Origin of the sequence: Caulobacter endophyticus (assembly GCF_029543245.1) — a bacterium.
GTDB lineage: Bacteria > Pseudomonadota > Alphaproteobacteria > Caulobacterales > Caulobacteraceae > Caulobacter > Caulobacter endophyticus_A.
The window spans coordinates 54,886-169,820 of the sequence record NZ_JARQWV010000007.1; the positions used below are offsets into that span (position 1 = coordinate 54,886).

Consider the following 114,935-nt stretch of genomic DNA (forward strand, 5'->3'; position numbering starts at 1 on the left):
GGACGCTGCTCTATCCCCCTCCGCCCCAAACTCACGCCTTCCTGGGCCTTGTGCCCAGGATCCATCGTTCAGCCTGCTCAGACCTTTCGCATTCGGCCACCGCCTGAGCAGCGGCCGGCATGGGCCCTCGCCACAGGGGCGAGGGAGGCGGCGATGGGAGCGAGCGCCCCGCGTTCAGGAAAAGCCTCAAGTCCCCGCTTTGGCGGGGATTTTACGGGTGGGGCTGCTGGACCTCGGTAGCCCAGTCTCGCCCCCTCCACCGGCTTCGCCGGCCCCCCTCCCCCGTTTCTCGGGGGAGGAGCCGCTTAACTGGCCAGTGTCTGGGAAGCCGAAAACGTCCCCCCTCCGTCGCTTTCGGCGACACCTCCCGCAGAGGGGGAGGATGCTCGAGGCGGAACGAACCTTGGCCGCCTGTCGTTGACCGGCCGGCGCGGGGGCGCCATCGAGAGTTTCATGAGCAAGCCGACCATCGTACCCGAAGACCTCGCCCTGCCGTCCATCGCCAACATCAAGGCCGACGAGACCATGTTCGGCCATTTCGTCGACTGGCTGGGCAAGATCGCCGTCAATCTGGTGGTCGCCTCGATCATCCTGGTGGTCACCTTCTGGGCCGCCGGATGGCTGGCCGGGGTGGCCAAGCGGGCGCTGGGCCGGGTGCACCGGACCAATCCAGACCCGACCCTCGAGAGCTTCGTCTCGTCGCTGGTGCGCTACGCCATCGTCGCCATCGGCCTGGTGGCGGTGCTGCAGCAGCTGGGGGTGCAGGCGACCTCGATCATCGCGGTGCTGGGCGCGGCCTCGCTGGCCATCGGCCTGGCCCTGCAGGGGGCGCTGTCGAACGTGGCGGCCGGGGTGATGATCCTGCTGTTTCGCCCCTATCGCGTCGGCGACGTCATCGAGACGGCCACCCGCCAGGGCACGGTCAAGTCGCTGGACCTGCTGTTCACCGAGATCTCTACGCCCGACAACGTCAAGGTGATGATCCCCAACAGCAAGGTGTTCGGCGACGTCATCCTCAACTACTCGACCCACCGCACCCGCCGGGCCGACGTGCTGTTCAAGGTGCCGCTGAAGACCGACCTCGTCCTTGTGCTGCAGAAGATGCGCGAGCGGGCCGAGAACGATCCGCGGGTGCGCAAGGATCCCGCGCCGATGATCGAGGTGACCGACCTGTCGGAGGTGTTCGCCCAGGCCGCCATTCGCGTGTGGACGGCCAAGGAGGACTTCGGCCCGGTCAAGACCGACCTGATGCTGGCCGCCCATCTGTGGGCCGAGGACCCGACGCGGGAGCTGCCGCCCCCGCGCAAGTCGAATGCTCCCGATCCGTCACCGTCCATGCCCGGCGACAAGGATCATCACCTGTTCAGGCTGAAAGCGCCGAGGAAAGGTCGGAAATCAGATCCGAGCAGTCCTCGATCCCCACCGAAAGCCGGATGAGGGTGTCGCTGATCCCCAGCGCCTTGCGCTGATCGGCGGGGATCGAGGCGTGGGTCATGATCGCCGGATGCTCGATCAGGCTCTCGACCCCGCCCAAGCTCTCCGCCAGCGTGAAGAGGCGCGTGCGTTCCAGCACGCGGCGGGCCGTGGCCTCGTCGCCCTTCAGCTCCACCGAGATGACGCCGCCGAAGCCGCCTTGCATCTGGCGGCGGGCCAGGTCGTGCTGGGGGTGGGTCTCCAGGCCCGGATAGATCACCCGCTCGACATCCTTGCGGGTGGCCAGCCATCGGGCGATCTCCAGGGCGCTGTCGCAGGCCCGCTGCATGCGCAGGGCCAGGGTCTTGACCCCGCGCAGGGCCAGGAAGCTGTCGAACGGTCCCAGCACCGCGCCGACGGCGTTCTGCAGGAACCTCAGCTTGTCGATCAGCTCGGGATTGTCGCCGACCACGGCCACGCCCGCCACCACGTCGGAGTGGCCGTTCAGGTACTTGGTGGCCGAGTGCATGACGATGTCGAAGCCCAGCTCCAGCGGCCGCTGCACATAGGGGCTGGCGAAGGTGTTGTCGGCCACGGTGATCAGGCCGCGACGCTTGGCCAAGGCCGCGATGGCCTCCAGGTCGGCCAGGCGCAGCATCGGATTGGTCGGGGTCTCGACCCAGATCATCTTCGTCTCGGGCCGGATCGCCGCCTCGATGGCCGAGGGATCGCCCATGTCGACGAAGCTGAAGGTCAGGCCCGCCGAGCGCTTGCGCACCTTGTCGAACAGCCGGAACGAGCCGCCGTAGAGGTCGTCGCTGGCGATCACGTGGGCGCCGCTGTCGAGGATCTCCAGGATCGTCGAGGCCGCCGCCAGGCCCGAGGCGAAGGCGAAGCCGGCGGTTCCGCTCTCCAGGTCGGCGATGGCCCGCTCGAAGGCGAAGCGGGTGGGGTTGTGGCTGCGGCTGTACTCGAAGCCCTTGTGCTCGCCCGGGCTCGACTGGACGTAGGTCGAGGTGGCGTAGATCGGCACCATCACCGCGCCGGTGGTCGGATCGGGGAACTGGCCGCCGTGGATCGCGCGAGTGGCGAAGGCCAGGCGGTTCTTTCCGGGAATATCGGTCATGCGGGAAGGCTTTCGGTTTGCGAACTCAAATGAAAGGCGCAAGGTCGCGGATCAAGGGGCGCGCCTTGGCGAGCTGGCGGCGACGTCAGTCAGGCAAGGTGGGACGGAGGGGAGACTTTTTCCACAGGACAGCGCCATGCGTAGAAAAAAGCGAAGCCCGGCCTTCAAGATCTTCTTTCTGCACATCCCGAAGACCGCGGGGACCAGCTTCGTCGACACCCTTCGAGGGTGGTTTCCGAAGGCGGACCGCGCCAACTACATCGAAGGACTGCCCGGCGAGGCCCGCGGGCAGCTGGGTGCGAAGAGTTTCGTGTCCGGCCATCTGTTCTGGGACGAGGTTCACCGCCTGCCCTGCATGGGCGAGCGGCGCCTGATCTCGGTCTTTCGCGACCCCTATGCGCGCCTGGCCTCGCACCTGCGCTACATGGACCGCTACAGCCAGCCCGACTACAGGGACGGCTTCGACGCCTTCGACGACGACATGAAGGCCATTGTCGAGCGGATCTCGAAGCTGGACTTCGAGCGGCCGTCCGATCTCGAAAGCTTCTTCTCCGACCTGTCCGGCTGGGGCCGCGCGGCCTTCGACAACAGCCAGACGCGGTTCATGACCTGCGATCCGGGCTCGGAGGCCTGCTCGCCCTACGGCGCGCTGTCGGACGGCGCCATCGACCTGGCGCTCGAACGGCTCGAGGCGCTGGACATGATCGGCATCAGCGAGGATCTGCGCACGACGATCGAACGGCTGGCGCTCCAGATCCGGCTTCAGCCGCCGGCCCGGATCGCGCGGTCCAACACCAGGTCTTCGGTGCGCAAGCTCGATCATCGCGATCCGGCCATCCGCGCGGCGATGGCGCCGCTCGTCCGGTTCGACGAGCGGCTCTACGCCCGGGCCAGGACCCTGTTCCAGCAACGGGCCGCCCTTCAGCCCGCCGGCGGGGTGCAAGCCCTGGGCGACTGGGGCGGCGATCCCCGGGCCTCCCAACGCGTCAGCCCTTGAACCGGCGCGCGGCCGCGGACGGCGTCATGCCGCGCCTCACGCGCCCAGGCGCAGGTGGTTGATCAGGTCGACGCGGGTGATCACGCCGACGAACTCGTCGCCGTCGCAGACCAGGGCCACTTCGTCGCGATCGAAGACGTCGGGCAGCACCTCGACGCCCTGGTGGGCCTGGAGGGTGTTGACCTCGCGGGTCATGGCGTCGGCCACGGAGGTCTTGAAGCGCGCGCCGCGCTGTTCCTCGTGGTGCTCGTCGCCGCCCTCGACGGCGGCCAGGATGTCGCTCTCGTCGAGAATGCCCACCAGCCGGCCGTGGTCGACCACCGGCAGCTGGCTGATGTCGGACGAGCGCATGCGGTTGTAGGCGGTCAGCAGGGTGTCACGCGGGCCGATGGCCACGACGCCGCCGTCCGCGTAGCGCTTGGCGATCAGGTCGCGCAGGTCGCCGTGCAGCTCGCGCTGGTCGAAGCCGTGCGCGGCCAGCCACATGTCGTTGAACATCTTGGTCAGGTACTTGGCGCCGGTGTCGCAGACCAGGGTCACCACGCGCTGGGCCTGCGTCTGCTCGCGGCAGTATTTCAGGGCGGCGGCCAGCAGGCAGCCCGAGGACGAGCCGGCCAGGATGCCTTCCTTGCGCAGCAGCTCGCGGGCGGTGTCGACGCTCTCGCGGTCGCTGATCGAATAGGCCTTCGAGACCAGGTCCATCTGGGCGTTGTCGGGGATGAAGTCCTCGCCGATGCCCTCGACGATCCACGAGCCGGCCTCGCCATAGGTTCCGGTCGCCACGTAGTCGCAGAGGATCGAGCCGACCGGGTCGGCCAGCACCATCTTGGTCTTGGGCGAGTGGGCGGCCATGTAGCGGCCGACGCCGGTCAGGGTGCCGCCCGAGCCGACGCCCACCACCACCGCGTCGACGTCGCCGTCCATCTGCGCGAGGATCTCCGGGCCGGTGCCGGTCTCGTGGGCCAGCGGGTTGGCCGGGTTGGAGAACTGGTTGGCGTAGATCGCGCCGGGGATCGACTGGGCCAGGGCCTGGGCCATGTCCTGGTAGTATTCGGGGTGGCCCTTGCCGACGTCGCTGCGGGTCAGGCGCACGTCCACGCCCATGGCCCGCAGGTGCAGGATCTTTTCCCGCGCCATCTTGTCGGGGACGATCAGGATCAGCTTGTAGCCCTTCAGGGCCGCCACCTGGGCCAGGCCCAGGCCGGTGTTGCCGGCCGTGGCCTCGATGATCGTCCCGCCCGGCTTCAGCGAGCCGTCGGCCTCGGCCGCCTCGATCATCGAACGGGCCACGCGGTCCTTGATCGAGCCGCCGGGGTTCTGGTTCTCCAGCTTCAGGAACAGGCGGCAGGGGCCGGTGTCGAGGTTACGCACCTCCAGCATCGGCGTGCGGCCGATCAGGTCGAGAGCGGTACCGGCGACCGGCGGAAGGGCGGATTTGGGGTCGTTCATGGCGCGACTCTGGGGCAGGGCGAAACGATCACCCCTGTGTAACGCCCAAAATCAGAAACGGGAAACGCCGTTCTTGAAGCTTGACCGTCAGGCCCCGGCGGCGGCCAGGCGGTCCATGCGCCATTCCAGCGCGAACTTTCGGCCCACGCCGGCGTCCTCGAACACCACCTTGCGGCGCTCGGCGCCCAGCTCGGGCGTGTTGTGGATCATCACGAACGGGAAGCCGTTGCTGGCCAGGAAGCTCTGCACGAAACGCGAGAAGCGCAAGGCCTCCTCGGCGGAGGCCAGGCAGATGTCGACGGCGATGTCGGCGGCTTTCATGGGCGCGCTCCTCAACGACGAGGTTTCCCGACCCTAACGCGCCAATTCGCGTTTGCGAACCATCTTCGCAGTTGCAAAAAGAAGCGGCCCCGGACGAATCCGGGGCCGCGCCTTACGCCGCAAGGGATCGCGGCGCCTGAAAAAACCGGGTTACAGGATCGACTGGCCCGTGCTCGCCCAGTCCTTCAGGAACTGCTCGAGGCCCTTGTCGGTCAGCGGGTGCTTGAACATGTCGCCGAACACCGCCGGCGGGATGGTGACGACGTCGGCGCCGGCGATGGCGGCTTCCTTGACGTGGTTGGTGTTGCGCACCGAGGCGGCCAGGATCTCGGTCTCGTAGCCGTAGTTGTCGTAGATGGCGCGGATGTCGCGGATCAGGTCCATGCCGTCGAAGCCGTAGTCGTCGAGGCGGCCGATGAAGGGCGAGACGTAGGTCGCGCCGGCCTTGCCGGCCAGCAGGGCCTGGGCCGGCGAGAAGCACAGGGTGACGTTGGTCTTGACGCCTTCGTTGGCGAAGTGGCCGCAGGCGATCAGGCCGTCGCGGGTCAGCGGCAGCTTGATCACGACGTTGGGCGCGATCTGGGCCAGCTTGGCGCCTTCGGCGATCATGGCGTCAGCGGTGGTGGCGGCGACTTCGGCGCTGATCGGGCCGGGGACCAGGTCGCAGATCTCGGCGATGACTTCGAGCATCGGACGGCCCGACTTGGCGATCAGGGTCGGGTTGGTGGTGACGCCGTCGATCAGGCCGGTGGCGGCGAAGTCGGCGATGACCTTGGTGTCGGTGCTGTCGAGGAAGATCTGCATGGCTCTGCGCGGGGGCCTTGTTGTTGAGACTTTCCAGCGGGTTTAGCCCCTCGGGGGCCGCCGCGCCAGAATTTCGCGCGGGGTCAGAGACCCTGGGCGAGGATCTGGTCGGTCGCCCGCGCCACGGCCGGTTGCCAGGGCTCCGAACGCCACCCGAACACCTTTGCGACCTTGCCGTTGTCCAGCGCGCCATTGAGTGGGCGCCGCGCGGGCTCGGGGAAGTCGGCCTTGGCGACGGCGAGCGTGCGGGCGCGCGTGTGGGGGTCGCGCGTCAGGGCGGCGAGCGCCATGTCATGGCGCGAGGCGGCCTGGCCGTTGTTGAAGTGGAAGAGGCCGAAGGCCGGGTCTGCCCGTTCGGCGGCGATCCAGCGGGGCGCGGCGTTCAGGATGAACTCGGCCAGGGCGACCGCGTCGGTCGGACAGCCGTACTGGTCGGCGACCAGGCGCAGTTCGTCACGCGTCCGTCCAAGCTGCAGCATGGCGCGCAGGAAGTTGCGGCCATAGGCGGAGAACACCCACGAGATGCGCAGGACCACGCCCTTTTCCCAGGCCAGGACCGCGGTTTCGCCGTCGAGCTTGGTGCGGCCGTAGACCGACAGCGGATTGGGCGGATCGTCCTCGCGATAGGGCCGGTCCAGGGTCCCGTCGAACACGCAGTCGGTGGACAGGTGGACCAGCGGCAGGCCGCGGGCTGCGCAGGCGCGCGCCATCGCGGCCGGGGCCAGGGCGTTGACGGCCCGCGCCGTCTCCGGCTCGGCCTCGGCCTTGTCGACCAGGGTGAAGCCGGCGCAGTTGAGGACGAGGTCGCAGTCGGCCGCGGCGATCGCGCGTTCGACGGCCGCGATGTCAGAGAGGTCGACGTCCTGTCGTGAGAGCGCCTGCACGGCCGCGCGGCCCTGGGCCGTGGCGATCATCGCCTGGGCCGTCTGGCCGGTCGCGCCGAACTGCAGGATGCGGATCAAGCGGCCGTCCCGTTTCCCGGGGCCGGAGGAAAGCGCGGGCCGAGCCGCTCGCGCAGGAAGGCCAGCAGGTCGCCGCCCTCGAACAGGAAGCCTTGCATGCCGGCGCGCCGGGCGGCCTCGACGTCGCTGTCATTGTCGCCGACCAGCACGCAGTCCTGCGCCGACAGGCCCTGCTCGGCCAGGCCGCGCAGGATCATGCCCGGATTGGGCTTGCGGTCGGGATGGTCGTCGCAGCGATAGGCCTCGACGACGGCGTCCTTGTGGAACGGGCAGTGGTAGAAGGCGGCGATCGCGCCGCCCAGGACGGCCAGTTCGCCCTGCATGTGGGCGTGCAGGGCATGGACCGCGTCTTCGCCGTAATAGCCGCGCGCCACGCCCGACTGGTTGGTGACGACGATCGAGCGGACGCCGGCCGCGGTCAGGGCCGCGATCGCCTCGCGCGCGCCGGGAATCCATTCCAGCCTGGCCGGATCGTGCAGATAGCCGCTGTCGACGTTCAGCACGCCGTCGCGATCGAAGAAGACGGCTTTCAGCGGCGCTGGATCGGACATGTGCAAAGCCATTAGGGGATGGGAGGGCGCGTCACAAGCCGAGGGTTGCGCCACCGGCGCCGGCCGCTAGAAACGCCTGATCCCCTGGAGAAGCCCATGACCGTCCCCGCCCGCCTAGTCAGCCTACGCGACCGCCTCAAGGCCTGGGCCCTGGACGAGGCCTTCCCTCTGTGGTGGACGGTCGGCGCAGACCACGACAAGGGCGGGTTCTTCGAGAAGATCGCCCTGGACGGGACGCCGGTCGAGGCCCCGCGCCGGGCCCGGGTGCAGCCGCGCCAGATCTATTCCTACGCCGCCGCCGGCCTGCTCGGATGGGAGGGGCCCTGGCGTGAGGCCCTGGCCCACGGCCTGGATTTCTACCTGGCTCGCTATCGCCGGCCGGACGGCTTCTTCCGCACCCTGGTGGCTTCGGACGGTGCGCCGCTGGACGACAAGGTCGACCTCTACGACCAGGCCTTCGGCCTGTTCGGCCTGGCCCTGGCCAGCCAGGCCCTTCCCGAGCGCGAGGACCTGCCGCGCATCGCCCTGGAGCTGCGCGAGGCGCTGTATGCCACGCTCAAGCACCCCGTCGCCGGTTTCGAGGAGAGCGTTCCGCGGACCCTGCCGCTGCTGTCCAACCCGCACATGCACATGTTCGAGGCCAGCCTGGCCTGGGTCGAGGCGGGGGGCGACGCCGGCTGGCGGGCCATGGCCGACGAGATCGCGCAGCTGGCGCTGGCCAGGTTCATCGATCCCGTGAGCGGCGGCCTGCGCGAGTATTATGACGGCGACTGGAACCCGGCGCCGGGCGTCGCGGGCCGCATCGTCGAGCCCGGCCACCAGTTCGAATGGGCCTGGCTGCTGCTGCGCTGGAGCGCGCTGACCGGCCGGGAAGGCGCCAAGGCCGCGGCGCTGCGGATGATCGAGATCGGCAAGGGCCCGGGCGTCGATCCGGCGCGCGGCGTGGCCATCTTCGCCCTGCTCGACGACATGAGCGTGCATGACGACGTCGCCCGCCTGTGGGCCCAGACCGAATGGATCAAGGCCGGCGTGCTGGCCGCCGACGTCACCGGCGAGGCGTCCTATGCCGAAACCGCCGCCGACGGCGCACAGGCGCTGCTGAAATATTTCGACGTGGCCGTGCCGGGCCTGTGGCGTGACAAGCTGCAGGCGGATGGAAGCTTCGTGGACGAGGCGGCCCCGGCCAGCTCGTTCTACCACATCGTCTGCGCGATCCTGGAGCTGGACCGCTACGTCACGAAAAGGTCGTGACCAGCACGGTCGACGGCTCCAGCGCGGCCAGGGGCTGACCGGGGGCGAGCGCGACGAAGTCGCCCTTGCCCAATTCGCGATCCTGGACGCGCAGTCGGCCTTGAAGCACCTGGATGTTGGCGCCGGGGGCGTCGACGCCGGCGCCGGCCGAGAAGCGCCACATCTCGACGCTGGCCTGGGCCGAATGGCTGAGCACGCGGCGCTCGATCCCCCCCGCCTCCGAGACCGGATGGCGCTGGGCCAGGTCGCGGCCGTTGGCCTTCAGGCGGTCGACCAGGGTCTTGACCGCCTGGGCGTCGTCGCGGCGGCAGATCAGCACGGCGTCGGGTTCGGCCACGATCATCAGGTCCGAGACCCCGATCGCCCCGACGAACGGGCCGGTGGAACGGGCCAGCACGCCCCGGGAGTCGACGAGGGTCACGTCGCCCTGGGCGGCGTTGCCGTGGCCGTCCTGGGGCGAGGCGCCCCAGATCGCGTCCCAGGCGCCCAGGTCCGACCAGCTGAAAGCGGCGGGCACCACCGCCGCCAGGCCGGTGCGCTCCATCACCGCATAGTCGAGCGACTTCTTCGGCGCGCGGGCGAAGCTGGCGGGATCCAGTCTCAGGCAGGCGGCGTCAGGATCGCTGCGCTGGGCCTTGGCCACCGCTTCGCGGGCGGCCTCGGCTATGAGGGGCTCGAAGGCGTCCAGCTCGGCCAGCATGGTCGAGGCCTTGAAGGCGAAGTTGCCGCTATTCCACAGATAGCCCTGGCCGACATAGGTCTTGGCCAGGTCCAGGTCGGGCTTCTCGACGAAGGCGGCGACCTTGAACACGCCCTCGGCGTCGAGCGCCGCGCCGGGGCGGATGTAGCCGAAGCCGGTGGCGGGGCCGGTCGGGCGCACCCCGAAGGTGACGATCAGGCCCTTGCCCGCCGCCTGGGCGGCCAGGCGGGCGGCGTCCTTGAAGAGCTCGATCTCGCCCACATGGTGGTCGGCGGCCAGCATCAGGGCGACGGCGTCGGGATCGAGAGCCTCGACATAGGCCGCCGCGGCGGCCACGGCGGGGGCGGAGTCGCGGGCTTCCGGCTCGACCAGGATCACGACGGGAATGTCGATCTCGCGCGCCTGCTCGCGCACGAAGTCGATCATCGCCGCGCCGGTGACGATGATGATCTCCTGGCCGTCCGCCAGGTCGCGCACCCGCAGCAGGGTTTCCTGGAAGCTGGAGTGCGGGCCCAGCAGCTTGAGGAACTGCTTGGGGCGATCCAGGCGCGAGGCCGGCCACAGGCGCGTGCCCGAACCGCCGCACAGGATCACGGGATAGAGCTTCGTCACGAGGGTTCCTTACCGCGGCCGCGCAGGGCGGCGCTTTGCGAGCGCCTTATAGTGGCGACTTGGGCGGCATTGAGAAGCGTCAGCCTGGAATATTGGCCGACAGCTCGGCCAGCCAGGCGTCGGCGCTGGCGTCGGAGGGCATGCGCCAGTCGCCGCGTGGCGACAGGGCGCCGCCGGACGAGATCTTCGGCCCGTTGGGCACGGCCGAGCGCTTGAACTGGTTGGCGAAGAACCGCTTGAGGAACAGCTCCAGCCATTTCCTGATTTCGGCCAGGTCGTAGGCGCGGCGGGCTGTCTCCGGCAGGCCGACCGGCCAGCCGCCCTGGGCGGCGTCATGCCAGGCGCTCCAGGCCAGGAAGGCGATCTTCGACGGCGCCATGCCGTAGCGGCTCATATAGAAGAGATTGAAGTCCTGCAGGGCGTAGGGGCCCACGAAGCTTTCGGTGGCCTGGGTCTGCTCGCCGGGCACCAGCTCGGGCGAGATCTCGGTGGCCAGGATGTCTTCCAGCAGAGCGGTGGTCGCCGCGTCCACGTCGCCCGAATGGGCCACGAAGCGGATCAGGTGCTGGATCAGCGTCTTGGCCGCCCCGCAGTTGGGGTTGTAGTGGCTCATGTGGTCGCCGACGCCGTAGGTGCACCAGCCCAGCGCCAGCTCCGACAGATCGCCGGTGCCCACCACCAGGGCTCCGTTGTGATTGGCCAGGCGGAACAGATAGTCGGTGCGCAGGCCCGCCTGCACGTTCTCGAACGTCACGTCATAGACCGGCTCGCCGCGCCCGAACGGGTGGCCCAGGTCCTTGAGCATCTGGGTCGCGGCCGGGCGGATATCGAGCTCGGCGGCGGTGGTCCCGATGGCGCGCATCAGGCCCCAGGCGTTGTCCTTGGTGCGGTCGGAGGTGGCGAAGCCGGGCAGGGTGTAGGCCAGGATGTTGGCGCGCGGCAGGGACAGCTGGTCCATGGCCTTGGCCGCCACCAGCAGGGCCTGGGTGGAGTCCAGGCCGCCCGAGATGCCGATCACCAGTTTCTTGAGGCCCGAGGCTTCCAGGCGCCGGGCCAGGCCCTGGACCTGGATGTTGTAGGCCTCGTAGCAGTTCTCGCGCAGCTTGGCCGGGTCCGACGGCGTGAACGGGAAGCGCTCGACCGCCCGGGCCAGGGCCAGGTCGCCGGCCGGGGGGGCGAACTCGACTGGGATGATCCGGAACGGAACGGCGGGCGGGGCCAGCATCATCGCGTCGCCGAAGCTGCCCACCCGCATGCGCTCCTGGCGGATGCGCTCGACGTCGACGTCGGCGAAGGTCCAGGTCGGGCCGGTGGAGAAGCGCTCGGTCTCGGCCAGCAGGGCGCCCATTTCGTGGATGTCGAGGTGGCCGTCCCAGGCGACGTCGGTCGAGCTCTCGCCCGCGCCGGCGGCGGAGTAGACATAGGCGGCGATCGCGCGCGACGACTGGCTGGCGCACAGCAGGCGGCGGGTCTCCGATTTTCCGATGGTGATGTTGCTGGCCGACAGGTTCAGCAGGATCTCGGCGCCGGCCAGGGCCTGGGCGGTGCTGGGCGGATTGGGCGTCCAGACGTCCTCGCAGATCTCGACGCCGACGGTGAAGCCGTCCGCGCGGAACAGGACGTCGGTCCCGAACGGAACGTCCTGGCCGGCCAGGATCAGGGTCCTGCCGGTGACGCCGGCGCCGGGGGTGAACCAGCGGCGTTCATAGAACTCGCGGTAGTTGGGCAGGAAGCTCTTGGGCACGACGCCCAGCACGCGGCCGGCGTGGATGGCGATGGCGGCATTATAGAGACGCCCCGCCTGGCGCAGCGGTGCACCGACCACGAACAGCGGGGAAAGCGTCTTGCTCTCCTCGGCCAGGGCGCCGATCGCTGCCTCCACGGCGTCCAGCAGGACCTCCTGCTGCAGCAGATCGTCGATCGAATAGCCGGTCAGGCCCAGTTCCGGGAACGCCATGACCGCCACGCCTTGGTCGTGGCCCTGGCGGACGAGGTCGAGCACGGCGCGGGCGTTGGCGGCCGGATCGACCAGCTTCACCTTCGGCACGGCGGCGGCCACGCGTACGAAGCCGTGGCGATAGGGAGAGAAGAACGACGGGCTACCCACGCGGCCGACCTTTCGAGGTTATGCTGAAAATGAGCATAAGTCTGTGTCCAGCTATATCCGGTCCGGGCGCCGTTGCATAGCGGCCTCAGCCTTCGGGCGTTCCGCCCCGGTTGCTTGACCCTGGCGGCCTCGCATGTCACGTGCGGGCCGCGCAGGCGCCCCCGCCGTCCACAGACATAAAAACCGAAGAGCCAGAGCCCCATGCCCGTCTCGCCGATCAAGATGGCCGACGCCATCCGCGTCCTCTCGATGGAGGCCGTGCACAAGGCCAAGTCGGGTCACCAGGGCATGCCCATGGGCATGGCCGACGTGGCCACCGTGCTGTTCAGCAAGTTCATGAAGTTCGACGCCTCCAAGCCCGACTGGGCCGACCGCGACCGCTTCGTGCTGTCGGCCGGCCACGGCTCGATGCTGCTCTACAGCCTGCTTCACCTGACCGGCTACAAGGCCGTGACGATGAAGGAGATCGAGAACTTCCGTCAGTGGGGCTCGCTGACCCCCGGCCACCCTGAAGTGCACCACACCCCGGGCGTGGAGACCACCACCGGTCCGCTGGGCCAGGGCCTGGCCACCTCGGTCGGCATGGCGATGGCCGAGGCCCACCTCGCCGCCGTCTACGGCAAGGATCTCGTCGATCACCGCACCTGGGTGATCGCCGGCGACGGCTGCCTGATGGAAGGCGTCAGCCACGAGGCCATCAGCCTGGCCGGCCGCCTGAAGCTGTCGAAGCTGACCGTGCTGTTCGACGACAACAACACCACCATCGACGGCGTGGCCACCATCGCCGAGACGGGCGACCAGGTCGCGCGCTTCAAGGCCGCCGGCTGGGCCGTGAAGGTCGTCGACGGCCACGACCACGGCAAGATCGCCGCCGCCCTGCGCTGGGCCACCAAGCAGGACCGCCCGACCATGATCGCGTGCAAGACGCTGATCTCGAAGGGCGCCGGTCCGAAGGAAGGCGACCCCCACAGCCACGGCTACACCCTGTTCGACAGCGAGATCGTCGCCGCCCGCGCCGCCATGGGCTGGGACGCCGCCCCGTTCACCGTGCCGGACGACATCGCCAAGGCCTGGAAGAGCGTGGGCCGCCGCGGCGCCCGCGTCCGCAAGGGCTGGGAAGCCGCCGTCGCCGCCTCGGACAAGGGCGCGGAGTTCACCCGCGCGGTGGTCAAGGGCCAACTGCCGGCCGACGCCTTCGCCAAGCTCGAGGCCCACATCGCCTCGGCCGTCGAGAACAAGCCGGTCAACGCCACCCGCGTCCACTCGGGCTCGGCCCTGGACCAGCTGATCCCGGCCATCCCGGAAATGATCGGCGGCTCGGCCGACCTGACCGGTTCGAACAACACCCTGGTCAAGGGCATGGGCGCCTATGACACGCCCGACTACGCCGGCCGCTACGTTCACTACGGCGTGCGCGAGTTCGGCATGGCCGCGGCCATGAACGGCATGGCGCTGCACGGCGGCGTCATTCCGTACTCGGGCACCTTCCTGGCCTTCGCCGACTACAGCCGCGCGGCGATCCGCCTGGGCGCCCTGATGCAGGCCAAGGTCATCCACGTGATGACCCACGACTCCATCGGCCTGGGCGAAGACGGCCCGACCCACCAGCCGGTCGAGCACGTGGCCTCCTTGCGCGCCATCCCCAACCTGCTGGTCTTCCGTCCGGCCGACGCCGTCGAGGCCGCCGAGGCCTGGCAGGTGGCCCTGCAGCAGAACACGACGCCTTCGGTGATGTGCCTGTCGCGCCAGAAGACCCCGCACGTGCGCACCTTCGCCGGCGAGAACCAGACGGCCAAGGGCGCCTACGAACTGCTGGCCGCCGAGGGCGGTGAAGCGGCCGTGACGATCTTCGCCACCGGCACCGAGGTCGGCCTGGCCGTCGCCGCCCGCGAAGTGCTGCAGTCGCAGGGCAAGCCGACCCGCGTGGTCTCGGTTCCCTGCTGGGAACTCTTCGACCAGCAGCCGGCCGCCTACCGCAAGGCCGTGATCGGCTCGGCGCCGGTGCGCGTCGCCGTCGAGGCCGGTATCCGTCAGGGTTGGGAACGCTTCATCGGCGAGGACGGCAAGTTCGTCGGCATGACGGGCTTCGGCGCCAGCGCTCCGTTCGAGCGTCTCTACAAGGAGTTCGGCATCACCACCGAGGCGGTGGTCGAGGCGGCGAGCGCCTAAGACCGGCATTTACGGATGCATCCGTCCAGGCGGCGCGGCGCCGCCGTCTGGACGGATCGCCCTAGTCTGGCGACAAGCGGGCGCTCGGGATGGACATGCCCAACCCTTACCGCTACGGCTTCCCTGCGCATGCGCGCGCTAACGTGCATTGCTGTCTTGAATAGCGGCCGTTTCTGACGGCCGTCCAGGGGGTCTTGACTTGAATACCATGTCTGGAAAATTCCGTCAGCTCACCACTCGGCTGAAGGAGCGCCGGTGGGTCAAGGTCATCGAGGGTAGTGGCGAGTTCGATCGCGACTACTATATTCAGGAATACAAGGACGTCGCCTCTGCCGGCCTCGATCCGATCAGGCACTACATTCGGCACGGGGCTAGCGAAGGGCGGGATCCTTCGCGATTCTTTAATACGCGCTATTACCTGCACCACAATCCGGACGTCGCCGGCAGTGGTCTGAACCCGCTGGTTCACTTCATCAGTTTCGGGCGCGCCGAGGGGCGAGTCGCGACCGACATGGGCGTGCAGATTCGCTACATCGTCGACAGCGGTCTTCTGGATCGCCAGTTCTACCTGCAGCGCTACCCGGACGTCGCGGCCGCCGGCCTGGACCCGGCCTTCCACTATCTGTCGAGCGGCTATCGCGAGGGACGCGATCCCGGTCCGCTGTTCGACACCGCCGGTTATCTCCAGGCGCATCCGGAAGTCATGCGCCTGGGCCTGAACCCGCTGCTGCACTTCCTGGCCCGCGGCGGCGACCATGGCTCGCTCGCCGGCCAGGCCGACGCCCAGATGCGCCTGGTCGCCACCAGCGGCCTGTTCGACTACGCCTATTACATCCGCAACAACCCGGACGTGGCGGCCACCGGCGGCGATCCGCTGCAGCACTATCTTACCAAGGGCTGGACCGAGGGGCGCAATCCCAGCGCCGCCTTCGGCACGCGGCGCTACCAGGCGCGCTACCTGCAGGGCGAGCCCGGTATCAACCCGCTGATCCACTACCTGCTGATCGGCCGCAACAGCGGCTACGAAGCTCCGGCGCCGGGCGCCCACGAGCGCGAGCGGTGGACCGCGATCCCGCAGGCCCAGTGGGCCCGTTCGTTCGAGGTCCGCCTGGCCGAAAGGCTGCGGGCCCTGAAGACCGAGGACTACGGCGCTCTGGAGAGCGGCGCCAAGCCCGTCTTCTCGCTGATCACGACCGTCTACGACACGCCGCCGGAATTCATCGAGGCGCTGGCCGACACCATCCAGGCCCAGGCCTTCCGTAACTTCGAATGGCTGATCCTCGACAACGGCTCGCACAAGCCGGAGGTGCAGGAGTGCTGCCGCGCCGTCGCCGCCCGCGACAAGCGCTTCAAGCTGTTCCGCGTGGAAGACAACCTGCACATCATCGGCGGCAACCGCTTCGTCTTCGAGAAGGCGAAGGGGCGCTACACGGTGCCGATCGACTCCGACGACCTGCTCTATCCGGACTCCCTGGCCCATTTCGCCAAGGTCCTGCTGCGGAACCCCGGCGACGAGCCGGTGATGATGTACAGCGACGAGCACAAGGTCGATAAGGACGGCGAGCCGGTCGAGCTGATCTGGCGCTGGGGCTACGCCTTCTCCCATGCCATGGCGACGGCCCCGGCCGCGCACCTCATGGCCTTCCAGACCGCGCGGGCCCGCGAGGTGGGCGCCTATACGGACGACTACGCCCGCGGCTCCCACGACTGGGACACGGCGCTGCGCCTGACCGAGCTGGGCGGGCGCGTCGTCCACATCCCCGAAGTGCTCTACGGCTGGCGCATCCACGCCCAGTCCACCGCCGGCAGCGCCGCGGCCAAGGACTACATCTCCAGCTCGCAGTTCGCGGTCATGGAGGAGTCCCTCAAGCGCCGGGGCATGCTCGAGCAGTTCGAGCCGGGCCTGCTGTTCGGTTCGGCGGGCTGGTACGAGATGAAGCGCCGTGAGATCGGCGGCCTGAAGCTCTCGGCCGACTTCGTGCTGACCAGCCGCGGGGATCTCGAAAACCTCGTACACAACCTCGAGGTCACTGACGTCCTGGACCTGAAGCGCCGTATCCTGTGCCCCTCGGCGCTCAAGGACGAGGTCGCCGCGCTGGCGGCCGAGCGCAAGGCCACGGTCAAGACCTACGGCTCGGAGGCCAAGCTATCGGGCCTGCTGAGCGAGGCGCCGGCGAGCGTCCTGGGCAAGGCGATCATCTCCTCGGGCGGACGGATCGCTTCGGCGCGCGGCCTGTGGGACGCCCTGGGCGCGCTGGAGCTCGACACCCAGGCCGGCGTGATCTGCGGCCCGGTCGTCGACCGCGAGGACATCGTCTTCAGCCTGGGCCTGATGGCGGGCCTCAACCACTTCGTCGGCTCGCCGTTCTACGAGTGGCGCAAGCGCGAGGTGCCGGGACACCTGTGGATGGTGCCGCGGCCGGTGACCGCCACGCCGCTGCTGTTCGTGGTGGTGCGCGCCTCGCTGCTGCGCGACGGCCTGGCCATCCCCGGCCTCGACCACACCGAGGCCCTGCACGGCCTGCGCCTGAGCCTGGAAAGCGACGCTCGCGGGTACGGCACGGTCTATATTCCGGGGCTGGAGATCGTCATCGACGCGATGCTGCCCGAAATGGTCGGCGCCGGGTCCTCGGCCAAGTCCAAGCTGCGTCGCGAGTTCGGCGCCAAGCTGGGCGCGGCGGTGATCAGCAGCCACCTGTCGACGGTCGGCGGCCGGTTCGGCAAGCTGCGCAGCGCTGCGGACGTCCGCCCCAGCGACAGCGTCGACTACAAGCCGTTCTCGCCAGCCGTGCCGCTGTCGGTGGTGGTGCGCCCCGAGCTGTCCGACCAGCCGATGATCAACGTCCTGCTGCCGGCCGTGCGAATGGCCAGCATGTCGGGCGGCCCCAACACCGTGCTGAACCTGGCCTATCGCCTGGCCAAGGTCGGCTTCGGCATCCGGATCATCGCGACCGACATCCCCCTGATCGACGACCTGGACCAGGTCTGGGAGCACATCCAGTCGATTTCGGGCGTCAACCAGCGCCTGGCCCATGTCGAGATCGTCGATGGGACCGACCGCAGCCGGCCCTTCGGCATCGGCGCCAAGGACATCTTCTTCGCCACGGCGTGGTGGACCGCCCAGATGGCCAAGCACGCCAGCGCGCTGGTGGGCCGTCCCTTCATCTACATGGTCCAGGATTTCGAGCCGATCCTCTATCCGGCTTCCAGCCACTACGCGATGGCGCTGGAGACCTATGACGTCGAGCACATCCCGGTCATCAACACCCAGCTGCTGCGCGACTTCCTGACGGACAACGACATCGGCCGCTATCGCGACCCGGCGTTCGCGGCTCGCGCCATCAGCTTCGAGCCGTCGCTGGACCGGACGGTCTTCCATCCCCAGGACGCCAAGCGCGAAAAGCGCCGCCTGCTGTTCTACGCGCGTCCGACCACCGGGGCCCGCAACCTGTTCGAGGTCGGGGTCGCGGCCCTGCAGCAGGCGCTCGCGACGGGCGACCTGAGCGCCCAGAACTGGGAGTTCATCGGCATGGGCGAGGCCTTCACGCCCGTGCGGCTGGGCCACGGCGGCATGCTGGAATGCGCTCCCTGGCTGGGCTTCGACGCCTATGCCGAGCAGATGCGCAAGTCCGACATCCTGCTGTCGCTGATGATGTCGCCGCACCCGAGCTATCCGCCGCTGGAAATGGCGGCCTGCGGCGGCGTGGTCGTCACCAACACCTACGCCAACAAGTCGGCCGACCGGATGGCGGAGATTTCGAGCAACATCCTGGCCGTGGAGCCCAGCATCGACGGCGTGGCGGCCGCCCTGGCCAAGGCGGTCGACCTGCTCGAGGACGTGGAAGGCCGCCGCGCGGCCGCCGCGGCCGTGCAGCTTCCGGGCACGTGGGACGAGGCCCTCGATCCCGTGGTCAAGGCGCTGGTCGAGCGCCTGGCTGAGCACGACGTGGTTCCGGTCCAGACCGAGGCCCGGCGCCTGTCCATGCCGAACCTGGCGCACGACGGCACGTCCTACAGCCTCTATCTGAACGCGGCCATGAACGCGCGCCGCCGGCTCTATCCGGCGACCCAGGAGCCGGGACTGCTCAGCTTCGTGACCACGGTGTGGAACACCCCGCCCGCGTTCATCGACGTCCTGGCCCGCAGCGTCGACGCCCAGGAGGGCGGAACCAACTTCGAATGGTACATCCTGGACAACGGCACCACGCGGCCCGACGTCATCGAGTACCTGAAGGCGCTGGCCAAGAAGCGCCCCTACATCCGCCTGGAGCGCGTCGAGGAGAACCTCGGCATCATCGGCGGCATGCGTCACTGCCTGGAGCGGGCGACGGGGCGCTACATCCTGCCGCTGGATTCGGACGACTACCTGACGCCCGACTGCGTGCGCATCATGACGTGGCACCTGCAGCAGCATGGATATCCGGCGCTGGCCTACAGCGACGAGGACAAGCTGCAGGGGTCGTCGCTGAGCGGCCCGTACCTGAAGCCCGACTGGGATCCGGTGCTGTTCGTCAACTCGTGCTACATCGCGCACCTGTGCGCCATCGACCGCGAGAAGGCCCTGGCTCTGGGCGCCTATGGCGACAGCGCCACCGAGGGCAGCCACGACTGGGACACCTTCACCCGCTTCATGGTCGCCGGGCACGAACCGGTCCACGTGCCGGAAGTGCTCTACAGCTGGCGCATGCACGCCCAGTCGACCGCGTCGAACATCGACTCCAAGCCGGTCGTCTATGACTCGCAGCGGGCCGTGCTCGAGCGCTTCCTGGCCGGCCATCCCAAGCGCGCCAACTTCCAGCTGGCCAAGAGCCCGCTGTTCGGCTCGACGCCGGACTGGTGGCTGCGTCGGAACCGCACCCGCACGCCGGGCCTGACCTCGATCGTCGTGACCCGTCACGGCAAGCCGCGCGACTTCGACATGAAGGTGCACAGCGCCGTCGACCACGAAGTCGTGCACGTGCCGTTCGACGACGGCGTGGAGGTGCTGCTGGCGCCGCTGAAGGCCGCGGCCGCGGCGGGGCGTCTCGTCCACATCGTCTCGGACGAGGTGGCGCCGGACAACGACGAGTGGTTCTACGACGCCGTCGCCCAGTTCGAGCTGTTCCCCGACACCGTGATCGTCGGCGGCCGCACCCACTCGCACGGCGAGATCTTCGCGGCCGGCTACTTCTTCGGCTTCGGCGAGGCCTGCGACTGCCCCGACCGCGGGCGCTCGCTGCTGGACCCGGGCTATTCCGCTCAGCTGTGGAAGCAGCATTCGGTCAGCGCCGTGTCGATGATCCACGCCGTGGCCAAGCCGGAGTTCATGCTGCGGGCCCTCGCCGAGGTGGCCGCCTGGACGCCGTCCATGCCGATGCTGGGGTCGTGGCTGGGCGCCTATGCGCGCAAGCAGGGCGAGCGGGTAGTCTATTCGCCGTTCATCTGCGCCGAGACCTTCATCGACTGGGACGCGCTGATCGCGCCGGCCGAAAAGCGCCGCTTCGTTTCCTACGCGGCCGACGTCTCGCCCGAAAACCGGCTGCTGCACCCCGACCTCAGCCTGGCGCGGGGGCGGCCCTACGAGCCGGTCCGCGCGGCGCGGTCGGAAAATCAGGTTGCGCCGCTGGACTACGCCGAATGGGCGAGGATCCAGGAGGCCGGGCGCGCGGGCGTGAGCACGAACATCGCCTTCTCGCTGCTGACCACGCTCTATATCGGCACCGACGCCGACCTGTTCGCCAAGACCGCCGAGGCCGTCTTCGCCCAGCGGGGCGCCCGGTTCGAATGGATCATCCTGGCCCACGGCCCGATCTCGCCCAAGCTGCGGGCGAAGCTGGCCGGGCTGGCGTCGGACGCGCGCGTGAAGATCAGCTATCTCGAGGCCAATCTCGGGATCATCGGCGGCATGCGCTGGGTGCTCGAGCGGGCGACCTCGGAATATGTCGTGCCGCTCGACGGCGACGACCTGCTGACGGCGGACGCGCTGGCGATCCTCGGCGCGGCGATCGAGGCGCAGGCCGAACGGCCGGGCCTGGTCTATACCGACGAGGACATCATCATCGGCGACGCACGCCAGGCGCCGTACCTGCGTCCGGGCTGGGATCCCGTTCTCGACCTGGAGAACTCGTGGATCTGGCACGCCTGCACGTTCCGTCGCGACCTCGCCATGACTCTTGGCGTCTATGCCGACGCGGCCAGCGAGTACTGCCACGACTGGGATACGGCCTACCGCTTCTCGCGGGCGGGCTACCGGCCGCTGCACGCGCCGCAGGTCGCCTATCACTGGCGCCACCACGCCAGCAGCACGTCCAACAGCGGCGACACCAACTCGGGGTCGACCAACTCGGTGCGCGCCCTCCTGGAGACCAAGATCGCCGATCGCGGTCTCGCCGATCGCTACGAGGTCTCGTCGTTCCCGCTGTTCCGGGGCGCGGAGGAGTTCTGGATCCGTCCGAAGGCGAAAGCCGCGGCCAAGGTCCACACCGTCCAGCTGGGCGTCGGCAACCTGGCGCGCCTGCGCGCCGCGGTCGACGCCGCCGGGGCCGAGGACCTGATCCTGCTGCGTTCGGCCGACGTCGCCTCGATCGGCGACAACGCCGCCGCCGAGGCCGCCAAGATGTTCGCTTTCCATCCGGAGGTGGCGGTCGTCTCGGGTCGCCTGGCCTACGGCGGGGTGATCACCCTGGCCGGCTGGTCGGCCGACCCGTCGGGCCGCCTGTTCGCGCCCTACGACAACCGTTCGCTGTCGGATGCGGGGCCGTTCGTGCTGGGCTGGAAGCCGCAGCAGATCACGGTGGGCCTGGCCGACCTGTGCTTCGTGCGGCCCGCCCTCCTGCGGTCGGTGCTGGAGACGAGCCCGAACGACCTCGACAACGGCCTGCTGGCCTTCGCCCTGGCGGCGGCCGCGGCCAAGGCCGGCCAGCGGGTGGCCTACAGCCCGCTGGTCCAGGGCGAAAGCGCCGGCGCGCCGGTCAGCATCGCCGACGCCAAGTCGGCCCAGGTGGTCTGGTCGCGTCTGAGCGGCGGCGGGGTGAAGGGCGAGGTCGCGGGCGCGGCCAGCTACGGCCTGCGGCGGTTCATCTGAGCGCCCGCCCGCTTCCGCCGTCCGGCGGGAGCGGGCGGTCCGACCGTCGGCGTTGGCTTAAACCTCGGTTGTCGTGAGCGTGGCTTTGCTGTAACGCCGAAAGTTGTGCTTAGGGGGCGCAAATGAAGCATTACACGCATGTCGGCGCCGAAGCCGTCGAGGACACCGCCGCGCCGCACCTGGCCGGGGACAATCTCGTCAGCGCGGAGCTGAAGAGGGCCTGGCTCGAGGACGGCTTCGTCAAGCTGCCGGGCGCCATCGCGCCTGACGTCATCGCTCGCTACAACCGCACCGTCGCGGCCGTCCGCGCCAGCGTCGACGACGGCAAGGACGCCCACGGTCACGGCGACCGGATCGGCCAGCTGCACCAGCAGGAGACCGACCTGCTGCAGGTCGCGGCCAGCGAGGCGATCCTCGATTTCCTGCGCTGGGCCTTCTCCGACGAGCCGATCGTCATGGGCTCGCTCAACTTCGAGCGCGGCACCCAGCAGGAAGCGCATATCGACGCCATCTTCTTCTGGCCCGAGCCGTCGCACACCATGGCCGGCGTCTGGGTGGCGCTCGAAGACATCAATCCCGACGCCGGGCCGCTGTTCTACATCCCGGGCAGCCATCGCTGGCGGTTCAATCACAGCGACGACGTGGCCGCCACGCGGCCGGACCTGGCCGCCGAGCGCGAGAACGCGCGCCGCGGCGAGGGCTACGCCCCGGACCTGATCGATCGCATGGGCGTGGCCTGGACGCAGGACCTTGTGGCCGCCGAGCAGGCGAACGAGGGCCGCCGCACGATCGTCGACCTGAAGGCCGGCGACGTCGTGATCTGGCACTCGCTGCTCGCCCACGGCGGCTCGCCGACCGTGAACCCGGAACTGAGCCGCCGCAGCGTGGTGTTCCACTATCTGGGCCGCAAGACCCAGCTCTACACGTTCGAGCAGTTCATGCTGCTGGGCCGGGACGAGTTGCCCCAGCAACCCGGGCAGTCGCTCGAGCTGAAGCAGTACGGCGACCTCGCCTACATGTCGGCGCCGGGCTTCGTGACCTACAACAACGGCGCGGCGACCACGCACGAGATCGGCGAGCCGATCGGGCCGCGCCTGTCGGAGACCGCGCCCGCCGCGGCCGCGCCGGTCGAGGCCGCGCCCGCCGCCGCCCCGTCCACCGGCCTGCTGGGCCGTATCCTGCGCCGCCTGGGCCTCTAGACCGCGTTCGTCGCCGGGGTCAGCCCCCGGCGACGAAGAGCTTTTCGGTGAAGGCCGGAATGATCGGGTCGACCACCTCCAGCGCGGTCCGCCAGCCGCCGGGAGCCTGAAGGGCCTCGGAGCTGAAGTCGAACGCGTCGTGCGGATTGCGCCAGGTGGTCCAGTTCTTGGTGTAGATGGCGCGGCTGGTGCGGGCCATCAGGGCCATGTAGGCCTCGATCTGCTCGGGACGCATCTCGTGCAGCGCCGAAATGGCGGCGAAGCAGTCGACCGAACCGTCGGGAACCAGGGCCAGCTGGTCGACCGTGAACAACGCGATGTCGGCCGCCGCGATTTCGTCGGCCACGTCCTCCCAGCGATCGAACGGCCGCCAGCGGAAGACCTTCCGGTCCGGGAAGGTGGTTTCCAGGTACCACTCCGACACCGCCAGAGCAGGGGCGATGTCGAAGATCCAGTAGCGGAGCGAGCTGCGAAGCTGCAGGGCGACCGAGCCGACGCGCCCGTAGCCGGCGCCGATCTCGGCCAGCACCGCGTTCTCCGCCGCCAGGTGGGGCTCCATGCGAAGGAAGTCGCGCAGCGAGTTGGCCAGGTCCTGCGAGATCGCCTGGCCCCGGAACTCCATGCGGATCGGATTGCCGACGTCGGGCTCGTTGAGCTTCAGGTTGTGGCCGCCGGGGTCGCGCTGCGAGAGCCACCACCACAGCAGGCCCACGAACAGGGTGTAGCCGCGCGCCGCGCTCGGCGAGGTGAGGTACTCGGTGTCGTTGATGCTCAGCACCGCCGGATCGCCCAGGAGGCCGCATTCCAGCGGCGTGGGGATCGGGGCGTCGGCCCAGGCGCGCAGCAGCACCTGCATCTGGGGATCGTAGGGCCCCTCGACGGCCCAGTTGAAGTAGTTCTGCGAGATCGTGCGCTTGAAGTTCTCAAGACCATAGGTCTCGATGAACCCCTCGTTCTGGCGGCCGATGTCGCGCCAGAACAGGCTGGGATGAAACACTTCGGCCGCGCGCATGACCGCCTCGTGCATCCGCGCCGAGCGCGCCAGGATGTCCGAGGCCAGCGCCGGGTCGTGCGGCGCGCGTGCTCGCAGGGTCGTCATCGTGTCCGGCGCCTTCGTCTCGAGGTGATGGTCGCATCGCCTCCTCGGCCGATGCGATTCGATATCGCCGGTATATCACCACGTTCGTCGAAGGCGACCGACAGACGGCTATCGGCGGTGGCGCATGGGCCTTGGTCGGGGCGGGCCTTTTGCCGAAGATGCGCCGCTGATACACCCGGCGCCAGCGGCCGAGCGGCCGCAGGGGTGGCCACGATGTTCTCGATTCTTATCCCCAGTCGAAATCGACTGGAGCTGCTGGGCCGGGCCATCGAGTCCGTCCGTCGACAAGGCTATGACGACTACGAGGTCGTGGTGTCCGACAACGCCTCGGACGAGGACTATGCGGGCTATGTCGCGTCGCTGGATGATTCGCGGATTCGCGTCGTCCGCAGCGACCAGCCGCTGTCGGTCACCGAGAACTGGAACCGGGCGCTGGAGGCCTCGCGCGGCGACTATTTCGTCATGCTCGGCGACGACGACGCCCTGGCGCCGGGTTATCTGGCCCATCAGGCGCAGCTGATCGAGAGCTTCGAGCAGCCCGACGTGCTGTATGCCATCGCCTATCATTACGCCTATCCGGGCGTGGTGCCGGGCTGGCCGGGCGGCTATCTGGCGACGGTGGCCAACAGCCCGCTGTTCGTCGGCCATCCGGGCCCCTACTGGCTGGACGTCGCGGAGATGCGGCGGCTGGGACGCCGGGGGATGTCGTTCCGGCACGATATCAGCTTCAACGCCCAGCACTTCATGTACCGCCGGGGCTATGTGGACGGCCTGGCCAAGCTGGGGCCGTTCTACCAGTCGCCCTATCCCGACTACTACGCCGCCTTCGTGACCTTCCGCACGGCGCAGCGCCTGATCGCCGATCCGCACCCGCGGATCATCATCGGCATCGCGCGCCAGTCGTTCGGCTATTTCGCGATGAACCAGCAGGAGGAGGAGGGGGCCAGCCGGTTCCTGACCGACCCCATGGACCGCGCGTTCCTGGCCGAAGGGGACGCGGCCATCGAGCGGGCGCTGGATTTTCCGGGGACGACCCACACCCGCAACTGGCTGCTGGCCGCGCTGCAGGCGCGCCGCCGCCTGGGCGAGACGGACCTGGGCGGGGACCTGCGCCGCTACGCCCGGCTGCAGCTGATGGAGCTGGCGGTGCTGGCCGGCTACGAGCGCCGGGCCCAGCGGGTCGACTACCGGCGCACGCTCGCCGGGCTGACCCCGGCCGAGCGCCGCTTCGGCGAGCGCGCCCTGCGCTCGGCCATGACCGCCCGCATCGCCGATGGCGGGGGCGCGATGCTGGCCGCCGTGCGTGGTCTGCTGGGCGTCTATTATCCGGCTCGCGTGCAGTATCACCCCTTCGATCCGATGGAGACGATCCTCGACGCGGTGGAGCGGCTCACGCCCGTCCCGGCGGCGCCCGAAGCGCCGCCGCCTGAGCCTGAGCCTGAGCCCGAGCCCGAACCGCCGTCACCCTCGCCGCTGGAGCTGATGCAGGCCGAGCGTGACGCGCTCGCCGCGGAGTTGACCAGGCGCGAGGAGCTTCTCGCGGGGCTGGAGGAGGCGCTGGCCGGATCCCAACGCGCGGTGGAGGCCGCGTCGCGGCGCGAGGCGGGTCTGGCGACGGAGCGCGACGAGCTGCTGGAATGCCTCAACGAAGTGCTTGATTCGCCGGGCTGGCGCATGACGCGCCCCCTTCGCAGACTCCTCGATCGTCGCGGCGATGCGGCGCCCATGCCGCTGGCGTCGCGCAAGCCCGATAAGTGAGCAGATACAAGGGCGATTACCCACGATATCAGGGGGCATCGCAGGTTGTCATCGCCGCGGAGGCTCAGCTATATGGGTCGCCTGCGGGTCGCTGACCCGCCTCTTGGGGATAGCGAATCGTGCATCAAGACGTACCCGTTTTTATCCTGTGTGGTGGTCTTGGCACCCGGTTGAGAGAACAGACAGAGTTTCGTCCGAAACCGATGGTGCCGATCGGCGGTCAGCCCGCCCTGTGGCACATCATGCGCATCTATGCGCACTTCGGTTTCCGGCGCTTCGTTCTCTGCATGGGCTACAGAAGCGAAGTCATCCGTGAGTACTTCCTGAACTTCCACCGCATGACCTACGACGCGACGGTGCATCTGGGCACCGACGAAGTCACCTTCCACAAGACCGAGGGCATGAACCTCGAGGAAGACTGGGAAGTCACGCTCGCCTACACCGGCGAACTGACCATGACCGGCGGCCGCGTGTTCAAGGCGGCTTCGCGTTATCTCGGCGGCGCCGAGCATTTCGCGGTCACCTACGGCGACGGCGTCACCGACGCGGACCTGGGCAAGGAATTCGCCCAGCACCTCGCCGGCGACAAGATCGGCACCGTGCTCGGCGTGAACCCGCCCTCGCGCTTCGGCGAGTTCAAACTGGACGGAAACGAGGCATTCGGCTTCGAAGAAAAGCCCGAAATCGATGATCACTGGATCAACGGCGGCTTCTTCTTCTTCCGTCGCCAGTTCATGGACTATCTCAACGACGACCCCGCGTTGGTGCTGGAGCAGCAGCCGCTGCGCAAGCTCGCCGACGATCGCCAACTGACCGTGTTCAAGCACTCCGGATCGTGGGCGTGCATGGACACCCAGCGCGACGTCGAGACGCTCAACAAGGCGTGGACCGAGGGCAAGGCGTTCTGGGATCCGTCGCAGCTGCCGCCGCGCGGTTGAGGAGAAGGTATGTCTTCGATGTTTCCAGCGCCGCAGGGCGGGGGCCAGGCGGGCGGCCGTGGCGCGCCTGACGCCGATTTCTGGTCCAAGCAGCGTGTCTTCCTGACCGGTCACACCGGTTTCAAGGGCGGCTGGCTGGCCCTGTGGCTGGCGCAGATGGGCGCGACCGTTCGCGGCTACGCCCTGCCGGCCTCGACCGAGCCTTCGCTGTTCGAGGCCGCGCGCGTGGCGTCGGTCGTCGAGAGCGTCATCGGCGACATCCGTGACGCCGACCATCTGGCGCGCGAGATCGAGGCCTTCCGCCCGACCGTTCTGATCCACATGGCCGCCCAGGCCCTGGTACGGCCGTCCTACGACGACCCGATCACGACCTATTCGTCCAACGTGATGGGTACGGTCCACGTGCTCGAGGCGGCCCGCCGCTGCGACACGCTGGGCAGCACCGTCGTGGTCACCAGCGACAAGTGCTACGAGAACCAGGAAGTCATCTGGGCCTATCGGGAGACCGACCGTCTGAACGGTCACGACCCCTACAGCAACAGCAAGGCCTGCTCCGAGCTGGTCGCCTATGCCTACGGCCGCAGCTTCTTCCACAAGCTGCCCGAGCACGCGCTGGTCTCGGTCCGGGCGGGCAACGTCATCGGCGGCGGCGACTGGTCGCGCGACCGACTGCTGCCCGACCTGATGGAAGCCTTCGCCGACGGCCGCGAGGCGATCATCCGTCGTCCGGGTTCGGTCCGGCCCTGGCAGCACGTGCTGGAGCCGCTGTCGGGCTACCTGGTGGCCGCGCAGGCCAGCTTCGGCCACGGTTCCAGCGAAAACCTCGCCTGGAACTTCGGTCCGCGCGAAAGCAGCAACCGCCCCGTCAGCGTGGTCGCCACCCTGGCCCGCGACCTCTGGGGCGACCAGGCCAAGCTGACGATCCAGGAAGATCCCAACGCCGTCCACGAAGCCGGTCTGCTGACCCTGGATTCGACCAAGGCGGCGATCGAACTGGGCTGGGCGCCTCGCTGGTCGCTGCAGGAGGCGGTCGGAAGCACCGTCGCCTGGCGCAAGGCCTTCGGCGAGAAAGCCGACATGCAGGCGGTCACCTACCGACAAATCCAAGACTATGTCGCCGCTGGTGCGGTCATCGGCGCTTACTAGCCGCCTACAGGAACATCCCAAGATGCATGCTGCTCAAAGCTGCCGCCATTGCGGCCAGCCGGTGAACGTGGTGGTGGCGGATCTCGGCGCCACGCCGGTCTCGAACGACTATCTGCGCGCCGAGGCCGTTGACGGACCCGAACCCTACTACCCGCTGCGGGCCCTGGTCTGTGAGGAATGCAAGCTGGTTCAGCTGCAGGACTTCTTCAAGGGTGACGACCTGTTCCGCGAGGACTACGCCTACTTCTCGTCGTTCTCGACGAGCTGGCTGCGCCACTGCGAGCTGTACGCCGAGGCGATGATCGAGCGCTTCGGCCTCAGCGACGCCAGCCAGGTGGTCGAAATCGCCAGCAACGACGGCTATCTGCTGCAGTACTTCCAGCGCAATGGCGTGCGGGTGCTGGGCGTCGAGCCGTGCCTGTCGGTGGCCCAGACCGCCATCGACACCCGCAGCATCCCGACCGAGGTGGCGTTCTTCGGCGCGGCCACCGCCCAGGCGCTGGTGGATCGCGGCATCCAGGCCGACCACATGGCCGCCAACAACGTGCTTGCCCACGTTCCGGCGATCAACGACTTCCTCGACGGCTTCCGCATCCTGCTGAAGCCGCAGGGCGTGGTCACCTTCGAATTCCCGCACCTGCTGCGCCTGATCCAGCAGAGCCAGTTCGACACCATCTATCACGAGCACTTCAGCTACATCTCGCTGCTGGCGGCCGAGCGCATGCTGGACGCGGTGGGCCTGCGCGTGTTCGACGTCGAGGAACTGCCCACCCACGGCGGTTCGCTGCGCCTGTTCGTCTGCCACAAGGGCGCCGACCACGCCGAGACCGACCGGGTCGCGGCCGTGCGCGCCGAGGAAGACGCCGGCGGCCTGAACGACATCGACACCTACCGCCAGTTCAGCGAGTCGGTGCGCAAGGTGAAGCGCGACCTGCTGAAGCTGCTGGTCGAGCTGAAGGAACAGGGCGCCAGCATCGTCGGCTACGGCGCCGCGGCCAAGGGCAACACCCTGCTGAACTACTGCGGCGTGGGCGCCGACATGATCGACTACGTCGTCGACATGTCGCCGCACAAGCAGGGCATGTTCCTGCCCGGCACCCGCCTGCCGATCCTGGCTCCGGCCGAGATCGAGAAGACCCGTCCGGACTACGTCATGATCCTGCCCTGGAACATCAAGGACGAGGTCATGACCCAGCTTGCCGGCATCCGCGAGTGGGGCGGCAAGTTCATCGTAGCGATCCCGTCGCCTCAGGTTCTCTGAGGCGACGATGCGCAGGCTCGAGGAACCCCTTGCGGGCTGCCTTCTGCTCGAAGGCGGCGTCTTCCATGACGAGCGCGGCTATTTCCGGCGGCTCTCCACGGCGATCGACAACGTCGCCGAAGGGCTGCCGGAGGCCTTCCAGCAGCATGGCGCGTCGTTCAACAGCAAGCGTGGCACGGTTCGCGGCCTGCACTACCAGGCTGCGCCGAACCTCGAGCACAAGCTGGTGCAGTGCGTGCGCGGGGCGATCTGGGACGTGATGGTCGATCTGCGCCCGGAGTCGGCCACCTACGGCCGCTGGTTCGGCGCCGAACTGTCCGAGACAAACGGGCGGATGCTGTACAGCCAGCCCGGCTTCGCCCACGGCTTCCAGGCCCTGACCGACGACGCCCTCGTGCTCTACCAGATCTCGCCGGACTACGTGGCGGGCGCGGCCGGCGCGATCCGCTGGGACGATCCGGACCTGGCGATCCCTTGGCCGCTTCCGGCGGTCAACGTGTCGGCCAAGGACCAGGCGGCGCCTTATTTTAGACAGCATGACGCCCGCCTGACTTCGCCTGCCGTCTAATCCGAGGACGTCTTGACGCTATCCGTTCTACTCACCGGGGCGAGCTCCTTCACGGGGCTTTGGTTTGCGGAAGCGTTGGCGCGCCGGGGCGTCCGGGTCGTCGCGCCGTTGCGCGGCGCCGAGAGCGGCTACGAGGGCGTGCGGGGCCGGCGCGTGGCGCGCCTCAAGCAGTGCGCCGAGGTCGTCTTCGACTGTCCCTTCGCCACCGACGCCTTCATGGCCCTGGTCGAGAACGACCGCTTCGACGTGGTGGCCCACCACGCTTCGGACGTCGAGGGCTACAATCGCTGGGATTTCGACGCCCTGCGCGCGGTCGGCCGTAACGCCGGCGGCGCCGACCGGGTGCTGGCCAAGGCCGCCGAGCGCGGCGCGCGCGCGATCGTGGCGACCGGAACCGTGTTCGAGGCCGCCCAGGGCGGCGCGCCGGCCGGATCGCTGTCGGCCAACCCCTACGGCCTCTCCAAATACCTGAGCGGGGAAGCGCTTCGCCATTTCGCCGCCTGGTCGGGCCTGGCGTTCGGCAAGTTCGTGGTGGCCAATCCGTTCGGCCCGTACGAAGAGCGCCGGTTCGGCTGGTATCTATTCCAAACTTGGTTCGGCGGCGAAACACCTGTAGTGCGAACGCCGGATTATGTCAGGGACAACGTTCCGGTGCCGCTGCTCGCCGAGGCCTATGCCGACTACGTCGTCTCCATGGCGGCGGGGAACGGCGCCGCCGATTGCAGGCCGTCCGGCATCGTCGGGTCGCAGGGCAGTTTCGCCCGCCTGCTGGCCGGCGAAGCCTCCAGCCGCCTGGGGAAGACGTTCACCGTCGACATTGGCCGGCAGGAGGCCTTCTCCGAGCCGTATCTTCGTGTAAATGACCAGCTCTGCGTAACCCCGGATAGTCTGTCTGTCTTTTGGGACAGTTACGTCGAGTACTACGATGCGCTACATGCATCTGGAGAATTGAATTGACTTGTCTTGCCTTGGTGGTATCGCGCTGATGTCAAACGCGAAGTTATCTGGCGATGTGCGGCGCTTCATGCGCCTGACGCCGCGCAATCCCTTCGTGGAATTGCTCAATACCCTGGGCCTGTGGCGTCTGTGGATGGCCATGGGCGTCACCGACATCCAGCAGCGCTATCGCAATTCGGTGCTCGGTCCGCTCTGGCTGGCCAGCGGCCTGGGTCTCACCGTCGTGGGTCTGTCGCTGCTGTACAGCCAGATCCTGCGAGTGCCGTTCCAGGATTTCGCGCCCTATCTGGCCGCGGGCCTGATGTTCTGGACCTTCATCGCCTCGACCGGCACCGAGGGCTGCCACGCCTATGCCGGCGCCGAGGGGCTGATCAAGTCGCTGCAGGTGCCCTACTTCGTCTACGTGTTCCGCGTGGTGTTCCGAAACGTCATCGTCATGGCCCACAATCTGATCGTGGTCGCCATCGTCTGGGTCGTCTTCGGCAAGTACATGCTGGTCAAGCCGGTCGAGGCCGCGTTCGGCATCGCCCTGATGATCATCTTCACGACGGGCATGACGACGCTGTTCGCCGCCATCGGCGCCCTGTTCCGCGACTTCATGCAGATCGTGGTGCAGGTCTTCCAGATCGCGATCTTCATTACGCCGGTCTTCTGGCTATCGAACACCGCGAGCGTCCGCTCGGAGTTCCTGCACTTCAACCCGTTCTACTACATGCTGGAAGTCGCCCGGGCGCCGCTGCTGGGCGTTGTGCCGAGCCCGCATGTCTACATGGGCGCCATCGCGCTGGCCCTGGGCAGCCTGGTCGCCGGCTTCGTCGCCTACTCCGTCAGCCGCAAATCGATTGTGTTCTATATATGAAATCCGAACCGATCCTCTCCCTCCGCGGGGTGACCGTCGATCTGCCCGTGCAGGAAGCGCGGGTGCGGTCGCTTCGCAAGGCCGCCCTGAACGTCGCCGTCGGCGGCGTACTGATGCGCTCCAAGCAGGACCAGGTCAGCGTTCGCGCCCTGACCCAGGTGTCGCTGGACGCCTTCCAGGGCGACCGGATCGCCCTGGTCGGCTCCAACGGCGCGGGCAAGAGCACGCTGCTGCGGGTGCTGGCGGGCATCTATCCGCCGAGCCAGGGCGTGATGAACGTCAACGGCGTGGTCAACGCGGTGTTCGACAGCTCGCTCGGTCTCGACATGAACCTGACCGGCTATGACAACATCGCCGTCGCCTGCCGCTATCGCGGCATCGACCGGGCCACGATGGAGCGGCTGCGTCCCGACATCGTCGAGTTCTCGGGCCTGGGCGGCTTCATCCACTTGCCCATGCGCACCTACTCGCTCGGCATGATGGCCCGCCTGGCCTTCGCGATCACCACCTCGGTGGCCCCCGACATCCTGGTGATGGACGAGTGGCTGGCGACGGGCGACGCCGACTTCATGGAGCAGGCCCAGGCGCGCCTGCGCGAACTGGTCGATCAGGCGCGGGTGCTGGTGCTGGCCACCCACTCGATGCCGCTGGTCCGCACGTTGTGCAACAAGGTCGTGGTGCTGAACCACGGCCGCGTCGCCTACTTCGGTCCGATCGAGGACCTGCCGCCGGGCATCTATCCGGCCCTGGACTGAGGCTCGCCCAAGTCCGACCTGACCGGCCTCCCCCGGGGGAAGCCGGTCAGGTCCGCGGCGGCGGCGACGTCCGGCTGCGGAATTCTCCCCAGGTCGCGTTCGCCAGCAGAACCCGTTCGGGCCAGGGCAGCCGATCGAAATGCCGGGTCTGGTTGTCGCCGACCAGCAGGTTCTCCTGCAGCCCCTGGCGGAAGCCGCCGCTCCAGGGCCACCAGTCCACCGGGTAGGCCCGCCCGTTGCGCCCCGCCACCACGACCTGCCGCCCGGCCGCCAGCACGCGATTGGTCATGCTGAGGGCGCCGCTCTCGAACATGAAGGCGTCCTGGCGCGTCACCATCGGCAGGTCGGCGGTGATCTCGCGAAACAGCGGCGCGGCCACCATGAAGGCGTTGGTGCGCAGGTGCGGGTTGGGAAAGCCCGGAAACGCCGGATCGAGCGCGCGCAGGCTTTCGAACGACGCGGTCGCCCCCACCATCCCCACTTCCGGCCGGTCCAGGTGCCGGTCCAGCTGTCTCAGCCAACCGGGACAGAGCACCCGGGCATGGCTGTTGAGGAAGCAGACCCGCTCGTCGCCCAGATGGCGGGCGACGGCCATGTAGGCGCCGATGTCGCGGCCGGCCTCGGGCACGACCAGCGCGTCATAGCGGGCTCCAGCCAGTCGCGCATGGGCCTCGGCCTCGTCGCCGGCGTTCTCGAAGTCCTTGAGGATCACCAGCAGCCGGTGGCTGCGCCCCGCGTCGAACGCCTCGTAGGAGGCCAGGAAGGCGGCGGCGTGCTCGCGCCAGGCCGCATCGCCGCGGCGCAGCAGGAAGGCGACGACGGCGTCGGGCGGGGAAGAGGTCATGGGATCCGCACCAGGAAGGCTGGGGCATGGGTCGCGGGATGGGTCGCCAGGGCGTCCTCCCGATAGAAGGGGTCCTGCGCGCAGGCCTCCGGCCAGGTCTGCTGGTGCCAGCTGACGGCTTCGGGGGCGGGCGGCCTGGGCGTGCGCGTCAGCGCCAGGCGGGCTGCGGGCTCCACCACCGTGACCTGGTCCCGGTCGGCGCTGCGCAGGCAATAATCCAGACCCTGCAGAAGGCCGCCGATGGAAGGCGTGAAGCCGCCGGCCGCCACGAAGTCGCGCTTGCGGGTGGCCAGGCCCTGGAGGCCGACCCCCAGGACTTCATGCACAACCGCCGGGGCGAGGGCGTCGCGGCCCAGTCGGATCGGTTCGGGATCGCCGCAGCCGCCGGTGAGGCCGCACCAGAGCTCGTCTTTCCAGGCCAGGGCCGGGCCGGCTACGCCCACGCCCGGAAGAGTCAGGGCGGCGGCCAGCCTGTGAAGATCTTCAGGCGCGGGCGCGGCCGCCTCGCGCTCGATGAACACCAGCACCTCGTCGTCGCCGATCGTCTCCAGCCATGAGGGGGGAGACGCCCAGCCGCCGAGCATGGCGCGGTCGACCGCCACGGCGGGCAGGCCTTTTGTCCCGGCGGCGCCGTCGATGAGCACCAGACGCACGGCCGGGGAGGAGACCGCCGTCGGAGCGGGCGCGCCGGCGATCTCGCGCCGCAGGGCCTCCAGGTCGCCGGACGGGCGATGCAGCAGAACCCGGCGGACCTGCGCCGTCCGGACCTCGGACCGGGCTTTCAGGGCGGCGAGGGCGTCTGCGGCGCTGTCGCCGAGGTCGGCGGCATAGGCCACGGCGCGGCCGAGCCATGGCGCGCCCGTCAGGTACAGCGGGCTCCAGCCCGGCTTGAACGCGCCCGGCCGCCTTTCGCCCGCGGCGTCGACCAGGTCTTCGTCACCATAGATCACATCCAGCGGGCCGCGCATGGCGACCTGGTCGGCCAGGGCGTAGAGGGCGTCGTCGGCCAGGACGTCGCCGGCCTGGAGGAACAGGGTGTAGCGGCCGGCCATAGCCGGGGCGGCGGGCGTCTCCGGCGCGATCGAGAAGCGCCGATAGATCTGGCGATCCAGCGAGGCCAGGGTCGGGGCCCGATCGCCGTCGCCGCCGATCGTGACCAGGAACTGCGGCCCGTCCTCCAGTTCGGCGGCATGGCGGGCGAGTTCTGGGCGTTCGGCGTCCAGCCAGGCGGCCTCCAGCCGCGTCCAGCTGCCGTAGTCCACCCTCGGGGACGGCTTGGGCTTGAGGCCCAGGGACAGCACCCAGCCCGTCGACAGGGGCCGCCAGCCGCCGGCCCCGGTCTGGACCTGGATCTGCACCAGATGCAGCCCTCGGCCCAGATGCAGCGCCAGGTCGAACCCGCAGCTTTCCGGCAGGTCGAGGCCGAAGGCGTCGCGAACGTCGGGCCGCGACATCCGGCGTGCGCCATAGACCGCCCGGCCGACCCGGACGCGCACGGCCGGCGCCTGCCGGTCCTCGAACGTCACGACCCAGCCGCGGATGACGAAACGGCCGCGCACGGGGCGGAAGGCGCGCCGGCCGGCCGGCATGTCGATGGTGAAGCTCAGCTGCGGCGTGGACAGCACGCCCGGAAAGGCGAGCAGGTACAGAGACCGCAAGGCGGTCCGCAGGCGGTCAACCAGAGCTTCGAGCATGACGGCGAGACAGGTTCCGGCTGTGACCGCGTGATCGTTCCGTCTAGTCGGTCGGGTCCGGCGGTCAATAGACAAAGCTGGAATTCGGACGGCGCGCATTACTGGGATTGGCGCTCGGGCCCTGCGTTGCTACAGCGGGGCCTTCCCGCGACGGGCCCGGTCCGTCGGCCTCTTTCTCCGCAAGGGCAGGATGACCCTCGACATCACCGCCATCCGCGCCGCCGCCGATCGCCTCGCCGGACACATCGAGCGCACGCCGTGCCGCTATTCGCGGACCCTGTCGAAGATCACCGGCGCCGAGGTGTGGGTGAAGTTCGAGAACCTCCAGTTCACGGCCGCCTACAAGGAGCGCGGGGCGCTCAACAAGCTTCTGCTGCTGTCGGACGCCGAGAAGCAGCGCGGGGTCATCGCCGCCAGCGCCGGCAACCATGCCCAGGGCCTGGCCTATCACGCCGCGCGTCTCGGCGTGCCGGCCACCATCGTCATGCCCAAGACCACCCCGTTCGTGAAGGTGCAGCACACCCGCGACTTCGGGGCCACCGTGGTCATCGAGGGCGAGACCTATGACGACGCCAACGCCCACGCTCGCAAGCTGCGCGACGAACAGGGCCTGACCTTCGTCCATCCGTTCGACGACTACGACATCATGGCCGGGCAGGGCACCATCGCCCTGGAGATGCTGGAAGACGCGCCGGATCTGGAGATCCTGCCGGTGCCGATCGGCGGCGGCGGCCTGATCAGCGGCGTGGCCACCGCGGCCAAGGCGCTGAAGCCCGATATCCGCATCGTCGGCTGCGAACCGGCCATGTACCCCTCGTTCACCGCCAAGATGCGCGGCGTGCAGGCTCACTGCGGCGGCCAGACCATAGCGGAAGGGGTCGCGGTCAAGCAGGTCGGCGAACTGACCTACGGCGTCGCCCGCCCGCTGCTCGACGACGTGCTGCTGCTGGAAGAGCCACACCTGGAGCAGGCCGTCTCGCTGTACTGCAACGTCGAGAAGACCATTGCGGAAGGGGCCGGCGCGGCCTCGCTGGCGGCGCTGCTGGCCTATCCCGAGCGCTTCCGCGGCAAGAAGTGCGGCCTGATCCTGTGCGGCGGCAACATCGACACCCGCCTGCTGGCTTCGGTGCTGACCCGCGAGCTGGTGCGCGCCCAGCGCCTGGTGTCCCTGCGCATCGTCGGCGACGACCGTCCGGGCCTGCTGTCCACCGTCTCGCACGTCATCGGGACCATGGGCGCCAACATCATCGAGGTGAACCACAACCGCCTGGCGCTGGACGTGCCGGCCAAGGGCGCGGAGTTCGACATCACCATCGAGACCCGCGACGCCCAGCACACCCAGGAAGTCATCGACGCCCTGCGCGAGCACGGCTACCCGCCGCGCACGGTTTAGTCGGGGCAGGAAACCTTTAAAGGCTCGTCATCCCGGAAAGCCCGCAGGGCTTATCCGGGACCCAGGGGCCGCCGCACAGCGGTGGCCATGCCGCGCGTCAAGTCGTTGCGCTGAGCCCAGTCCCCTGGGTCCCGGCTCTCCGCTTCTCTACGGCCGGGATGACGAGTTGGGTGTCGATATGAAAAAGGCCCCCATCACACGATGGGGGCCTTTTCAATTTCAATCCTGGACGATCCCTACAGCAGCGACGAGATCGCCGCGCGGGCCGCCTCGCCGAGGTCGGGGCGCTTGAGCGCCAGGGCGACATTGGCCTTCAGGAGGCCGATCTTGTCGCCGCAGTCGTGGGTGTCGCCTTCGTAGACATAGGCGTGGAAGGCCTGGTCCTGCATCAGCTTGGCCATGGAGTCGGTGAGCTGGATTTCGTTGCCGGCCCCCTTCTCCTGGCTGGCCAGCAGGTCGAAGATCTCGGGTTGCAGGATGTAGCGGCCGGCGATGGCCCAGTTGGACGGGGCCGTGCCCTTGGCCGGCTTCTCGACCATGCCGCTCATGGTGGCCAGGCGTCCCTCGACCTTGCTGGGAGCGACGACACCGTACTTGTGGGTCTCGCTCTCGGGCACTTCCTCGACGCCGATGATGTTGCCGCCGCCGACCTGGTCATAGACCTCGATCAGCTGGCTGAGCGCCGACTTGGGGGAATCGACGATGACGTCGGGCAGCAGCACGGCGAACGGCTCGTCGCCGATGATGTCGCGGGCGCACCACACCGCATGGCCCAGGCCCAGCGGGGCCATCTGGCGCACGAAGCTCATCTCGCCCGGCTTGGGCAGCTCGTCGCGCAGTTGCTTGAGGATCTCGAGCTTGCCCTTGGCCTCGAGCTGCATCTCCAGCTCGATCTGGTGATCGAAATAGTCCTCGATCGCGCCCTTGCTCCGACCCGTGACGAAGACGAAGTGCTCGATGCCGGCGGCGCGGCCTTCCTCGACGATATAGGACAGGATCGGCCGGTCCACGACGTTGAGAAGCTCCTTCGGCGTCGACTTGGTCCCGGGCAGAACGCGAGTGCCCAAGCCGGCGACGGGAAGGACGGCCTTGCGGACGGGTTTCATGAGCACCTCGTGTCTGTGTCTCGGATGGACAGAGTTCTAGAGCGCGCCCCCGGAGCGCGCCACCACCGTTGCGTGACAACGGTGTCGGGAATGCGTTCCAAGCACGGAATGATTGATGTTCGCGCCAGGCCTGCTAGCTCAGGACGCGGATTTGGCCATCGGAAACTCTTTCATGCGCGCTCGGTTCCTTCTTCTCGCGGCCCTCGCCGGCCTTTCTCTGGCGGGGTGTGGTCCTTCCAAGGAAGATCTCGCCGCGCGGCAGGCGGCGATGACCGCCTCCAAGTCCGCCGGCGCTGAGTTCCTGGCCAAGAACGCCAAGGAACCGGGCGTGGTCACCTTGCCCAGCGGCCTGCAATACAAGGTGATCCGCTCGGGTCCGGAAACCGGCCTGCACCCGCGCCCGATCGACGAGGTCAAGGTCCACTACGAGGGCAAGCGCCTCGACGGCTTCGTGTTCGACAGCTCCTATGAGCGCGGCGTGCCCGCCTCGTTCCCGCTGCGCGGCCTGATCCCGGGTTGGGTCGAGGCCATGCAGTTGATGCGTCCGGGCGACGAGTGGATGCTGTATGTGCCCGCCGATCTGGCCTATGGCGACAACCAGGCCGGCGCCGACATCCCCCCGGGCAGCACCCTGGTCTTCAAGATCGAGCTGATCGACGTGCTGCGCAGCAAGCTTCAAGCCCCCAAGAGCTGATCCGTGGCCTGACGGACGGGGCCGAGCGTGGGCGCGTTCCTTGCGCCCACGTTTCTGGCCGGTTTCAAATCGTTTCGGCGCGGTCAAAGCGCTTGGTTCTCCGGCTTGCCGGGCTGATAGCGACACTCACTCGCAAGAAGCTTGGCTGGAGTTGGGGATGTCGCGCGTTTCGTTTGCTTCCGTTCTGATGGGGTCCGCCGCGGCCCTGGCCCTGTCGGGCGCGGCCATGGCCGCCGAGCCCGCGCCGGACGCGGCCGACCTGGACGGCGTCGTCGTCACCGCGGCCGGCTTCGAGCAGAAGCTGGTCAACGCCCCGGCCAGCGTCACCGTGGTTCCCCGCGAGGAACTGCAGGAGATGCGCGCGGCCAGCCTGGCCGAAGTGCTGACCAATGTCGAAGGCGTCGACGTCGGCGGCGCGGTCGGCAAGACCGGCGGCCTCAACATCAACATCCGCGGCATGGGCAGCGACTACACGCTGATCCTGATCGACGGCCGCCGCCAGAACACCGCCGGCAGCGTCACGCCCAACGGCTTTGGCGAGACCTCGACCAGCTTCCTGCCGCCGGTGGCCGCCATCGAGCGCATCGAGGTGGTGCGCGGCCCGGTCTCGACCCTCTACGGCTCGGACGCCATGGGCGGCGTCGTCAACATCATCACCCGCAAGGTCGGGACCAAGTGGAGCGGCACGGCCAGCCTCGACGGCACGCTGCAGGGCGACGACGAGTTCGGCAATCTCTACGGCGGCAACCTCTACGCCAACGGCCCGATCATCCGCGACCTCTTGGGCCTGGCCGTTCGCGGCAGCTTCCAGAACCGCGAAGCCTCCAAGCTGACCTTCGAGAACGTCGGCGGCGTCGATGCGCCGATCACCGGCTTTGGCCGCAGCGCCACCAAGAGCGAGCTGCGCACGATCGGCGCGCGCCTGACGCTGACGCCGCACGCCGACCACGACCTGTGGCTCGACATCGACGAGTCCACCCAGTGGTACGACAATTCGCAAGGGCAGATGGGCACCAACACCACGGCCGGCGGCTACGCCAACGCCCTGGAGTTCAACCGCCGCCAGATCGCCCTGGCCCACAACTGGCGCCTGCCCTTCGGCCAGATCGAGAGCAACCTCTCGCAGGCCAAGACCGAGACCATCGGCCGGATCATCCCCAACGGCGTGGCCGGGGCCGGCGGCGCGCGTGACCTGGAGTCGACCAACACCATCTTCGACACCAAGCTCTATTCGCGCTGGAAGAACCACACCTTCACCATCGGCGGCCAGTACTGGGACGCCGAGATGAAGGACGGCGTCGCGCCGCAGCCGTTCGTGCACGAGCAGTGGGCCGTGTTCGCCGAGGACGAGTGGCGCTTCACCGAGGGCCTGGCCCTGACCCTGGGCGCCCGCCACGACGACCACAGCGTGTTCGGCGGCCACTTCAGCCCGCGCGCCTATCTCGTCTGGAACGCCAACCAGAACTGGACCTTCAAGGGCGGCGTCAGCCAGGGCTTCAAGACCCCGCGCCTGGAGCAGTTGGCCCCCGGCATCAACGGCTTCGGCCAGCAGGGCCGCCTGCCGCTGCTGGGCTCGCCGGGCCTGCAGCCGGAAACCAGCACCAGCACCGAGGCCGGCGCCTACTACGACAACCAGGCCGGTTTTACCGCCAACGTCACGGTCTTCCACAACAAGTTCGAGGACAAGATCGCCTCGGGCCCGCCGGTGACCAACTGCGCCTTCGGCCTGACCCAGGCGCAGTACAATTCCGGCCAGGGCCGTCCCGCTGGCTGCGTCGACGTGGGCTTCTTCCCCAACGCCGCCACCTTCGGCCAGAGCATCAACATCGACGAGGCGGTGACCCAGGGCGTCGAGGCGGCCGCGCGCTGGCGCTTCGCCGACGACTGGACGGCGGGCCTGAACTACACCTTCACCGACAGCGAGCAGAAGAGCGGGGCCGAGGCCGGCCGCAAGCTGACCGACACGCCCGAGCACATGGTCAACGGCAACCTGCGCTGGCGGGTGACCGACCGGGTGAACGCCTGGGTGCGCGGCGAATACCGCAGCGAGCGCTATCGCGGCGAGGGCCCGGCCCGCGTCGCCCTGGGCGACTACAAGGCCTACAGCCTGTTCCACCTGGGCGGCTCGTTCAAGGCGACGGAAGCCGTGACGCTGAACGCCACGATCTACAACCTGTTCAACAAGGACTTCGTGCGCCAGCTGCCTTACGGGACGCCGGTGGCCTATGCCCCCGAATACACCAACAACCAGGAACCCCGCCGTCTGTGGGTCTCGGTGCAGGTGGACTTCTAGGGAAGGGTCTGAACGCCTTGCCGAAAACTATCGTCATCCCGGCCGCAGCGTAGCGGAGAGCCGGGACCCAGAGGCCGGCGCAGTGCGGTTGCTCCTGGGTCCCGGGTCTGCGGCCCGCTGCGCGGCCCTCCGCCCGGGATGACGGTTGGAATGGCTGGATTGGTCGAGCCGTGATCCGCAGAGCGGATCCGTCGTGTCAGTCGGTGAACACCACGGTCTTGCGGCCGTTCAGCAGCACCCGGTCCTCCAGGCGCCAGCGCAGGGCGCGGGCCAGGACCCGGCGCTCGATGTCGCGGCCCTTGCGGACCAGGTCCTCGGGGGTGTCGCGGTGGCTTATGCGTTCGACGTCCTGCTCGATGATCGGACCCTCGTCGAGGTCGCCGGTCACGTAGTGGGCGCTAGCGCCGATCACCTTCACGCCCCGAGCGTGGGCCTGATGATAGGGCTTGGCGCCCTTGAAGCCCGGCAGGAACGAGTGGTGGATGTTGATGCAGCGGCCGGTGAGCTTGGCCGCCAGGCCGTCCGACAGCACCTGCATGTAGCGGGCGAGCACGACGATGTCGGTCTGCGTCTCCTGGATCAGCTTCCAGAGCGCGGCCTCCTGCTCGAACTTGGTCTCCTTGGTCACCGGCAGGTGATGGAAGGGCAGGCCCGACAGGTCGACGTGGGTGTAGGTTTCGGCCGGATGGTTGGCGACGATGGCGGTGACGTCCATCGGCAGCTCGCCGATGCGCCAGCGATAGACGAGGTCGGCCAGGCAGTGGTCGAACTTGCTGGCCAGGATCATGACGCGATAGCGCTCGGCGGGATCGCGCAGGGTCCAGCGCATCGACAGGCCCTTGGCCAGGGCCTCGAACTCGCCGCGCATGGCGTCGCGGTCGGCGCCGTCGGCGTCGAAGACCACGCGCATGAAGAAGTCGCCCGTCTCCTGGTCGTCGAACTGCTGGGCGTCGAGGATGTTGCAGCCACGCTCGAACAGGAAGGTCGAGACCTTGGCGACGATGCCGGGCTGGTCGGGGCAGGAAAGGGTCAGGATCATGGTCGGCCTCATCTAAGGTCTGGCCCTGGCGAAGGAAAGTCACGGTGAAGCACGTTTCTTGCGCTGGCCATGTGCTTTTCCCGGCTCGGCGCGCGATCCTGCCGGAGCCTCGCCCGCCGCGCTTGGCGGGCGGGGGCGGCGCGCTCTAGGCTCGGCGGATGGTTTCCTCCCCCGAAGCGCTTTCCGCCCGCGCGGTCGACATCCTGGCCAAGCTGGTCTCGTTCGACACCACCTCGCGCGGCTCCAACCTCGCCCTGATCGAATGGGTCGAGGCCTATCTCTCGGACCTCGGCGTGGCGTCGCAGCGCGTGCCCAACGCCGACGGGACCAAGTCCAACCTGATGGCCAGCATCGGTCCGGCCACCCCGGGCGGGGTCGTGCTGTCGGGCCATACCGACGTGGTGCCGGTCGACGGCCAGCCCTGGACCAGCGACCCCTGGACCCTGACCGAGCGCGACGGTCGGCTCTATGGCCGGGGAACCTGCGACATGAAGGGGTTCCTGGCCCTGGCCCTTGCCGCCGCGCCCGACCTCGCGGCCGGCGACCTCAAGCGTCCCGTCCACCTGGCCTTTTCCTATGACGAGGAAGTCGGGTGCCTGGGCGCGCCCGACATGATCGAGGTCATCGCCCGCGACCTGCCCAAGCCCGCCCTGGTGGTGGTCGGCGAGCCCACCGACATGGTCGCCGTGCAGGCCCACAAGGGCATCGCCAGCTACTGGGTGACAGTCACCGGCCGCGAGGCCCATTCCAGCCTCACCCATCTGGGCGTCTCGGCCAACATGGTGGCCGTCAAGCTGATGAACCACCTCGTGGAACTGTCCGAGCGGCTGGAGCGAGAGGCCGACCCGGCCTCGCCGTTCATGCCCAAGGGCGCGACCCTGACCATCGGCCAGGTCAACGGCGGCACGGCGGTGAACATCCTGGCCCGCCAGTGCCTGTTCGTCTTCGACCTGCGCACGCCGCCGGGCCTGGACCCGCAGGCCATTCTCGCCGACTTCTTCGCCCTGGCGGCGGCGCTGGACGCCGAGGTCAAGGCCAAGGCCCCGGAAGGCGGGGTCAAGGTCGAGGTCCGTTCGCTGACGCCGTCCTTCGCCCCCGAAGCGAACGGCGCGGCCGAGGCCTTCGCCCGCCGCATGGCCGGCGACAACGGCCCGGCGCGTGTGGCGCCCTATGCCGCCGAGGCGGGGCAGTTCCAGGGCGCGGGCTTTTCGACCGTCATCTGCGGCCCAGGCTCGATCGACCAGGCCCACCAGCCCGACGAATATGTCGAGATCGCCCAGATGGAGCGCGGGGCCCAGTTCATGCGCCGCCTGATCGACGACCTCGCCACTGCCTGATGACGATCCGGCGGCCGAAGAAGGCCACCGGGTCCAGGGCCATGGCCCGCAGGATGTCGACCGCCGGCGCCTTGCGGGCGGCCTGGATCTGGCGGCGCGAGGCCAGGATGGAAGCAAGGTCGGCTTTTGCGAAGGCGGCCTTGAAACCCTTCCACACCGGCCCGGCGTCGCGCCGGCGCAGGTGCAGCAGGAAGAGGCCGGCGGTGACGGCGAAGTGCAGCGGCGCGCTCCACCACAGCATCGGCGAGGGCGTGTTCTTCAGGAAGGTCCAGACCCGGTTGCGGGTGCCGTGGAACAGGGCGAAGTCCGAGCGTACGCCCAGGGTCGCCGAACCGACGTGCTCGACCTTGGCGTCGGGAACCAGCAGGGTGGGCTCGCTGTCGAGCCGCAGGCGGTAGCCCAGGTCGACGTCCTCGCAGTAGCAGAAGAACCGCTCGTCGAAGCCGCCCAGGCGCAGGAACAGGTCGCGGTCCAGCATCATCGCCGCGCCGCAGGCCGAGAACACCTCGCCCTCGAAGACCTTCGGCGTCTCCTTGCGGCGATAGCCGCCACGGAACGGGATGCCGGCCGAGGTCATGACGTCGCCGGCGCCGTCCATCAGCCCGGGCTCGTCGGCCACCAGCTGCAGGGAGGCGAAGCTGCTGACGTCCGGATGGCGCGCGGCGGCCGAAGCCAGCTTCTCCAGCCAGTCAGGATGCGGATAGGCGTCGGGGTTCAGCAGCACCAGCCAGCGGCCGCGGGCCTCCCGGGCCGCAAGGTTGTTGCCGGCCGCGAAGCCGGTGTTGGCGCCCGGCTCGATAAGCCGGATCGACGGATCGGCCTTGGCCGCCGCCTGCGGCGCGCCGTCGGTCGAGGCGTTGTCGACCAGCAGCACCTCGAAGTCGCCGAAGGTCTGCGCGGCCAGCCCGGCCAGGCAGCGCGCCAGGGTGGGGCCGCTTTGATAGGCGACGACGACGACGCTGAAGAGGGGGCCCTTGCCATCGACGGTCTGACGGGCCATGCGTGGCGCACTCGCGTTCAAAAGGTAGCGTCCATGAAGATCACGCCGACGGCGATTCCCGAAGTGCTGCTTATCACGCCGGCGCGCCATGGCGATGAGAGAGGCTGGTTCTCCGAGACGTTCCGTCAGTCGGCGCTGGAAGAAGCCGGGTTCACCGGCCGCCAGTTCGTGCAGGACAACCACGTGCGCTCGACGCGCAAGGGCATCCTGCGCGGCCTGCACTTCCAGAAGGCGCCGCACGCCCAGGACAAGCTGCTGCGCTGCGTGCGCGGCGCGATCATGGACGTCGCCGTCGACATCCGGGTGGGCTCGCCCACCTACGGCCGGTGGGTCGGGGCGGAGCTGTCGGCCGATAACGCCCAGCAGCTGCTGGTGCCCAAGGGCTTCGCCCACGCCTATTGCACCCTCACCGAGGAGTGCGAGGTGCTCTACAAGGTCACCGACTACTACGCGCCGCAGGCCGAGGGCGCGCTGCGCTGGAACGATCCGGCCGTGGGCGTGGACTGGGGGCTGCCCGCCGACCAGATCAGCACCAACGAACGGGACGCGAGCGCGCCCCTGTTGGCCGAACTGGGCGCGGCCTTCGTCTATGGCGAAGCGTTCTGAGCAACCTTCGGGCGAGGGATCCCCGGCCGCCCGATCTAGGCTATCGAGCGGTCTGAACCGATGTTATGACGCTCGCGCGTGGCGCTTATGCTTGTTTATGCTGGGTTGTTCCAAGGCCGGAGCGGCTCGGGGGAGTAGGTCGTGAAGATACTTGTGACGGGTGGCGCGGGCTTCATCGGTTCGGCCGTGTGCCGTCTGCTGGTTGGCGAAACGGGCGACCAGGTCGTCAACGTCGACAAGCTCACCTACGCCGGCACCCTGACCTCGGTGGCCGAGGTCTCGGATTCTCCCGACTACGTGTTCGTGCAGGCCGACATCGCCGATCGCGCCGCGATCCGCGCGATCTTCGAGGCGCACAAGCCCGACGCCGTCCTGCACCTGGCGGCTGAATCGCACGTCGATCGCTCGATCGTCGGCGCGGGCCCCTTCATCGAGACCAACATCGTCGGCGCCTATGTGATGCTGGACTGCGCGCTGGAGTACTGGCGCGGCCTGTCGGGCGAAGCCAAGGCGGCCTTCCGCTTCGTCCACGTCTCCACCGACGAGGTCTATGGCAGCCTGGGCGCAGACGGCCTGTTCCACGAGACCACCCCCTACGCGCCGACCTCGCCCTATTCGTCGTCTAAGGCGGCGGCCGACCACCTGGCCCTGGCGTGGTTCCATACCTACGGCCTGCCGGTGCTGGTCTCCAACTGCTCCAACAACTACGGGCCCTATCACTTCCCCGAGAAGCTGATCCCGCTGATGATCCTCAACGGCCTGGATCGCAAGGCGCTGCCGGTCTACGGCGACGGCGCCAACATCCGCGACTGGCTGTTCGTCGAGGACCACGCCCGCGCCCTGCGCACGATCCTGGAAACCGGACGTCCGGGCGAGAAGTACAATGTGGGTGGGCGCAACGAGCGCACCAACCTTCAGGTGGTCCACACCATCTGCGACCTGCTGGACGAGCTGGCCCCCAGCGCGGCGGGCTCGCACCGCGACCTGATCACCTTCGTCGCCGACCGTCCGGGCCACGACCGCCGCTACGCGATCGACGCCACCAAGCTGGAAACCGAGCTGGGCTGGCGCGCCCGCGAAACCTTCGAGACCGGCATCCGCAAGACGGTGGAATGGTATCTGGCGCGCGCCGACTGGTGGGGTCCGCTGCGCGAGGCCTATGACGGCCGTCGACTGGGCCTGCTGGCCAAGGCCGGCTGACGGGACATGGCGCGTCCGATCCTGGTTTTCGGCCGTAGCGGCCAGGTCGCGCAGGAACTCGCCCTGCTGGCCGAGCGGACAGGGCGTCCGATGACCTTCGCCGGGCGTGAGACGCTCGACCTTTCCGACCACGGTGCGATCGCGGGCCTGATCGAGGCGGTCGCTCCCTCGGCGGTGATCAACGCGGCGGCCTATACCGCGGTCGATCGCGCCGAAAGCGAAGCCGAGGCCGCCTATGCCCTGAACGTTGCGGCGCCCGGCGCCATGGCTGCGGCCTGCGCAGCGCTGGGCCTGCCTTTCGTGCACTTCTCCACCGACTACGTGTTCGAAGGGACGCTGGAGCGTCCCTATGTCGAGACCGACCCGACCGGCCCGACCGGGATCTACGGCGCCAGCAAGCTGGCCGGCGAGCGCAAGGTGGCGCAGGCCGGCGGCGCGGCGGCGACCCTGCGCACCTCCTGGGTCTACAGCCGCCACGGCGCGAACTTCGTGAAGACCATGCTGCGCCTGGCCGCCGATCGCGACGAACTGGGCGTGGTCGCCGACCAGATCGGTCGGCCGACCTGGGCGCGCGACTGCGCCGAGGCCGCGCTGGTCACGGCCGACGCCCTGGCCGCCGATCCCGCGCTGGCGGGGGTCTATCACCTGTCGGGCGCGGGCGACGCCAGTTGGGCCGACCTGGCGCAGGCCGTATTCGAGGTATCGGCCGCACGGGGCGGGCCGACCGCCAAGGTTCGCCCGATCACCACCGCCGACTATCCGACGCCCGCGCGCCGGCCGGCCAATTCGCGGCTCGACTGCGGAAAGCTCGAAGCCGCGCTGAACTGGCGCACCCGTCCGTGGCGCGAAAGCCTGACGGCCTGCATGACCGAGATGGAGCTCTAGACGTCCCATGAAAGGCATCGTTCTGGCCGGCGGCTCGGGTACACGGCTGCACCCCCTGACGCGAGCGGTCTGCAAGCAGCTGCTGCCGATCTACGACAAGCCGATGGTCTACTATCCGATCAGCACCCTGATGCTGGCGGGGATCCGCGACATCCTGATCATCTCGACGCCCAAGGACACGCCGCTGTTCAAGGACCTGCTGGGCGACGGCTCGGCCTGGGGCGTGCGCTTCGAGTATGCGGTGCAGGAGACGCCCCGCGGGCTGGCCGACGCCTTCATCGTCGGCAAGGAGTTCATCGGCGAGGACCGCTGCGCCCTGATCCTGGGCGACAACCTCTATTTCGGCCACGGCCTGTCGGAAGAGCTCGCCCGCGCCTCGACTTCGGGCGTGGGCGCCACCGTCTTCGCCTATCACGTCAATGATCCCGAACGGTACGGCGTGGTGGATTTCGACGATGACGGCCGGGCCGTCTCGCTGGAGGAGAAGCCGGAGAAGCCGCGTTCGAACTGGGCGGTGACCGGTCTCTATTTCTACGACAACCAGGTGGTCGACATGGCGCGCGACCTGCCGCCGTCGCCGCGCGGCGAGATCGAGATCACCGACATCAACCGGCTCTATCTCGACAAGGGCGCGCTGTCGGTGGCCAAGCTGGGTCGCGGATACGCCTGGCTGGACACCGGCACCCACGACAGCCTGGTCGAGGCCACCGAGTTCATCCGCGCCATCGAAAAGCGCCAGGGCCAGAAGGTCGGCTGTCCCGAAGAGGTGGCCTTCAGCAAGGGCTGGATCGACGCCAAGGCGCTGAAGGCCCTGGGCCGCTCGATGGGCAAGACCGAGTACGGCCGCTACCTCGTGTCGCTGGCCGGCTGAAGCCCGGACAATCGCGACGCCGCCCAGCCGGCGGCGTCGCGGACGGTCTCGTCGGGATCGGCCTGCAGGGGCTCGACCACGGCCATCAGCCCGCGATCGCCGCTGTTGCCGATGGCGTAGAGCACGTTGCGCACGAAGCGGTCGCGGCCGATGCGCTTGATCGGGCTCTTGCTGAACAGCGCTCGGAACGACGGATCGTCCAGCACGGCCAGCTCCGCCAGTGACGGGGTCTTCAGGCTCTCGCGGGCGTGGAACTTGGCCTCGGCCGACAGGCTGGCGAACTTGTTCCACGGGCAGGCGGCCAGGCAGTCGTCGCAGCCGTAGATGCGGTTGCCCAGCAGGGGTCTGAACTCGTCCGGAATCGGGCCGGCCAGCTCGATGGTCAGGTACGAGATGCAGCGCCGCGCATCCAGCCGGTGCGGGGCGGGGAAGGCGTTGGTCGGGCAGATGTCCAGGCACGCCCGGCACGAGCCGCAGCGGTCGAACTCGGCCGGATCCGGCGGCAGGTCCAGGGTCGTCAGCACGCTGCCCAAGAACAGCCACGAGCCGAACTGGCGCGAGACGAGGTTGGTGTGCTTGCCCTGCCAGCCCAGGCCCGCGCGCTGAGCCAGCGGCTTTTCCATCAGGGGCGCGGTGTCCACGAACACCTTCACCTCATTGCCCCAGCGGCGGTGCATCCAGCCGGCCAGCTGCTTGAGGCGCTTCTTGACCACGTCGTGATAGTCGTCGCCCTGGGCGTAGACGCTGATGGCGGCGCGGTCGCGGTGCTCCAGCTGGGTCAGCGGGTCGATGTCGGGGCCGTAGTTGACGCCCAGCACCACGGCGCTCTTCGCATCGGTCCACATGGCGGTGGGGTGGCTGCGCCGCTCGAGCGTCTCCTCCATCCAGCCCATGGCCCCGTGCAGCCCCTCGGCCACGAACTGGCGCAGCCATTGCCCGTTCGGCCAGGCGTCGGCCGCCGAGGCGAAGCCGCAGGCGTCGAAGCCCAGCGCGAGGGCTTCGCGGCGGATCTCGTCCCGGATAATTTGAGGCGTCAGATCAGAAGTCGAGGTCGTCATAGTGCGCGGCCGGCGCGAGGCCGGGCCAGCGGTCGGCCAGGATGGGCCTGAAGCACGGCCTCGATTTCAGCTTCATGTACCAGGTGCGGACCGCGGGGAAGTCCTTCCACGGCACGTCGCCGAAATAGTCGATGACGGAGAGGTGCGCCGCGCCGGCGAAATCGCCCAGGCTCATGCGGCGGCCGGCCAGCCAGTCGCGCTGCTGAAGCAGGCTTTCCATGTAGCCCATGTGATTGCGCAGGGCGTCGCGGCCTTGGCGCAGGGCGCCGAGATCAGGCGCCCCCATCCGCAGCAGGCGCTTTTCCATCTTCTCGTGCAGCAGGAAGCCGTTGACCTCGTTGTCGAACTTGCGGTCGAACCACTGCATCAGGCGGCGGGCCTCGGCGCGCTCGCCGGCCTCGCGGCCCAACAGGGCGGGTTCGGGTTCCTGTTCCTCGATATGCTCGAGGATGGCGCGGGTTTCGCAGACCACGGAGGTGCGCTGGTGGCGAGTCTCGACCAGCACCGGCGTCAGGCCCGACGGGTTCAGCGCCGTGAACTCCGGCGGCGACTCCCAATAGCGCACCTGGACCTCGGAGAACGCCACCCGCTTTTCGCCCAGCGCGAGGCGAACCTGGCGCGAGGCCGGGTCGAGCGGGAAATGGTGAAGGGTGCGTTCGACGCTCATGCCCACATGCGTTCAGGCTGCATCGTCTGATCGATGCGCCGCTTTGCTTAACAAGATATTGCCAAGCAAGGACTATTCGCCCGAATGGCCGTTTTTGAGGTGTGCGCCGCAATCCCTCTCCCCTTGCGGGAGAGGGTGGCCTGCGAAGCAGGTCGGGTGAGGGGTCTCTCAGAACCGCCCGCTCGACCCCTCATCCGTCGACTTCGTCGACACCTTCTCCCGCAAGGGGAGAAGGATCAGCTGTTCGCCCTTGCGATCAGCGCCGTGGTGCTCTGGCCTGCCTTCAGATCGGCCAGCACCACGCGGCCGCCATTGGCCAGCACCACGTCCGAGCCGACCACGGTCTCGACCGTGTAGTCGGCGCCTTTGACCAGCACGTCGGGCTTGATGGCGGTGATCAGTTCCAGCGGGGTGTCCTCGTCGAACAGGGTGACCAGGTCGACGGCCGACAGCGAGGCCAGCACGGCGGCGCGGGCTTCTTCCTTCTGCACCGGGCGGGTCGGTCCCTTCAGCCGCTGGACCGAGGCGTCGGTGTTGAGGCCCAGCACCAGGCGGTCGCAGGCGGCCTTGGCTTGCGCGAGCAGCGAGACGTGACCGGGGTGCAGGAGGTCGAAGCAGCCGTTGGTGAAGCCCACCTTCAGGCCGCGCGCCCGCCAGCCGGCGACGATCTCCAGCATCCGCTCGCGGGCGGCGATCTTTTCCTGGCCGGGATCGCCGTGGGCGCCGGCCAGAACCGCCTTCAGCTCGCCGGCGGTGACCACGTCGGTGCCCAGCTTGGCCACGACCAGGCCGGCGGCGGCGTTGGCCAGACGGGCGGCGGCCGGCAGATCCGCCCCGGCGGCCAGCGACAGGGCCAGGGTGGCGGCCACGGTGTCGCCCGCGCCCGAGACGTCGAACACCTCCAGCGCGCTGGCCGGCAGGTGAACGTGCGCCTCGCCGCGCTGCGACAGGGTCATGCCCGCCGCGCCGCGCGTGACCAGGGCGGCCGAGAGATTGGGGGCGGCGGAAAGGATCGCCTCGCCGGCGGCCTCGGCGGCCTCGTCGCCGGCGCCGGCGACGCCCGTGGCCTCGGCGGCCTCGCGGCGGTTGGGCTTGATCACCGTCGCGCCGTCGTAGCGCGAGAGGTCGCGGCTCTTGGGGTCGACGATCACCGGCTTGCCGGCGGCGCGGGCGGCGGCGATGGCGGCGGCCAGGACCTGCGGGGTCAGAACGCCCTTGGCGTAGTCGGACAGCACCACGACGTCGGCGGAGGCGAGCGCCTTCTCGAAGGCGGTCAGCACCAGGGCGGCGTCGGCCGGGTGGCGGTCCTCGCGGTCGGCGCGCAGCATCTGGTGCGAGGCGGCGACATAGCGGGTCTTCTCGGTGGTGCGGCGGCCCGGATCGACGGCCAGGGCGCTCTCCAGGCCCGGCTCGCGCTCGACCAGCGCCTGCACGGCGCGGCCGGCGTCGTCGTCGCCGATCAACCCGGCCAGAACCGCGCGGCCGCCGAGGGCGGCGACGTTGCGGGCCACGTTGCCGGCCCCGCCCAGCATGGTGGTCTCGCGCTCGATGGCGATCACCGCCACCGGGGCCTCAGGCGAAATGCGGTCGACCGCGCCATAGACGAACCGGTCGAGCATGACGTCGCCCAGCACCAGCACGGTCTTGCCGGAAAAGGCGTCGGGCAGGCGGGCCAGGGTGTCGTCCATGGAGAAGGGGCTCGTCATTGGGAGAAGGCCGCTAATTGGGCGCATAGCGGCCGGAGAGCAAGAGGCCGGCAAGATCCTCCCCCTCTGGGGGAGGTGGCCCGAAGGGCCGGAGGGGGGACGTTTTCAGCTTTCGATGGGCTGGCAGTCTCATCAAGCACACCCCCCTCCGTCGGCTTCGCCGACACCCCCCCAGAGGGGGAGGATTTATTTGCGCGGGTCTGGATGCAGCAGCACATCGGCCGTGGGGAAGGCGGCTTTCACCCGGTCCTCGGCGGCGGTCATGATCGCGTGGGCCTCCGCCAGGCTCTGGCCGGCGGCCAGATCCATGTGGCCCTGGACGTGGATGTGCGGGCCGGCCGCGCGGGTGCGCAGCTGGTGCACGCCGCCGATGCGCGGATCGTTAGTCAGCAGGGCCAGGATCTGCTCGCGTTCCTCGACCGGCAGTTCGTGGTCCATCAGCTGGTCGGCGGCCTGGCGCAGCACCCCGACCGCGCCCCACAGCAGCCAGGCGGCGACCACCAGGCCGGCGGCGGCGTCCACCCAGGTCCAGCCCAGCAGGGCGACGGCGGCCAGGCCAAGCAAGGTCACGGCGTTGGAGGCCAGGTCGGCGGCGTAGTGGGCGTGGTCGCCGGCCACGGCCACCGAGCGGGTTTTGGCCATCACCGCGGCCTGGGCGCGGATCAGGGCCAGGGTCAGGACGATCGAGACGATCATCACGCCGATCCCCCAGACGCTGTTCTCGACCGGCTTGGGGTGCAGCAGGCCCTCGATCGCCTCGCGCCCGATCAGGGCGGCCGAGGCGAAGACGAGGCCCGCCTGGATCAGGCTGGAGAAGGCCTCGGCCTTGCCGTGGCCGAAGCGGTGCTCGGCGTCGGGCGGCTCGGCCGCGTAGCGCACGGCGAAGAAGGTGATCAGCGAGGCCACCAGGTCGAGGCCCGAGTCCGCCAGCGAGGCCAGCATGGCCAGCGAGCCGCTGGCGATCCAGGCCGCCCCCTTGATGACGATCAGGATGGCGGCCGTCCCCACCGCCAAGGTGGTGATCTTGCGAGTGAGGGCCTGATGCTCGGCGGCGGAGGCGGCGGGCGCGGTCATGCTCCAAGCAGTAGCACGACCGCGTCCAAGTTCAGCCCCTACTGCCGATAGGTCAGGCGGAAGTAGAAGTAGCGCCCCGGCGCGTCATAGGCGTTGGGGTCGAAGTTGTTGAGGCCGCAGCTGATGCAGCCTGGCGGGTCCTTGTCGAACAGGTTGTTGACCCCGAAGGCCACCGCGGTGGTCTCGCCCAGGAAATCCGGCTTCCAACGCAGCTGGGCGTCGACATAGGTGCGCGAGGCCAGCTTGGCGTCGGCGGCCTGGGTCTCCTTGATCGACGACAGGTAGCGGGCCGAGGCGCTGGCGCCCCAGTTCTTCCAGTCCCAGTCGACGGTGAAGGTCGACTTGGTCTTGGGATAGGCCTGGTCGGGGCTGCCCCGCTCGGTGCCTTCGCGCGGGATCTCGGTGAAGCCGGTGGCCGTCGGCACGATCTCGGTGAATTCCAGCAGGAAGGTCGAGTACGACCGCACCGCCAGGCGGCCGAAGCTGTAGTCGGGCGAGGTCCACAAGAGGTTCAGGTCGATGGCCCGGGTCTGGATGCCGCCGATGTTGATCAGCGGGTTGGTGATCGCCGCCACCTGGCCCGAGGCCGTGCGGGTGATGGTCGAGCAGGCCAGGGCGTCGGCCAGTTCGGCGCAGCGCGACAGCAGGCTTTCCCCCGACAGCGCCTGGATCGCCGAGTCCAGCTCGATGTCGGAATAGGCCAGCTCGATCGAGCCGCCGCTCGCCCAGCTGGCTTCCTTCAGGGCCTTGGGCTCCCAGACGATGCTGAAGTTCTTGCTCTCGCTGGTCTCGGGCTTGAGGCTGTCGTTGCCGCTGGTGATCACCGACAGCTGCGGATTGAGCTGCACGTAGGACCCGCTGGCCGGCACGCCGGCGGCGACGCAGTTGGCGCGTACGGTAGCGCTGGCCGGGGTTCCGCCCGACAGGCCCAGCATGTCCGAGCAGGGGTCGGTGATCTCCTGGTCGAAGCGCGAGGCCGCGCCGTAGAGCTCGCCGATCGACGGGGCCCGGAAGCCCTGGCCCCAGGAGGCGCGCACCAGCACGTCTTCGGTCGGCCGCCAGTTGAGGCCGGCCTTGTAGATCGAGTCCGACCCCGAGGTGGAATAGTCGAACCAGCGCCCGGCGCCCGAGATCTCCAGCCGGTGGATCAGCGGCAGGTCGGCCAGCAGCGGGGCGCGCAGTTCCAGATAGGCCTCGTCGACCTTGATCTCGCCCTTGGCCGGCTGGGCGGGGATGTCCGACGACAGGCCGGCCGCGACGATGGCGTCGGGCTGGAAGTAGCCCTTGGTCTCGCGGTGCTCGTAGCCGGCGGCGAAGGCCAGCGGGCCGGCCGGCAGTTCGAAGAGGTCGCCGGTCAGGTTGGCGGTGAAGTCGTGCAGTTCCTGCTGCGAGACGTCCTGCTGGGTGAAGCCGATGTAGTCCAGCATCTGCGGAGTGATCGAGCCGACCCCGCCGAAGATGTTGAGCGGCACGCATGAGCCGGTGCAGGCCGAGAGCGGGCCCAGGGCCTGCTGCACGCGCTGGGCGTTGATGTTGCCGGTGAAGCTCTGTTCGGCGTGGTTGCGCGAGGCGGTGTAGCCGACGTCCCAGTACCAGCGGCGCGAGCCGACGGCCCAGTCGCCCGACAGGGTGGCGTTGACGTTCCAGGTGTCGACGGTCTGGGCGTAGTGGCGGGGTCCGGCCTCGATCATCCGCCGGCCGACGAAGGCGTAGGTGCCGTTGGTCAGGGTGAAGCCGAACGGGTTGAAGGGGTTGGTGGCGTCGATCGAGATGGTGTCGAGCAGGTTGCCGTTGCCGGCGTCAGGGCCGACGAACAGCGGGATCGGCGCGGCCTGGTTGGCCGATTTGCGCTGCACATAGCTGCCGCGCACCTTCAGCTTGATGCTGTCGGTGAAGTCATGGGTCACCGCCCCGAACAGGCTGACCCGCTCGGACGGGGTGACGATGTAGTTGTAGGGCTGGAAGTTGAAGCGGTCGGCGTCGCCGGCGAAATTGCGGAAGCTGCTACCCGCGCCGGTGGGATCCAGCGGCGTGTAGGTGGGCCGCACCCCGGCGGCCAGGGCCGCCTTCAGGGTCAGGTCCATGTCGTTGCCGGTGTTGGGATCACTGACGATGAACCGGCCCAGCGGCGTGCCCGACGAGCAGCCGCCCGAAAGGCACGAGGTCCCGTAGGGGCTGGGATAGAGCGAGATGTCGCGATCGGCCGACAGCACGCTCTTCTGTTTGAAGTAGCCGCCGCCGACGACGATGCTGGTCTTGCCCTCCGAGGCCCCCCACGAGACGTTGTAGTCCTGCGAGAAGCCGTCGCCCTCGCCGTAGCCGCCCACCTGGGCCGACAGCTCCAGGCCCTGCTGGCGCTCGCGGGTGATGATGTTGATGACCCCGGCTATGGCGTCCGAGCCGTAGATCGGCGAGGCGCCCTCCTGCAGGATCTCGACGTTGCGGATCATGGCGCTGGGGATGGTGTTGAGGTCGACCGCTCCCGGCACGCCCGAGGCCGAGGCCCCGCTGACCCAGCGCTGGCCGTCGACCAGCACCAGGGCCCGGCGCGAGCCCAGGTAGCGCAGGTCGATCTCGGCCGAGCCGGCGCCCACGCCGCCGCCGTCGGGCGGATTGCCGAAGTTGCCGGAGTTGTTGAACTTGGAATTGAGGCCGCCGCCGGCGGCGGGCACGCGCTGCAGCACGTCGACGATCGAGGTCAGGCCGGTCTTGGCGATCGCCTCCTGGTCGATCTGGAAGACGGTCTGGGTCTTGTCGAGCGGGCTGACGCGGATGCGCGAGCCGGTGACCACGACGCCTTCGACGTCGGTATCTGCGGGCGTCTGGGCGTGGGCCGCCAGCGGCGCGGCCGCGACGGTGGTCAGAAAGAGCGAAAGGAGTCCTTGGCCGATGCGGTTCATGCCGTCCCTCTTGCTGCGACATCCGTACGGTCAAGGTTGAACTACGGATTCGCTCGCGCTGAGGGTGAATCGGCGGTCAAAAATGTGTCAAGTTCAGCGAACTTCGATATGTGCTTTCGCTCTCATGTGTGTCTTTCGCAACAATCTTGCGCAATGGGGAAGCAGCGGCCGTCAGGCCGCCGCCCTGGGCCGGGGCCCGACATAGACCGACTGCGGACGAATGAGCTTGCCGCTGGCCTGCTGCTCGCGGGCGTGGGCGATCCAGCCGGCCGTGCGGCCCGCCGCGAACACGCAGGTGAAGGCCTGCGGCGGCAGGTCCAGCGCCTCCAGCAGCAGGGCGGTATAGAATTCGACATTGGTCTCCAGCGGCCGGTCGGGCTTGCGCCGGCGCAGGATGTCGAGGGCGGCGCGCTCCACGGCCTCGGCCAGAGCGAGGCGGCCGGGCAGGGCGCCGGCGCTCTTCGACAGCCGGGACAGGGCCGCCTTGAGGGCGTCGGCGCGCGGATCGCGGACGCGATAGATGCGGTGGCCAAAGCCCATCAGCCGTTCGCCGGCGTCCAGCGCGGTCTCCAGCCAGGGGACGGCGTTGTCGGCGGTTCCGATGGCGTCGAGCATGTCGATCACCGGTCCCGGCGCGCCGCCGTGCAGCGGGCCCTTCAGCGTCGACAGCCCCGCCAGCACCGCCGAGGCGAGGCCGGCCCGCGTCGAGGCCGCAACCCGGGCGGCGAAGGTCGAGGCGTTGAGGCCGTGATCGCAGACCGTGACCAGATAGGCGTCCAGCGCCCGGGCCTCGCCTTCGGTGGGTGTTGCGCCCCGGATCATCCGCAGGAAATCGGCGGCGTGGGGCAGGGCGGGATCGGGGGCGATGGCCTCCTGATCTTGGCGGCGGCGCAAGGTCGCGGCCGTGAACACGGCCGGGGCCACGGCCAGGGTCAGGGCCAGGGTCAGGGCGTCGCACAGGCTGTCGCCGTCGGGCAGGCGGGCCAGCAGGGCGCGCATGGCGTCGTAGGGATCGCGGGCCGCCAGGGCGTCGTCCAGCGCGGCGACCTCGGCGAAGGCCTGCACGCGGGCTTCGCCAAGGGCCGGCGCCAGGTCGGCGGGCAGGTCATCGAAGAAACCGTCCAGCAGCAGGTGGACGGCGTCCTCGAAACGGGCGCGGCCGGCGAGGTCTTCCACCGCCCAGCCGCGGATGGTCAGGCGGCCGGCCTGGCCGTCGACGTCGGAAAGCACGGTGGCGGCGGCGATCACGCCTTCAAGGCCGGCGGAAACTTGGACCATGGGAAGGTCTCCTTTCGCCCTTCATGATCGTCCGAGCGCCTTGATCGTCAATCTTGAGCAATATAATCAATGTGTATGGCTGACGATTGGCTCGATGCGGACCAGGCGATGGCGCGGCTCGGCGTGCGTCCCCAGACGCTGTACGCCTATGTCAGCCGGGGCCGGATCGAGGCCCACGCCCATCCCGACGATCCCCGCCGCAGCCTTTATCGCGCCTCCGACGTGGCCTCTCTGGCCAAACGCAAGGCGCGGGGCCGCAAGGCCGCCGACGTGGCCGCCGCCGCCATCGCCTGGGGCGAGCCGGTCCTGACCTCGGCCATCACCACCGTGCGGGCGGGGCGTCTCTGGTATCGCGGCCGCGACGCCGTGGAACTGGCGCGCACCGAAAGCTTCGAGGCTATCGGCCGGCTGCTGCGCGACGATACGGCCGAGGCCGCCGTCGCCACCGGCGCGCCCAGCTCCGCCCCGACCATCCGCGCCCGGCTGTTCGCCGATCTGGCCGCCCGCGCCGGCGAGGACCGTCCGGCCCGAGGCCGCGCGCCGCTGATGCTGGCCCAGGAGGCGGCGGGTCTGCTCGACCTGGTCGCCGACGCCGTAGCGAGACGGGTGGGCGAGGGGTTGATCCACCAGCGCTTGGCCGCCGCCTGGGGGCTCGACGCGGCCGGCGGCGACCTGGTGCGCCGCGCGCTGGTGCTTCTGGCCGACCACGAGCTCAACGCCTCGACCTTCGCCGCACGGGTGGCGGCCTCGACCGGGGCGTCGCTGGCGGCGTCGGCCCTGGCGGGTCTCTCGGCCCTGTCGGGACCTCTGCACGGGGGCATGGCCGCCCGCGTCGAGGCCCTGGCCCGTGAAGCCAAGAGGGAAGGGGCGGAAGGCGCTGTCGCCGTTCGTCTGGACCAGGGCGCGCCGCTGCCGGGCTTTGGCCATCCGCTCTATCCCGACGGCGACCCGCGCGCGGCGGCGCTGCTGGCGGCCTTCGATCCCGCGCCCGACATGGCCGCCCTGCACGCGGCGGTGGTCGCCGCCACGGGCCAGGCGGCCAATATCGATTTCGCCCTGGTCGCCCTGGCGCAGACCTTGAAGCTGCCCGAGGACGCGCCCTTCGCGCTGTTCGCCGTGGGACGGACGGCGGGGTGGCTGGCCCATGCGCTGGAGCAGGGCAAGACCGGCCGCCTGATCCGTCCACGGGCGCGCTATGTCGGACCGGGGGGACCTTCCGCATGAGCCTGTCGCATGCCCTGCTGATCGCCGCAGCGATCGTCGCGACCGCAGTCGGAACGGCTCTGTGGCGTCGCCGTCTGGAGCGTGGCGACCTGGAGCTGGCGCTCTATCCCGAGGTCGTCGGGCTGCACCGGCAGGCCGCGCAGCTGGCGACGGAACTGGCCCGCCGCCATGCCCAGGATCCAGGCCTATGGTTGGACGAAGCGTTCTTCGCCCGCTGGCGACTGTCGGCGCCGCTGGTCTATCCAGCCGCCGCGGGCGGTCTTGGCCGATTGTCCGGAGGCGCGCGCGACCGGGTCGGCTACTTCTACGCCCAACTGGCCGAGGCCCGCCTTCGTCTGGGCGAGGCCCGCGCCGCCGGCGGCGTGATCGGCTCGCCCTATCGCCTGGTCAGCAACCTGGTGCGCGCGTGCAACCACGTCGAGCCCTGGGTCGGAGCGATGGAGCGGCGTCTTGGTCCGTCGCTGCTCGCCCGCCCGAACCTGGCGGCGGCCAACGTCCTGCTTGGTGCGTTGGAAGAGGCGGGCGGCGAGCCGTTGGTCGACCCCTGGTTCTGGGCCGACACCGCTTACGAACCGGACTAACGGCCGGCGACCGCGAACTTGGCGAACATGTCGGCGAAGGTCAGGCGGGTGTCGATGGTGGTGTAGACCCGCATCGGCCGGCCGTTTGGATTGGCCTCGTACTGGGCCCGTGCGACGACGCGGGGCGTGGGGCGCACCACATAGGCGCTCGACGCGCTGTCGGGTTCGAACGACGACTGCAGCGCCGTCAGGGTCACCAGCGGGCTGTCGCCGAGGATATAGGTCTCGCCCAGGCTGATCTTGGGCGTGGAGACCACGCGCTCCAGCTGCTCCAGCAGGTAGGTCCCAAGCCTGCCCGACGGCTTGAGGCCGGCCTCGAGCTCGGCGTGGCTGATCATCAGCTGGCGATAGACGTTGCGCGGGATCTGCCAGATCTCGATGGCGGAGTCGTTGAACACCGTCTGCACGGCGGCCAGGTCGATGGTGGCGTTGTACTCGGCGTCCTTGCGGCGCGGCACGCCGGGCAGCAGGTCGTCGTGCTCGTGACCGCCGATCCAGACCAGTTTCATGCGGCCGGCGATCCTGGGCTCCAGCCGCAGGGCTTCGGCCAGATCCGTCAAGCCCGCGCCGGCGCAGTAGAACAGCGGCAGCCTGGTGTCGTCGCGCAGGGCCTCGGCGATGATCGCCTTGGCGGCCGGGGTCGCCTCGGGCTTGGCGCCGGCCGGCGGAGCGGCGTTGCGGCCGGCGATCACCGGCGGCTGCCGGACCAGCTTCATCCGCGCATAGATCGCCCTGACCTGGGCGACGGCGTTGTCGGCCTGGGTGGTCGAGCCGTCGAGGAAGTCATTCACGTGGATGTGCGAGCCGATCACCAGCGGGATCTCCACCGACGGCGAGGCCAGGTGGTGGGCCAGCTGGAACAGGCCGTCGGGATCGCCTGAAAAGTCGTTGTCGAGGATCACCCGCAGCCGGGGGCGGGCGGTCAGGGCCAGGGCTTCGCTGGAGGTCGCCACTAGGCCCAGCAGAGCCGCTCCGCCCGTCATCAGTGCGCGTCGCGACAGGGCGGTAGTCTTGGTCTCGAAGCTCACTGGAACATCCCCGACGCTGGAAATCGACGGCGGCAGATCAGCATTTCCTTGTCGCGCCGGGCAAGCGTCCAGACACAACAAAGGGGAGCGCTCGGGCCGGAGCGCTCCCCTCGTCGTGCGGCGGGCTGGGAGGCGCGCCGCGCGGCCGTCGCCCCGGAAGAAGGCGACGGATCTCGTTGCGGACGAGCCCTTAGGCCCGTTCGTGAACCGCTTCCTCGGCCGCCAGCGGCTGGGGCAGGCGGCTGATCATTTCCTTCGGGCAGACCTGCCAGAAGAGGTCGCGGGCGCGGTCCCAGTCACGCAGCAGGCTCTCGGCGAAGGCCGAGTCCGTCTCGCGGGCGTGTTCGGCGATCAGCGAGCGCAGCACGCCTTCCCAGTAGGGCGAGGCCAGGCGCTGCACGACGATGCTTTCCGGGTTGAAGTTGGCCGAGAAGCGATCGTGCTGGTCGAGCACGAAGGCCATGCCGCCGGTCATGCCCGCGCCGAAGTTGCCGCCCGTCGGGCCAAGGATCACCACCTGGCCGCCGGTCATGTATTCGCAGCCGTTGGCGCCACAGCCCTCGACCACCGTGGTGGCGCCCGAGTTGCGGACGGCGAAGCGCTCGCCGGCCTGGCCGGCCGCGAACAGGCGGCCCGAGGTGGCCCCGAACAGCACGGTGTTGCCGATCAGGGTGTTGGTCTCGGGGGCCGCCAGGCCGCGCGGCGGCTTGATGGTGATCGTCGCGCCCGACAGGCCCTTGCCGACATAGTCGTTGGCCTCGCCGGTCAGCTCGATGCGCAGGCCCTGCACCGCGAAGGCGCCGAGGCTCTGGCCGGCCGAACCCTTGAGCTGGACGGTCAGGTGACCGGCCGGCAGGCCCTTCATGCCGAACTTGCGGACGATGTGGCTCGAGGTGCGGGTGCCGATGGTGCGCGCCGTGCTGCGGACCGTGTAGGTCAGCTGCATCTTCTCGCCGCGCTCCAGCAGCGGGGCGGCGTCGCGGACGATCTGGGCGTCCAGCGTGTCCGGCACCGCGTTGCGGCCCTCGACCGTGTTGTACGGCTTGTTCGAGCCAGGGTCGGCGCGAACCAGCAGCGGGTTCAGGTCGAGGTCGTCGAGGTGCTCGCCGCCGCGCGAAACCTGCGCCAGCAGGTCCGTGCGGCCGACGATTTCCTGCAAGGACTTGAAGCCCAGGCCGGCCAGGATCTCGCGCACTTCCTCGGCCACGAAGGTGAAGAGGTTGACGACCTTGTCGGGCGTGCCGGTGAACTTGGCGCGCAGCGCCTCGTCCTGGGTGCAGACGCCCACAGGGCAGGTGTTGGAGTGGCACTGGCGCACCATGATGCAGCCCATCGCCACCAGCGAGGCGGTGCCGATGCCGAACTCCTCGGCGCCCATCATGGCGGCGATGACCACGTCGCGGCCGGTGCGCATGCCGCCGTCGGCCCGCAGGACGACGGAGTGGCGCAGGTTGTTCAGCGTCAGCACCTGGTTGGCTTCCGACAGGCCCATCTCCCACGGACCGCCGGCGTACTTCACCGAGGTCTGGGGCGAGGCGCCCGTGCCGCCGACGCCGCCGGCGACCAGGATCACGTCGGCCTTCGCCTTGGCCACGCCAGCGGCGATGGCGCCGATGCCGGTGGCCGCGACCAGCTTCACCGTGACCCGGGCGATCGGGTTGATCTGCTTCAGGTCGTAGATGAGCTGAGCCAGGTCCTCGATCGAGTAGATGTCGTGGTGCGGCGGCGGGCTGATCAGCATCACTCCAGGGGTGGAGTGACGCAGACGGGCGATCATCTCGGTCACCTTGAAGCCGGGCAGTTGCCCGCCTTCACCGGGCTTGGCGCCCTGGGCGACCTTGATCTCCAGCTCGACGCACTGGTTCAGGTACTCGGCGGTGACGCCGAAGCGGCCCGAGGCCACCTGCTTGATGGCGCTGTTGGGGTTGTCGCCGTTGGGCAGCGGCTTGTAGCGCGCGCTGTCCTCGCCGCCCTCGCCCGAGACCGAGCGGGCGCCGATGCGGTTCATGGCGATGTTCAGCGCGCCGTGCGCCTCGGGCGACAGGGCGCCCAGGCTCATGCCCGGCGTGACGAAGCGCTTGCGGATCTCGTTGACGCTCTCGACGTCGTCGGTCGAGATCGGGTTGCGGTCCGAGCGCCAGTCGAGCAGGTCGCGCAGCTGGATCGGCTTTTGCGTGCGCAGGCCCGAGGACCAGCGGCGATAGAGCTCGTAGTCGCCGGTGTCGCAGGCGCTCTGCAGGGTGTGCATGAGGCGCGCCTCGAAGGCGTGAGCCTCGCCCGAGCGGCGCGACTTGTAGAGGCCGCCGACCGGCAGGGTGACCGCCGACAGCGACCAGGCCTTGCGGTGCAGCTCGACCGTCTTGCTCTCGATGCCGGCCAGGCCGATGCCCGAGATGCGCGAGGGCATGCCGGGGAAGAACTCGGCGGCCAGGGCGCGCGACAGGCCGACGGCTTCGAAGTTGTAGCCGCCGCGGTACGAGCTGATGACGCTGATGCCCATCTTGGAGATGATCTTCAGCAGGCCGCCCTCGATGGCGCCCTTGAAGTTCAGGCACACGTCGCGCAGCGTCTTGTCGCCGGCCAGACCCCGCTCCAGGCGGTCCTGGAAGCTTTCCTGCGCCAGATAGGCGTTGACCGCCGTGGCGCCGACGCCGACCAGCACCGCGAAGTAGTGCGTGTCGAGGCATTCGGCTGAGCGGACGACCAGCGAGACGTAGGAGCGCAGGCCCTTGTTCACGAGGTGGGCGTGCACGCCGCCGGTGGCCAGGATCATCGGCAGGCCCACGCGGCCCTCGTCGCTGGCCTCGTCGGTCAGGACGATGGCGCCGCAGCCGCGCAGCACGGCGTCCTCGGCCTCGGCGCGGATGCGGTCGAGGTTGGCGCGCAGGGCGTCGCCGGCGCGGGCTTCCTCGGCCGGCAGTGGCATGGTGCAGTCGATGACCGCGACGTTCTTCTCGCCCAGCAGCTCGCGGATGCGGATGTACATGCCGGTGGTCAGCACGGGGCTTTCCAGCACGTAGACATCGGCCTGGGCGGCGTCCTGGGCCAGGATGTTGCCCAGGTTCTTGAAGCGGGTCTTCAGGCTCATGACGCCGGTCTCCCGCAGGGGGTCGATCGGCGGGTTGGTCACCTGGCTGAAGTTCTGGCGGAAGTAGTGCGACAGCGGGCGGTACTTCTCCGACAGCACCGCCAGCGGGGTGTCGTCGCCCATCGAGCCGACGGCTTCCTTGCCGTCCTCGACCATCGGGGCGAGGATCATTTCCAGGTCTTCGAGGCTGTAGCCGGCGGCGGCCTGGCGACGGGTCAGCTCCTCGCGGCCGTAGCTGCGCGGTTCGGGGCCCGGCGCGATCTCCTTTTCGAGATCGACCATGTTGCCCAGCCACTCGGTGTAGGGGTGGCGGCCGGCCAGTTCGTCGACGATCTCGTCCTCGCCGTAGAGCTTGCCCTCGCCCAGGTCGATGGCGATCATCCGGCCCGGCGCGATGGCCAGCTTGCGGGTGATGCGGCTTTCCTCGACGCCGCACATGCCGGCTTCCGAGCCCATGATGACCAGGCCGTCGTCGGTATAGGCCACGCGCAGCGGGCGCAGGCCCGAGCGGTCCTTGCCGGCCACGACCCAGCGGCCGTCGGTGGCGCACAGGGCGGCCGGACCGTCCCACGGCTCCATCACGGCGTTGCAGTAGGAATAGAGCGCCTTGTGCTCGTCGCTCATGTTGGGGTTGGACGCCTCGGGCACCAGCAGGGCCTTGGCCATAGGCGCGTCGCGGCCGGCGCGGACCAGCACCTCGAAGGTGTTGTCCAGGCTGGCGCTGTCCGAGCCGCCCGGCTGGATCACCGGCTTCACGTCGTCCCCGAACTCACCGAAGGCGTCGGCCGCCATCTTGATCTCGTGGGACTTCATCCAGTTGATGTTGCCCTTGATCGTGTTGATCTCGCCGTTGTGGGCGAGCATCCGGAAGGGCTGGGCCAGGCGCCACTGCGGGAAGGTGTTGGTCGAGTAGCGCTGGTGGAAGATCGCCACCGCCGCGGCGAAGCGCTCGTCCTTCAGGTCCGGATAGAACTCGTCGATCGACTCGGCCAGGAACATGCCCTTGTAGATCAGCGAGCGGGCCGAGAACGAGCAGATGTAGAAGTCGCTGATGTTCTGGCCGTGCACGCGCTTTTCGATGCGCTTGCGGCACAGGAACAGGGCGCGCTCCAGCGCCTCGCCCTCCAGGCCGGCCGGCGGGGCCAGCATGATCTGCTCGATTTCCGGACGCGTGGCGTTGGCCTTTTCGCCGATCACCGAGGTGTCGACCGGCACCTGGCGCCAGCCGTAGATATAGAAGCCGAAGCGCAGGGCTTCCGCCTCCACGATCGTGCGGCAGGCCTCCTGGGCGCCGAGATCCGTACGCGGCAGGAACACCTGGCCGACGGCGATCGGGCCGGGGCGCAGGGCGTGGCCGGTGCGGCGCACCTGGTCGATGAAGAAGTCTTGCGGGACCGAGACGAGCACGCCGGCGCCGTCGCCGGTCTTGCCGTCGGCGTCCACCGCGCCGCGGTGCCACAGGGCCTTGAGGGCCTTGATCGCCAGCTCGACGACTTCCCGGCGGGGCTGGCCGTCGATGGCGCAGACCAGGCCGACGCCGCAGGCGTCGCGTTCCATCGACGGATCGTAGGCGTGGCCGTCGATCAGGGTCTGGCGGTTCTTCAGATAGAGGTCGATCTGGCTCATGGTCTGATCTCTCTTTCCTTATTCCGCCGCGATCAGCGCGGGCGCGCCGGCCTTGGCCTTCAGGTAACGGTGCATGGCGTCGGCGGCGTCGCGGCCGTCCTTGATCGCCCACACCACCAGCGAGGCGCCGCGAACGATGTCGCCGGCGGCGAACACGCCGTCGAGGTTGGTCATCTGGTGGCGGACGTCGGCCTTGACCGTGCCCCAGCGGGTGGTCTTCAGGTCCGGCGCCTTCCAGAGGTCCGGCAGGTTCTCCGGCTCGAAGCCCAGGGCCTTGACCACCAGCTGGGCCGGACGGTCGAAGTCGCCGCCGGGGATCTCTTCGGGGCTGCGGCGGCCCGAGGCGTCCGGAGCGCCAAGACGCATGCGGATGGCCTTCACGCCGGTGACGGCGTCGGCGTCGCCCGACAGGGCGCGCGGGGCGGCCAGCCATTCGAAGGTGACGCCTTCTTCCTCGGCGTTGGCCACTTCGCGCAGCGAGCCGGGCATGTTGGCCTTGTCGCGGCGATAGAGGCAGGTGACCGAGGTCGCGCCCTGGCGGATGGCCGTGCGCACGCAGTCCATGGCGGTGTCGCCGCCGCCGACCACGACCACGTCCTTGCCTTCGGCGTTGAGTTCGCCGCTGTCATAGGCCGGGACGTCGTCGCCCAGGGTCTTCTTGTTGGAGGCGATCAGGTAGTCGAGCGCGGGCACCACGCCCTTGTCGCCACCGCCGGGCACGGCCAGGTCGCGCGCGGCATAGACCCCGACGGCGATCAGCACCGCATCGTGCTTGGCGCGCAGGTCTTCGAGAGTGGCGTCCTTGCCGACCTCGAAGCCGAGCTTGAATTCGACGCCGCCGTCGGCCAGGCGCTGGGTGCGGCGCTCGACGACGTCCTTCTCCAGCTTGAAGCCGGGGATGCCGTAGATCAGCAGGCCGCCGGCGCGGTCGTGGCGGTCATAGACGGTGACGGCGTAGCCCTGCTCGCGCAGCTTCTCGGCGGCGGCCAGGCCGGCCGGGCCGGCGCCGACGATGCCGACCGACTGGCCGCGATCGGCGGCGGCGACGAGCGGCTTCACCCAGCCCATCTCCCAGGCCTTGTCGGTCAGGTAGCGTTCGACCGAGCCGATCGTCACGGTGCCGTGACCCGACTGCTCTATGACGCAGTTGCCTTCGCAGAGGCGGTCCTGCGGGCAGATGCGGCCGCAGACTTCCGGCATCGAGTTGGTGGCCTGCGACAGGGCGTAGGCTTCCTCCAGCCGGCCTTCGGCGGTCATCCGCAGCCAGTCGGGGATGTTGTTGTGCAGCGGGCAGTGGGTTTGGCAGTAGGGCACGCCGCATTGCGAGCAGCGCGAAGCCTGCTCGGTCGCCTTGGCGTCGATGAAGTCAGCGTAGATCTCGTGAAAGTCGCCGTTACGCTCTTCGGCCGCCCGCTTTTCAGGCGTGCGACGCGCGACGGTGGTGAATTTCAACATGCGCTCGGCCATGCGCCTTCCCTCGCCCCCGTTGCCGGGGAAAAATTTGCTTGCGGGGGCCTAATACGGACTCTTCAGGGCAATAAGAATGCGGTGGTAAAAATATTGGACGAATATATCCGTGATGACGGCATGGTCATTGCGAGCGACTCGCAGATATGCCCTAAATTGGTCCACTTTATGGATAAACCCTTTCTTTACCGTGTCGGGCGCACGCCCGTTTCCGCTCGTAAGCGCCTGTTACATAAGGGAATGACATGCCGGATTGGCTGATCGCGATCGTGTTGGGCCTGATCGAGGGCCTGACCGAGTTCATTCCCGTCTCGTCGACCGGTCACCTGCTGCTGGTCGGCCACTTCCTGGGCTTCCACAGCCCCGGCAACACCTTCCAGGTGCTGATCCAGCTGGGCGCGATCCTGGCGATCACCAGCGTCTATTTCGGGCGGCTGTGGGGTCTTCTGACGACCCTGCCGACCAATCCCGGCTCGCGCCGGTTCGTGATCGGCATCCTGCTGGCCTTCCTGCCGGCGGTGTTCGTCGGCGTGCTGGCCCACGACTTCATCAAGACCGTGCTCTACGAGAGCCCGGCTCTGGTCTGCACCACCCTGATCGTCGGCGGCTTCATCCTGCTGGGTCTCGACCGCATGAAGTTCGAGCCCAAGCATACGGACGTCGCCGACTATCCGCTGAAGACCGCCTTCATCATCGGCCTCTTCCAGTGCCTGGCCCTGGTGCCCGGCGTCTCGCGCTCGGGGGCGACCATCGCCGGCGCCCTGCTCCTGAAGTGCGACAAGCGCTCGGCCGCCGAGTTCAGCTTCTTCCTGGCCATGCCGACCATGGCCGGCGCCTTCGCCTACGACCTCTACAAGAACATCGACCTGCTCAGCACCAAGGACATGGGGATCATCGGCCTGGGCTTCGTCGCCGCGCTGGTCTCGGGCGTGTTCGTGGTCAAGACGGTGCTGAACTTCATCACCCGCCACGGCTTTGCGCCGTTCGCCTACTGGCGGATCGCGGTCGGCGTCGTCGGCCTGGCGCTGCTCTACATTCCGCGCTGATCCGTCCGCGGCCCTTCTCCCCTTGCGGGAGAAGGTGTCGGCGAAAGCCGACGGATGAGGGGTTTCTCAAAAGCAAAACGCCGCGACGGCCGATCAGCTGTCGCGGCGTTTCTGTGTGTGCGACCCCTCACCCGACCTCCCTTCGGGAGGCCACCCTCTCCCGCAGGGGGAGAGGGAAGGTTTGGATCAGAACGCGCCGGCCGGGGTCGGGGCGTACTGGCCGCCCTTGCGGTAGCGGTAGAGGTAGGACGGCACGACGGCCTCGACGGCGGTCGGGGCGATCCCCAGGTCGGCCAGGCCCTTGGCGCCCGGCGCGACGACATTGTCGCCGGCCTTCAGCAGGGCGACCTGGTCGGTGGTCAGCGGCGGGGCCAGCGGCAGCAGCGAGGCCTGGATGTCGCCCAGCTTGCCCACCAGGCCGGCGACCGGCCAGGGCAGGGGCGCCAGCACGCGGGCGCGGCCGGTCTCGGTCAGGACGAGCTCGAGCAGTTCCTTGAACGAATAGACGGCCGGGCCGCCCAGTTCGTAGGTCTGGCCCTGCGCGCCCGGGGTGGCGATGATCTTGGCGATGGCCGCGGCCACGTCGCCGACGAACACCGGCTGGAACTTGGTGGCGCCGCCGCCGACCAGCGGCAGGGCCGGGGCGCTGGCGGCCATCTGGCCGAACTTGTTGAAGAACTTGTCGTCCTGGCCGAACACGATCGACGGACGCACGATGGTGGCGGTCGGGAAGGCGGCGCGAACGGCGGCTTCACCCTCGGCCTTGGTGCGGGCGTACTTGGCGGCCGAATCGGCGTCGGCGCCGATGGCCGAGACCTGCACCAGGCGCTTGACGCCCGCGGCGGCGGCCTGTTCGGCCACGGTCTTGGCGCCCATGGCGTGCAGGCTCTGGAACTGCTGGCGGCCGCTTTCCCAGAGCACGCCCACCAGGTTGACGGCCGCTTCGGCGCCGTCGAGCGCGCGGGCCACCGAGGCCTCGTTGCGGACATTGGCCTGGATCACCTCGATCTGGCCGACGTCGCCCAGCATGCGCATGCGGTAGGCGAGATTAGGCTGACGCACGGCCACGCGTACGCGGTAGCCCGACTTGGCGAGGGCGCGCACCACCTGGCTTCCAACGAAGCCCGAGCCGCCAAACACCGTGACCAGACCCTGCATCTTCCATTCCTCAGTCGCTGCGATGAAGGGGGGATTAGACGAGCCTGGGGATGTTCGCAAGAAAAGTGAGAAATGCGATTGACGCCGCCGGAACCATTGCATAAACGTCCGGCCCTCGCAGCGGCCCAACGGGTTGCGCCGCGGGCCCAGGTGGCGGAATTGGTAGACGCGCTGGCTTCAGGTGCCAGTGACCGAAAGGTCGTGGAGGTTCGAGTCCTCTCCTGGGCACCACCCCTCTCGCAAGCATGCGACGAGGCGGTGGCGCCAAGTTTTCCTTACAATAGATACTCCGTTCATCTGGCGTGCATCGCCGACGCTCCACTATAAGGCGTCGGAGCGGCGCCGTTCGCGACGACGCCGACGCGTGGAGACGAGAGACACTTGGCCAGCTTTGTTCATGAAGGCGATCTGCCCGACGGCGTGTTCGCCGGGGCGACCGCGATCGCCATCGATTCGGAAACCATGGGCCTGCGCCTTGGGCGCGATCCGCTGTGCGTCGTGCAGCTGTCGGCCGGCGACGGCGACGCCCATGTGGTGCGCCTGGACCGCTCGACCTACCACGCGCCGAATCTGAAGAAGCTGCTGGCCGACCCGGCCGTGCTGAAGCTTTTCCACTTCGGCCGCTTCGACATCGCCATGTTCCTGCTGCATCTGGGCGTCATGACCGCGCCCGTGTACTGCACGAAGATCGCCTCCAAGCTCGCCCGCACCTATACCGACCGCCACGGCCTCAAGGACGTGACGCGCGAGCTGATGGGCGTGGAGCTGTCCAAGGCCCAGCAGAGCTCCGACTGGGGCGCTGATTCGCTCAGCCCCGAGCAGGTGGCCTACGCCGCCTCGGACGTGCTGCATCTGCATGGCCTGCGCGAGCGTTTGAACGCCATGCTGGTGCGCGAGGGCCGCATGGCCCTGGCCCAGGCCGCCTTCGACTATCTGCCCCACCGCGCCGCCCTCGACCTGGCCGGCTGGGAAGACGTCGACATCTTCGCGCACGCTTAAAGGAGAGACGACCGGTGTCGGACGTGGCGATGAGAGGCGGCTTCAAGCGCGACCTGCGGCGCTGGCGCCGTCGTTCGCGCCTCGTCCGCGGCGCGCGCCTGCTGCTGCCGGTGGCGATCGTGGGCCTGCTGGGGGCGTCGGCCGGCCAGGTGATCTGGCGCACGGTGACCGCCGCCGAGCGCGGGCCCGAAAAGCCCCAGGCCCAGATCCGCATGCTCAATCCGCGCTTCTACGGCCAGTCCAGCGAGGGCCGGGCCTTCCTGATCACCGCCCGCTCGGCGATCCGCGACGACGCTGACCTCCAGCGCGTGCTGCTGGACGATCCGACCCTGACCCTGGGCACCGACGAGCCCAAGCCCACCCGGGTGACGGCCAAGAACGGCGTCTATCGCGAGGACACCCTCAAGCTGGTGCTGCGCGGCGACGTGCGCATGGACGACGGGGGCGGCTATCGCTTCGCCTCGGACGAGGCTTTCGTCGACACCAAGACCGGCGTGATCACCGGCGAAACCCTGTTGCAGGGCGAAGGCCCCACAGGACAGGTGAAATCCAACGCTTATTCCGTATATGACAAGGGCGACCGCATCGTTTTCCGGGGCGGCGTGAAAACGCGCCTGGACCGCGTCGACGGCGACGGGAACTAGAGGACGATGCGACAGATGAGGGCGAGGTCGATGAAACGAGCAATGGCGGTCGCTATCGCCGCGAGCCTCCTTGGCGGCCTGGCCGCGGCGCCGGCCGTGGCGCAGAACAGCTCCAGCGCGCCGGTCGACATCTCGGCCGACGAGCAGGAGACCATCTCCAGCCAGTGCAAGACGATCTTCCGCGGCGCCGTCGAGGTGCTGCAGGAGACCTCGCGCCTGCGCGCCGCAAAGATGACCCTCTACAATCAGAAGAAGGCCAAGGGCAGCGGCGACGGCAACGGCTGCGGCAATGTCGATCGCGTCGAGGCCGAGGGCGAGGTGTTCTACGTCACGCCCAAGCAGACCGTGCGCGGCGACCGGGCGACCTATGACTACGCCTCCAACACCATCGTGGTGACCGGCAACGTCATCGCCATCCAGGGCCAGGACGTCGCCCGCGGCGACCGCATGGTGGTCAACACCAAGACCAACGACGTGCGCATGGAATCCAGCGTCAAGGGTGCGGGCAAGAAGAACCGCGTCCGCGCCGTGGTCTATCCGAGCACCTCGGACGACGCCAACAAGCCCAAGCCCTGAGACCCCTGATGCAGTTCCACACCCTGGGCGGCGGCTCGACCGAAGACGGTCTCCATGTCGACGGCGTCGGCAAGACCTTCGGCGACCGGCCGGTGGTCAAGAACGTCTCGCTGCGCCTCAAGCGCGGCGAGGTGGTCGGCCTCTTGGGCCCCAACGGCGCCGGCAAGACCACGACCTTCTACATGGTCACGGGCCTGATCGCCGCCGACTACGGCTCGATCTATCTCGACGGCGAGGACATCACGGCCCAGCCGATGTTCCAGCGCGCCCGCCTGGGCGTCGGCTACCTGCCGCAGGAAGCCTCGATCTTCCGGGGCATGACGGTCGAGCAGAACGTCATGGCCGTGGTCGAGATGCGCCAGAAGAACCAGCGCGTGGCGCGCGAGACGGTCACCAACATCCTGGAAGAGCTGCGGATCACCCATATCCGCAAGTCGCCGGCCGTGGCCCTGTCGGGCGGCGAGCGTCGCCGCGTCGAAATCGCCCGCGCCCTGGCCAGCGAGCCGTCGTTCATGCTGCTCGACGAGCCGTTCGCCGGTATCGACCCGCTGGCGATCTCCGACATCCGCGAGGTGGTGAACTACCTCAAGAACCGCGGCATCGGCATCCTGATCACCGACCACAACGTCCGCGAGACGCTGGACATGGTCGATCGGGCCTCGATCATCGCCGCCGGCGAAGTGCTGTTCGAGGGCTCTCCGAAGGAGATCGTCGACAACCCCGAGGTGCGCCGGGTTTACCTGGGCGACAGCTTCGCCGACCGCTCTTAAACGGTTCGGACACGATTGAGGCGCGGCGAGCGGCCGCGTCGACCTCGGAAAAGGCCTTGCCCAGCAAGGCCTTTTTCTTTTTTCGCGGACGGATGGTCGCACCGGCCCGATATTTGCAGGCGTTCGCGCCCCGTTAACCAGACTGCCCTTTCAATGGCGATCGTAACTTCCGTTCGATTTGCCAGGAGGGCGCGTTGGCGCTCAGCCCCAGACTCGATATCCGGCAGGGCCAGGGCCTTGTCATCACTCCGCAACTGCAGCAGGCGATCAAGCTGCTGCAGCTGTCGAACATCGAGCTGGAAGCCTTCGTCGAGGCCGAGCTCGAACGTAACCCGCTGCTGCAGCGTGACGACAGCGACCGCGAGGTCGAGCGCGACGGCGAGCCCGAGCGCGCCGTCGAGAACCTGGGCATGGAGAACGTCTCCGACGCCTCGGCCAACCGCGAGATGGACACGCCCGGCGACGACGTCTCGCCCGGCGAGCGCGCCACCGGCGACGGCGAGGGCTTCGGCGCCGAGCATGCCGGCGGCCAGATCGACTGGTCGCGCGCCGGCGGCGGCGGCGGCTTCGAGGGCGACGACAATTTCGAAGGCGCCCTGAACCGTCCGCAGACCCTGTCCGAGCACCTGAACGGCCAACTGCTTCTGGCCGGCCTGTCGCCCGCCGACGAGGCCATCGCCGCCATCCTGATCGACGCCGTCGACGCCGCCGGCTACCTGCGCGCCGATCTGTGGGAGATCGCCGAGCGGCTGGGCTGCGGGTTCGACCGCGTCGAGGCCGTGCTGAAGGTCGTCCAGGGCTTCGAGCCCTGCGGCGTGGCCGCCCGCGACGTGCGCGAGTGCCTGGAGCTGCAACTGCGGGACGCCAACCGCTACGACCCGGCCATCGCCGCCCTGCTCGACAATCTCGACCTCCTGGCCCGCCGCGACCTGGCCGCCCTGCGCAGGATCTGCGGCGTCGACGACGAGGACCTGCGCGAGATGATCGCCGAGGTCCGCGGCCTGACGCCTCGTCCGGGCGCGGCCTTCCACAGCGACCCGCCCCAGACCCTGGTGCCCGACGTGCACGTGCGCGAAGGCCTGGGCGGCCTGTGGCACGTGGAGCTGAACACCGACACCCTGCCGCGCGTGCTGGTCGACCAGCGCTACCACGCCCGCGTCTCCAAGGGCGCGCGCAGCGACCAGGAAAAGACCTTCGTCTCCGACAGCTTCGCCAGCGCCAACTGGCTGGTCAAAAGCCTCGACCAGCGGGCCAAGACCATCCTCAAGGTGGCCAGCGAGATCGTGCGCCAGCAGGACGGCTTCCTGGCCTACGGCGTCGAGCACCTGCGCCCGCTGAACCTCAAGACCGTCGCCGACGCCATCGGCATGCACGAGAGCACGGTCAGCCGGGTCACCTCCAACAAGTACGTCGCCACCCCGCGCGGGGTGTTCGAGCTGAAGTTCTTCTTCACCTCGGCCATTCAGTCGTCGGAAGGCGGCGAGGCCCACTCGGCCGCCAGTGTCCGCCACAAGATCAAGGGCCTGGTCGACGCCGAGAAGACCGAAGCCGACGTCCATTCCGACGACCGCATCGTCGAGATCCTGAAAGCCGCCGGCGTCGACATCGCCCGCCGCACGGTCGCCAAGTACCGCGAGGCCATGCGCATTCCCTCGTCGGTCGAGCGCCGCCGCCTGATCAAGGAAGCCTGCTGAGGGGCGACCAGCGGGGGCTGCGACGCGAAGCCGCAGCCGTCCGGCCCCGCTTGCCGACGCTTTCCCTCAAGCGTTCGGCCCTGTTCCCGCGTTATAGGACGAGAGGGGGCACAGGACCGCGCATGAGCCACGAGAAACTGTCCGACGTGATCGACGGGTTCGGCGACGACCCCCGTCCCGAACTGACCGTCGGCCAGATGCTGGAAGCCTTCGACAGCCGCGCCTTCGGGGCGACGCTGCTGGTGTTCGGCCTGCTCAACTGCCTGCCCCTGCCGCCCGGTTCGTCGACCATACTGTCGCTGCCCATCCTGCTGCTGGCGCCGCAGATCGCCTGGGGCGCCAGCGCGCCCTGGCTGCCCCGGAAGCTGGTGGAAAAACCCCTTAAGCGCGACGACCTAAGAGGGCTTTTCCGGCGCATCACGCCGATCCTGCGGCGGCTGGAGGTGGTGACCAGGCCGCGTCTGGGCTTCCTGTTCGCGGCAGGCGGCGAGCGCGTCATCGGCGTGGTCTGCACCTTGCTGGCCCTGGTGCTGGTGCTGCCGATTCCCCTTGGAAACCTTGCCCCAGGCGCGACCGTCGCCGTGCTGGCCCTGGCCCTGCTGCAGCGCGACGGCCTGCTGGCCCTGCTTGGCTACCTGATGGCGACCGCCAGCGCCGCGCTGCTGTTCCTCAGCGCCGGTGTCGTGACCGCCGCGGTCAAGAGGCTGATCGGGGTCTTTTCGGGACTCTTCTGAGGCCCTTTTGCTCCCGCTTGACACCGCCCCCGGACCGGCGCGTTGATAGGGCATGCAAGTCCAAATCTCCGGCAAGCATGTCGACGTTGGTGAGGCTCTGCGAGCGCGAGTCGCCGACGAAATCGCCCTGAGCATCGGCAAGTATTTCGACCGAGGCGGTGACGCCGATGTCGTGATCAGCAAGGAGGGCTACGCCTTCCGTGTCGATTGTTCGGTAAAGCTGGCTTCGGGCCAGCAGCTTCTGAGCCACGGCTCCGGCGGCGACGCCCATATGGCGTTCGACCAGGCCCTGGCGAAGATCGAGACGCGCATAAGGCGCTACAAGCGTCGCCTCAAGAGTCATACCGAGGCGGCCGTCGCCAAGCAGGCCGAGAATGCGGCCTTCTACGTGCTGCGGGCCCCCGAGGACGAGCACGAGGACGAAGACTGGTCGATCGAGGAGGACCACCCCGCCGGCGCCCCGTCGGCCATGGTGATCGCCGAGACCCAGGCCTCGCTGAAGACGATGACCGTTTCCATGGCTGTCATGGAACTGGACTTGACCGAGTCCCAGGCAATCGTGTTTAGGAACGCCGCCCACGGCGGATTGTCGGTGGTCTACCGCCGGCCGGACGGAAATATCGGCTGGATCGACCCCGAGCGCACCAAGCCGCTGAACGGAAACGGCTCGACCTTGAGCTAGCTGGAGCCTAAGCGGTCCCGGCGCGTTTCGGGACCGCGGCGGCCGAGCTTTCGGCGGCCGGCATAGAGCGAGCTAGTTGAAGTCCATGACTATCGGCGATCTTCTGGACCACGGGGCGGTGACCCTGCGCGTCAGCGCCAAGGACAAGCGCCAGGTTCTCGGCGTCATCGCCGACTTCGCCGGCCGCGTGCTCGGCTTTGATTCCGACATCGCCCTCGACGGCCTGATCGAGCGCGAGGCGGCCGGTTCGACCGGCGTCGGCCAGGGCGTCGCCTTGCCGCACGCCCGCGTGCCGGGCCTGGACCGCGTGCGGGCCGTGTTCGTGCGTCTGGAGACCCCCGTCGCCTTCGACGCGCTGGACGACAAGCCGGTCGACCTGTTCCTGGCGCTGTTCGCCCCGCCCGAGGCCAATACTCAGCACCTGCGGGCCCTGGCCCGCGTCTCGCGCATGCTGCGCCAGCCCGAACTGCGCGAGCAACTGCGCCAGGCCCGCTCGGCCGACGCCGTGCACGTGCTGCTGGCCCGCGAAACCGCGACCCCGACGGCGGCCTGAGGCCCTACATCACCTCGATCTTGTAGCTGCACCCGGCCAGCGTCTTGCCCGGGTGCGTGGTCACGGTCGAGACGTTCAGCGTGATCCGCGTCTGCGTGGTCAGGCCGTCCGCGGTCTCCGTCTTTTCGGCGATGACCCGCTCGCCCATGAACTTGGCCGGCACGTCGATCGCCGGCTCGATTTTGAGCTGGGCGGCCAGCGGATGCGGGTCAGCTTCGTCGAGCACCGCCATCGGTCCCGAACTGTTGAAGGCGATCAGGCTGGTGGTTCGTCCGAACACCTCGATCGGCCGGGCCAGGCGATACTGCTTGAGCATGAAGTTAGGCGACTTCACCTCGGTCAGGCCGAAGTGCTTGCGGGCGTCGGCCCCCTCGGTCCCCGCGAGCCAGAAGGCGACCGTGTTGTAGGTCGGTACGTCATAGGTCTCGCAGGCGATCAGCTTGGCCAGGTCCACGGTCTTGGGATCGATCTCGTCGTCCTGGGCCAGGGCGGGGCCGGCGCTGGTCAAGGCAAGGGCCAGTCCGCCGACGATCAGCGTCTTGATCATGGGTACGCTCCTACTTGTGGGGGCCAAGACCGCCTCAGCGGGCGAAGATGCTCCGCGTCAGGCACGAGAAGACCAGCCGCCCGGCTTCGTCGAGCAGATCCTGCTGGGCGATGACGATGCCCTTGCCCTCGCCGACCGGATCCTTGCCCATCACCGTCATGCGGCCGCGCAGCAGTTCGCCGGCCGGCGGGTTGCGCAGCCAGCGCAGCGCGTCGACGCCCACGCGCTTGGTCTGCGGCCAGTCGGCGCTGGCCTCGCTGTCGAGGCGCGTCCAGATCGCGAAGACCATGGCGTCGGGCGCGCCCAGCGACGGGTCCCAGCCGGGCTGAAAGGCGGCGATGAAGGCGTCCAGCGCCTTGTCGTCCACCACCGTCGCGCCCAGGGTCACCACCTGACCGATCTGGATGTCGTCGAACGAAGCCGGCACGCGCAATCTCCCGTCGAAGCAGATGAGCGACCTGACCACGGCGCCTTGAAGGTTGTCGAGAGCGCGCGCACGGGCCATGTGTCTTCGCGGAGTTTCTTTGCAAGGTCGCCGATGCTGTTGCGCAGGTTGTTCGCCGCCGTCCTGGCCCCGCTGGCCGTTCTCGCCGCCGTCGCGTCGCCCGCGCACGCCGAGGTGGTCAAGACCGGCCACATCGAGGTCGAGCTGGTTTCCCAGGAAGCCGCCGCCGTGCCCGGCTCGACGGTGTTCGTGGCCCTGCGCCAGAAGATCCAGCCGCACTGGCACACCTACTGGCGCAATCCCGGCGACGCCGGCGACGCCACCAAGATCGTCTGGACCCTGCCCGCGGGCTGGACGGCCGGCGACATCGTCTGGCCGACGCCCGAGCGCGTGCGCGTGGGCCCGCTGCAGGACTACGCCTACAGCGGCGAGGTGCTGCTGCCCGTGCCGATCACCGTGCCGGCCTCGGCCAAGCCCGGCCAGACCGTCACCTTGCAGGCCGCCGCCGCCTTCCTGGTCTGCGAAGAGATCTGCGTGCCCGAGGACGCGGTGGTGACCCTGTCGCTGCCCGTCGTCGCGGGCCCCGCCAAGCCCGACCCCAAGTGGGGCGAGACGGTCGGGAAGGTGCTGGCCGCCGCCCCCAAGCCCGCCGGCCTGAAGGCGACGTGGAAGAAGGATGGCGAGACCCTGAAACTGTCGGTCACCGGCGCGGCCCTGAAGGGCGCCGATTTCGCCGACGCCTATTTCTTCCCCTATTCGGGCAAGGCCATTGACCACGCCGCGCCCCAGGCGATCGAGCGCGGGGCGGAAGGCCTGACCCTGTCGCTGACCGCCGGCTTCGACTTCGGGCCGGAGGCGACCGAGGCCCCGACCGAGCTGTCGGGCGTGCTGGCGCTGAAGGGCGGCTCCTACGAGATCACCGCCACGCCCGGCGAGACGCCCGCAGGCTCTGTAGGGCTAGGCTCTCTGCCCGCGGCCGGCGCCGGTTCGACCGGCGGTTCGCAAGCGCCCGGCGGCGGTGACGCCGCCGCCTCCGGCCTGGCCGGCGGCTTGCCGGTGGCCCTGCTGTTCGCCTTTCTCGGCGGCCTGATCCTCAACCTGATGCCGTGCGTCTTCCCGGTGCTGTCGATGAAGGCCGCCAGCCTGGCCGCCCACGCCCACGACGCCGGCAAGACCCGCGCCCAGGGCCTGGCGTTCCTGGCCGGCGTCGTCGCCACCTTCATCGCCCTGGCCGGCCTGCTGATCGCCGTGCGCGCCGGCGGCGAGGCCGTGGGCTGGGGCTTCCAGCTGCAATCCCCGGCGGTGGTCGCCGTGCTGGCGCTGCTGATGCTGCTGGTGGCCCTGAACCTGTCAGGCGTGTTCGAGGTCGGCGCGGCTGTCCAGGGCGCGGCGGGCGGCGTCTCGGCCGGCTCGGGCCTGGCCGGCGCCTTCCTGACCGGGGCGCTGGCGGTGATCGTCGCCGCCCCCTGCACCGCGCCGTTCATGGCCGGCGCGCTCGGCTTTGCTTTGACCCAGCCGCCGGCCTTCGCCCTGCTGGTGTTCCTGGCCCTGGCGTTCGGCTTCGCCGCGCCGTTCGTGATCCTGGCCTTCGCGCCGGGCCTGCTGAAGAAGCTGCCCAGGCCGGGCGCCTGGATGGATGTGCTCAAGCACGCCCTGGCCTTCCCGATGTACGGCGCGGCCGCCTGGCTGGTCTGGGTGTTCAGCCAGCAGGCCGGCGGCGTCGCCCTGGCCCTGCTGCTGGCCGCCGCCGTCCTGGTGGCCTTCGCCGCCTGGGCCTACGGCCTGGGCGAGACCCGCCGGTTCGCCGGCAAGACCCCGCTGGTCGCCTTCGGTTTCGCCCTTGTCGGTCTGGCCGGCGGCGTCGCCCTGACCGTCGGCGCCCTGAAGGCCCCGGTTCCCGCCGCTGGTCCGCAGACCGCCGAAGTCGCGGGTCCCGGCCTCGTCGCCGAGCCCTGGAGCCCCGAGCGCGTCGCCGCCCTGCAAGCCGAGGGCAAGGTGGTGATGGTCGACTTCACGGCCGATTGGTGCGTGACCTGCAAGGTCAACGAGAAGACGGCCCTGGCCGGTCCGCGCCTGGCCGATGCCTTCAAGGCCCAGAACGCCGTCCTGCTGAAGGCCGACTGGACCAAGCGCGACGCGACCATCGCCGCGGCCCTCGCCGAGCACGGCCGCGCGGGCGTGCCGCTCTATCTCGTCTATCCCAAGGGCGCCGGCGCGCCGGTCATCCTGCCCCAGCTGCTGACCGAGGGCCTGGTGATCGAGGCGGTGGAAAAGGCGGCCGAGGGCTAGCGGCCTTTGGCCGCCCTCCGAAGGGCCCATGGAATGCGCGCGTAGGCCAGCAGCATGTTGACGCCATAGAGCCAGACGAACACCATCACGACGTTCATGAGGCCCTGGCGTTCGGCGTTGATCATCAGCACGGCCAACACCGGCATGAGCACGCCGAAGACCGCGAGCAGCATCTGAAGCACGCGGCTGCGCATGCGATAGCGTAGCAAGCGACCCTCAAGCCCGCGCTCGACCCAGAAGCGCCCGCGATCAAAGAGCGTCATGCTCTGCCAGTTGCCGCCGCCCCGATCCAGGAACGCCGTCTCGAAGGCCGTGATGTCGGGCGCGGGCCGCGTCGGTCGTTTCTGCTGTCGTTCCAGCAGGGCCGTGACCCTGTCGATCACCGCCTCGTTCGAGATGGTCGGGTCGAGCGGGATCGAACCCCGCAAGGTCCACAGGAAGTCGAGCATGCCCTAGCCGTACGGCCTGTGGTCAAGCTCGGCAATGGGCGCGCGTGCGAAGGGGCGCCCTACTTCTGCTTCCTGCCGCCCCAGGGCAGGCGTTCCTTCACCCCGTCCATCGGCGTGCGGGTGGTGGTCACCGGCGGTGGGGCGGCGATGACGGGCTTGGGCAGGGGGTAGGCCCGCCAGCCGGTCTGGATCAGAGCCTCGAAGCCCTGGCAGCGCGGCATGATCCTGACCGCGCCGGTTCTCGGCTTGGCGAAGGGCGGCGGCTGGCTGACGGCCTGGCGGCGCGGATCGATGAACCGCCAGTCGCCGGGCAGGCCGTAGCCCTTCTCGCCGCCGGTCTTCACCGCCTGGTAGGCCAGGTTGGCCTGGAAGGGCTTGACCCCGTACTTGAGCATGGCGCGCAGGAAGATGGCGTCGGCCTCGGCCCGCTTGTCCTTTTCGCCGACGGCGTACAGCCAGTCGTGGACGATGGCGGCGCGCGCCGTCGGGCCCTGGGGGTCGATGAAGCCCTGGCCGTACCACGGCACGCTGGCGAAGTCGGTGACGTACCAGCGCGGCACGACGATGACCTTGCCGGTCTCGACGTCGCAATAGGGGAACTCCGCCTCCAGGGTGAAGAGCTTGCGGCCCTCCTTGGACTGGTTGAACAGCATCACCGGCTGCGGGGTGAGCGAGCTGGGCGGGGTGGGGGCCACCACCGGCACGAAGACGGTCGTCTCCTTGGTCGTCGTGCACGCGGCGACGGCCAGGCCCAGAGTAACGGCGGCGGCGAGCGAAAGCTTGGAGCGAAGCGTCATGATCGTGCTGGGCGGGAGGAAACGGCGAAGCGATGCCGTCTTCTGGCGGCCGAAATGCGGCGGATCAAGCCTTCAAGGCCAAGCTTTCCGCCGCAAGACAAAGGATTGCGCGCACCATGCGCTGTTCCACCGCACGACGATCCGTGAGACTGTCTCGCAACATCGGTCATCCCGCTGCTGGAGGTTCCCCATGATCACCCGTCGCCTGATCGTCGCCGGCGCCCCGCTGGTCGTGCTCGCGCCCAGCCTGGCCCTCGCCGCGCCGGCGCCGGCCTTCACCGCCAAGGACATCGACGGCAAGACCCGCTCTCTGGCCGAGTTCAAGGGCAAGACCGTCGTGCTCGAATGGGTCAACGAGGGCTGCCCCTATGTGAAGAAGCACTACTCGGGCAACATGCAGGGCCTGCAGCAGGCCGCCACCGCCGACGGCGTCGTGTGGCTCAGCGTGGTCTCGTCGGCCCCCGGCAAGCAGGGCTACTTCGCCGACGGCGCCCAGGCCAGGACCTGGATGAGCGCCAAGGGCGCCAAGCCCACGACCCTGCTGCTCGACCCCGAGGGCGTGGTCGCCACCGCCTATAAGGCCAAGACCACGCCGCACATGTACGTCATCGATCCGGCCGGTCAGCTGGTCTACCAGGGCGCCATCGACGACAAGCCGTCGAACAAGGTCGAGGACATCGCCACGGCCAAGAACTATGTCGCCGCCGCGCTTTCCGACCTCAAGGCCGGCCGCAAGGTGGCGGTGCCAGCCAGCCAGCCGTACGGCTGCGCGGTGAAGTACAAGGACGCTTGAGGGAAAGCACCTCTCCCGTTCCCTTCTCGTCATCCCGGAAAGCGCGCAGCGCTTATCCGGGACCCAGGAGACTGGGCGCGGCTTCTAGTTCAGCCTCCCGGGCGGCTGCCGACGCAATGCGGCGGCCCCTGGGTCCCGGCTCTCCGCTACGCTGCGGCTGGGATGACGGGCCTTGGACCGTGGGCCGCCCCTACGCCGCCGGCTGTGGCGGGGCGGTGATGACCTCGACGTTGTCGTTCAGCAGATAGACCATGTCGCGCAGGGCCTGGTCCTGGGTCTTGACGGTCTTGGCGTCGGCCATGGCGGTCAGCTTTTCCGGCAGGTCCTGGCTGATGCCGCGCAGGATGCATTTCAGGTCGTCGACCGCGCCGCGCTCTTTCAGGGTGACGTGGCCCTTCATGTCCAGCGCCGACAGGGCCTCGATCTCGGCCTTGAAGGCGGCGAAGCCCGGCAGGGCCACGGCCGGAGCGGCGGGATCCTTGGGCAGGGCCTCGCGATAGCCCTCGACGCGGGTCTTCAGGGCGCCGGCGCGCTTGACGATATCGATGAAAAGCGGCTCGCCCGCCACCGAAGGCGGGGCCTGGCCGGGCTGCACGACCGCGGGGGCCTGGTTCACGGGCGCCGCCGAACCGGTCGAAGCCAGCCACAGCATGGCGGAAAAAGCGATCGCGTCGCAGGACATCGGCTACTCCGGTCGAAAAACGTCATTGGTCTTCATGACGCCGAGACGGACCTTTGGTAAGCCCGGGCCCGTAAACGCTGTTTTACCACATACATGGAGCTGCCCGTGTCCGATCTCGACGCCGCCTGGACCCGCCTGGAAACCGCCGCCAAGGCCGCCGGGGAGAAGCGCATCGTCGAGTTCTTCGACACCGAGCCCCAGCGTCTCGAGACCCTGACCCTCGACGTCGCCGGCCTGCATCTCGACCTTTCCAAGCAGGCCTGGGACGAGGCCGGTCTGGAAGCCGCGCTCGATCTGGCCCACGCCGCCGGCGTCGAGACCGCCCGCGCCCGCATGCTGGGCGGCGAGGCGATCAATTCGTCCGAAGGCCGGGCCGTGCTGCACGTGGCCCTGCGCGCCAAAAGCAACGCCGACATCAAGGCTCAGGGCGTTCCGGTGATGGCTGAGGTCGAGGCCGTCCGTGAGCGGATGAAGGCCTTCGCCGAGGCCGTCCGCTCGGGCGCGATCAAGGGCGCCACGGGCAAGCCGTTCAAGTCGATCCTGCACATCGGCATCGGCGGCAGCGATCTTGGCCCCCGCCTGCTGTGGGACGCCCTGCGCCCCGTGAAGCCGGAAATCGACCTGCGCTTCGTGGCCAATGTGGACGGCGCCGAGTTCCTGCTGACCACGGCCGATCTCGACCCGGAAGAGACCCTGGTCGTGGTGGTCTCCAAGACCTTCACCACCCAGGAGACCATGTCCAACGCCGCCGCCGCCCGCGCCTGGCTGGTCGCAGCCGTGGGCGAGGAGGGCGCCAACGCCCACCTGGCCGCCGTGTCGACCGCGCTGGACAAGACCTCGGCTTTCGGGGTTTCGGACGAGCGGGTGTTCGGCTTCTGGGACTGGGTCGGAGGCCGCTATTCGCTGTGGTCGGCGGTCAGCCTGTCGGTGGCCGTCGCCGCCGGCTGGGACGTGTTCCAGGGCTTCCTCGACGGCGCGGCGCAGATGGACGCCCACTTCGCCAGCGCCCCGCTGGAAAAGAACGCCCCGGTGCTGGTCGCCCTGGCCCAGATCTTCAACCGCAACGGCCTCGACCGTCGCGCCCGCTCGGTCGTTCCGTACTCGCACCGTCTGCGCCGCCTGGCCTCGTTCCTCCAGCAGCTGGAGATGGAGAGCAACGGCAAGTCGGTCGGCCCCGACGGCAAGCCCGCCGCGCGCGGCACCGCCACGGTGGTGTTCGGCGACGAGGGCACCAACGTCCAGCACGCCTATTTCCAGTGCATGCACCAGGGGACCGACATCACCCCGATGGAGCTGATCGGTCTGGCCAGGTCCGACGAAGGTCCGGCCGGCATGCATGAGAAGCTGCTGTCGAACCTGCTGGCCCAGGCCGAGGCCTTCATGGTCGGCCGGACCACCGAAGATGTCGTGGCTGAGCTGCAGGCCAAGGGCGTTTCAGAAACCGAGATCGCCACCCTGGCCCCGCAGCGCACCTTCGCCGGCAATCGCCCGTCGACCCTGGTGCTGCTCGACCGCCTGACGCCCCAGACCTTCGGCGCCCTGATCGCCCTCTACGAGCACAAGACCTTCGTCGAGGGCGTGATCTGGGGGATCAACAGCTTCGACCAGTGGGGCGTGGAGCTGGGCAAGGTGATGGCCGGCCGCATCCTGCCGGAACTGGAAGCCGGCGCCGTCGGCGAGCACGACCCGTCGACCAGCGCGCTGATCGGGCGGCTGAAGGCATAGAAGGCCCCGATGTCCTTCTCCCCTTGCGGGAGAAGGTGTCGGCGATAGCCGACGGATGAGGGGTCTCTCAGAAGACAGACGCCGCGAAAGCTGATCGGCTTTCGCGGCGTTTTTCGTACGTGCGACCCCTCACCCGACCCCACTCCGTGGGGCCACCCTCTCCCGCAAGGGGAGAGGGACCACGAAGTCAGAACGTCTTTCTCACCCGCAGGCTGACGAACGTGCGCGGGTCGATGTCGCGGACTTCCTGGTAGCGCACCGGCCGGGTGACGCGGTCGGCATAGACCGTGCGGGTGACGACGAAGTCGTCCCAGACGTTCAGCTGGGCGCGGATGGCCAGGGTCGGGGTCGGCTTGTACTCGGCGAAGGCCTCGTAATAGTTGGCGCCGCGCCACTTGTTGGTCTGGTCGGGGTCATAGGTGCCCTGGCCCAGCAGCGGCAGCCAGTTGATCCCCCACTGCACCTGGCCGCGCATCAGGTCCTGCTGGAAGCCGATATTGGCCTGGGTCGGGCGGACCTGCGAGATCGGCCGGTCCTTGTGGTCGGTCGGATCGGTGACGTGGGTCTCGTTCCAGTCGTTCTTGAAGGTGAGACGGCCGCCCTTCACGCCCAGCTTGTCGGTGGGCACGACGATGTTGAGCGACAGCTTGTCGAGCGTGCCGTCGCCGATGTTGCCGGTCGCCGACAGGCCGCCCGGCAGGGGCAGGCGGTCGATGACGCCGATGATCTCGTCGTGGCGCCAGCCGATCGACACCACGCCCTCACCCCAGAACCGGCGCTCGTAGGTCAGTTCGCTGATCCAGCGCTGCTCGGGCTCCAGGTCGACATTGCCGCCATAGACCGCGCCGTCGCCGAACTCGGCCGAGGCGGCGAAGTCGCCGAAATCCAGCTGGCCGAGCTCCCGTTCGAAGCGGAAGCGCAGCTGGTGGTCGGCCTTGGGCGTCCAGGTCGCCTGGAAGCGGGGCTTGGCGTAGAAGAAGCTCTTCTCCTGGTCGGCGTCGCCCGACTGGCTGATCGTCGAGGTCTCCAGCCGCACGCCGCCCTCGAGCGTCAGCTTGGGGTTCACCCGCCAGGTGGTCTTCAGGAAGGCCTCGCCGCGCGTCTCCTCGACCTTGACCGAGGCCGAGGGCAGGTCAACGGCCGCGCCGCCGACCGAATAGGCCTGCTTCACGTCGAGCATGTTGTAGGCGACCTCGCCGCCGAACTCGAAGGTCAGGCCCGGCTTGCGCTCGTGGCGGATGGTGGCGCGCAGGATGGATTCCGAGGAGTCGCCCTGCGCCCCGAAACGCTCCTGCGGGCTGACGGCGCCGCCCACCGCGGCGTCGTTCAGGGCCTCGCTGTCGAACTTTTCGAACTCGTGCATCACCCGGGTTTCGAGGTTCCAGCGCGGCGCCAGCGGGCGGCTGTAGGTCAGGCCCAGTTCGCCCGAGCGGCTGTCTTCCTCATAGGCGGTGCGGCGCTTGGAGGTGGCCGAGGTCAGTTCCTGCCAGTCCTGCCAGTCGTTGACGCCATAGCGGGCGGTGGCGTCGATCTTGCCGCCGGCCAGGGGGGCGGCGTAGTTGCCGCGGATCGAGCGGCCGCCGCCGTAGCCGTCGTTCAGGAAGGCCTCGTCGCGCAGCACCACGCCGTTTCCGTCGCGGCGCACCGAGCGGCCCGCGCCGTTGGAGTCGCTGCTGCTGGTGCCGTCCGACAGGGTGACGCCCCAGCTCTTGTCGCCGTCGCGGGCGGTGAACTGGTAGGAGCCGCCCCACACGTCGTGGCCGCCGTCGAAGATCTGGCTGTTGAGGGTCAGGATCGACTGGCGGACCGCGCCCTTCTTCAGGACCACGTTGGCGACTACGCCATAGCCCTGCATGTCGATGCCCGGCGCGCCGCCGCGGATCAGTTCGATGCGTTCGACCTGGGCGGCGGGGGTGCGCTGCAGGACGTTGGAGCCGGTCTCGGCCTTGGAGGCGGGGCGGTTGTTGTTGACCAGCACGTTGCCGACCGCGCCCTCGAAGCCGCGGGTGCCGGCGCCGTCGTTGAGCACGAAGCCCGGCAGGCGATTGACCATGTCCAGTGCGGTGTTGGGGCGCAGGCTGGTGAAGAAGTCCGGCACGAAGATCAGCACGCCCTTCTGGGTCGCGTCGTCCAGCGGCGCCTCGCTGACCGGGCCGGTCGGAACCGGCGCCTGGGCGGCCTGCGGAGCCTCGGCGGCCTGGGCCGCGCCGGCGGCGAGCAACGCGAAGGCGGCGGTGGCGAACAGCACGGACTTGGACATGAACTTTCCCCTCAATCCCGGGGAAGGTCTTGCCGGTGGTCGCCCGCGACCTCAAATTAAACGCCTGAAAGGTGGATTAAATATACGAAATCATTACGGGAAATTCAGGTTGGTGACACTGCTGGAGCTCGGTGTGAGAGCCAGAACGCTAGGTGACGTCGATGGCAATGACGGTCGGTTCACGCGCATCATTGGTCCAGATCGATAAGCCGGTGCGACGAGAGGGAGCGGCGATTTCGATCAGTTCGTTCAGCTCGGCGTCGCTCACCACCAGTCGCTCGCTCTGCGTATCGATTTCACCCTTGAAGACGAGGGTCAGGTCGGCGTGATCGGACCCCGAACCGATGACTATCCGGGTGCACCCGTCGATCTCGCAGAGCGTTCCGACGCAGACGCATTGCGCGTTGGCCCAAAGACGGGACGGTCCGCCGTCAAACTCTGGAGCGTCCACATCTACGCTTCCCGCGATCAGAATGAACGAGCCGGGCGCGCGAATAGAAACCTCTTGCGGCTCCATGGCTCAAACTTTTCGTCTGGTTGCGAGATGGATGACCCTGGCCTTTGCGCCAGATCTCCACAAGGGGGGCGTGAGGAGGCGCTCCGCCCCTCACCGCCTCTTGTAGAACTCCGCCTCGACGATGCTCAGCGCGCCGCCGGTCTTGACCTTCTCGGCGCCGGTGTCGAAGCCGCCCTTGGCGCCGGTGACCTCGACGATCTTGCCGAAGGCGTCGCGGTCGGCCGTGGCGCCGGTCAGGGCGATGCGCAGGCGCGAGCCCTTGGCGGCCTTCAGCGGCAAGGTCACGTAGCCCAGGCTCTTTGGAGCCTCGCCCTCGTAGACCACCTCGCCGTCCATGGTGATCCGCAGCGGATAGGAGCGGATGCGCCAGCCGATCAGCTTCAGCGAGATCTCGTCGACCTGTTGGGATTTCGGCAGGCGATACTCGATCCAGGCGTTCTCCAGCCGGCCGTCGCTGGCCCAGTGGGTGGCCTCGTCGTCGTCGACCGTGGCGGAAACCTTGTCGGCGTTGGAGCCGGCGGTGATCTCCACAGCCTTGATCGTGTCGCGGCGGACCTTGAAGGCCGGGGTCGAGGGCGTCGGGCCGCGCGCCATGCTGACCGGAAGCAGAGGGGAGTCGGCTGAAGGCGCAACGGCGTCCAGCGTGATCGTCGCGGGCTTCAGGCCATCTGCCGTGGCGGTCACGCGCACCTGGCCGGACGCCAGGGTCGAGCGCAGGGCCACGCGGTTGATCCCGCCCTCCACCGGCAGGGCCTTGGCCAGGATGTAGTTGTCGTCCTTGCGGTTGGAGCCGGCGTACTGGGTCACCGCGTCGACCCCGGCCGGACCCTTGGTCACCGGCTCGCCCGAGGCCGAGACCGGGGTGTCGGTCGGCTTGGCGTCGCTTTTGGAGTCGCCCTGGGCGATGCCGCCGCGCCATTCGGCCGAACCGGCCACGTCGAAGCTGACCATGTCCAGCGCCGTGGGCACGCGCCGGCCTTCAGCATCCACCGCCTCGACGTCGACCAGGGCGATGTCGGCCGCGTCGGCCTTCCAGCCGCCGGGGCCGGTGCGCGGCGTCAGCTTCAGGGCGACCGCCGGACCGGTGGTGATCCGCTCGTCGCGGGCGACCTCCTTGCCCTTGGCGTCGCGGGCGATCGCCGTCAGGGTTCCGGGGGCATAGGCCACGCCCTTGAAGGTGAAGAGGAAGCCGTCCGACTTCTCGCCCCGGCCCAGCGACTTGCCGTTGAGGGCCAGCTCGACGCTGTCGGCGCTGGAGACGACCAGAACGTCTTTCACCGTGCCGGCGGCGTAGTTCCAGTGGCCGACGATGTGCGAGCGCGGCTTTTCCACGTCGACCCAGCCGTCCCACATCACCTGGTGGGCGAAGAAGCCCTCCTTCGGGATGCGCATGGCGTCCACCTCGCCGCTGCGGCGATAGTTGTTGTCGCCGCGGAAGTGGGTGTTGCTGTCGGAGAAGATGATGTTGACGCCGCCGGCGCTGACCCGCTCGCCGCCGCCCGGGCGCTCGACCCAGTAGTCGTTCCAGCGCTGCACGGTCTCGATGACCATGCTGTCCTGGTTGCGGTTGTAGCTGGGGCTGTCCTTGTGGAACGGGGCGGTGAACTCGTCCTGGAACTTCCGCGCGGACTCGTCGCGGGAATACTCCATGGCCCACATCGGCTTGCCGGCGCTCTTGTTGATGTAGAGCATCTCGCCGCCGTACTCGGCGACCTTGCTGTCGAGCATCTCGCGCGAGCCGATGGCGCGGCCGCCGTGCGGATCCAGCCGGTCGCGCACGGCCTTCAGCTGCGCCATATGCGCCTCGCTGATGTTCTCGTTGCCGCCCTCGTAGAAGATGATCGACGGGTTGTTGCGGAAGGCGACGATGGCGTCGGCCATGGCCTCGACCCGCTGGTCCCAGCGGCGGCCGGAGACGTCGCTCTCGGCGTCGCCGGCCGGCATGGCCTGCATCAGGCCCACGCGGTCCGAGCTTTCCACGTCCTGGCGGGCCGGGGCGATGTGCATCCAGCGCACCAGGTTGCCGCCGCTCTCCACCATCAGGCCGTTGGAGAAGTCGCTGATCCACGGCGGGATGTTGGTCCCCAGGGCCGGCCACTCGTTGCTGGTGCGCTGGGCGTAGCCGTGCACTTGGATGGCGCGGTCGTTGAGGAAGACGGTCCCGTTCCTGAACTCGGTCTTGCGGAAGCCGGTGCGGGTCAGGGCGCTGTCGACGACCTTGCCGTCCTCCACCAGCTCGGTGGTCACCGCATAGAGATAGCCGTAGCCCCAGCTCCAGAAGTGCAGGTCCGACAGCCGCCGGCTGGCCGACACCGTCTTGGTCTCGCCGGGCGCAATGGTGACGGCCGGGGCGGTGAACTGGCCGGCCGGCTTGCCGTCGACGTCCTTCAGCGTGACGCGATAGGCGAAGGTGCGGGGTTTGGCGCCGTCGTTCTGCACCTGGCTTTCGGCGTGGATCGTGGCCTTGCGGCCCTTGATGTCGAACTGGTCGGCCCAGACATAGACGCCGGTGGTCCCCAGGCTCGTATAGAGCGGCAGGGTCTGGTGCAGGTCGCCGGTCAGGCGTAGCCGCACCGCGCGATGGATGCCGCCGTAGTTCACATTGAAGTTGTTGTTGTTCCACTGGAAGCCGCTGCCGGTGGCGCGCTCCTTGTACTTCCAGTCGTTGTCGACCCGCACGGCGATGACGTTGACGAACGGGGCAGGCTTCAAAAGCTTGGTCGCATCCACGCCGAAGGCGGTGGCGCCGTTCTCGTGGCCGCCCGCACGCACGCCGTTGATGTAGACGTCGCCGGCCTGGCGCACGCCCTCGAAGTCGAGGATGGCGCGACCGCCCACCGCCGGACCCGCATCGGCCGGCAGCACGAAGCGCTTGCGGTACCAGGTGATGCCGGTCGAGTGCTCGTGGATGTCGCGCGAGAACGCCTCGTCCTCGTTGAAGGCGCGGGGCAGGGTGACCGGCTTCCAGGCGGCGTCGTCGAAGGCGAGCGCTTCGGCGCCTGCAAGCTCGCCGGTGGCCATGCGCCAGCCGTCGTTGAACGGGATCTCGCCGGCCAGGGCCGGCGCGGCGGCCAGGGCCAGCAGGCTGGCGGCGCCCAGAAGCGTCAACGAACGTCGCATGGACCTCTCCCTCATATTGGTCAGGCCAATTTGTTGTTGGCGGGAGATGTGGCTTGACCGCTGCCCGCTGTCAAGTCGATGCGGGTTGTGGGTGGCGCCGCCGCCGCGCCTGCGCTATACGCCGCCGCGATGACCCGCACGCCGCACCACCACGGCCACCACCACCATCCGACCTCGCCTCGCGGGATCGGCCGGGTCCGCACGCTCTAAAGCCGAGCGACCCAGCCAGAGCCCCGCCTAGCGGATGGGGCTTAAGTGCAAGCGCCATCCGTCGAAGCCTAGAGATCTCTAAGGACCGACGATGACCGACGAAACCGCCCCCAAGACTGAAGATTTTCGCCCCGAGGCCCGCGCCCCGCGCGGCTTCGCCGACAAGCGCGCCCGCGACCTGCGCGCCGAAAAGTCGATCCTCGAGGCCGTCTCGGCCGTCTACGAGCGCTACGGCTTCGAGGCGCTCGACACCGGGGCCTTCGAATATGCCGACGCCCTGGGCAAGTTCCTGCCCGACAGCGATCGTCCCAACGAAGGCGTCTTCGCCCTGCAGGACGACGACGACCAGTGGATGGCGCTGCGCTACGACCTGACCGCGCCGCTGGCCCGTTTCGCCGCCCAGAACTGGGAGACCCTGCCCAAGCCGTTCCGCCGCTACGCCTTCGGTCCGGTGTGGCGCAACGAGAAGCCCGGCCCTGGCCGCTTCCGCCAGTTCATCCAGTGCGACGCCGACACCGTCGGCTCGGCCCGCCCGGAGGCCGACGCCGAGATCATCGCCATGGCCGTCGAGGGCCTGGAGGCCGCCGGCCTGCCGCGCGGCGCGGCGGTGCTGAAGATCAATAACCGCAAGCTCCTCAACGGCCTGCTCACCCAGGCCGGCGCCACCAGCGAAGGCCAGAAGCTGGCCGTGCTGCGCGCGGTCGACAAGCTGGACCGTCTGGGCGTCGACGGTGTGCGCCTGCTGCTGGGCGAAGGTCGCCTCGACGACAGCGGCGACTTCACCAAGGGCGCGGGCCTGGCCGGCAAGGCGATCGACTCCGTACTCGACTTCGTCCAGGCGGGCGCCATTGGGCTTGGGGGCGGTCGCAGCGCCACGCTGAACAACATCGCCAAGGTCGTGGCCGGTTCGGCCGAGGGCGACGAGGGCCTGGAAGAGCTGGCCAAGATCGACGCGGCCCTGACCAGCCTGGGCGTCGCCGACGACCAGGCGATCATCGATCCGTCGATCGTGCGCGGTCTGGAATACTATACCGGCGCGGTGTTCGAGGCCGAACTGCTGCTCTCGACCACCGACGAGAAGGGGAACAAGGTCACCTTCGGTTCGATCGGCGGCGGTGGTCGCTATGACGACCTGGTGGCCCGCTTCACCGGCCAGCCGGTGCCGGCCACGGGCTTCTCGTTCGGCGTCTCGCGCTTGGCGGCCGCCCTGCGGGCGGCGGGTCGCGAGCCGGCGAGCGCAGCGCGCGGTCCGGTCGTGATCATCAATTTCGACCAGGCCCACATGGGCGAATATTTCGCCGTCGCCGGCCAGCTGCGCGCGGCGGGGATTCCGGCCGAGGTCTATCTCGGAACCTCGGGCATGCGCCCGCAGATGAAGTACGCCGACCGCCGCCTGTCGCCGGCCGCCATCATGCTGGGCGGCGACGAGATCGCCGCCGGCACGGTGACGATCAAGGACCTGGACCTGGGCCGCGAGCTGGCCTCGGGCGTCGCCGACAACGCCGCCTGGAAGGCCGAGCGTCCCGGCCAGCAGACCATTCCGCGGGGCGACCTGGTCGCCGCCGTCAAGAAGATCATCTCAAGCGCCACTGGGGGCTGATCCGTTGAGGCTAGAGCGTTCCATCCCGGCGGAGGCGCTCGACGCGATCCGCGCTCCGTTTTTGTCGGCCGGCGCCGCGCCGGTCGACGCCCCGGTGCTGCAACCCCTGGGCCTGCTGCTGGACCTGGCCGGCGAGGCCATGCGTTCGCGGCTGTTCGTCGTCTCCGGCGACGGTGGCGACGAGGCCTGCCTGCGTCCCGACTTCACCGTCGCCGTGGCCCGCCAGCACCTGGCCTCGGGCGTCGGCGCGGGCCGCTATCTCTATGAAGGCAAGGCCTTCCGGGTGGCCCCGCGCGGCAGCGACCGGGCCGAGGAGTTTCTCCAGATCGGCGTCGAGGCGTTCGAGGCCGCCGATCCGGTGGCCGCCGACGCCGAGATCGCCGCCCTGGCCTGGGCCGGCGCCGCGGCCGGCGGTCGTGACGACCTGACCCTGCTGCTGGGCGATGTTGGCCTGTTCGCCGCCTTCGTCGACAGTCTCGACCTGACCCCGCCGCTGGGCGCGCGCCTGAAGCGCACCTTCTCGCGTCCGCGCCAGCTGAAGGCCGAACTGGAAGGCGAGGGCGCCCCGGTCGTCTCCAGCGAGCGCAGCCGCATCGCCGCCCTGCTGGCCGGCCTGCCCGAAGCCGAGGCCGCCGCGGTGCTGCAGGAACTGTGGTCCCTGGCCGGCATCGAGCCGGTCGGCGGCCGCCGTCCGGCCGAGATCGCCCATCGCCTGGTCGAGAAGGCCGAGGTGGTGAAGGCCGGCCGCCTCTCCCCCGAGCAAGCCGACAAGGTCCGCGCCTTCCTGGCGGTCAGCGACGCGCCGGAGGCCGCCCTGGACGCCATCGCGGCCCTGGCCGGTCCCAGTCGCGCCCCGCTCGATGCGGCAATCGAGGGCTGGCGCAAGCGTCTGGCCGGCATGGTCGCCGGCGGCGTGCCGATCGACCGCATCCGCCTGAACGCCGCCTTCGGGCGCGCCTTCGGCTATTACGACGGCTATCTCTTCGAGGTGCGCAGCGCCGCCCTGGGCGAGGAACGCCCGGTCGCCGCCGGCGGCCGCTATGACGGTCTGCCGGCCCGCCTGGGCTCGGAGACCAAGACCGGGGCCGTGGGCTGCATGGTGCGCCCGGCTCGCGCCTATGCCGGAGGCGGCGAATGACCACCGACACCCCGATGATCTTCGCCATCCCCTCCAAGGGCCGCCTGAAGGAACAGGTCGAGGCCTGGCTGGCCGAATGCGGCTTCCGCGTCGAGATGACCGGCGGCGCGCGCGGCTATTCGGCCGAACTGTCGGGCCTGCCCGGCGTCTCGGTGCGCCTGCTGTCGGCGGGCGACATCGCCGCCGGTCTCGACAGCGGCGACCTGCATCTGGGCGTCACCGGCGAGGACCTGCTGCGCGAGCGCGGCGACGACATGGACAGCCGGGTGATGCTGCTGCGCGCCCTGGGCTTTGGCCGCGCCGACCTGGTGGTGACCGCGCCCAAGAGCTGGCTCGACGTCGACACCATGGCCGACATCGACGAGGTCGGGCACCTGCACCTGGCCAAGACCGGCCGCCGCCTGCGGGTGGCCACCAAGTACGTCACCCAGACCCGGGCCTTCTTCGCCCGTCACGGCGTCGCCGACTACCGTATCGTCGAAAGCAGCGGCGCCACTGAGGGCGCGCCTGCCGCAGGCGCGGCCGAACTGGTGGTCGACATCACCACCACCGGCGCCACCCTGGCCGCCAACGGCCTGAAGGTGCTGTCCGACGGCGTCATCCTGAAGAGCCAGGCCCAGCTGACCGCCTCGCTGGTCACGCCGTGGACGGAGGGGCAGCTCGACAGCCTGGCGCGCCTGCTGTCGGTGGTTGAGGCCAAGGGCCGGGCGCGGACGCTCGCCACCCTGGTCTGGCCGGCCGAACAGGACGTCGCCGGACAGGCGGCCGTCGCCCCGTTCGTCGTGGCCGGCGGATCGCGCCGGGCCAATGGCGCCCTGCTGGCGACCGGCGACCTGTTCGCCGCCGCCGCCGCCCTGGCCCAGGCGGGTGTCGAGCCGGTAACCGTGTCGCGTCCCGACTACGTGTTCGAATCCCGCTCGGCGGTGCTGGAGGCGCTCAAGGGCCGGTTGAACGGCTGATATTTGACAAGTATGTCAAAAATTACCGAACCGAACGGTGATTAGTTTGACTAAAGCGTCCAAACTACGGGGTTGATGTCAAAAAAACGTCGAACCCCTTGTAGAATCTAGATCGTTGCCGTTGACACGATCTCGGTTTTGCCGTTTTCTGACTGGGCAAGAGAGAAACGGGTCCACAGAGAACCCCCTCTCTTCGGCGTTTCGGGGAGGAAACGCCCGCCTAGATCGAATGATCGAGAAATAGCCAGACCCGCTGCGTTTATCCCCCGCAGCGGGTCTTGGTGTATCTGGGCTCTGGTTTCCATTTTCGACAAAATCGTCAAAAATGGCGAACGCGCGTTTGAGCGTTGCCGTTAATTGTCCGCCCGCGCCCGCAACTCATTTGTCATCCCGGGCGGAGGGCCGCGCATCGGACCGCAGGCCCGGGACCCAGGGGACTGGGCGCGATGCCAAGATTCACTGCCCCAGCGGTTGCGAATGCGATGCGGCGGCCCCTGGGTCCCGGCTCTCCGCGCTATGCGCTCCGGCCGGGATGACGCGAGGGGATGCAGTTACGCGCTTAAGTCCAGCGACCAGATCTGGTCGATCAGGTCCTGGCCGAACCGTCGGCAGGGCGTCTCCTCGATCACCTCGAAGCCCGCCCGCTGATAGAGCTTCCGCGCGGCGCTCAGGGTCTTGACGGTCCACAGGTCCAGCCGCCGATAGCCCAGTGCCCGGGCCCGCGCCACGCAGGCCTCGATCAGCATCTGGCCCACCCCCATGCCGCGGGCGTCGGGCTCCACATAGAGCAGGCGCAGCTTGGCCGCGTCGGGCGTCTCGCCCCGGACGAGGAAGATCGAGCCGACCATCCGGCCGTCGGCTTCCGCGATCCAGGCGTCGTCCCTGGCCGCATCGAAGGTGCGGTGGAAGCCGGCCACGATCTCGGCGATCAGGGCCTCGTGGTCGGCGCCCCACCCGTATTCGTCGGCGTAGAGAAAACCCTGGCGCGCCGTGACCATGCCCAGGTCGCCGGGGGCGAGGCCACGCAGCGTCGCGACGGGCGGCGCGTCGCTGTCGAACACCACGTTGATGTCGCGCGCCGCCGCCAGCAGTTGGGCCCGTCGCAGCGGATGCAGGCCGTCGATCAGGGTCCCGACGCTGGCCTTGGTGTTGGCCTCGAGGGTGGCGAAGGCCGTCCGGCCCTCGTCGGTCAGCGACAGCAGCAGGTGACGGCCGTGGCTGGGGCTCTCGCGCGCCACGACCAGGCCGCGCTCGGTGAAGCGCTTGAGGGTGCGGCTGACCTGGGCCGGATCCAGCCCCAGGGCCCGGACGATCTCGGCGGCCACCGGGTCGGTGCGCGTGGCCAGCTCGTACAGCACGCGGGCCTCGCTGAGCGTGAAGGGACTGCCGTCATAGCTGGCGTCCAGCAGGCCCAGCCGGCGCGTATAGGTCCGGTTGAAGGCCCGCAGATCGGCGACGTCCTGGTCGTGCTGGGTGGTCATGGCGGCTCCAATGTTGATGGAGTCACTATTTCAGAATATTGACTGAATCAATAACTCAGCGATGCTGCGTCGCCCGTGACGCGTGGCGGCGGTCCAGATAGGTCTCCAGCCGCCTTGTAGACGTCCGCCCGTCGCGCAGCGCCAGGACGCCCAAGGCCGCCAGGACCAGGCCGACGAAGCCCACGAAGGCCGGATAGATCCAGTAGAGCGCCGGGTTGTAGGCGTGGCCATGGCTTCGCCGGTGGAGGACGATCTCCTCGATCAGCCGCGCGGCAGGCTCGAAGACCGGTCGCCAGCGCCAGAGGGCGAAGACGATCGCGACGGACACGATCGGTACGGCGAGGGTGAACGCCCAGAGGCGGCGGCGTGCCATGGCTACAGCCCCAGGCCCTCGACCGAGCGCTGCGCCAACTTCGCCGCCGCCCCGGGGCTGATGGCCACGGCCTTGCGGGCGTCCAGGTCGAAGGTGATGGCGCTGACGGTCGAGGTTCCCCAGGCCTGGCCGGTGTCGGGGTTCAGCAGCCAGTGGGCGCAGCGCATGATGCGGCCCTCGCTGCCGATCAGGCCCGAGCGCACCTCCAGTCGGTCGCCCAAGCGCGGCCAGGCCAGGTAGACGATCCGGTATTCCAGCACGGCCCCGCCCACCCGGCCGGGCGCCGGATCGGCCGCCTCGGCGACGATGTCGCGCAGGGGAGCGATGAAGGCGCCGATGCCGTCGGAGACCCGGCCGATGAACTGCTCGGCCCGCATCCGTCCGAAGACGTCGCTTTCGCCTGCGCCCAGCGCGCCCAGGCTGATGCGTGTCAGGCCAAGGTCGTCGGCCCGCGCCAGCGACGCCTGCGGGATGGCCGGCGACAGGTCGACGCTGCGCGCCTGGGCCCGCTCGGGAACCTCGACCATCAGGCCCTTGGCCCGTTCGCGGACGATCGAAGGCCAGGGAAAGGCCTCGCCCTCGCGGGGCGTCACATGGGCCACGGTGGTCTGGAAGGTGGCGGCCAGCTCGCCGGTGGCCGAATGGACCAGCAACTGCAGAAGTTTCGCCTCGCTGTCGCCGATCTCGATCACCCCGCCCAGCATGTGCAGCGGCGCGCCGGCGTGGGCCTCTTTCAGGAACCGGATGTGGTGCTCGCGGACCACCAGGGTGGCGTTGGCGTGCGGTGCGAAGGCGTGGGGCAGGCCCATCTCGGCGGCGAGGCCCGCCAGCCCCTCCATCGCCCGGACGACGTAGAAGCGCACGTTCATGTGCCCCATCTCGTCGCAATCCCAGGTGTTTACCCCGCCGCGCCAGATCTCGACGCCGGGAAGCGGCTGCGCGGTCGTCATGGCGTCTCTCAAGCGGCTGGAACGGTCGTTCGAGACTAGCGAGGTTCAGGCGAGCTTGGCTAGCGGTCGCCTGAACCCGGACTGCCTTTGAAGGTGTCGCCGACCTCCGTGGCGTCGGGGCCGTCGGGGCCGGCGCGCTTGCGCGACTCCTCGCCGGTCTTGGTGACCTTGTCCTTGCCGCCTAGGGCGGTGAAGTCGCCGAGCGGCTCGGCCTCGTTAGCCTGCCGGCCTTTGGAGTTGGGCTGTTGGGTCATCGCGGGCCTCCTTTCGCCAAGGAGAACCGAAGGCCGCCACGAGGGTTCCGCTACTCGCCCTTGCAGTCGGCGCACTTGCCGTGGGCTTCGATGGTCACGCCGGTCAGGGCGTAGCCGGCCGCCTGGCCCGCGGCGATGATGTCGGCGGTGGCTTCGGGCTCGAACTCGCGGGTGGCGCCGCAGCAGTCGCAGATCAGGAACGCCGCGGCGTGGCCGTCGGCCTCGCGCCGGCAGGCGACATAGGCGTTGAGGCTCTCGATGCGGTGGGCGAAGCCCTGCTTTTCGAGGAACTCCAGCGCGCGATAGACGGTCGGCGGCTTGGCCGGCGGGCCGTCGACCGCGAAGGTCGAGATCAGGTCGTAGGCCTTCACCGGCTGGCCCGCTTCCAGCAGCAGTTCCAGCACCCGGCGGCGCGGGGCGGTCAGGCGCTGGTCGGCCGCCGCGCAGCGGCTCTCGGCCGCCGCCAGTTCGGCGGCGAGCGCGTCCCCGGCGACGCCGTGGTGATGGTGGTCGTGATCGCACGCGGTGTGGGCCATGGGCCAGAGGTAGAGGTCCGGACCCTCCGGCGCAAGCTACAGCAGCGGCCTGGCCACCAGGGCGGCCTCCGCCTCGCAGCGGAGCTTATCCGGCGCGGGGGCGGTCTTGCGCACGGCGGTCATTTCGGCCCGTACGGCGGCCAGGTCGGCCTTGAAGGCGCGCGAGCTCTTCAGCGCCTTGTGCAGGTTGCGGGCGTTGCGGCGGCCGGCCTCGACCGAGCTCATGTTGTGCACGCCGCAGACCACCCGGCTTTCGCCGAACCCCTGCGCCCTGGCCAGGATCGCCGGAGCGCGGTCGGGAGCGGCCTCGGCCAGCAGCAGGCCGACGGTCCAGCCCCAGGTCGAGTGGCCGGACGGATAGTCGGGCGACACGGCCAGGCCCACGGTCTTGGGCAGGCAGATCGGCGCGTCCTCGAACAGGTAGGGGCGGGGGCGCAGATGCTTCCACTTGGGGCCGGCCACCGCGGCGCGCACGTCGCCGCGCATCCTCTCCATCATCGCCAGGAGCTTGGGATTGGTCTGCGGCGTGATGCTGGCCCCAAGGGCGCAGGCATAGCCGTCGAGGATGCGGCTCTTGTCGGCGTCGGCCTGGGCCAGCGACCAGCGGGGGCCGTCCTTGAGCGGACGGGTGGCGCGGAAGATCTCGCGGTCGCGCCGCTCGGCCGGCGTGCCCTCCTTCGGCGGCGGGGGCAGGTGGTCGCGGGCGTCGAAGGCGCGCGGGTGCAGGTAGCGGTCGTCGTCGTCGCCGGGAAGGGCGGCGCAGCTCGCCAGGGCGAGCGCGGCGGCGGCGACGATGGGCAGGCGCATAGAAAAAGGGTCCCGGAAATCACTTTCCGGGACCCTGCAATCTTGGCCTTCGCCGATCAAGCCTACTTGCCGAACAGCTTGTTCCAGCGCGGCTTTTCGCGGCCTTCCCAGGCCTTGCGGTGGTAGGCGTCGCTGGCGATCAGCGGCACCACGGTGGTGGCTTCGGCGAAGACCATCTGTTCGTAGGTGGTCGAGACCTTGCCCCACGAGGCGGCTTCCTTGAGCGTCGACGACGAGCAGGCGCCGTCGCGCACGTCGGCCACCGTGATCTGGATGGCGTACTTGTGCATGTCGGCCTCGACGCCGAGGATCTCGGCGCAGACGACGGTGTCCTGGGCGAAGTTCTTCGGCACGCCGCCGCCGACCATGAACAGGCCGGTGGTGCCGGCGGCGATCTTGACGTCCGTCAGTTCACGGAAGTCGGCCACGGCGTCGATCATCAGGTAGGGCGCCTTCTCGGCGATCTTTTCCTTCTGGTGCTTGACCAGGCCGAAGCCGGCCGAGCTGTCGACGAAGGCCGGGCAGAAGATCGGCACGCCTTCTTCGTAGGCGGTCTGGATCAGGCTGCCTTCCTTCTTGGCGTTGCCTTCCGACAGCCACTTGCCCATTTCCCAGATGAACTCGCGCGAGGAATAGCCGCGCGGCTCCAGGCGGTTGCAGATCTCGAGGATCGTGTGGTCGCAGGCCTGAAGTTCTTCTTCGTCGATATAGGTGTCGTAGATGCGGTCGATGTAGTTGTCGCGCAGGACGTTGTCGTCGACCGGGCCGGCGGCCTGATAGTGCTTGAAGCCGAGGGCTTCGAAGAAGTCCATGTCGACGATCGAGGCGCCGGTGGCGACCACGGCGTCGATCATGCCGTTCTTCACCATGTCGCGGTAGACGTGCATGCAGCCGCCGGCCGAGGTCGAACCGGCCAGGATCAGCCAGGTCGAGCAGCCCTTGTCGGCCAGGGCCATGTTGAAGATGTCGGCGGCGCGGGCGGTGTCGCGCGAGCTGAACGACATCTTGCGCATGGAGTCGATGATCGGGCGGGCGTCGTACGACTTGATGTCGACGTGCTCGACCACGGTCTGGAGCAGCTCGGCCTTCTGGTTGTTCGGAACGGGAGCGTTCATCGCTTCGGTTTCCCTGACTTTGGACGCCCGTCGTTGGAACTGGGCCGCCTGTCGGGACGGAGCGACCGACAGGGGCGGAAAATGCGAACCGCACCCGACGTCTAACGTCGAGCGCGGCGCGCGGTTTAACTCAGAAACGGTCTACTGACGAAACACGTCCGTTTAGCGACGGCGCTTGCGCTTGCCGGCCGCGCCCTTCGGACGTGAGAAGCGCACGACCTTGCGTTCCTCGGCCTCGGTGCGGACCACCGGGATCGAGCGCTTGGCCAGGCCGTACATCGAGGCCATCGGCGCGTCCTGCACCTCGACGGTGTCGGTTTCGCCAAAGCCGTTGAAGCGGGTCGACATCGCCACGCCGTAGGCGCCCAGCATGCCGATCTCGATATAGTCGCCTTCGTCCACGCTTTCCGGCAGCCAGAAGGGCCCCGGCATGTGGTCGACGCTGTCGCAGGTCGGGCCGTAGAAGCGGAAGGGCTTGAGGCCCTCTTCCACCACTTCGCCGTTCTTGCGGTACAGCTTCACCGGGAAGGGCCACTTCATGTGCGCCGCGTCGAACAGCGAGCCATACGACCCGTCGTTCAGATAGAGCGCGTCGCCCTTCTTCAGCTCGACCTTGACCAGCAGCGACGAGGCCTCGGCGCACAGGGCGCGGCCCGGCTCGCACCACAGCTCGGTGGTCTCGTGGACCATCATCTCGGCGAAGCCGCGGTCGATGGCCGCCAGGTATTCCGACAGGTCCGGCGGGACCATGCCCGGATAGATCGACGGGAAGCCGCCCCCGACGTCGACGACGTCGGCCAGCACGCCGGCGCGCACCAGGGCGCGGCTCGCCTGGGCCATGGCGGCCTGATAGGCGGTCGGGCGCATGCACTGGCTGCCGACGTGGAACGAGACGCCCATCAGGTCCTGCGTCGAGCGGCGAGCCGCCAGCAGCAGGGACGGGGCGTTGTGCAGATCGACGCCGAACTTGCCCGACAGCGAGTAGGCCGCGCCTTCGGCCTGCACGCCCATGCGGACGATCAGGTTCAGGTCCTTGGCCTGGCCGGTCGAGTCGATGATCTTGGCCAGTTCCTCGTGCGTGTCGAACGAGAAGGTGCGCACGCCGTGGTCGAAATAGGCGGCCGAGATGGCGCGCCGGCTTTTGACCGGGTGCATGAAGGCCATGCGCGAGCCGGGAGCGTGCTCGGCCACGAGCTCGATCTCGGCCACGGACGCGACGTCGAACGACCGCACGCCGGCGGTCGCCAGCTCGCGGATCACCCACGGGGAAGGATTGGCCTTCACCGCGTAGAAAACGTCGCCTTTGAATTCAGACTGGAACCAGCGCGCCGCTACCGACACCGCGTCCGGGCGCACGAGTGCGACAGGACGTTCCGGTGACCGCTCACGGACCAGGTCCAGGGGCGTGTGGTACGTGGACAATTCACGTAACCCCCTGTTGGAAGTTAAACCCAGGCCGGCGTTAGCAGCGTTTTAGAGGACTTCGGGTCCGCCGGAGCCGAGCGAAATAGGGGCATAGGGCGGGGATGTAAAGACCCTTTTGATCGCGGCGGGCGAGGCGAATTGATCCACTGGTCGTCACAAATCCGTTGCGCGAGCGCCGCAAAGCAGGGAACGGATTTGCCCGCGCCGGAAACCACGTTAAGGATTCGACCCGACCATGACGTCGGACCCTGTTCTCTCGATCCGCGCCGTATCCAAGACCTTCGGGTCGCGGAAGGCCCTGAACGCCGTTTCGCTCGACGTGGCGCGGGGCGAGATGATCGCGCTTATCGGTCCTTCGGGCTCGGGCAAGTCGACCCTGCTGCGCTCGATCGACGGCCTGCAGACGATCGATGAAGGGGAGGGCGCGATCAGTGCCTTCGGCGGCCCGGTTCAGGCCAGGGGCCGCGTTTCGGATCAGGTGCGCAAGGCGCGCATCCGCATCGGCTTCATCGCCCAGCAGTTCAATCTCGTCGGCCGGCTGTCGCTGTTCAGCAACGTGGCGCTGGGTTCGCTGGGCCGCATCCCGCTGGTGCGCGGCCTGCTGGGCGCCTGGCCGAAAGAGACCCGCGAGGCGGCCATGGCCGCCCTGCACCGCGTCGGCATCTCCGACTATGCCGGCCAGCGCGCCAACACGCTTTCGGGCGGCCAGCAGCAGCGCGGCGCCATCGCGCGGGCCTTGGTGCAGAAGGCCAAGATCATCCTCGCCGACGAACCGGTCGCCTCGCTCGACCCGGTCTCGGCCCGCAAGGTCATGGAGATCCTCCGCGACCTGAACGCCAGCGACGGCCTGACCGTCATCGTCACCCTGCACCAGGTGGACTACGCCCTGCGCTATTGCGACCGGGTCGTGGCCCTGAAGGCTGGGCAGAAGGTCTATGACGGCCCCGCCGATGCGCTGGACCGTGACAAGCTCATCGAAATCTACGGCCCGGAATTCGAGGACGTGTTCTGGGAAGGAGCCCCGCAATGATCCGCCGCAGCCTGATCGCCGGCCTTGCTCTGAGCGCGCTGGCGCTCGCCGCCTGCTCGGGCCCGTCCGAGGCCCCCGCGTCGAAGGACACGGTGACCTTCTCGATCCTGTCGACCGAGTCCGCCCAGAACATGGAGGGCTACTGGAAGCCCATCCTGGAGGACATGGAAAAGCAGACCGGCCTCAAGGTGAAGCCGTTCTTCTCGTCCAACTATTCGTCGCTGATCGTGGCCATGGGCGCCAAGCAGACCGATCTGGGCTGGTTCTCCAACCAGTCGGGCCTGGAGGCGGTGCGCCGCTCGAACGGCGAGGTCTTCGCCCGCACCTTCGATCCCTCGGGCGTCGACGGCTACAAGTCGGTGGTCATCGTCCCCAAGGACAGCAAGCTGACGGTCGAGCAACTCCTGAAGTGCGACAAGTCGCTGAACTTCGGCATCGGCGACAAGAAATCGACCTCCGGCACCCTGGCCCCGATGACCTACCTGTTCATCCCGGCCGGCAAGAAGCCCGAGACCTGCTTCAAGACCGTGCTGACCGGCAATCACCAGGCCAACCTGTTCGCCGTGGCCAACGGCAAGCTGGACGCGGCCACCAACAACTCCACCAGCCTGCGCCTCAACGCTGCGCGCAAGGACGGTCAGGCCGACAAGGTCAAGGTGATCTGGGAGTCGCCGACCCTGCCCGAAGACCCGATCATCTGGCGCAGGGACGTGGATCCGGTCGTGAAGGAGAAGCTGCGCCAGTTCTTCCTGACCTATGCGCAGGGCGATACGCCCGAGGCCGCCAGGCAGCGCGCCAATCTCGAGCGTCTGTCGATCGGCGGCTTCAAGCCGGCCGACGACAGCCACCTGCTGACGGTGCGCGAGATGGAGGCCCTGGAGAACTTCGGCCTGGCCAAGGAGGGCGGCGACGCCGCCAAGATCGCCGCCGCCCAGAAGGTGCTGGACGGTGTCCGCGCCGAACGCCTGGCCGCCGAGGCCAAGGCCGGCCTGCCCGCCAACTGACGATGAGCGAGACCCCGATCCCGGCCCCGCCGAAGCGCTCGGCTTCGGCCATCGGCTTCGACCTGCTGCTGTGGGGCGGCGTCGCCGTCCTGCTGCTGATCAGCTTCAAGCCGGCCGAGATCGACAAGTTTCCCGAACTGTTCGGCGGTTCGGAGCGGATGCGCGACTTCGCGCGCGGCTTCTTCTCGGCCTTCACCGATCTGGACGCCTTCACGGCGATGGACTGGCCGCTGTTCATCGCCAAGATGTGGGAGACGATCCAGATGGCGCTGTGGGGCACGGCGCTGGCCGTGCTCGTGGCCGTGCCGCTGGGCATACTGGGGGCGCGCAACATCACGCCCTGGTGGATCCAGCAGCCGGTGCGCCGCCTGCTCGACCTGATCCGCTCGATCCCCGACCTCGTCGTGGCCCTGATCTTCATCACCGCGGTGGGCCTGGGGCCATTCGCCGGCGTCATGGCCATCATGTTCAACACCGGCGGCGTGCTGGCCAAGCTGTTCGCCGAGGCCGTGGAGTCGATCGACAAGGGCCCGGTCGAGGGCGTGCGCGCCACCGGCGCGGTGAAGCTGCAGGAGATCATCTGGGGCGTCATCCCTCAGGTGGCCCCGCTGTGGACCAGCTACGCCCTCTACCGTTTCGAAAGCAGCGCTCGCGCCGCCACGGTGCTGGGGCTGATCGGGGCGGGCGGCATCGGCCAGATCCTCATCGACTCCATCAACGCCTTCCAGTTCGACCAGACCGGCTGCATTGTGCTGGTCATCGTCGTGGCGGTGTCGATGATCGACCTGCTGTCCCAGGCGATCCGCTCGCGCCTGCTGTAGGCGGCCGCCCGGTCGTTCGGGCTTCAAAATTTCCAGCGACGGTTTTGTGTCATGTCGGGCCTCCGCGCGCCCGGCGGCCGTCCTGCCGGCCTGAGCGGGGATCGTGCTCTTGTCGCCGGAGAGATCTGGCGCGTGGAGCCGCTTGTCGGTTCCAGTAGATCGCTGCGCGTTCCAGAAATTCTAAGTTTGTTCATCCGCCTTGGAGGCGGCCAGGAAATCTTGTCGCTAAGCCTGTAGTTTCAATTTTGACTGAAAGCGGCAAAAACGAACGTTGTTATCTTCTGTTTGTGCCTGAGCGGGCTGCCGCATGTCAGTTGTGGCGCAAAATTATCACGTCTTGAAACATACATATTGGTGTCGCCGAAGCGTCATCGCTGGCGTTTTATCCCCCGCCCCACCAAAAAGGGGTACACATTCATGCGTAAGTATTTCGAAGGCGCGGCCGTCGCCGTCCTCATGCTCGCCACGGCGCAGGTTGCGTACGCCGCCGATGTCGCGCCCGCCGCGCCTGCCGATGACGCCACCGCCCTGGACAACGTCGTCGTCACCGCCACCAAGCGTGAAACCAATCTGCAGAACACGCCGATCGCCATCTCGGTGCTGAGCGCGACGGCCATGGCCGACCGCCACGCCGAAAGCCTGATCAGCCTGCAGGACGGCGCCATCCCGTCGCTGCGCGTCGCCACCTTCGAGGCCCGCCAGTCGGCCCTGACCATCGGCATTCGCGGCATTGTGCCGTTCGACGCCAACCAGACCGCCCGCGATCAGGGCGTCGGCGTCTATATCGACGGCGTCTATCTGGGCCGCCAGCAGGGCCTGAACGCCGCCCTGCTCGACCTGGAGCGCATCGAAGTCCTGCGCGGCCCGCAAGGCACGCTGTTCGGCCGTAACACCGAAGGCGGCGCGCTCAGCATCGTCACCAAGGCCCCGACGGGCGAGTTCGGCGGCCGCATCACCGCCGGCGTCGGCAACTACGGCGCCTACACCGCCGAACTGCACCAGGACTTCCAGGAGTTCGCCAACCTGTCGGTCAAGGTCGACGCCCTGCTGCAGCACCAGGATCCGACCACCAAGAACCCGCTGGAAGGCCAGGCCGGCTGGAACCAGTACGACCGCAAGGGCGGCCGCATCAGCGGTCTGTACCAGCCGAACGACAAGTTCAGCGCCCTGGTCGCCTTCGACTACGCCAAGGACGAGAACACCCCGTTCTTCAGCCAGCTGGTCAGCTACAACCCCTACGGCAAGCGCGTGCGCACCCAGGCCGAACTGCTGGCCGCCGCCAGCGCCCCGGCCGGCACGATCAACCCGCTCTCGCCGCTGGTCAAAGTCCACACCGACCGCCAGTCGGTCTCGGACATCGGCACGGTCCAGCAGCCCAGCGTCGACGAGACCGGCGGCCTGATGGCGAACCTGAAGTACCGCTTCGCGCCGAACCTCGAGCTGCGCTCGATCACCGCCGCCCGCGCCGTCGCCACCAACCAGTGGGACAACTCGGGCATCGAGTCGCGCAACGTCTTCGCGCCGAACGCCAACTTCGGCCGCTACAGCCTGTCGGACCTGTATCAGCGCCAGTTCAGCCAGGAGTTCCAGCTGGTCGGCGACTTCGGTGACAACTTCACCTATGTCGGCGGTCTCTACTACTTCAAGGAACACGTGAAGGAGTCGGCCGCCACGCCGTTCACCAACCAGTGGAACGCCGACGGCACCGCCTACACGATCCGCTCGGCCTACGGCACCTCGAAGAACGCCGCCGGCACGGCCGGCTGGCAGCGCGGCACGCGTTTCATCACCCGCGCTTCGGAAGCCGACGCCGAGAGCTACGCCGTCTACGGTCAGGGCACCTACACCCCGCCGTCGATGGACGCCCTGCACCTGACGCTGGGCGGCCGCTACACCAAGGACACCCGCGAGGGCACGCTCTACGTCGTCAACGGCAAGGCCACGAACTTCACGTTCGACTACGACAAGGGCCGCTTCGACCCGATGATCAACGTGGCCTATGACGCCGCCGAGAACATCAACCTCTACGCCAAGTTCTCGACCGGCTACCGCGCCGGCGGCGCCAACGCCCGCTCGCAGAACTTCCAGGCCTTCGACCCGGAAAAGGTCAAGTCCTACGAAGTCGGCGCCAAGATGGACCTGCTTGAGAACCGCCTGCGCGTGAACCTGGCCGCCTATGCCATGGACCGCACCGGCACTCAGATCGACTTCGACAGCGTCGACACCACCCCCGGCAGCCCCACCCAGGGCGCGCATACCGAGGAAACCCGCAATGCGCCGGGCACCTCGAAGATCCGCGGTTTCGAGGCCGACATCACGGCCAAGATCACCGACGACATCCTGGTCGGCTTCTCCTACGCCTACACCGACGTGAAGGTGCCGGACGCGCCGTTCCCGTTCACCGGCAACTCGGTGGTTCCGCAGGGCACGCCGTTCCCGGTCAACGTGGTCTACACGCCGCCGAACGCCGCCTCGGCCTATATCGACTACAAGAAGCCGGTGGGTTCCATGACCTTCCGCGCTCACCTGGACGCCAACTATGCCGACGCCCAGTACTCGTTCCAGACCGAGTTCGCCGACACCTCGGCGACCGGTTCGCGGACCGAATACGTGGCGGCCAAGACCGACAGCAGCTTCATCGTCAACGGCAACCTGACCCTGGCCGACATCAGCATGGCCGACGGCGCCGCCTCGGCGAGCTTGTCGCTGTGGTCGCGTAACCTGCTGAACGAAGAGCACATCTACCGCATCTCGGCCGCCAACCGCGGCACGATCGGCGACTACGCCAACTTCAACCCGCCCCGGACCTACGGTCTGGAACTGCGCGTGAAGTACTAGGCGCTGATCCTTCCGGCTCCGGGACCCCCGGAGCCGGGCGACGATCACGAACGCGGCGAAGGGCGGTCCGGCGACGGGCCGCCCTTCTGCTTTTGGGCGGGTGCGTCGAGTTTTGTCCGTAAGCTGACGTCACGGGCGGGGCTGTGGTGGCCTGTCGTTGCGGAAATATCTCCGTTCATCGAACGAAAGAACGATTGTCACCGATCTGTCGTGCAACGGTGCTCGAACCGTCACGACCCCTCTTTAAAGCCGCAAATCGTCCTCATCACGCCCGTCGCGGGCGTCGAAAACAGAGGGCAGCTGCAAGAGGGGGGTCTCGTATGAGTATCAGTACCTCGTTGTGTGCCCGTTCGGCCCTGGGAGCGTTCCTCGCCCTGGGCCTTGGCGTCGCGGCCCAGGCCCAGGACATGGGCGTCAAATGGAGCGGGGCGCCGCAATTTTCCAATGACGACGTGGCCTTCAAGGTCCGTGGACGGATCCTGCTCGACGCCGTGTTCCAGGACGTCCAGCGCGACGGCCCCGGCGGCGACTTCAAAACCCGCAACGTCCGCGGCCGCCAGGCCTTCCTCGGGATCGAGGGCAAGCTGAACAACTATTTCGCCTACAAGGCCGAGGGCGGCGCCGTGAACGGCGGCGCCTGGACCTGGGACGACGTCGTCATCGAGTACAAGCCGAACGAGCCGATCTCGCTGCTGTTCGGCAACATCAAGGCCACCGGTCTCGAGAACCTGACCTCGACCCGTTTCATCACCTTCCTGGACCGGGGTCCGTACGGGGATTTCGGCGTCGATTCCTACCTGCTGGGCGTGGTGGCCAAGTACCAGGGGCTGAACTACAGCCTGACGGGCGCGGTGCAGGGCGCGCCGATCAACACCGTCGACCTGGCCAACGCCAACGCCGACTCCAAGGAGCGCATCACCCTGACCACGCGCGCCCACTGGGCGCCGGTCAACGGCGATCTCGACAAGCTGCATCTGGCGCTGTCCTACCGCTACCGCAACCGCGGCGACGAGGGCGCCTTCGTCTACAGCGGCCGCACCAACACCGCCTACAGCAACGCCACCTTCTACACGACGGGCGGCATCGGCAATCGCGACAACACCCTGGCCTTCGAGGGCGCCTATGTGCACGGGCCGTTCTCGGTTCAGGGGGAGTACGCCTCGATCGACGTCACCCGCCAGGGCGGCGCGGCCGTCGGCGGTGACCCGAAGATCAAGGTCGGCTACGCCTATGTGACCTTCTGGCCGACCGGCGAGCTGCGCAACTACGACGCCATGGCCGGCGAGTTCAAGCGGCCGAAGATCCTCAATCCGGTGACCGCCGGCGGCTGGGGCGGGGTCGAGCTGGCCCTGCGCTACGACGTCGCCGATACCACCGAGGCCTACGAGACCCTGAAGACCAAGCCGGCTGCCTCGCAGGCGGGCGAATACAAGGGCGTCACCCTGGGCGTGAACTACTACCCGACCGGTTACGTCCGCTTCCAGGCCAACTACACCGACGGCGACGTCGACAATTTCGGCGCCAACCAGGACTACGGGATCAAGCAGTTCCAGCTGCGCGCCCAGCTGGACTTCTAGCGCCGCCGCTCCCTTCGCCGGGCGGCGCGGCCGTCCGGCTCACCCCTTTCTTCAGGATTTCGAGATGAAGAAGCTTCTGTCCTGCGCGGCCGGCGCGCTCGTCCTGTCGGGCCTGGCCGCCGTTCCCGCCCACGCGGCCCGCGACTATGTCTGGGCCGCCGGCTCGTCGACCGTCTTTCCCTTCGCCACCCGCACCGCCGAGAACTACGCCAAGAAGTCCGGCAAGAAGGCTCCGAAGGTCGAGAGCCTGGGCACCGGCGGCGGCATCAAGCTGTTCTGCGGCGGGCAGGGCGAGGGCTTTCCCGACATCGCCAACGCCTCGCGGCCGATGAGGAAGTCGGAGTTCGACCAGTGCGCCGCCAAGGGCGTCAAGGACATCATCCAGATCAAGATCGGCTTCGACGGCATCGTGGTCGCCACCGACAAGGACGGCGCCGACTACAACTTCAAGACCGAGCAGCTGTTCCTGGGCCTGTCGGCCAATGTCTACAAGGGCGGCCAGTGGGTGAAGAACACCACCAACAGCTGGGACGACGTCGGCGGCGGCCTGCCGGGCAACAAGATCCTGGTCTACGGTCCGCCCCCGACCTCGGGCACCCGCGACGCCTTCGTCGAGCTGGCCATCGAGGCCGGCGCCCGCAAGTTCCCTTCGATCGACGCGATCCGCTCGGACAACGAGAAGCTGTTCAAGGCCAAGGTCGACCCGCTGCGTGGCGACGGCTGGATCGACGCCGGCGAGAACGACAATGCTCTGGTCGGCACCCTGACCAAGACGCCCGGCGCGCTGGGCGTGTTCGGCTGGTCCTACCTCGAAGAGAACATGGACAAGATCAAGGGCGCTTCGGTCAACGGCGTGCGGCCCTCGGCCCAGTCGATCGCCGACGGCTCCTACCCGCTGTCGCGCTCGCTGTTCATCTACGTCAAGAAGAACAGCATCGGGGTCACGCCGGGCCTGGACGAGTTCCTGAAGGAGTTCACCTCCGACGCCGCCACCGGGCGTGGCGGCTACCTGCAGGGCCGGGGCCTGATCCCGCTGCCGCCCGGCCAGCACCAGGCCCAGAAGGACATCGTGGCCAAGAAGACCACGATGGCGCGTCCGGCCTCGTAAAAAAGGGCGCTTTTGCGGGCGGTTTTAGCCGCGCGACCGAAGATTGCGTCGCGGTCCTATGGGCCGCGGCGTTTTCTTTTGTATAGTGCCCCCCGGTCCGCCCGCGCCGCGTAAGGAAAGTCTGGGCCGTGGCCGCCGTCCGGCGCCGCGTCACTTGCCCCTAGGGACAATGATACTCCTCGCGCTCGCCGTCGTTCTGTTCCTCGTTCTGCTGAACGGGGTCTTCGCCATGTCCGAACTCGCGGTGGTCTCCGCGCGCCGGGCCAGACTACAGAGCCAGGCCGATCGAGGAGACCGCGGGGCCAAGATCGCCCTCTCCCTGGCCGAGCATCCGACCCGCTTTCTGTCGGCCGTGCAGGTGGGCATCACCCTGATCGGCATCCTGGCCGGCGCCTACGGCCAGGCCACCATCGCCGGCGCGCTGGACAAGTGGCTCGAGCCGCAGCCCGTGATCGGCCCGCATTCGGAAATCATCGCCACCACCATCGTCGTCGTCGGCCTGACCTACGTGTCGGTGATCCTCGGCGAGCTGGTGCCCAAGCGCCTCGCTTTGATCTTCCCCGACACCATCGCCCGCGCCATGGCGCCGTTCCTGGCCCTGGTGGCCACCGTGCTGCGCCCGTTCGTGACCCTGCTGACGGTGTCGACCGCCGCCATCCTCAAGCTGATGGGCGTGCGCGACGAGCGCAACAGCGGCATTACTTCCGAAGAGGTCGAGACCGTCCTGGCCGAAGGCGCCGACGCCGGCCTGATCGAGCCGGAGGAGCGCTCGATGATCCAGGAGGTGCTGCGCCTGGGCGACCGTCCGGTGCGCGTGGCCATGACCCCGCGCCGCGACCTCTACTGGATCTCGCTGTCCGACGAGCCGCAGGCCGTGCTGGCCGAGGTGCGCGAGTGCCCCTATTCGCGCATCGTGGTGGCCATGGAAGGCGACCTCGACGGCGAGATCGGCGTGGTGCTGAAGAAGGACCTGCTGGACGCCTGCCTCGGCGGCGAGCCGCTGGACCTGCGCGCCCACATCCAGCAGCCGATCGCCATCCCCGAGACCATGTCGCTGCTGCGCGCCATGGCCGTCTTCAAGCAGACCTCGCTGCACGTGGCCCTGGTGGTCGACGAGTTCGGTTCGGTGCAGGGCGTGATTACCCCGATCGACCTCCTGGAAATGATCGCCGGCGACTTCCCGGAAGATCACGACGAGGGCGAGCGCCGCATCCTGCGCCGCGAGGACGGCAGCTGGCTGGTCGACGCCCGCCTCGACATCCAGGAGCTCAACGACGCCCTGGGCGAGAACTTCGAGGCCGAGGGCGGCTATCACACCGTCGCCGGCCTGATCCTCGACCGCCTGGGCCGCATCCCGGCCGAGGGCGAGATCCTGCATCTGGGCGCCTTCGACGTTGAGATCGTCGACATGGACGGCTCGCGCATCGACAAGGTGATCCTCAAGGCCGGCAAGGGCCGAGAGGGCGACGAGGACTGACGGCGGGGCAGGGGGCATGAGCCATCCGGGACCCTGGGGTGGTGAACCGCCGCCCGAGCCGGCCGAGGCGCGTCCCGTGCGCGCCTCGTGGCGGCGCTGGCTGGTCTGGTTCGTCGTTGTTTCGGCGGGCCTTGCCGTTGTGGGCCTGCTGCTGCGGGCCTCGCCCTGGGCCCTGCGGGAAACCGACGACTGGTTCTATCTGGTCTGGGGCGGCCTCCTGGCCGCGGCCCTCTCGACCGGCCTTCTGCGGGCGACCCGCCGCCAGGCGCTGCACGGCCTGGGCTATGCGGCGATCTGGGCCGGAATCGTCCTCGTCCTGGCCGTCGGCTATCTCTACCGCGCCGAACTGGCCGAGGCGCCCCAGCGCCTGCGCATGACCCTGAACATCGGCGAGCCGGTGGCCACGGGCGAGCGCGAACTGCGCGTGGCCCAGGACGCCAGCGGCGCCTTCGTCATCGTCGGCCAGGTCAACGGCCAGCGCGTGCTGTTCCTGGTCGACACCGGGGCCACCAACACCGTGCTCAGCCCCGCCGACGCCCAGCGGATCGGTGTCGACATGGCCTCGCTGCGCTTTGACCAGACCAGCGAGACCGCCAACGGCCTGGGCTACGGCGCCCAGTGGACCGCCGAGCGCCTGGAGATCGGCCCGATCCGCCGCGACCGCTTCCCGGTGGACATCAACCAGGCCCCGATGAGCGCCTCGCTGCTGGGCATGAGCTTCCTCAACACCCTGGACTCCTACGAGGTCCGCGGCGGCCAGCTGATCCTGAGGTGGAAGGAGTAGCCTGATCCTCCCCCTGAAGGGGGAGGTGGCCAGAGGGCCGGAGGGGGGAGTTTCTGATGAGCCGGCGACAGCCGCAGGCGCGAGCAATCCCTTCCCCCTCAGTCGCGGAGTTTATCCTCGGGCCGGCCTTTGGCCGGACCCGGGGCGACAGCTCCCCCTTCAGGGGGAGCGTCTTTAAGCCGCCGTCTTGCGGCGGATGCGCGCCAGACGGCGCAGGCGGCGCCAGAAGCGGGTTTTTTCCGGTTCGGGGTAGGGCTGCAGGTTCTTGAAGAACTCCTCGGCGCAGGCGCGCCACGAGAAGCCCTCGGCGAACTTGCGCACCGCGGCGTGGTCGATGTCCAGGCAGGCCAGGCACGCCTCGCGCAGGCCGTCGGTCTGGCCGGGGGCCAGCACGCCGGCGCCGGAGCCGGGAATGATGTCGATGGGGCCGGGGGCCGAGAACGCCGCCACCGGCACGCCGGCGGCCATGGCTTCCAGGATCACCAGGCCGAAGGTGTCGGTCAGGGACGGGAAGCAGAACACGTCGGCGCAGGCGAAGTGGCGGGCCAGTTCGTCGCCGAACTTGGCGCCCAGGAACTTCACCTCGGGATACTTCTCGGCCAGCTCCTCGCGCTGGGGACCGTCGCCGATGACGACCTTGGTGCCCGGCAGGTCGAGGCTGGCGAAGGCCTCGATGTTCTTCTCGACGGCCACGCGGCCGACATTGAGGAAGATCGGCCGGGCCAGCCCCTCGAACAGGTCCGGCTCGTCCGGCTGGCGCGGCTTGAACACGTCGGTGTCGACGCCGCGCGACCAGGGCGAGATGTTGCGGAAACCGTGGCGCACCAGCTCGTCGCGCATGGTCGGCGTGGCCACCATCAGGCGGCCCGACGGCTTGTGGAACCAGCGCATGTAGGTGTAGCCGGCCGCCAGCGGCAGCGGCAGGCGGGCCGAGACGTACTCGGGGAAGCGCGTGTGGTAGCTGGTCGTGAACGGCAGCTTCCACTCCAGGCAGATGCGGCGCGCGGCCAGGCCGATCGGACCCTCGGTGGCGATGTGGATCGCCTCGGGCTCGAACGACTTGAAGCGCTCCTGCACCGGCTCGTAGGCGCCGATCGCGAGCTTGATTTCGGGATAGGTGGGCAGCGGGAAGGTGGGGAACTGGTCAGGGCTGACCACGTCCACCTCATGGCCCATGGCGCGCAGCTCGGCCATCACCTTGGTGAGGGTCCGAACCACGCCGTTGACCTGCGGTTCCCATGCGTCGGTGGCGAGAAGTATCCGCATCAGGCGGCGGCAGGCTCCGGCAACGGGGGCTCGACGGCGAGCGCCCGGGCCCGGTCGATCACCGACCAGGACCTCATCTTGGACCATTCGAGGATTTCGAGCTGGCCGTCCATATGCTCCACCAGAGCGGTGCAGCTTTCAACCCAGTCACCGTCGTTGACGTAAAGAATACCGTCGATCTCCCGCATCTCGGCCTTGTGGATATGGCCGCAGATGACGCCGTCGACGCCGCGCCGACGGGCTTCGTCGGCGACGGCGGCTTCGAAGTTCTCGATGAACTGCAATGCGTTCTTCACCTTGACCTTCAGATAGGCCGAGAGACTCCAGTAACCGAACCCCATCCTCCGCCGCGCGCGGTTGAGCAAGGTGTTCAGCATGAGGATGGTTCTATAGGACCAATCCCCGAGGAAGGCGAGCCACTTGGCATGCTGCACGACGCCGTCGAACTCGTCGCCGTGAACCACCAGGTAGCGCTTGCCGTCGGCCGCCTCGTGGATCACGTCGCGGGCCACGACCACGCCGCCGAAGTGGGTGCCGCAGAAGTCGCGCACGCGGTCGTCGTGGTTGCCGGGCACGTAGATCACCTCGACGCCCTTGCGGGCCAGGCGCAGGATCTTCTGCACCACGTCGTTGTGGCTCTGGGGCCAGTACCAGCCGCTGCGCAGCTTCCAGCCGTCGACGATGTCGCCGACCAGATAGAGCTTGTCGCATTCCACGTGCCGGATGAAGTCCAGCAGCAGCTCGGCCTGGCAGCCGCGCGTACCCAGATGGATATCGCTGATGAAGATGCTGCGATAGCGGCGGATCTCGGTGTCGGCGGCCATGACGGCTTCCCCAGCGCTGCGGCGGGCCGCCCCCGCGACGACCGCCATCCCAAGCGAGAACTCGAGGGTGCGGATAAGCTGATTGCATGTCGCTTTAATGAAACCGTCCGGGTTCGGCGTCGGATGCGGCGGGGCGCCGCGGACGGTGAGGGCGGCGTCTCGGCAGGCGCCGTTACGGAAGCCCTTGTTTCGATCAGTCGGCGCCGTTGTGGCAGGCGCTCAGGTGACGACTTGAAACGGCCGTGATCCCTTGCATTGATAGGGAAAACGACTGTTGCAGCGCAGCATCGTCCGCACTAGATGACCCCGATGGACGCCGCCCGCCTCGCCAAGGACACACCCAAGTCGCTGAAGACGCGCGCGCGCATCCTCGACTGCGCCATGCGCCTGTTCGCCGAGACCGGCTATCACGCGGCCACCAACCCGGTGATCGCCGACGCCGCGGGCCTGACGCGCGGGGCGATGCTGTATCACTTCCCGACCCGCGAGGCCCTGGTCGAGGCCGCGGTGGCCCACGTCCAGGCCGCGCGCTCGGCCCTGTTCCGCGCCGCCGCCGACAGCCTGCCGAGCGGCGCCGACGTCACCGAGCACGCCATCGACAGCTACTGGGACCTGTTGCAGAGCGAGCCGTTCCTGGCCTTCGCCGAGCTGGAGGCGGCCGGCCGCACGGATCCGGCCATCCAGGCCCTGCTGGCCCCGGCCCAGGCCGAGTTCGACCGCGCCCAGGCCGGCGACCACTTCCTGAAGATCCTGCACGCCGGCGCCGGCCCGCGCTTCCAGGCCAGCCGCGACCTCGCCCGCTTCATGCTGGAAGGCCTGGCCCGCACGACTCTGACCTATGACGGCGAGGGCCGCCGCGAGCGCCTCCTGATGCTGATCAAGCGCGCGACGCACATGCTCAACCGCAAGGGCGACATCCAGGACCTCTGGCCGGACTGAGAGCCAGGATCCTCCTCCTGAAGGGGGAGGTGGCCCGAAGGGCCGGAGGGGGGACGTTTTCAGCTTTCGAAGAGTCGGAAGGTCAGTGTCCGCTCCCCCCACCGATCGCTGCGCGATCGCCTCCCCCAAAGGGGGAGGTTCCAACGAAAAAGGGCGCCGGCTTTCGCCGACGCCCCGTTCCGCCGCCTCCCCCCGAAGGCGGGGCGCATCAAGTCCGGATCAGAACTTGTAGCGCAGGCCCAGCAGGATCTCGCGACCCGTGTGGTGATAGACCACCGGCATGTTCTGCGTGCCGGTGAACTGGTCCTGGTACTCGTCGGTCAGGTTCACGCCTTCCAGCGTGATCTTGAACTGGTCGTTGAGGGTGTACTGCACCGAGGCGTCGACGTTGAACGTCTCGTTGGTGCCGTCATAGAGCACCGGCGCGGCCGCGGTGTGCTCCTGGCCCAGCACGCGGGTCAGGTAGCGGTCGCGGTACGAGGCCGAGACGCGGGCGCTCCACTTGGCGTCTTCGTAGTAGAGGGTGGCGTTGTAGCCGTTGCGCGACAGGCCGGTCAGGTCGGTCGAGGCCACGACGGCGCCGGCCGAGTTCACGTACTTCACGTCCGACTTCACGTAGGTGTAGTTCAGCAGCACGCCGGTGTTGGCCAGGAAGCTGGGCAGGAACTTGAACGGCTGCTGGTAGTTGACCTCGAAGCCCTTGACCTTGCCGCCGTCGGTGTTGACGGGGGTCGAGAAGTTCCACTGCGCCGAGGGGCTGCAGCCGACCGTCGTGCCGCAGGCGGCGATGGCGACGCTGTCGGGAATGCCGAACGGGTTGCCGGTGAAGGTGGTCGAGGTGGTGACCGTCTGCACCAGGCTGTCGATGTCCTTCTGGAACAGGGCCAGCGACAGCAGGGCCTGGCTCTGGAAGTACCATTCGAACGCCAGGTCGAAGGTCTTGGCGCGGAACGGGTCCAGGTTCGGGTTGCCGGCGGTGACGCTGCGGGCCGTGCCCGAGACGCTGACCGTCGAGCCAGGGGTCAGGCTGCCCAGGTCCGGACGCGACATCACCTTGGCCGCGCCGAAGCGGATCAGGAAGTTCTCGCTGGGCTCCAGCACCAGGTTCATCGAGGGCAGGGTGTCGTCGTACTCGCGGCCGGCCGAGATGGCGACCGGCGAGCCGCCGACATAGGTGAAGCCGGTGGCGTACTGCTTGGTCTTCACGTAGCGGACGCCGAAATTGCCCCGCAGGCCCCAGTCGCCCACTTCCGTGCGGAAGTCGGCCTGGGCGTAGCCGCCGCGGTTTTCCTCGGTGACGCTGCGGTTGTTGCCGAGCGACGGCTCCGAACCCAGGCGGAAGGCGCCGCCGTAGGCGGTGGGGTCATAGAGGCTGAGCGCCGAGACGGCCTTGGCGATGCTCGGGATGACCGTCTGCGTGCCGCCGAGGGTGGCCAGGGTGCTGAAATTGGCCAGCGACATGGCCGCGATGGCCGGCGGGATCACCGTTTCCTGGTTGGTGGTGGTGCCCACCGTACGGCGCATCTCGGTGGTTTCGAAGTCGTACTGCTTGAAGTTCAGGCCGGCGTTGATCGACCAGGTGTCGTTCAGCTTGTAGACGCCCCAGGCCTGGGCCGCGTCATAGGTGTTGAGCGCGGTCTGCGGGCGCAGGCGGATCTGGGTCAGGCGCCACTTGGTCGGGTCGGTCAGGGCGGCGTTGCCGTAGCTGAACTTCGGATTGCGGCTGTCGGTGTAGTCGTAGGAATAGCCGTCGACGTTGAAGTAGTCGAAGCGCAGCGTCGTCTGGATCGGGTTGGTGTGGTCCGATTCCGAGTGGCCGACGAAGCCGTTGATCGTGAAGTTGTCGTTGATCTGGTGTTCGCCGGTCAGCGAGAACTGGGTGAACTTGGTGCGCAGCTTGTCGAAGCGGTTCTCGACGGCCAGGTCGACGTCGTCGAACACGCCCTTGACCATCACGCCGTCCTGGATGGTCGAGGAGACCACGTTGGTGTCGGCGATGCCGCAGCTGGTGGCGGCGTTGGCGGCCGTGCAGGCGCCGCCGGTGCTGAAGGACGGGGCCTCCAGGTACGACTCCTCGCGGGTGCCCTTCAGGTCGGCATAGAGGGCGTCGAACGAGATCGTCGTGCCCTCGAACGGCCGGAACTGCAGGGCCAGGGTGGCGCCCAGGCGCTCCTGGTCGCTGTTGAAGTGGTCGACGCGCGGGAAGCGCGGGTGCAGGGCGGCGTTGTTGGCCACGGCCGAGGCCGAGCTGTTGACCAGGCCCGGCGTGCCGATATTGGCGCCGCTGGTCTGGGGCAGGGCGTCAAAGCCGGGCGAGAAGGCGTTGCCGGTGGCCCAGCGCACGGTGCTGTGGCCTTCCTCGACGATCTTGCGCTTGGTGTAGGCGATCGAGAACAGCGCCCCGAGCTTACCGTCGGCCCAGGTGTTGGAGATCATGAAGGCGCCGCGCGGCGTGGTCTTCTCGGACAGGTCGTTGAAGCTGGCCTGGGCCGAGGCCGACATCGCAAAGCCGTTGTAGTCGAACGGACGGGCGGTGCGCAGGTCGACCGTGGCGCCCAGCGAGCCCTCTTCCGTCGTCGCCTCGGCGGTCTTGCGCACCGTGATGGCGTTGAACAGGTCCGAGGCGAAGATGTTGAAGTCGAACGAGCGGCCGCGGTTGGTGCCGCCCGAGGGGTCGGCGCCGCCGGCGGTGGTCAGGGCCTCCATGCCGTTGATGCGCACGCGGGTGAACTGGGGGCCCAGGCCCCGCACCGAGATTTGACGGCCTTCGCCGCCGTCGCGGGCCAGGGCGACGCCCGGGATGCGCTGGATGGATTCCGACAGGTTGAGGTCGGGGAACTTGCCGATGTCCTCGGCCAGGATGGAGTCGGTGGCCGCGGCTTCCTCGCGCTTGACGTTCAGGGCCTTGGCCAGGCTGTTGCGGAAGCCGGTGACCACGACGGCCTCGACGGCGTCGCTTTCGGTGGTGGCTTGAGCTTCCTGCGCCATGGCCGAGCCCGCGGCCGCCAGGGCCATGGCCACGGCGCCGGCCGAGACGCTGATCTTCAGAGCGCGCAGGCGCGCGTCATGTCCGTAAGACATTGGTCCTCCTCCCGTTCGTTTCGTTGCGGCGCAGCCTGGGAAGGCCCCGCCGTGGCTCCGAAACAGTCTCGTGTCCTTCCCACGCGACCATTCTCGGCCGTCATTCTGGAAACCGGTGTCAACCCTTGTCGGGC

92 protein-coding genes and 1 tRNA gene are annotated in these 114,935 nt (G+C 68.7%); 50 read left to right on the forward strand and 43 right to left on the reverse strand.

The genetic code is table 11. From position 1 onward, the window contains the following. The first annotated feature begins 453 nt into the window (after positions 1–453). Positions 454–1,437 (forward strand): mechanosensitive ion channel family protein, encoded by a 984-nt coding sequence (locus P7A99_RS08515; RefSeq protein ID WP_277793460.1) that lies wholly within the window; start codon positions 454–456, stop codon positions 1,435–1,437. Here P7A99_RS08515 and P7A99_RS08520 read toward each other — a convergent pair. After that, positions 1,364–2,539, reverse strand: coding sequence for a trans-sulfuration enzyme family protein (locus P7A99_RS08520; RefSeq protein ID WP_277793461.1), 1,176 nt, complete (start codon positions 2,537–2,539; stop codon positions 1,364–1,366). The two genes, P7A99_RS08515 and P7A99_RS08520, sit on opposite strands and share 74 nt — an antisense overlap. A gap of 136 nt (positions 2,540–2,675) precedes the next feature. Here P7A99_RS08520 and P7A99_RS08525 point away from each other — a divergent pair, with 136 nt between their 5' ends. Next, a complete protein-coding gene (locus tag P7A99_RS08525; RefSeq protein ID WP_277793462.1) occupies positions 2,676–3,536 on the forward strand; it encodes a hypothetical protein in 861 nt (286 codons plus the stop codon). Between the two features lie 36 nt (positions 3,537–3,572). On the opposite strand, the gene P7A99_RS08530 is transcribed toward P7A99_RS08525, so the two are convergent. The 5 genes from P7A99_RS08530 to P7A99_RS08550 all read right to left on the reverse strand — a co-directional run bounded on the left by P7A99_RS08530 (position 3,573) and on the right by P7A99_RS08550 (position 7,623). After that, positions 3,573–4,985, reverse strand: a complete 1,413-nt coding sequence (locus P7A99_RS08530; protein ID WP_277793463.1) for a pyridoxal-phosphate dependent enzyme — start codon at positions 4,983–4,985, stop codon at positions 3,573–3,575. Between the two features lie 87 nt (positions 4,986–5,072). Next, positions 5,073–5,306, reverse strand: a complete 234-nt coding sequence (locus P7A99_RS08535; protein ID WP_277793464.1) for a hypothetical protein — start codon at positions 5,304–5,306, stop codon at positions 5,073–5,075. A gap of 150 nt (positions 5,307–5,456) precedes the next feature. Next, positions 5,457–6,110 (reverse strand): fructose-6-phosphate aldolase, encoded by a 654-nt coding sequence (gene fsa / locus P7A99_RS08540; RefSeq protein ID WP_101720534.1) that lies wholly within the window; start codon positions 6,108–6,110, stop codon positions 5,457–5,459. Between the two features lie 83 nt (positions 6,111–6,193). Continuing rightward, positions 6,194–7,072 carry a dTDP-4-dehydrorhamnose reductase gene (gene rfbD / locus P7A99_RS08545; RefSeq protein ID WP_277793465.1) on the reverse strand — a complete coding sequence of 293 codons (879 nt, stop codon included), beginning with the start codon at positions 7,070–7,072 and terminating at the stop codon, positions 6,194–6,196. Beyond that, positions 7,069–7,623 (reverse strand): D-glycero-alpha-D-manno-heptose-1,7-bisphosphate 7-phosphatase, encoded by a 555-nt coding sequence (locus P7A99_RS08550; protein WP_277793466.1) that lies wholly within the window; start codon positions 7,621–7,623, stop codon positions 7,069–7,071. Before P7A99_RS08550 ends, rfbD (P7A99_RS08545) begins: the two co-directional genes overlap by 4 nt. A gap of 96 nt (positions 7,624–7,719) precedes the next feature. On the opposite strand from P7A99_RS08550, the gene P7A99_RS08555 reads away from it, so the two are divergent. Continuing rightward, entirely contained in the window at positions 7,720–8,874 is a 1,155-nt protein-coding gene (locus P7A99_RS08555; protein ID WP_277793467.1) for an AGE family epimerase/isomerase, read from the forward strand. Here P7A99_RS08555 and P7A99_RS08560 read toward each other — a convergent pair. Continuing rightward, entirely contained in the window at positions 8,858–10,186 is a 1,329-nt protein-coding gene (locus P7A99_RS08560; protein ID WP_277793468.1) for a mannose-1-phosphate guanylyltransferase/mannose-6-phosphate isomerase, read from the reverse strand. The genes P7A99_RS08555 and P7A99_RS08560 overlap by 17 nt on opposite strands. Positions 10,187–10,265: 79 nt before the next feature. Further along, positions 10,266–12,293 carry an NAD(+) synthase gene (locus P7A99_RS08565; protein WP_277793469.1) on the reverse strand — a complete coding sequence of 676 codons (2,028 nt, stop codon included), beginning with the start codon at positions 12,291–12,293 and terminating at the stop codon, positions 10,266–10,268. Between the two features lie 201 nt (positions 12,294–12,494). Between P7A99_RS08565 and tkt the strand changes: the two genes are divergently transcribed. The 3 genes from tkt (at position 12,495) to P7A99_RS08580 (ending at position 22,724) form a co-directional block, all read left to right on the forward strand. Then, on the forward strand, positions 12,495–14,462 hold the full coding sequence (gene tkt / locus P7A99_RS08570; RefSeq protein ID WP_277793470.1) for a transketolase: 1,968 nt from the start codon (positions 12,495–12,497) through the stop codon (positions 14,460–14,462). A gap of 208 nt (positions 14,463–14,670) precedes the next feature. Then, complete coding sequence (locus P7A99_RS08575; RefSeq protein WP_277793471.1) at positions 14,671–21,525, forward strand: glycosyltransferase; 6,855 nt, start codon at positions 14,671–14,673, stop codon at positions 21,523–21,525. 122 nt (positions 21,526–21,647) lie between these two features. Then, positions 21,648–22,724, forward strand: a complete 1,077-nt coding sequence (locus tag P7A99_RS08580) for a phytanoyl-CoA dioxygenase family protein (RefSeq protein ID WP_277793472.1) — start codon at positions 21,648–21,650, stop codon at positions 22,722–22,724. A 19-nt stretch (positions 22,725–22,743) separates the two neighbouring features. On the opposite strand, the gene P7A99_RS08585 is transcribed toward P7A99_RS08580, so the two are convergent. Next, positions 22,744–23,823, reverse strand: coding sequence for a putative sugar O-methyltransferase (locus P7A99_RS08585; protein WP_277793473.1), 1,080 nt, complete (start codon positions 23,821–23,823; stop codon positions 22,744–22,746). Positions 23,824–24,036: 213 nt separating this feature from the next. Between P7A99_RS08585 and P7A99_RS08590 the strand changes: the two genes are divergently transcribed. The 8 genes from P7A99_RS08590 (at position 24,037) to P7A99_RS08625 (ending at position 32,065) form a co-directional block, all read left to right on the forward strand. Next, a complete protein-coding gene (locus tag P7A99_RS08590) occupies positions 24,037–25,581 on the forward strand; it encodes a glycosyltransferase family 2 protein (protein WP_277793474.1) in 1,545 nt (514 codons plus the stop codon). A gap of 119 nt (positions 25,582–25,700) precedes the next feature. Then, positions 25,701–26,519 (forward strand): sugar phosphate nucleotidyltransferase, encoded by an 819-nt coding sequence (locus P7A99_RS08595; RefSeq protein ID WP_277793475.1) that lies wholly within the window; start codon positions 25,701–25,703, stop codon positions 26,517–26,519. Positions 26,520–26,528: 9 nt separating this feature from the next. After that, positions 26,529–27,665 carry a CDP-glucose 4,6-dehydratase gene (gene rfbG, locus P7A99_RS08600; RefSeq protein WP_277793476.1) on the forward strand — a complete coding sequence of 379 codons (1,137 nt, stop codon included), beginning with the start codon at positions 26,529–26,531 and terminating at the stop codon, positions 27,663–27,665. 22 nt (positions 27,666–27,687) lie between these two features. After that, the gene (locus P7A99_RS08605; protein ID WP_277793477.1) at positions 27,688–28,926 is read left to right on the forward strand and encodes a class I SAM-dependent methyltransferase; all 1,239 of its coding nucleotides are present in this window, start codon (positions 27,688–27,690) and stop codon (positions 28,924–28,926) included. A gap of 7 nt (positions 28,927–28,933) precedes the next feature. Continuing rightward, complete coding sequence (gene rfbC, locus P7A99_RS08610) at positions 28,934–29,494, forward strand: dTDP-4-dehydrorhamnose 3,5-epimerase (RefSeq protein ID WP_277793478.1); 561 nt, start codon at positions 28,934–28,936, stop codon at positions 29,492–29,494. 12 nt (positions 29,495–29,506) lie between these two features. Continuing rightward, positions 29,507–30,451: an NAD-dependent epimerase/dehydratase family protein gene (locus P7A99_RS08615; protein WP_277793479.1), complete on the forward strand. Its 945-nt coding sequence runs from the start codon at positions 29,507–29,509 to the stop codon at positions 30,449–30,451. Positions 30,452–30,479: 28 nt separating this feature from the next. Next, entirely contained in the window at positions 30,480–31,310 is an 831-nt protein-coding gene (locus P7A99_RS08620) for an ABC transporter permease (protein WP_277793480.1), read from the forward strand. 62 nt (positions 31,311–31,372) lie between these two features. Then, entirely contained in the window at positions 31,373–32,065 is a 693-nt protein-coding gene (locus P7A99_RS08625; RefSeq protein WP_277793481.1) for an ABC transporter ATP-binding protein, read from the forward strand. A gap of 46 nt (positions 32,066–32,111) precedes the next feature. Here the strand turns inward: P7A99_RS08625 and P7A99_RS08630 are convergent, their stop codons facing one another. Continuing rightward, a complete protein-coding gene (locus tag P7A99_RS08630; protein ID WP_277793482.1) occupies positions 32,112–32,909 on the reverse strand; it encodes a hypothetical protein in 798 nt (265 codons plus the stop codon). After that, the gene (locus P7A99_RS08635; RefSeq protein ID WP_277793483.1) at positions 32,906–34,603 is read right to left on the reverse strand and encodes a hypothetical protein; all 1,698 of its coding nucleotides are present in this window, start codon (positions 34,601–34,603) and stop codon (positions 32,906–32,908) included. The genes P7A99_RS08630 and P7A99_RS08635 overlap by 4 nt, the downstream gene beginning before the upstream one ends. A gap of 190 nt (positions 34,604–34,793) precedes the next feature. Here P7A99_RS08635 and P7A99_RS08640 point away from each other — a divergent pair, with 190 nt between their 5' ends. After that, positions 34,794–35,996, forward strand: coding sequence for a threonine ammonia-lyase (locus tag P7A99_RS08640; RefSeq protein WP_277793484.1), 1,203 nt, complete (start codon positions 34,794–34,796; stop codon positions 35,994–35,996). A 236-nt stretch (positions 35,997–36,232) separates the two neighbouring features. On the opposite strand, the gene galU is transcribed toward P7A99_RS08640, so the two are convergent. Continuing rightward, a complete protein-coding gene (galU, locus tag P7A99_RS08645; RefSeq protein ID WP_277793485.1) occupies positions 36,233–37,102 on the reverse strand; it encodes a UTP--glucose-1-phosphate uridylyltransferase GalU in 870 nt (289 codons plus the stop codon). A 172-nt stretch (positions 37,103–37,274) separates the two neighbouring features. On the opposite strand from galU, the gene P7A99_RS08650 reads away from it, so the two are divergent. Together P7A99_RS08650 and P7A99_RS08655 are read left to right on the forward strand one after the other, a co-directional pair. Continuing rightward, on the forward strand, positions 37,275–37,796 hold the full coding sequence (locus tag P7A99_RS08650; RefSeq protein ID WP_277793486.1) for an FKBP-type peptidyl-prolyl cis-trans isomerase: 522 nt from the start codon (positions 37,275–37,277) through the stop codon (positions 37,794–37,796). A 157-nt stretch (positions 37,797–37,953) separates the two neighbouring features. After that, entirely contained in the window at positions 37,954–40,089 is a 2,136-nt protein-coding gene (locus P7A99_RS08655) for a TonB-dependent receptor domain-containing protein (RefSeq protein ID WP_277793487.1), read from the forward strand. A gap of 196 nt (positions 40,090–40,285) precedes the next feature. Here P7A99_RS08655 and purU read toward each other — a convergent pair whose 3' ends face one another. Further along, positions 40,286–41,128 (reverse strand): formyltetrahydrofolate deformylase, encoded by an 843-nt coding sequence (gene purU, locus P7A99_RS08665; protein ID WP_277793488.1) that lies wholly within the window; start codon positions 41,126–41,128, stop codon positions 40,286–40,288. A gap of 158 nt (positions 41,129–41,286) precedes the next feature. On the opposite strand from purU, the gene argE reads away from it, so the two are divergent. Next, entirely contained in the window at positions 41,287–42,465 is a 1,179-nt protein-coding gene (argE, locus tag P7A99_RS08670; protein WP_277793489.1) for an acetylornithine deacetylase, read from the forward strand. Here argE and P7A99_RS08675 read toward each other — a convergent pair. Then, positions 42,428–43,465, reverse strand: a complete 1,038-nt coding sequence (locus tag P7A99_RS08675) for a glycosyltransferase family 2 protein (RefSeq protein ID WP_277793490.1) — start codon at positions 43,463–43,465, stop codon at positions 42,428–42,430. The two genes, argE and P7A99_RS08675, sit on opposite strands and share 38 nt — an antisense overlap. A 33-nt stretch (positions 43,466–43,498) precedes the next feature. Between P7A99_RS08675 and rfbC (P7A99_RS08680) the strand changes: the two genes are divergently transcribed. The 4 genes from rfbC (P7A99_RS08680) (at position 43,499) to rfbA (ending at position 47,027) form a co-directional block, all read left to right on the forward strand. After that, positions 43,499–44,071, forward strand: a complete 573-nt coding sequence (rfbC, locus tag P7A99_RS08680) for a dTDP-4-dehydrorhamnose 3,5-epimerase (RefSeq protein ID WP_277793491.1) — start codon at positions 43,499–43,501, stop codon at positions 44,069–44,071. 141 nt (positions 44,072–44,212) lie between these two features. Beyond that, positions 44,213–45,271: a dTDP-glucose 4,6-dehydratase gene (rfbB, locus tag P7A99_RS08685; RefSeq protein WP_277793492.1), complete on the forward strand. Its 1,059-nt coding sequence runs from the start codon at positions 44,213–44,215 to the stop codon at positions 45,269–45,271. Between the two features lie 6 nt (positions 45,272–45,277). Beyond that, positions 45,278–46,156 (forward strand): dTDP-4-dehydrorhamnose reductase, encoded by an 879-nt coding sequence (gene rfbD / locus P7A99_RS08690; RefSeq protein WP_277793493.1) that lies wholly within the window; start codon positions 45,278–45,280, stop codon positions 46,154–46,156. Between the two features lie 7 nt (positions 46,157–46,163). Further along, on the forward strand, positions 46,164–47,027 hold the full coding sequence (gene rfbA / locus P7A99_RS08695; RefSeq protein ID WP_277793494.1) for a glucose-1-phosphate thymidylyltransferase RfbA: 864 nt from the start codon (positions 46,164–46,166) through the stop codon (positions 47,025–47,027). Here rfbA and queG read toward each other — a convergent pair. The 6 genes from queG to P7A99_RS08725 form a co-directional block, all read right to left on the reverse strand. Further along, positions 47,003–48,085 (reverse strand): tRNA epoxyqueuosine(34) reductase QueG, encoded by a 1,083-nt coding sequence (gene queG, locus P7A99_RS08700; protein ID WP_277793495.1) that lies wholly within the window; start codon positions 48,083–48,085, stop codon positions 47,003–47,005. The two genes, rfbA and queG, sit on opposite strands and share 25 nt — an antisense overlap. Next, entirely contained in the window at positions 48,066–48,752 is a 687-nt protein-coding gene (locus P7A99_RS08705) for an FtsZ-binding protein FzlA (protein ID WP_277793496.1), read from the reverse strand. Before P7A99_RS08705 ends, queG begins: the two co-directional genes overlap by 20 nt. Positions 48,753–48,988: 236 nt before the next feature. Further along, on the reverse strand, positions 48,989–50,440 hold the full coding sequence (rfaE1, locus tag P7A99_RS08710; RefSeq protein WP_277793497.1) for a D-glycero-beta-D-manno-heptose-7-phosphate kinase: 1,452 nt from the start codon (positions 50,438–50,440) through the stop codon (positions 48,989–48,991). Positions 50,441–50,644: 204 nt separating this feature from the next. Beyond that, positions 50,645–51,532: a cation diffusion facilitator family transporter gene (locus tag P7A99_RS08715; protein ID WP_277793498.1), complete on the reverse strand. Its 888-nt coding sequence runs from the start codon at positions 51,530–51,532 to the stop codon at positions 50,645–50,647. 38 nt (positions 51,533–51,570) lie between these two features. Then, positions 51,571–54,432: a TonB-dependent receptor domain-containing protein gene (locus tag P7A99_RS08720; protein WP_277793499.1), complete on the reverse strand. Its 2,862-nt coding sequence runs from the start codon at positions 54,430–54,432 to the stop codon at positions 51,571–51,573. Between the two features lie 171 nt (positions 54,433–54,603). Continuing rightward, complete coding sequence (locus tag P7A99_RS08725) at positions 54,604–55,710, reverse strand: citrate synthase/methylcitrate synthase (protein WP_277793500.1); 1,107 nt, start codon at positions 55,708–55,710, stop codon at positions 54,604–54,606. A 75-nt stretch (positions 55,711–55,785) separates the two neighbouring features. Here P7A99_RS08725 and P7A99_RS08730 point away from each other — a divergent pair, with 75 nt between their 5' ends. Further along, entirely contained in the window at positions 55,786–56,934 is a 1,149-nt protein-coding gene (locus P7A99_RS08730) for a citrate synthase family protein (RefSeq protein WP_277793501.1), read from the forward strand. Then, positions 56,931–57,515 carry a hypothetical protein gene (locus tag P7A99_RS08735; RefSeq protein WP_277793502.1) on the forward strand — a complete coding sequence of 195 codons (585 nt, stop codon included), beginning with the start codon at positions 56,931–56,933 and terminating at the stop codon, positions 57,513–57,515. Before P7A99_RS08730 ends, P7A99_RS08735 begins: the two co-directional genes overlap by 4 nt. Here P7A99_RS08735 and P7A99_RS08740 read toward each other — a convergent pair. The 3 genes from P7A99_RS08740 to P7A99_RS08750 all read right to left on the reverse strand — a co-directional run bounded on the left by P7A99_RS08740 (position 57,512) and on the right by P7A99_RS08750 (position 64,724). Beyond that, positions 57,512–58,543, reverse strand: a complete 1,032-nt coding sequence (locus P7A99_RS08740; RefSeq protein WP_277793503.1) for a nucleoside hydrolase — start codon at positions 58,541–58,543, stop codon at positions 57,512–57,514. The genes P7A99_RS08735 and P7A99_RS08740 overlap by 4 nt on opposite strands. A gap of 190 nt (positions 58,544–58,733) precedes the next feature. Further along, entirely contained in the window at positions 58,734–63,257 is a 4,524-nt protein-coding gene (gene gltB, locus P7A99_RS08745; RefSeq protein ID WP_277793504.1) for a glutamate synthase large subunit, read from the reverse strand. An 18-nt stretch (positions 63,258–63,275) separates the two neighbouring features. Further along, positions 63,276–64,724, reverse strand: a complete 1,449-nt coding sequence (locus tag P7A99_RS08750) for an NAD(P)-dependent oxidoreductase (RefSeq protein WP_277793505.1) — start codon at positions 64,722–64,724, stop codon at positions 63,276–63,278. Between the two features lie 245 nt (positions 64,725–64,969). Between P7A99_RS08750 and P7A99_RS08755 the strand changes: the two genes are divergently transcribed. Then, a complete protein-coding gene (locus P7A99_RS08755; RefSeq protein ID WP_277793506.1) occupies positions 64,970–65,770 on the forward strand; it encodes an undecaprenyl-diphosphate phosphatase in 801 nt (266 codons plus the stop codon). 186 nt (positions 65,771–65,956) lie between these two features. Here P7A99_RS08755 and P7A99_RS08760 read toward each other — a convergent pair whose 3' ends face one another. Beyond that, entirely contained in the window at positions 65,957–66,928 is a 972-nt protein-coding gene (locus tag P7A99_RS08760; RefSeq protein ID WP_277793507.1) for a complex I NDUFA9 subunit family protein, read from the reverse strand. A 144-nt stretch (positions 66,929–67,072) separates the two neighbouring features. Here P7A99_RS08760 and P7A99_RS08765 point away from each other — a divergent pair. The 9 genes from P7A99_RS08765 to ptsN all read left to right on the forward strand — a co-directional run bounded on the left by P7A99_RS08765 (position 67,073) and on the right by ptsN (position 73,580). Then, positions 67,073–67,159, forward strand: a tRNA-Leu gene (locus tag P7A99_RS08765). Between the two features lie 150 nt (positions 67,160–67,309). After that, positions 67,310–67,927, forward strand: a complete 618-nt coding sequence (locus P7A99_RS08770; RefSeq protein ID WP_277793508.1) for a ribonuclease D — start codon at positions 67,310–67,312, stop codon at positions 67,925–67,927. A gap of 14 nt (positions 67,928–67,941) precedes the next feature. After that, positions 67,942–68,571: an LPS export ABC transporter periplasmic protein LptC gene (gene lptC, locus P7A99_RS08775; RefSeq protein ID WP_347276687.1), complete on the forward strand. Its 630-nt coding sequence runs from the start codon at positions 67,942–67,944 to the stop codon at positions 68,569–68,571. A gap of 42 nt (positions 68,572–68,613) precedes the next feature. Continuing rightward, the gene (locus tag P7A99_RS08780; RefSeq protein ID WP_277793509.1) at positions 68,614–69,147 is read left to right on the forward strand and encodes an LptA/OstA family protein; all 534 of its coding nucleotides are present in this window, start codon (positions 68,614–68,616) and stop codon (positions 69,145–69,147) included. 8 nt (positions 69,148–69,155) lie between these two features. After that, positions 69,156–69,917 carry an LPS export ABC transporter ATP-binding protein gene (lptB, locus tag P7A99_RS08785; protein WP_277793510.1) on the forward strand — a complete coding sequence of 254 codons (762 nt, stop codon included), beginning with the start codon at positions 69,156–69,158 and terminating at the stop codon, positions 69,915–69,917. 194 nt (positions 69,918–70,111) lie between these two features. Beyond that, the gene (gene rpoN / locus P7A99_RS08790; RefSeq protein ID WP_277793511.1) at positions 70,112–71,611 is read left to right on the forward strand and encodes an RNA polymerase factor sigma-54; all 1,500 of its coding nucleotides are present in this window, start codon (positions 70,112–70,114) and stop codon (positions 71,609–71,611) included. 122 nt (positions 71,612–71,733) lie between these two features. Next, positions 71,734–72,345: an exopolysaccharide biosynthesis protein gene (locus tag P7A99_RS08795; RefSeq protein ID WP_277793512.1), complete on the forward strand. Its 612-nt coding sequence runs from the start codon at positions 71,734–71,736 to the stop codon at positions 72,343–72,345. A gap of 52 nt (positions 72,346–72,397) precedes the next feature. Next, the gene (gene hpf / locus P7A99_RS08800; RefSeq protein ID WP_101711096.1) at positions 72,398–73,027 is read left to right on the forward strand and encodes a ribosome hibernation-promoting factor, HPF/YfiA family; all 630 of its coding nucleotides are present in this window, start codon (positions 72,398–72,400) and stop codon (positions 73,025–73,027) included. Between the two features lie 85 nt (positions 73,028–73,112). Then, a complete protein-coding gene (gene ptsN, locus P7A99_RS08805; RefSeq protein WP_101720594.1) occupies positions 73,113–73,580 on the forward strand; it encodes a PTS IIA-like nitrogen regulatory protein PtsN in 468 nt (155 codons plus the stop codon). Between the two features lie 4 nt (positions 73,581–73,584). On the opposite strand, the gene P7A99_RS08810 is transcribed toward ptsN, so the two are convergent. Continuing rightward, on the reverse strand, positions 73,585–74,127 hold the full coding sequence (locus tag P7A99_RS08810; protein ID WP_277793513.1) for a hypothetical protein: 543 nt from the start codon (positions 74,125–74,127) through the stop codon (positions 73,585–73,587). Positions 74,128–74,161: 34 nt separating this feature from the next. Beyond that, positions 74,162–74,554: an acyl dehydratase gene (locus P7A99_RS08815; protein WP_277793514.1), complete on the reverse strand. Its 393-nt coding sequence runs from the start codon at positions 74,552–74,554 to the stop codon at positions 74,162–74,164. A 111-nt stretch (positions 74,555–74,665) separates the two neighbouring features. Between P7A99_RS08815 and P7A99_RS08820 the strand changes: the two genes are divergently transcribed. Further along, entirely contained in the window at positions 74,666–76,861 is a 2,196-nt protein-coding gene (locus tag P7A99_RS08820; RefSeq protein WP_277793515.1) for a protein-disulfide reductase DsbD family protein, read from the forward strand. Here P7A99_RS08820 and P7A99_RS08825 read toward each other — a convergent pair. Together P7A99_RS08825 and P7A99_RS08830 are read right to left on the reverse strand one after the other, a co-directional pair. After that, on the reverse strand, positions 76,858–77,310 hold the full coding sequence (locus P7A99_RS08825) for a hypothetical protein (RefSeq protein WP_277793516.1): 453 nt from the start codon (positions 77,308–77,310) through the stop codon (positions 76,858–76,860). The genes P7A99_RS08820 and P7A99_RS08825 overlap by 4 nt on opposite strands. A gap of 59 nt (positions 77,311–77,369) precedes the next feature. Beyond that, the gene (locus P7A99_RS08830) at positions 77,370–78,107 is read right to left on the reverse strand and encodes a DUF1353 domain-containing protein (protein WP_277793517.1); all 738 of its coding nucleotides are present in this window, start codon (positions 78,105–78,107) and stop codon (positions 77,370–77,372) included. 190 nt (positions 78,108–78,297) lie between these two features. On the opposite strand from P7A99_RS08830, the gene P7A99_RS08835 reads away from it, so the two are divergent. After that, the gene (locus P7A99_RS08835; protein WP_277793518.1) at positions 78,298–78,900 is read left to right on the forward strand and encodes a redoxin domain-containing protein; all 603 of its coding nucleotides are present in this window, start codon (positions 78,298–78,300) and stop codon (positions 78,898–78,900) included. A 190-nt stretch (positions 78,901–79,090) separates the two neighbouring features. Here the strand turns inward: P7A99_RS08835 and P7A99_RS08840 are convergent, their stop codons facing one another. Further along, positions 79,091–79,582, reverse strand: coding sequence for a hypothetical protein (locus tag P7A99_RS08840; RefSeq protein ID WP_277793519.1), 492 nt, complete (start codon positions 79,580–79,582; stop codon positions 79,091–79,093). 105 nt (positions 79,583–79,687) lie between these two features. On the opposite strand from P7A99_RS08840, the gene pgi reads away from it, so the two are divergent. Further along, a complete protein-coding gene (gene pgi, locus P7A99_RS08845; RefSeq protein ID WP_277793520.1) occupies positions 79,688–81,307 on the forward strand; it encodes a glucose-6-phosphate isomerase in 1,620 nt (539 codons plus the stop codon). A gap of 187 nt (positions 81,308–81,494) precedes the next feature. Here pgi and P7A99_RS08850 read toward each other — a convergent pair whose 3' ends face one another. The 3 genes from P7A99_RS08850 to P7A99_RS08860 all read right to left on the reverse strand — a co-directional run bounded on the left by P7A99_RS08850 (position 81,495) and on the right by P7A99_RS08860 (position 87,204). Further along, positions 81,495–83,567, reverse strand: coding sequence for a TonB-dependent receptor plug domain-containing protein (locus P7A99_RS08850; RefSeq protein ID WP_277793521.1), 2,073 nt, complete (start codon positions 83,565–83,567; stop codon positions 81,495–81,497). Positions 83,568–83,715: 148 nt separating this feature from the next. Next, on the reverse strand, positions 83,716–84,084 hold the full coding sequence (locus P7A99_RS08855) for a hypothetical protein (RefSeq protein WP_277793522.1): 369 nt from the start codon (positions 84,082–84,084) through the stop codon (positions 83,716–83,718). Between the two features lie 90 nt (positions 84,085–84,174). Next, positions 84,175–87,204, reverse strand: a complete 3,030-nt coding sequence (locus P7A99_RS08860; protein WP_277793523.1) for a DUF4982 domain-containing protein — start codon at positions 87,202–87,204, stop codon at positions 84,175–84,177. Positions 87,205–87,282: 78 nt separating this feature from the next. Here P7A99_RS08860 and P7A99_RS08865 point away from each other — a divergent pair, with 78 nt between their 5' ends. The 4 genes from P7A99_RS08865 to hisG all read left to right on the forward strand — a co-directional run bounded on the left by P7A99_RS08865 (position 87,283) and on the right by hisG (position 91,111). Continuing rightward, entirely contained in the window at positions 87,283–87,414 is a 132-nt protein-coding gene (locus P7A99_RS08865) for a hypothetical protein (protein ID WP_277793524.1), read from the forward strand. A 91-nt stretch (positions 87,415–87,505) separates the two neighbouring features. Next, on the forward strand, positions 87,506–89,014 hold the full coding sequence (hisS, locus tag P7A99_RS08870; protein ID WP_277793525.1) for a histidine--tRNA ligase: 1,509 nt from the start codon (positions 87,506–87,508) through the stop codon (positions 89,012–89,014). Continuing rightward, on the forward strand, positions 89,004–90,152 hold the full coding sequence (locus P7A99_RS08875; RefSeq protein WP_277793600.1) for an ATP phosphoribosyltransferase regulatory subunit: 1,149 nt from the start codon (positions 89,004–89,006) through the stop codon (positions 90,150–90,152). Before hisS ends, P7A99_RS08875 begins: the two co-directional genes overlap by 11 nt. Further along, positions 90,149–91,111: an ATP phosphoribosyltransferase gene (gene hisG, locus P7A99_RS08880; RefSeq protein ID WP_277793526.1), complete on the forward strand. Its 963-nt coding sequence runs from the start codon at positions 90,149–90,151 to the stop codon at positions 91,109–91,111. Before P7A99_RS08875 ends, hisG begins: the two co-directional genes overlap by 4 nt. 551 nt (positions 91,112–91,662) lie before the next feature. Here hisG and P7A99_RS08885 read toward each other — a convergent pair. The 8 genes from P7A99_RS08885 to P7A99_RS08920 all read right to left on the reverse strand — a co-directional run bounded on the left by P7A99_RS08885 (position 91,663) and on the right by P7A99_RS08920 (position 98,049). Beyond that, entirely contained in the window at positions 91,663–92,592 is a 930-nt protein-coding gene (locus P7A99_RS08885; RefSeq protein ID WP_277793527.1) for a bifunctional helix-turn-helix transcriptional regulator/GNAT family N-acetyltransferase, read from the reverse strand. Positions 92,593–92,647: 55 nt separating this feature from the next. Then, positions 92,648–92,965 carry a hypothetical protein gene (locus P7A99_RS08890; RefSeq protein ID WP_277793528.1) on the reverse strand — a complete coding sequence of 106 codons (318 nt, stop codon included), beginning with the start codon at positions 92,963–92,965 and terminating at the stop codon, positions 92,648–92,650. A 2-nt stretch (positions 92,966–92,967) separates the two neighbouring features. Next, the gene (locus P7A99_RS08895; RefSeq protein ID WP_277793529.1) at positions 92,968–93,915 is read right to left on the reverse strand and encodes a thioesterase family protein; all 948 of its coding nucleotides are present in this window, start codon (positions 93,913–93,915) and stop codon (positions 92,968–92,970) included. Between the two features lie 59 nt (positions 93,916–93,974). Beyond that, the gene (locus tag P7A99_RS08900; RefSeq protein WP_277793530.1) at positions 93,975–94,169 is read right to left on the reverse strand and encodes a hypothetical protein; all 195 of its coding nucleotides are present in this window, start codon (positions 94,167–94,169) and stop codon (positions 93,975–93,977) included. A 50-nt stretch (positions 94,170–94,219) separates the two neighbouring features. Continuing rightward, a complete protein-coding gene (locus tag P7A99_RS08905) occupies positions 94,220–94,705 on the reverse strand; it encodes a Fur family transcriptional regulator (RefSeq protein ID WP_277793531.1) in 486 nt (161 codons plus the stop codon). Between the two features lie 36 nt (positions 94,706–94,741). Beyond that, on the reverse strand, positions 94,742–95,512 hold the full coding sequence (locus P7A99_RS08910; protein WP_277793532.1) for an acid phosphatase: 771 nt from the start codon (positions 95,510–95,512) through the stop codon (positions 94,742–94,744). Between the two features lie 62 nt (positions 95,513–95,574). Continuing rightward, complete coding sequence (locus P7A99_RS08915; protein ID WP_277793533.1) at positions 95,575–96,627, reverse strand: 1,9-bis(guanidino)-5-aza-nonane synthase; 1,053 nt, start codon at positions 96,625–96,627, stop codon at positions 95,575–95,577. Positions 96,628–96,789: 162 nt separating this feature from the next. Next, a complete protein-coding gene (locus P7A99_RS08920) occupies positions 96,790–98,049 on the reverse strand; it encodes a type III PLP-dependent enzyme (protein WP_277793534.1) in 1,260 nt (419 codons plus the stop codon). Positions 98,050–98,287: 238 nt separating this feature from the next. Between P7A99_RS08920 and phnC the strand changes: the two genes are divergently transcribed. The 8 genes from phnC to P7A99_RS08960 all read left to right on the forward strand — a co-directional run bounded on the left by phnC (position 98,288) and on the right by P7A99_RS08960 (position 108,691). Next, complete coding sequence (gene phnC / locus P7A99_RS08925; RefSeq protein WP_277793535.1) at positions 98,288–99,082, forward strand: phosphonate ABC transporter ATP-binding protein; 795 nt, start codon at positions 98,288–98,290, stop codon at positions 99,080–99,082. Beyond that, positions 99,079–100,086: a phosphate/phosphite/phosphonate ABC transporter substrate-binding protein gene (gene phnD / locus P7A99_RS08930; protein WP_277793536.1), complete on the forward strand. Its 1,008-nt coding sequence runs from the start codon at positions 99,079–99,081 to the stop codon at positions 100,084–100,086. Before phnC ends, phnD begins: the two co-directional genes overlap by 4 nt. Before the next feature lie 2 nt (positions 100,087–100,088). After that, entirely contained in the window at positions 100,089–100,907 is an 819-nt protein-coding gene (phnE, locus tag P7A99_RS08935) for a phosphonate ABC transporter, permease protein PhnE (RefSeq protein ID WP_277793537.1), read from the forward strand. Positions 100,908–101,324: 417 nt separating this feature from the next. Then, complete coding sequence (locus tag P7A99_RS08940) at positions 101,325–103,745, forward strand: TonB-dependent receptor (protein ID WP_277793538.1); 2,421 nt, start codon at positions 101,325–101,327, stop codon at positions 103,743–103,745. Positions 103,746–104,065: 320 nt separating this feature from the next. Next, complete coding sequence (locus P7A99_RS08945; RefSeq protein WP_277793539.1) at positions 104,066–105,322, forward strand: OprO/OprP family phosphate-selective porin; 1,257 nt, start codon at positions 104,066–104,068, stop codon at positions 105,320–105,322. 64 nt (positions 105,323–105,386) lie between these two features. Next, entirely contained in the window at positions 105,387–106,430 is a 1,044-nt protein-coding gene (locus P7A99_RS08950; protein ID WP_277793540.1) for a substrate-binding domain-containing protein, read from the forward strand. A 169-nt stretch (positions 106,431–106,599) separates the two neighbouring features. Next, positions 106,600–107,907, forward strand: a complete 1,308-nt coding sequence (locus P7A99_RS08955) for a hemolysin family protein (protein WP_277793541.1) — start codon at positions 106,600–106,602, stop codon at positions 107,905–107,907. A gap of 16 nt (positions 107,908–107,923) precedes the next feature. After that, positions 107,924–108,691: a retropepsin-like aspartic protease family protein gene (locus P7A99_RS08960; protein WP_277793542.1), complete on the forward strand. Its 768-nt coding sequence runs from the start codon at positions 107,924–107,926 to the stop codon at positions 108,689–108,691. 174 nt (positions 108,692–108,865) lie between these two features. Here P7A99_RS08960 and P7A99_RS08965 read toward each other — a convergent pair whose 3' ends face one another. Both P7A99_RS08965 and P7A99_RS08970 read right to left on the reverse strand, forming a co-directional pair. Continuing rightward, complete coding sequence (locus P7A99_RS08965) at positions 108,866–109,957, reverse strand: glycosyltransferase family 4 protein (RefSeq protein ID WP_101720623.1); 1,092 nt, start codon at positions 109,955–109,957, stop codon at positions 108,866–108,868. Then, positions 109,957–110,781, reverse strand: coding sequence for a UDP-2,3-diacylglucosamine diphosphatase (locus tag P7A99_RS08970; protein WP_101720624.1), 825 nt, complete (start codon positions 110,779–110,781; stop codon positions 109,957–109,959). Before P7A99_RS08970 ends, P7A99_RS08965 begins: the two co-directional genes overlap by 1 nt. 309 nt (positions 110,782–111,090) lie before the next feature. Here P7A99_RS08970 and P7A99_RS08975 point away from each other — a divergent pair, with 309 nt between their 5' ends. Further along, the gene (locus tag P7A99_RS08975; RefSeq protein WP_277793543.1) at positions 111,091–111,720 is read left to right on the forward strand and encodes a TetR/AcrR family transcriptional regulator; all 630 of its coding nucleotides are present in this window, start codon (positions 111,091–111,093) and stop codon (positions 111,718–111,720) included. Between the two features lie 219 nt (positions 111,721–111,939). Here the strand turns inward: P7A99_RS08975 and P7A99_RS08980 are convergent, their stop codons facing one another. Then, on the reverse strand, positions 111,940–114,801 hold the full coding sequence (locus P7A99_RS08980; protein ID WP_277793544.1) for a TonB-dependent receptor: 2,862 nt from the start codon (positions 114,799–114,801) through the stop codon (positions 111,940–111,942). Between the last annotated feature and the right edge of the window lie 134 nt (positions 114,802–114,935).

Bases quoted from the DNA above. Each gene is read 5' to 3' on its own strand.
- tkt (WP_277793470.1), top strand. From the start codon at position 12,495: ATGCCCGTCTCGCCGATCAAGATGGCCGACGCCATCCGCGTCCTCTCG.
- P7A99_RS08515 (WP_277793460.1), top strand. From the start codon at position 454: ATGAGCAAGCCGACCATCGTACCCGAAGACCTCGCCCTGCCGTCCATC.
- P7A99_RS08550 (WP_277793466.1), bottom strand. From the start codon at position 7,623: ATGTCCGATCCAGCGCCGCTGAAAGCCGTCTTCTTCGATCGCGACGGC.
- P7A99_RS08910 (WP_277793532.1), bottom strand. From the start codon at position 95,512: ATGCGCCTGCCCATCGTCGCCGCCGCCGCGCTCGCCCTGGCGAGCTGC.
- phnE (WP_277793537.1), top strand. From the start codon at position 100,089: ATGAGCGAGACCCCGATCCCGGCCCCGCCGAAGCGCTCGGCTTCGGCC.
- P7A99_RS08655 (WP_277793487.1), top strand. From the start codon at position 37,954: ATGTCGCGCGTTTCGTTTGCTTCCGTTCTGATGGGGTCCGCCGCGGCC.
- P7A99_RS08575 (WP_277793471.1), top strand. From the start codon at position 14,671: ATGTCTGGAAAATTCCGTCAGCTCACCACTCGGCTGAAGGAGCGCCGG.
- P7A99_RS08620 (WP_277793480.1), top strand. From the start codon at position 30,480: ATGTCAAACGCGAAGTTATCTGGCGATGTGCGGCGCTTCATGCGCCTG.
- P7A99_RS08715 (WP_277793498.1), bottom strand. From the start codon at position 51,532: ATGACCGCGCCCGCCGCCTCCGCCGCCGAGCATCAGGCCCTCACTCGC.
- P7A99_RS08840 (WP_277793519.1), bottom strand. From the start codon at position 79,582: ATGTCCTGCGACGCGATCGCTTTTTCCGCCATGCTGTGGCTGGCTTCG.
- P7A99_RS08830 (WP_277793517.1), bottom strand. From the start codon at position 78,107: ATGACGCTTCGCTCCAAGCTTTCGCTCGCCGCCGCCGTTACTCTGGGC.
- P7A99_RS08795 (WP_277793512.1), top strand. From the start codon at position 71,734: ATGAGCCACGAGAAACTGTCCGACGTGATCGACGGGTTCGGCGACGAC.
- P7A99_RS08725 (WP_277793500.1), bottom strand. From the start codon at position 55,710: ATGGTCCAAGTTTCCGCCGGCCTTGAAGGCGTGATCGCCGCCGCCACC.
- P7A99_RS08900 (WP_277793530.1), bottom strand. From the start codon at position 94,169: ATGACCCAACAGCCCAACTCCAAAGGCCGGCAGGCTAACGAGGCCGAG.
- P7A99_RS08950 (WP_277793540.1), top strand. From the start codon at position 105,387: ATGAAGAAGCTTCTGTCCTGCGCGGCCGGCGCGCTCGTCCTGTCGGGC.
- P7A99_RS08755 (WP_277793506.1), top strand. From the start codon at position 64,970: ATGCCGGATTGGCTGATCGCGATCGTGTTGGGCCTGATCGAGGGCCTG.
- P7A99_RS08820 (WP_277793515.1), top strand. From the start codon at position 74,666: ATGCTGTTGCGCAGGTTGTTCGCCGCCGTCCTGGCCCCGCTGGCCGTT.
- P7A99_RS08535 (WP_277793464.1), bottom strand. From the start codon at position 5,306: ATGAAAGCCGCCGACATCGCCGTCGACATCTGCCTGGCCTCCGCCGAG.
- P7A99_RS08940 (WP_277793538.1), top strand. From the start codon at position 101,325: ATGCGTAAGTATTTCGAAGGCGCGGCCGTCGCCGTCCTCATGCTCGCC.
- hisG (WP_277793526.1), top strand. From the start codon at position 90,149: ATGACCACCGACACCCCGATGATCTTCGCCATCCCCTCCAAGGGCCGC.
- P7A99_RS08850 (WP_277793521.1), bottom strand. From the start codon at position 83,567: ATGTCCAAGTCCGTGCTGTTCGCCACCGCCGCCTTCGCGTTGCTCGCC.
- P7A99_RS08905 (WP_277793531.1), bottom strand. From the start codon at position 94,705: ATGGCCCACACCGCGTGCGATCACGACCACCATCACCACGGCGTCGCC.
- P7A99_RS08530 (WP_277793463.1), bottom strand. From the start codon at position 4,985: ATGAACGACCCCAAATCCGCCCTTCCGCCGGTCGCCGGTACCGCTCTC.
- P7A99_RS08640 (WP_277793484.1), top strand. From the start codon at position 34,794: ATGACCCTCGACATCACCGCCATCCGCGCCGCCGCCGATCGCCTCGCC.
- P7A99_RS08810 (WP_277793513.1), bottom strand. From the start codon at position 74,127: ATGATCAAGACGCTGATCGTCGGCGGACTGGCCCTTGCCTTGACCAGC.
- P7A99_RS08635 (WP_277793483.1), bottom strand. From the start codon at position 34,603: ATGCTCGAAGCTCTGGTTGACCGCCTGCGGACCGCCTTGCGGTCTCTG.
- P7A99_RS08955 (WP_277793541.1), top strand. From the start codon at position 106,600: ATGATACTCCTCGCGCTCGCCGTCGTTCTGTTCCTCGTTCTGCTGAAC.
- P7A99_RS08960 (WP_277793542.1), top strand. From the start codon at position 107,924: ATGAGCCATCCGGGACCCTGGGGTGGTGAACCGCCGCCCGAGCCGGCC.
- P7A99_RS08750 (WP_277793505.1), bottom strand. From the start codon at position 64,724: ATGGCCGAGCGCATGTTGAAATTCACCACCGTCGCGCGTCGCACGCCT.
- P7A99_RS08915 (WP_277793533.1), bottom strand. From the start codon at position 96,627: ATGAACGCTCCCGTTCCGAACAACCAGAAGGCCGAGCTGCTCCAGACC.
- P7A99_RS08760 (WP_277793507.1), bottom strand. From the start codon at position 66,928: ATGCAGGGTCTGGTCACGGTGTTTGGCGGCTCGGGCTTCGTTGGAAGC.
- galU (WP_277793485.1), bottom strand. From the start codon at position 37,102: ATGAAACCCGTCCGCAAGGCCGTCCTTCCCGTCGCCGGCTTGGGCACT.
- hpf (WP_101711096.1), top strand. From the start codon at position 72,398: ATGCAAGTCCAAATCTCCGGCAAGCATGTCGACGTTGGTGAGGCTCTG.
- lptB (WP_277793510.1), top strand. From the start codon at position 69,156: ATGCAGTTCCACACCCTGGGCGGCGGCTCGACCGAAGACGGTCTCCAT.
- P7A99_RS08965 (WP_101720623.1), bottom strand. From the start codon at position 109,957: ATGCGGATACTTCTCGCCACCGACGCATGGGAACCGCAGGTCAACGGC.
- rfbA (WP_277793494.1), top strand. From the start codon at position 46,164: ATGAAAGGCATCGTTCTGGCCGGCGGCTCGGGTACACGGCTGCACCCC.
- P7A99_RS08980 (WP_277793544.1), bottom strand. From the start codon at position 114,801: ATGTCTTACGGACATGACGCGCGCCTGCGCGCTCTGAAGATCAGCGTC.
- rfaE1 (WP_277793497.1), bottom strand. From the start codon at position 50,440: ATGGACGACACCCTGGCCCGCCTGCCCGACGCCTTTTCCGGCAAGACC.
- P7A99_RS08835 (WP_277793518.1), top strand. From the start codon at position 78,298: ATGATCACCCGTCGCCTGATCGTCGCCGGCGCCCCGCTGGTCGTGCTC.
- P7A99_RS08525 (WP_277793462.1), top strand. From the start codon at position 2,676: ATGCGTAGAAAAAAGCGAAGCCCGGCCTTCAAGATCTTCTTTCTGCAC.
- P7A99_RS08855 (WP_277793522.1), bottom strand. From the start codon at position 84,084: ATGGAGCCGCAAGAGGTTTCTATTCGCGCGCCCGGCTCGTTCATTCTG.
- rfbD (WP_277793493.1), top strand. From the start codon at position 45,278: ATGGCGCGTCCGATCCTGGTTTTCGGCCGTAGCGGCCAGGTCGCGCAG.
- queG (WP_277793495.1), bottom strand. From the start codon at position 48,085: ATGACGACCTCGACTTCTGATCTGACGCCTCAAATTATCCGGGACGAG.
- ptsN (WP_101720594.1), top strand. From the start codon at position 73,113: ATGACTATCGGCGATCTTCTGGACCACGGGGCGGTGACCCTGCGCGTC.
- P7A99_RS08895 (WP_277793529.1), bottom strand. From the start codon at position 93,915: ATGACGACCGCGCAGCCGCTTCCCGGCGTCGAGATCTGGCGCGGCGGG.
- P7A99_RS08585 (WP_277793473.1), bottom strand. From the start codon at position 23,823: ATGACGACCCTGCGAGCACGCGCGCCGCACGACCCGGCGCTGGCCTCG.
- P7A99_RS08890 (WP_277793528.1), bottom strand. From the start codon at position 92,965: ATGGCACGCCGCCGCCTCTGGGCGTTCACCCTCGCCGTACCGATCGTG.
- gltB (WP_277793504.1), bottom strand. From the start codon at position 63,257: ATGAGCCAGATCGACCTCTATCTGAAGAACCGCCAGACCCTGATCGAC.
- P7A99_RS08825 (WP_277793516.1), bottom strand. From the start codon at position 77,310: ATGCTCGACTTCCTGTGGACCTTGCGGGGTTCGATCCCGCTCGACCCG.
- P7A99_RS08720 (WP_277793499.1), bottom strand. From the start codon at position 54,432: ATGAACCGCATCGGCCAAGGACTCCTTTCGCTCTTTCTGACCACCGTC.
- phnC (WP_277793535.1), top strand. From the start codon at position 98,288: ATGACGTCGGACCCTGTTCTCTCGATCCGCGCCGTATCCAAGACCTTC.
- P7A99_RS08520 (WP_277793461.1), bottom strand. From the start codon at position 2,539: ATGACCGATATTCCCGGAAAGAACCGCCTGGCCTTCGCCACTCGCGCG.
- P7A99_RS08865 (WP_277793524.1), top strand. From the start codon at position 87,283: ATGCGGGTTGTGGGTGGCGCCGCCGCCGCGCCTGCGCTATACGCCGCC.
- rfbG (WP_277793476.1), top strand. From the start codon at position 26,529: ATGTCTTCGATGTTTCCAGCGCCGCAGGGCGGGGGCCAGGCGGGCGGC.
- P7A99_RS08605 (WP_277793477.1), top strand. From the start codon at position 27,688: ATGCATGCTGCTCAAAGCTGCCGCCATTGCGGCCAGCCGGTGAACGTG.
- P7A99_RS08650 (WP_277793486.1), top strand. From the start codon at position 37,275: ATGCGCGCTCGGTTCCTTCTTCTCGCGGCCCTCGCCGGCCTTTCTCTG.
- phnD (WP_277793536.1), top strand. From the start codon at position 99,079: ATGATCCGCCGCAGCCTGATCGCCGGCCTTGCTCTGAGCGCGCTGGCG.
- P7A99_RS08590 (WP_277793474.1), top strand. From the start codon at position 24,037: ATGTTCTCGATTCTTATCCCCAGTCGAAATCGACTGGAGCTGCTGGGC.
- P7A99_RS08970 (WP_101720624.1), bottom strand. From the start codon at position 110,781: ATGGCCGCCGACACCGAGATCCGCCGCTATCGCAGCATCTTCATCAGC.
- P7A99_RS08580 (WP_277793472.1), top strand. From the start codon at position 21,648: ATGAAGCATTACACGCATGTCGGCGCCGAAGCCGTCGAGGACACCGCC.
- P7A99_RS08780 (WP_277793509.1), top strand. From the start codon at position 68,614: ATGGCGGTCGCTATCGCCGCGAGCCTCCTTGGCGGCCTGGCCGCGGCG.
- P7A99_RS08735 (WP_277793502.1), top strand. From the start codon at position 56,931: ATGAGCCTGTCGCATGCCCTGCTGATCGCCGCAGCGATCGTCGCGACC.
- argE (WP_277793489.1), top strand. From the start codon at position 41,287: ATGGTTTCCTCCCCCGAAGCGCTTTCCGCCCGCGCGGTCGACATCCTG.
- P7A99_RS08860 (WP_277793523.1), bottom strand. From the start codon at position 87,204: ATGCGACGTTCGTTGACGCTTCTGGGCGCCGCCAGCCTGCTGGCCCTG.
- P7A99_RS08555 (WP_277793467.1), top strand. From the start codon at position 7,720: ATGACCGTCCCCGCCCGCCTAGTCAGCCTACGCGACCGCCTCAAGGCC.
- P7A99_RS08730 (WP_277793501.1), top strand. From the start codon at position 55,786: ATGGCTGACGATTGGCTCGATGCGGACCAGGCGATGGCGCGGCTCGGC.
- P7A99_RS08630 (WP_277793482.1), bottom strand. From the start codon at position 32,909: ATGACCTCTTCCCCGCCCGACGCCGTCGTCGCCTTCCTGCTGCGCCGC.
- P7A99_RS08675 (WP_277793490.1), bottom strand. From the start codon at position 43,465: ATGGCCCGTCAGACCGTCGATGGCAAGGGCCCCCTCTTCAGCGTCGTC.
- fsa (WP_101720534.1), bottom strand. From the start codon at position 6,110: ATGCAGATCTTCCTCGACAGCACCGACACCAAGGTCATCGCCGACTTC.
- rfbC (WP_277793478.1), top strand. From the start codon at position 28,934: ATGCGCAGGCTCGAGGAACCCCTTGCGGGCTGCCTTCTGCTCGAAGGC.
- hisS (WP_277793525.1), top strand. From the start codon at position 87,506: ATGACCGACGAAACCGCCCCCAAGACTGAAGATTTTCGCCCCGAGGCC.
- rfbC (WP_277793491.1), top strand. From the start codon at position 43,499: ATGAAGATCACGCCGACGGCGATTCCCGAAGTGCTGCTTATCACGCCG.
- P7A99_RS08975 (WP_277793543.1), top strand. From the start codon at position 111,091: ATGGACGCCGCCCGCCTCGCCAAGGACACACCCAAGTCGCTGAAGACG.
- P7A99_RS08945 (WP_277793539.1), top strand. From the start codon at position 104,066: ATGAGTATCAGTACCTCGTTGTGTGCCCGTTCGGCCCTGGGAGCGTTC.
- P7A99_RS08705 (WP_277793496.1), bottom strand. From the start codon at position 48,752: ATGAGCGTCGAACGCACCCTTCACCATTTCCCGCTCGACCCGGCCTCG.
- purU (WP_277793488.1), bottom strand. From the start codon at position 41,128: ATGATCCTGACCCTTTCCTGCCCCGACCAGCCCGGCATCGTCGCCAAG.
- P7A99_RS08885 (WP_277793527.1), bottom strand. From the start codon at position 92,592: ATGACCACCCAGCACGACCAGGACGTCGCCGATCTGCGGGCCTTCAAC.